The sequence below is a fragment of the Pseudomonas sp. PB105 genome, assembly GCF_009764655.1.
Classification (GTDB): Bacteria; Pseudomonadota; Gammaproteobacteria; order Pseudomonadales; family Pseudomonadaceae; genus Aquipseudomonas; species Aquipseudomonas cyclaminis.
In genome coordinates this window covers 1-113668 of record NZ_RWIO01000006.1, presented here as the reverse complement: position 1 = coordinate 113668, position 113668 = coordinate 1, and the positions used below count along the sequence as shown (strand labels likewise).

The window sequence follows — 113668 nt, the reverse complement described above, 5'->3', positions numbered from 1 at the left end:
CCATGATCGCCAAGGCCACCGCACTGCCGGTGGCGGCCGACCTGGAAAACGGCTTCAGCGACACCCCCGAAGGCTGTGCCCGGACCATTCTGCGCGCGGCTGCGAGCGGCATCGTCGGCGGCTCCATCGAAGATGCCACGGGCATCGCGGCTGACCCGATCTATGCCTTCGACCTCTCCGTCGAACGTGTGCGAGCCGCCGTCGCCGCCGCGCGCAGTCTGCCATTCCCTTTCACTTTGACGGCCCGTGCGGAAAACTTCCTGCATGGTCGCCTGGATTTACCAGACACCATTCGCCGCCTGCAAGCCTACGCCGAAGCAGGTGCCGACGTGCTGTATGCGCCGGCCCTGCGCAGCGCCGAGGAGGTGTTGGCGGTGGTCAAGGCCGTGGCGCCAAAACCGGTGAATGTGTTGATGTCCGGTGGGCTGAAACTCAGCGTGGCGCAACTGAGCGCGATGGGGGTCAAGCGCATCAGTGTGGGATCGGCCATGGCGCTGGCGGCCTATGGTCAGTTCTACCGGGCGGCCCAGGAAGTCTATGAACTCGGCACCTTTACCTTCACCGAACGCTCGATGCCCTTCAGCCAAGCCAATCAGTTCTTCAAGGACTAAGCGGTGCGTTTTTTCAAAGTACTGGCCGTGTTACTGCTGCTCGGCGGCGCGATTGGCGTGGGCGTATGGCGAGGCTGGGTACCGCTGCCCGCTGAATGGAACCCCTGGGCGCCGCTGGATGTGCGCGCCAGCCCTAACCTGTTGACCCGCTACAAGCTGGGGCGTTTGCAGGAGGATCCGGCGTTGTGCGACCAAGTGCTGAAAACCTCCGGCCTGCGCGTCAGCCATCAGGCCGACACGCCCGCCGACGCCGCTTGCCCTTTGCGCAATACCTTGCGCGTGCAGGGCGCCGACGTGGCCTTGAGCAGCAGCTTTCTCGCCAGTTGCCCGTTGGCGGTGGCGTTCGCGCTGTTTGAGCGTCACAGCCTGCAACCGGCGGCGCAGGCGGTGTTCGGCCAGGCGGTCACGCGGGTCGATCATCTGGGCAGCTTCGCCTGTCGCAATATCTATGGTCGTGCCGAGGGGCGCCTCAGTCAGCATGCGTCTGCCAATGCTTTGGATATCGCCGGGTTTCGGCTGGCGGATGGGCGCAGTATCAGCGTGCTCAAGGATTGGCCGGGGGAGGGCGACAGCGCACGGTTTTTGCGTCAGGTGCGCGATAGCGCCTGTGATGATTTCAACGTGGTGTTGAGCCCGGACTACAATGCCGCGCACCGCAACCACTTCCATCTGGACATGGGGCGCTGGTGGGTCTGTCGCTGAGGCTCAGGCGGCCAGGCGCAGGTTGTTGGCGATCAATGGGCGTGCCCAGTAGTAGTCGAAGTCCAGGGCCTTTTGCTGGGCCACCAGCTCTTCAGTCGGGTACGGCGTGGCGGGCGGCGGCAGCAGGTCCAGTTCGAACTCGGCAATCGGCAAATGCAGTGGGCGAGGTTGCGGCGCCGGGCTTGGCTCGGGCAGTGGTTGGCCTGCGGTGAGCACGATGGGGCGTACCCAGCCGCTTTCGAAGTTCTGCTGGCGTTGCTGGGCGACGATTTCGTCGTCCGGGAACGGCGTCGCAGCCGGTGGCAGCAACTCGGTTTCGAATTCCGCGATCGGCAGGAACAGTGGCTCAGGCGGAGCGATTTCGGTGTCTTTCACGTCGCACTCACGCTGCGTGAGGATCTGCGACAGCAGGTCGGCGCCTTCGTGAGGTTCTACCGCTGGGTCCACCGGTGCTGGCGCCTGCACGGCGAGCGCGCCCGGCGTATCGCCAAGCTGCTCGGCCAGCGCACGGGCGAAGAAGTCCTGCCACACATGACTCACCCCGGCCAGCGCTTGAGTATTGCGCAGGCCGTAGTGGTTGTGGGTCGGCAGTACACCGATGGTTAGGGGGAGAATGTCTGACATTTTTCTCGGTCGACGCTCAGCTCTGGCAAAATACCTGACTGTTATTTTTATCGGCCGTTGTTTGCCGATCCTTAATATTTTTGAGCGTAGTGATTGATGAGCGAACAACCAGCGGCCAGCCGCATTCAGGTCGAGGCCTTGGGCGAAGGTTTCAAGGCCCGCGCCGAGCAATGGGCAGCGCTGCTTGGCTTGCCTTTACAGCTCGCCGACGCGGACTTTTCCCTGCAAGTTGGCGAGCATGGCCTACAGCTGCAACAGCTCGGGCCTGACGCGCCAGGGCCGGTGCGGGTGGACTTTGTTGAAGGCGGTGCGGCCCATCGTCGGCTCTACGGTGGCGGCAGCGGGCAGATGATTGCCAAAGCCGTAGGCGTTGCCCAAGGCGTGCGCCCACGGGTGCTGGACGCCACGGCCGGTCTGGGCAAGGACGCGTTTGTGCTGGCCAGCCTGGGTTGCCAGATGAGCCTGATCGAGCGCCAACCGTTGATCGGTGCCTTGCTCGAAGATGGCCTGGCGCGCGGTGCAGAGGATTTTGAGGTGGCGCCGATCGTGGCGCGCATGAAGCTGCTCAAGGGCAACTCCATCGACGTGATGCTCAACTGGGAAGGCGAGCCGCCGCAGGTGATCTACCTCGACCCGATGTTTCCTCACCGTGAGAAAACCGCCTTGGTGAAGAAGGAAATGCGCCTGTTCCGCCCGCTGGTAGGCGATGACCCGGACGCACCGGCCTTGTTGGCCGCCGCTCTGGCCCTGGCCAGCCACCGTGTAGTGGTCAAGCGCCCGCGCAAGGCGCCGTGCATCGAAGGGCCAAAGCCGAGCCATGCGCTGGATGGCAAGTCCAGCCGGTATGACATCTATCCCAAAAAAGCGCTCAAGCCCTGATGTTCAAGGCCTGTAAGCCCGCATAAACAACCCCACCACCTCCTGCACATGGGCTTCGGCGGCGGTTTCACTCAGTTGCCCGCCGCAGCCATACAGCAGGCAAAAATTTGCGGTGCCCTTGAGCAGGCAGAAGAAGTGCTCGGCTGCGGTAAACGGTTTATCGATGCTCAGGGCGCCACTCTGGTCGATTTTGCTGAGCAAGCGTTCCATGCCCTGGAGCATGCGCATCGGTCCGGCGTCGAAGAAAATCCGGGAGAGTTTCACGTCCTGATTGCCGGTGGTCATCATCAGGCGGTGCAGGTTTACCGACTCCTCGCTGTTGATCAGCCGATGGAACCCCCGCGCGATATTCAGCAACACAGTCTCGACCGGCATGCCCTCAGGCAGCTCGAAGTACATCACCGGCAACTGCTCCTCGCACGTCGCCACCACGGCGGCGGTGAACAAGGTCTCTTTGTCGGTGAAGTGGCTGTAGACGGTCAGTTTAGACACGCCCGCCTCAAGGGCCACGGCATCCATGCTGGTACTGGCATAACCATTCCCCAAAAACAGGGTTTTCGCTGCCTGGAGAATTGCCTGGCGTTTTGCCATGTCCTTGGGACGCCCGGGGCTATTGGTGTTAACGCGATTGTCGGACATTTTCACCTTTAATACTGGACTGGTGAGTTTGGTATTAATAACATACTGGCCAGTATAATTATTCCTAGCTTCATTTGCGAAAGGTCCTTCAGCATGCGCAGCACTTTCCTGCCCTTTGCGTTGCCTGTCAGTCTGGTCTTCCTGTTGGCCGCCTGCGGCCATGAAGAACCGGCCCAGATCACCGTCCGCCCAGCGATGGTGGTGCAACCGCAACCGTCGGCCCAGTCGATGGACAGCTACCCCGGCGAAGTAAGGGCTCGCTACGAGCCGGACCTGGCCTTTCGCATCGGTGGCAAAGTCAGTAAACGCCTGGTGGAAGAGGGGGAGCGGGTCAAAGCCAACCAACCGTTGGCGGAACTCGACCCTCAGGATGTACGCCTGCAATTGGAGGCCACCCGCGCCCAGGTCGCCGCCGCCGAGGCCAATCTGAGCCTGGTCCGTGCTGAGCGCGACCGTTACAAGACCCTGATGGACCGTCAGATGGTCAGTCGTTCCCAGTACGATAATTCCGAAAACCTCTACCGATCCGGCGAAGCGCGCCTTAAGCAGATCAAGGCCGAATTCGATGTGGCCAGCAACCAGGCCGGTTACGCCGTGCTCCGTGCCCCCCAGGACGGGGTCGTTGCCAAGCGTGCGGTGGAAGTCGGCCAAGTGGTGTCGGCTGGCCAAACCGTGTTCACACTGGCCACCGATGGCGAGCGTGAAGTGCTCATCAGCCTGCCCGAACAGGGCTTTGGTCGCTTCAAGGTCGGCCAGCCGGTAGCTGTGGAGTTGTGGAGCCAGCCCGATCAGCGGTTTACCGGACGCATTCGTGAACTGTCCCCGGCGGCCGATCCAAAATCACGCACTTTTGCCGCCCGCGTGGCGTTTACCGCAGGCAAAGTCCCGGCGGAACTTGGCCAGAGTGCCCGCGTATTCATTCAGGCCGATGGCGTTGTTGCGCTGTCGGTGCCGCTGTCTGCCCTCAGTGCAGAGAATGGGGCGTCCTACGTCTGGCGTGTGGAGCCGGACAATACCCTCAAGCGCACGCCGGTGCGCATCGGTGCCTTCGGCGAAAAAACCGTACCGGTGCTGGAAGGCTTGACGCCCACCGATTGGGTGATCGCCGCGGGCGTGCATGTGCTCCACGAGGGCCAGCAAGTGCGCCCTGTGGATCGCTCCAACCGTGTCGTGAATCTGGCGGCCAAGGAGTAGTCCCCGATGGGTTTCAATCTTTCCGAATGGGCGTTGCGTAATCGCCAGATCGTACTGTTCCTGATGATCCTGCTGGCCGTTGTCGGCACGTTGTCCTACACCAAGCTGGGACAAAGTGAAGACCCGCCGTTCACTTTCAAAGCCATGGTGGTCAAGACCAACTGGCCGGGCGCTACCGCCCAGGAAGTCTCGCGCCAGGTCACCGAGCGCATCGAAAAGAAGCTGATGGAAACCGGCGAGTACGAGCGCATTGTCTCGTTCTCGCGCCCTGGTGAGTCCACGGTGACCTTCATCGCCCGCGACTCCATGCACTCGGCGCAGATTCCCGAGCTGTGGTACCAGGTGCGCAAGAAGATCAGCGACATCCGCCAGACCTTGCCGCCAGATATCCAGGGCCCGTTTTTCAATGATGAATTTGGCACCACCTTCGGCAATATCTACGCCCTGACCGGCGACGGTTTCGACTATGCCGTACTCAAGGATTACGCGGACCGCATCCAGATTCAGCTGCAACGGGTGGCGGATGTGGGCAAGGTCGAGTTGCTCGGCCTGCAGGACGAGAAGATCTGGATCGAGCTGTCCAATCTCAAACTCGCCACCCTGGGATTGCCCCTGGCCGCTGTGCAGCAGGCGTTGCAGGAGCAGAACGCGGTGTCCACCGCCGGCTTCTTTGAAACCCCGAGCGAGCGCGTGCAACTGCGCGTGTCGGGCAACTTCAAGACGGTGGAGCAGATCCGCGACTTTCCTATTCGAGTCGCCGACCGAACCTTTCGAATCGGCGACGTAGCCGACATCCACCGAGGCTTCAACGATCCACCGGCACCACGTATGCGTTACATGGGCGCTGATGCAATCGGCCTGGCCGTGGCGATGCGCGACGGCGGCGATATCCTGGTACTGGGCAAGGCGCTCGAAGGCGAATTCGCACGTTTGCAGAAGAACCTTCCGGCTGGCATGGAGCTGCGCAAGGTGTCGGACCAACCGGCAGCGGTGAAAACCAGTGTCGGAGAATTCGTGCAGGTGTTGGCCGAGGCGCTGGCGATCGTATTGCTGGTGAGCTTCTTTTCCCTCGGCGTACGCACCGGCATGGTGGTGGCCCTGGCGATTCCGTTGGTATTGGCGATGACCTTCGCCACCATGTATTACCTCGGCATTGGTCTGCACAAGATTTCCCTTGGCGCACTGGTACTGGCGCTAGGTTTGCTGGTGGATGACGCGATCATTGCCGTGGAAATGATGGCAATCAAAATGGAGCAGGGCTACGACCGGCTCAAGGCCGCAAGTTTCGCCTGGACCAGCACCGCTTTCCCGATGCTCACCGGCACGCTGATCACGGCGGCTGGCTTCCTGCCGATTGCGACTGCGCAGTCGAGCACCGGCGAATACACCCGTTCGATCTTCCAAGTGGTCACCATCGCGTTGCTGGCCTCCTGGGTCGCCGCCGTGGTGTTCGTGCCCTACCTGGGGGAAAAACTCCTGCCGGACTTGGCGAAGATTCATGCGGCCAAACACGGCGCTGATGGCCCGGATCCCTACGGAACGCCGTTTTACCAGCGTGTAAGACGTTTGGTGGAGTGGTGCGTCAGTCGACGCAAAACGGTGATTGTGCTGACGCTGCTGCTGTTTATCGGCTCGGTGGCGTTGTTCCGCTTTGTGCCGCAGCAGTTCTTCCCGGCTTCTGGCCGTCTGGAACTGATGGTCGACCTGAAACTGGCCGAAGGCGCCTCCCTGAGCAACACCGCCGATCAGGTCAAACGCCTGGAAGCCATGCTCAAGGACCATGCCGGCGTCGAGAACTACGTGGCCTACGTCGGCACCGGTTCGCCGCGTTTCTACCTGCCGCTGGACCAGCAACTGCCGGCCGCCAGCTTCGCGCAATTTGTGGTACTGGCCAACACCATCGAGGAGCGTGAAAGCCTGCGCACCTGGCTGATCGAAACCCTCAACGAACAATTCCCCGACCTGCGTTCGCGCGTCACGCGCCTGGAAAACGGACCGCCCGTGGGCTATCCGGTGCAGTTTCGCGTGACCGGCGAGCACATCGAAGAAGTCCGCGCCCTTGCACGTAAAGTCGCGGCCAAGGTTCGCGAAAATACACATGTGGTCAACGTGCACCTGGACTGGGAAGAGCCGAGCAAAATCGTCTACCTCAATATCGACCAGGATCGCGCACGCGCCCTTGGCGTGAGCACTGCCAACCTGTCGAAATTCCTGCAGAGTTCACTCACCGGCTCCAGCGTCAGCCAATACCGGGAGGACAACGAATTGATCGAGATCCTCCTGCGCGGCACCGTTCACGAGCGCACCGAACTGTCGCTGCTGCCTAGCCTGGCGGTGCCGACCGACAACGGTAAAAGCGTGGCCCTGTCCCAGATCGCCACCCTCGAATACGGATTCGAGGAAGGCATCATCTGGCACCGTAACCGCCTGCCGACAGTCACCGTGCGCGCCGACATCTACGGCAAGGACCAACCGGCGACCCTGGTTCAACAAATTCTGCCGACCCTCGCGGACGTACGCGCCGAGTTGCCGGACGGGTACCTGCTGGAGGTAGGCGGCACCGTCGAAGACTCTGCGCGCGGGCAGAACTCGGTGAAGGCCGGTGTACCGCTGTTTATTGTGGTGGTGCTGACCCTGCTGATGCTGCAACTGCGCAGCTTCTCACGCACGGCAATGGTGTTTCTCACGGCGCCGCTGGGCTTGATCGGCGTCACGCTGTTCCTGCTGGCGTTCCGCCAGCCCTTTGGTTTCGTGGCCATGCTCGGGACCATTGCCTTGTCGGGCATGATCATGCGCAACTCGGTGATCCTGGTGGACCAGATCGAACAAGACATCAAGGCCGGCCTGGCGCCGTGGCAGGCGATTATCGAAGCCACCGTCCGACGCTTCCGCCCGATTGTGCTGACGGCACTCGCGGCTGTACTGGCGATGATCCCGCTGTCGCGCAGTGTGTTCTTCGGGCCGATGGCGGTGGCGATCATGGGTGGGTTGATTGTGGCGACGGCGTTGACCCTATTGTTCTTGCCGGCCCTGTATGCTGCGTGGTTCCGAGTGAGGAAGGACGTCGCGTAATCATGTTGGCCACTGTTTCTGCCCTGATGTTGCTGTTGCTTGCCCCTGGTCCGACCAACACCCTGCTATTGCGCGCAGGGGTGTTGTTCGGGTTTCGGGCTTCGTGGAAGTTGGCCTTCATCGAGTGTCTGGCCTACTTGCTACAGGTAACACTGTGGGGCGCGGCCTTGCTCTACATCGCGGTGTATTCGCCGTGGGCGCTTAAACTGACTCAGTTGGCCGCCGGTTGTTACTTGCTTCTGGCGTCCTATCAGTTGTGGCGCCGCAAACAGGCTCCGGATGAGGCTGTCGGGGATCAGTTTTCAGGCATCTATTTTTTTTCGTTGACGGTAATGAACCCCAAAGGGTTGTTGATCGCATCTTTGATCGCCCCCGCCAATACGTTCAGCAACTGGACTGACTATATGGCGTTTATGACCCTCCTGGCCCTGGTGGTAGTGCCGATTGGAATGGCATGGATAGGCTTCGGTGCCGGGGTAGTCGGGCGCCACTCTCGCTGGTTGAGTTCACTTACGATCAATCGCGTCACTGCAATCGCCATTGGTTGTTTCGCTACTGTCCTGCTCGGCCGCGTGGCTGATTCGATCTTCCACTGATGCTATCAATCCGAAGGGGCGTCAGGCTTGCGCATTACGCTCAGGCCCCAGGCGATGGACGCGCTGGCTGGGTAGCGGCTCGTTCCAACGCATAGGCAGGAACTATTTCAACTAACGCACCACACAGAATCACCTGGCCGAAAAGTACTGGCGTTTGGAGTGCAGCGGTCTGGACTATTGTGTGAATTTAATTAGGAAGGAATGTAGATGATTCTGCCGATACTGACGTTACCGCTACAAATGATGGGGGCGATGATGGGCCTTGGTCGGTGTTGTGGAAAGAGCCAGCAGCAACCCGTGAATATCAACATCAATAACGAGAACAACAACGTCAATTCGAACTCGTCCAGCTCGAACGGCAATACCAGTGTTTCGTATGGCTCATCTCGGCCATTGCCGCACTACCGTTTCTAGGCTGTGCGTTAGAGCATGGGGTGTTAAAAAGTACGTGCAACAAAAAACGCCCGGACAAAGTCAGGGCGTTTTTTTAATCAGCTTTTATAGCGCCCCAAAGACTTTCTTCGCCAAGCTGGTCGCTGCTGCCGCCGGGTTCTTGCGAATCGTCTCTTCCTGCTGCGCAATCATCTTGAACAAACCATCCAGCGCCTGCTCGGTCACGTAGTTTTCAACGTTGGCGCTCTTGGCATCCACGGCACCGAAGGCTGCCGCCTTGCCGGCCAGCGCGTTGTACTGCTGGGCCACGCCGACCTTATCGGTGGCAGCCTTGACGATTGGCAGGAACTTGGCGCGGATCTGTTCGCGACTGCTCTTGTTCAGGTACTGGGTGGCCGAGTCCTGGCCGCCACTGAGGATGCCCTTGGCGTCGGTCACGCTCATGTTCTTCACGGCGTTGACCAGGATCGGCTGGGCCTGGGTCACGGCGGTTTCGGCCGCTTTGTTCATGCTGTCTTCCAGTTGCGTGACCTGGTCGCCCATGCCGAACATTTTCAGTTTGTCGGCGACTTTGCCGAGCTTGCCTGGCAGGCCGATTTTTACTTCGGGGTTGTTGCTGAAACCACCGGGCACACCCAGTTGTTTCACCGCGATCTGCGCGCCCTGGGTCAGGGCGTCCTTGAGACCGCCGCTGGCATCGCCCTGGGACAGGCTACTCAGGTCCAGGGCCATGGCATTGGCGCCGAACAGCAGGCCGGCGCACAGGGCAGTGAGGCGAAGGGAATTACGGAGCATGGGCGCTTCCTTATGATCTGGAGAATATCAGTGTGCGACCGCATCAACTCGCAGGCGCAGCGGCTGTGGATCCTGGCCGTTGAGCTGCACAGCGTGCCGTGCAGTGGTGATAAACAGTAGCTTGCCATCCTGTTCGATGCGAGCACTCACCGCATAACTGTGGCCCGGCTTGACCTGGGCCGGGTCGTAATTCAAGTGAAACGGCAGCGGCACCTGGCCTTTGATCGGACCTTTTTGTTCGGCAAGGATCACGGCCGGGGCGTCCATCAGGGATACGTCCTGCAGGCTGACGCTCAAGGTTGCTGTCGGCGGCAGGGCGATGCGTTGCAGGTAGAACACTTCGCCATCAAGGCTGGCCTTGGGAGCAGGGGTCATGGATTGGCAGGCTCCGAGCAGGGCGGTCAGGCCCAGGAGGATGATCTTTTTCATGGTGCGGCTCCTTGTCAGCGGCGCCAGCATCCCACTGGCGCCTTATTCAATCTAGCGGGTTTCTTCAGGCTCATCCGGTTGTTCGGCTGCGCCATCGACACGATGCAGGGCCACCTGGCGGATCGACAGGCGAATCTCGGCCGGCAACACACGTTTGGCCGCGCCTTCCGCCAGCTCACCGAGCAGATCGTGATAGCTCAATTTGCCGGCCTCGTCGCGGCGCAGCACATCTTGCTCCAGCAATGTCTGAATAAAATGTCGGAAAAGGCTCTTGTCGAAGAACTCCGGCGCATTGAGACCATGCAGGATCGACAGGCGCTGGGCCATGATCGTGCACAGGTCTTCCAGTTCTTCGGCGCTGATGCTGTTCTGGCCGCTGTTGAGCAGCAGCGAGATCGCCATGTAGAAGCGTTGCAGCGTCTGGGCGATGCTCTTGGACAGCAGCGTCAGCAGCACAAAGTGCCGCGAGCTTGGCGCCGGGCGCAGGTACACGTTGTTTTCGAAGCGCAGCAGGCCTTGTTCGACAAAGGCTTCCAGCCACTGGTCGACAACCGTGTCCAACTCTTCCAGCGACCAGCGGATAAACAGCTCCGATTGCAGGTACGGATACAGCGCGTGGGTGTAGCGCAAAATCTGTTCGCGGCTCATCCGCGAGCTGCTTTGGAAGAAGCTCGCCAGCAGCGCCGGCAGGGCAAAGATGTGCAGCACGTTGTTGCGGTAGTAGGTCATCAGGACGGCGTTTTGCTCGTCCAGATACACAATCTTGCCGAGGGCGTCACTCTGTTCCGACAGCAGGTCCATGTCCTTGACGTGCTTGATCAGCGCCAGGCCATCACCCTCGGGCAGGGTGGTGTGGGGCGAGTAAGGCACGCGGCGCAGCAGCGCCAGGTACAGGTCCAACTGGCGGGCCATGGCCTGTTCATCCAGGGCCAGGCGTGTGGTGGACAGCAGCGCCAGGGCCACCAGGTTCACCGGGTTCACCGCCGCCGCTTCGTTCAAGTGGCGGGCCACCCGTTCGCCGAGGCGGTTGGTGGTTTCGTTGAGCCATGCCGGCTTGTAGTTCGGCCCCAGCTCCTGGGTGCGCCAGTCGGGTTGTTCGCCGTCGAGAAATTCCGCCAGCTTGATCGGCTCGCCGAAGTTGACCGCGACCTGGCCAAACCGCTGCTTGAGCGCGCCGACCACTTTGAAAATATCGAAGATCGACTCTTTCTTCTTGCTCGCGCCGCGCAGTTCGCCCAGGTAGGTGCGGCCTTCGAGCACACGCTCATAGCCGATATACACCGGCACAAACACGATCGGCATGCGCGAAGAGCGCAGGAAGCTGCGCAGGGTAATCGCGAGCATCCCGGTCTTTGGCTGCAACATGCGCCCGGTGCGTGAGCGTCCGCCTTCGACGAAGTACTCCACCGGGAAACCCTTGGTGAACAGGGTATGCAGGTATTCGTTGAACACTGAGGTGTACAGCGGGTTGCCCTTGAAGGTGCGACGCATGAAAAACGCCCCGCCACGGCGCAGCAGACTGCCGATCACCGGCATGTTCAGGTTGATGCCCGCGGCGATATGCGGCGGGGTCAGGCCGTTCTTGAACAGCAGGTAGGACAGCAGCAGGTAGTCGATATGGCTGCGGTGGCAAGGCACGTAAATCACCTCGTAGCCTTGTGCAACCTTTTGCACACCTTCGACGTTATTGACCTTGATGCCGTCGTAGATCTTGTTCCAGAACCAACTCAGCACCACTTCCAGGAAGCGGATCGCGGTGTAGGTGTAATCCGATGCGATTTCGTTGCCGTAGCGCAGGGCCAGGGCCTTGGCTTTTTCCGGGCTGATTTTTTCCCGTTCGGCTTCATCCAGAATGGCCTGGCGCACCAACGGCATATTCACCAGGCCCTTGACCAGGTTGCGGCGGTGCGACAGGTCGGGGCCGATCACGGCGGTCTTCAGGTTACGAAAGTGCACACGCAGGATGCGCTGGGCCATGCGCACGGTGCGTTCGTGCCCTTTATTGTGCTCGATCAACTCACGCAGGTTGATGGGCGCGGAGAATTGCACACGGGTCTTGCGACCCAGGATCAGGATGCTCAACAACCGACGCAGGCGGCCGGTGACGGCCCAGCTGTCGGCAAACAGCAGTTTCCAAGGGCTCGACTCGCTCGCCGGGGTTTGCCCCCAGAACACGCTGACCGGAATGATTTGTGCATTCTCTTCGGCGTGCTCGCTCAGGGTGTTGACCAGGCGGGTCAGGGTCGGCGGTGCGCCGCGCTTGTCCTGGCGGCCGAGCCAGTCCGGCTCCGGCGTGAGGTAGAAGAACGCCGCCGGCTCCATCAACGGGCCTACGGAGACTGGCAGCACCGGGCGCGGCAGGCCGGCCTTGGTGCACTCGGCATCGACCACGGCCAATTCGGTGAGAGAGGGCGATTGCAGGACGTAAAACACCGGCCGGCTGCGGTCCAGGTTGAGGGTAAGGGACGACTGGTTGATCGTCTCCGAGCGAACCCAGAGGTACAACAGTCGGCGCAAGGTGCCAAACACCAGACGGCGGAACGGGGAGCGGGTCATAGGCGAGCTGCTTGAAGTGGAAAAAACCGAGCAGGCGCTCGGGCGGGTAGTGTGCCGTATTCGCCGAAAATCGGCAAAAAAGCAGCGATGTAAACTTGAGTTGATCGCTTTTGAGCCTGTCTTATACTCGGCAGTTCAACGCAAGCGACTCAACAATAAAAAACGTACGTGGGAGTAATACAGATGGCAACGCGCGAAACCGGCAATGTGAAGTGGTTCAACGATGCAAAGGGCTATGGCTTCATTCAGCGTGAAGATGGCAAGGATGTGTTTGTGCACTACCGCGCCATTCGCGGTGATGGCCACCGTTCCCTGGCCGAGGGCCAGCAGGTGGAATACGCCGTGGTGACCGGCGAGAAGGGGTTGCAGGCGGAGGATGTGGTTGGCCTGTAGGCCCATCGCAGATCAAATGTGGGAGGGGGCTTGCCCCCGATGGCGGTGTATCAGCAACAAATTAGCTGACTGACGCACTGCTATCGGGGGCAAGCCCCGTCCCACATTTTTGACGGCATTTGCAATTCAGGTTATGCAGTTTTCCAAGTGATCTGTTCTTCACCGTCTGCGCTGATGCGAATCCAGGTGTCGGCACTTTCCTCACCTTCTTCCTCGACCCACGTCCCCGGCGCGCAGCGCACCTCGACGTTCAGTGCAGCAAATGCCGCACGGGCGCAGGCGATGTCGTCGTCCCACGGCGTCTGGTCACTTTCCAAGAACAGGCTGTTCCATTTGCCTACCGCTTTGGGCAACCAGGTGACGGGCACATCGCCGGCCTTGCACTTGTAGGTCTGGCCCTTCTGGGCCCAGTCGGTGCACGGGCCCAACGCTGCGCCCAGCCACGCGGCAATGGCCTTGTAGTCGACGTCGGCGTCCTTCAGGTAAATCTCGATATCAGGTTGGCGCATGGATATTCCTCGTTGCGGGATTCGAAAATCCATTCGCGGATGCTTAAAAGTCGGTTATTGAAGCACGAAATAGTCGTAGCGCATCGACACGGTGACCAGCAGCGGCTCAGCGGCTTCGATCACCTCGGCACGGCGCTCGGCGCTGGCGCGCCAGCCGTGGGGTGTCATGGCCAGCAGGTTGGCGCGGTCCTGGGGCTCGGCCAGACTCAAGGTGAACTCCAGCGTCTCGCTGTGGGCCAGGCTCATGCCGTCCGGCACCAGGGCCAGATGTTTGTCGTCGGTGTATTCACGCACTTCGTCATACAGGCGCTCGCGCAGTTCCATCAGGTGGCCACGTGTAGGACCGACCTTCATCAAACCGCCGCCGGGGCTGAGCAGGCGCTTGGCTTCTTGCCAATCCAATGGACTGAAAACACTGGCGAGAAACTGGCAACTGCCTGACGCCAATGGAACGCGGGCCATGCTGGCGATCAACCAGGTCAGCGCCGGGTTGCGCTTGCACGCACGCTTGACCGCTTCTCTGGAAATATCCAGCGCATAGCCGTCGGCGTGGGGCAGGGCGTCGGCAATCTGCGCGGTGTAGTAACCCTCGCCACAGCCGATGTCGACCCAGCGCTGCGGCGCGCGTTCAGCGGCCAGCTCGGCCAGGCGCCTGGCCACCGGCGCGTAGTGCCCGGCGTTGAGGAAGTCGCGGCGCGCTTCGACCATCGCCAGGTTATCGCCCGGATCGCGGCTGTTCTTGTGCTGCACCGGCAACAGGTTCAGGTAACCCTGGCGAGCCCGGTCGAAACGGTGCCCGGCCGGGCACGCCACGCCGTTGTCTACCGCGTTGAGCGGGGCGCTGCAAATGGGGCAGGCAAGCATCAGGCGAGCAACTTGATCAGGGTCTGGTAGTAGATTTCGGTCAGTACATCGAGGTCGCTGGCGAGGATGCGCTCGTTGACCTGATGGATTGTCGCGTTGACCGGGCCCAGCTCGACCACTTGAGTACCGAGGGTGGCAATGAAACGGCCATCCGACGTCCCGCCGCTGGTGGACGCCTTTGTCTCGCGACCGGTAATCGCCTTGATGCTGGCGGACACCGCATCGAGCAAGGCGCCCGGTTCGGTGAGGAACGGCAGGCCCGACAGCGCCCACTCCACATGCCAGTCCAGGCCATGTTTGTCGAGGATCGCCGCCACGCGCTGCTGCAGGCCTTCGACGGTGGATTCGGTGGAGAAACGGAAGTTGAACACCGCCGTCAGGTCACCAGGAATCACGTTGGTGGCGCCGGTGCCGGAATTGAGGTTGGAAATCTGGAAGCTGGTCGGCGGGAAGAACGTGTTGCCGTCGTCCCAATGCTCGGCGGCCAATTCCGCCAGGGCCGGTGCGGCGAGGTGGATCGGGTTCTTCGCCAGGTGCGGGTAGGCCACATGACCTTGCACGCCGCGCACGGTCAGGGTCGCGCCGAGGGAACCGCGACGGCCGTTCTTGACCACATCACCGACCAGCGTCGTGCTCGACGGTTCGCCGACGATGCACCAGTCCAGGCGCTCTTTGCGCGCGGCCAGGCGCTCGATCACGGCCTTGGTGCCGTGGTGCGCCGGGCCTTCTTCGTCGCTGGTGATCAGGAAGGCCACCGAGCCCTTGTGGTCCGGGTAATCGGTGACGAAACGCTCCGCTGCCACCAGCATTGCGGCCAGGCTGCCTTTCATGTCCGCCGCGCCACGCCCGCAGAGCATGCCGTTTTCGTCGATCAGCGCGTCGAACGGATCGTTCTGCCAGGCTTGCACCGGGCCGGTCGGCACCACATCAGTGTGACCGGCGAAGCACAGCACCGGGCCATCGTGCTTGCCGTGGGTGGCCCAGAAGTTGTCCACGTCTTCAATGCGCATCGGCTCCAGCGCAAAACCGGCGTCGCCCAGACGCTGCATCATCAGCTTCTGGCAATCGGCGTCGATCGGCGTGACCGAGGGGCGACGGATCAGGTCGATGGCAAGTTGAAGGGTCGGCGAAAGGTCGGCATGGGCCGTCATGGGAAAACTCCGGAAGCGTGTATGGGCGCAGATTCAATGTGGGAGGGGGCTTGCCCCCGATGGCGGTGTATCAGCAACAAATTTAGCTGATTGACACGCTGCTATCGGGGGCAAGCCCCCTCCCACATAAGGCAATCGGTGCTTGCCTGATCCAACAAAACGGCCGTTATCTTATAGCAAAACGGCGACCAGAGGCCGCCGTTTAGTGCATTGCGCAAGTTTTTACGCCGCAGGCGCGGGCTCAGGCGCCGCTGCCGGTTTGGGCAGCGACGACAGAAACGCCATGATCAACGCGGCCACATACGGCAGCGACTGCACCAGCAGCATCACCACCCAGAAGCGCATGTCGTTGCTTGGCAGGCCCTGCACCAGGTAGATCCCCAGCGCCGCGCCCCACAACAGCAGCATGATGAACATTTCTTCGCGGGCTTCGGAAATCGCCACCCAGAAGCCGTGGTTATCCGCGTTTTTCGGTGTACGAAAGAACGGAATACTGGTGGTGAAGAAGCCATACAGCACCGCTTTGGCGATGGTGTGGGACAACGCCAGGCCTGCCAGGGCCGCGCAGAATGCGTCCTTGAGGTTCACGCCCACCGCACGGCGGTACAGGAAGATGATCTTGCCGACCTTGAACACGAACAACGCCAACGGCGGGATCGCGAAAATCAGCAGCGGCGGATCGACCCGCGTTGGCACGATGATCATCGCCGCCGACCACAACAGTGCGCCGACGGTGAAGAAGATGTTCATGCCGTCCGCCACCCACGGCAACCAGCCCGCGAGGAAGTGGTAGCGCTGGCCACGGGTCAGCTCGGTGTCCTTGCCGCGCAGCAGGCTGGCGGTGTGGCGCTTGATGATCTGGATCGCACCGTAGGCCCAGCGGAAACGCTGTTTCTTGAAGTCGATAAAGGTATCGGGCATCAGGCCCTTGCCGTAGCTGTCGTGGTAATACGCCGCCGACAAGCCTTTCTCGAACACCCGCAGGCCCAGTTCGGCGTCTTCGCAGATGCACCAGTCGGCCCAGCCGAGTTCTTCGAGCACCGAGCGACGGGTCATGGTCATGGTGCCGTGCTGGATGATCGCATCGCGGTCGTTACGGGTGACCATGCCGATATGGAAGAAGCCTTTGTATTCCGCGTAGCAGAGCTTCTTGAAGGTACTTTCGTTCTGGTCGCGGTAATCCTGGGGCGACTGCACCACGGCGATTTTCGGGTCGGCGAAGTGCGGCACCATGTGCTTGAGCCAGTTCGGCGACACGCAGTAGTCCGAGTCGATCACCGCGATCACTTCGGCATCCTTGGCGGTGTGCGGGATCAGGTAGTTCAGCGCGCCGCCCTTGAAGCCGGCCAGGGGCGCGACGTGGAAAAACTTGAAGCGCGGGCCGAGGGTTTCGCAGTAGTCGCGCACCGGTTCCCAAACCGCCGGGTCCTTGGTGTTGTTGTCGATGATCAGGACTTCGTAGTCCGGGTAATCGAGGGCGGCCAGGGCGTCGAGGGTCTGTTTGACCATCTCCGGCGGCTCGTTGTAGCACGGCACATGGATCGAGACTTTCGGGCGGTAGTCCGAATCCCCCTCGACCGGCAGGAATTCACGACGACGCTTGTGGGTCCAGACGGCTTCGGCCAGTTCATGGGCCTCGGTCAGCAACACGATAAACACGCCGAGGGCGCCGAGCGCCAGGAGGATACCCACGGTGACACTGAACCAAGTGCTGTATTGCTGGCTGTAGTCGTAGCCGATCCACACCAGTACCGAGCCGCACAGGAACGCGATAAAGGTCAGGAAGGTCCGGCCACGCTGGCGCAGGGCCGAGCCGTCGATCATCAGCAGGGTCAGGGACAGCAGTGCCAGCACCACCGAACCGATGGCCAGCACGCGCCATTGCGGGATCGCGACGACAGGCCCTTCAAAGTTGAATTTCTGCTGGCGTGCGGCGTTGAACACGCCCCAATAGGCGCCGGCAGATCCTTCGTCGCTGACTTTCCACGGCTGGTCGAACGCTTCGATCACAAAGTAGTTGTAGCCCTGGCGATTGAGCTTGTTCACCAGCGTGCGCAGGTAAATCGCCTGGTCTGCCGGGGATGTTTCGTTACCCCCGCGCATACGTCCGTTGCTCGGCCAGCCAATTTCCGACAGTAGCAGCGGCTTTTTAGGGAAGAGTTTTTTCAGGTCTTTGGCCCGGTCCAGTACGTACTGGCCAGCCTTGTCCATGGGGATGTATTCCCAGAACGGCAGGATGTGCGCGGCGATCAGATCGACGTGCTTGGCCAGTTTCGGGTTCTTTTCCCAGATGTGCCACTGCTCGGAGGTGGTCACCGGTACTTTCACCGCAGCGCGCACCCGGTCGAGCAGCACGATCAGCGCTTCAGGGGTGATTTCTTCGCGGAACAGCGCCTCGTTGCCGACCACCACGCGCACGACACTGCGCGAGCTGTTGGCGATCTCGATGGCACGCTGGATTTCGCGCTCGTTACGCTCCAGGTCCGGGCTGATCCAGATTCCCAGGGTGACGCGCAAGCCGAACTCTTCCGCCAGCTTGGGGATATCCCCCAAGGTGCCGTCGACCGAGTAGGTACGGATGTTGTCCGTCAGCTTGCTCATGATCTCCAGGTCACGACGCATCTGCTCGTCAGTGGGGTACTGGTCTTTTTGCGGGAACTGGCCTTGCTGGAACGGCGAGTAGGAAAAACCGGAGATTTGCTCAGGCCAGTTGGGAGCAGTGACCGGGCGGTTGACCAGCGCCCAGAAGCCGGTGAACAGCGCGGCAATTGCCAGCACGATCACCAGGTTGAGTCCAAATTTACGCGATGCCATGGTTATGTCGGGTTCCAAAGGGTGTGGAACGAAAAGAGGTGTCGGCCTGCACCGAACGGCGCGCATCCTACACCGGCCTTTCCCCGAGCGTACAGCAGACAGAGAAAAGCCGGACGTTAGTCAGCAAAAGGCCATCTAAGTTCTTTACTTGTAGCTTGAAGCTTCGAACTTGTCGCTGCGTAGCCCTATAATGCGCGCCGGTTTTTGGGGTAATGGTCATGAGTACAGAAGATCCGCGGTTTGCAGGCGTCGCCCGCTTGTATGGCATTGAAGGCCTGGAACGCTTGAAAGCGGCCCATGTGGCGATCGTCGGCGTCGGCGGCGTGGGCTCCTGGGCGGCGGAAGCCATGGCCCGTTGTGGGGTCGGCGAGATTTCGCTGTTTGACCTGGACGATGTCTGCGTCAGCAACAGCAACCGCCAGTTGCACGCCCTGGACAGCACCGTGGGCAAGCCCAAGGTCGAGGTAATGGCCGAGCGCCTGCGCGGCATCAACCCGGACTGCACCGTGCACGCGGTGGCGGACTTCGTGACCCGCGACACCATGGCCGAATACATCACGCCGAATATTGATTGCGTGATCGACTGCATCGACGCCGTCAACGCCAAGGCCGCGCTGATTGCCTGGTGCAAGCGTCGCAAGATCCAGATCATCACCACCGGTGGCGCTGGTGGGCAGATTGACCCGACGCTGATCCAGGTGTGCGACCTGAACCGCACCTTCAATGATCCATTGGCGTCGAAAGTGCGCTCCACCCTGCGTCGTGACTACAATTTTTCCCGCACCGTGACCCGCCATTACAGCGTGCCGTGTGTGTTTTCTTCCGAGCAGCTGCGCTATCCCAAGCCGGACGGCAGCATCTGTTTGCAGAAAAGTTTTGTGGGTGATGGTGTGAAGCTGGACTGCGCCGGTGGGTTTGGCGCGGTGATGATGGTCACGGCCACGTTCGGTATGGTGGCGGCGACCAAGGCGGTGGACAAGATTGTGGCTGGGGTGCGTCGGCCTTCGGAGCGGGTCAAGCCCGCCTGAATCTCAGGACGTTACACAGTTCAAAATGTGGGAGGGAGCAAGCCCCCTCCCACATTCAGCTTTGTGTTCGGCTGAGTTCGCGCATCCGCTGCAGAACTGCATTCAAACCGTTGCTGCGTGACGGGGAGAGTTGGCGCGAAAGCCCAAGTTGATTGAACCACTCCGGCAGATCAACTGCCTGCAACTCAGCAGCCGACAACCCATTGACCCGCGCCAGCAGCAACGCCACCAGCCCCCGGATCATTCGCGCATCACTGCTGGCGGAAAACTGCCAATGGCCGTCGTGCAAGCGCCCCACCAACCACACCTGGCTTTCGCATCCGTGCACAAGATTGGCGTCGACCTTCTCTTCATCGGCCAAGGCGGGAAGGCGCTCGCCCCACTGCATCAGCATCCGCGCGCGTTGTTCCCAACTTCCTACGGCCTGGAAGGCTTCCAAGGCGGCAATCGCATCCACGGGCAAACTCATCGCAACATGTCCAGTGCTTGATCCAGCGCTTCAAAAAAGCGCTCAAGATCGTCGGAATCGTTGTACAGCGCCAGGGAAACGCGGATCGCTCCTGACAGTTGCATCGCCTTGAGCAGCGGCATAGCGCAATGATGGCCGGCGCGTACCGCAATGCCTTGCTCGGTCAGCAGGTGCGCGAGGTCGGCGTTGTGCACGCCCTCGACCACAAAGCTGACCAGCGCCACCTGCGGCGAGCCCAGCACCCGCACGCCGTTGCGCGCCTTCAGGCCGTGCAACAGGTAGTCATGCAAGGCCGCTTCATGGGCGATGACCGCTTGCGGGTCCAGGGAACTCAGGTAATCCAGGCTGGCGCCCAGGCCGATCACGCTGGCAATCGGCGGAGTACCCGCCTCGAAGCCCAGCGGCGCGGGGCGAAAGCTCGCGCTGTGGTAGTCCGCCTGCTGCACCATCTCCCCGCCGAACTGCCAGTGGCGCAGGTGATGCAGGGCTTCGTTGCGGCCATAGAGCACGCCGACGCCGTCCGGGCCGTAAAGTTTGTGGCTGGAGAAAACATAAAAGTCGCATCCCAGCGCTTGCACGTCATGGCGACCGTGGACGATGCCTTGGGCACCGTCGACCACGGTCAGGGCGCCGTGGGGCTGCGCCAAAGCCAGCAAGGCTTCCAGCGGTTGCCAGGCGCCAAGCACGTTGGACAACTGGCTCACTGCCAGCAGGCGCGTGCGTGGGCCGATCAACTCGGCGGCGGCGTGCAGGTCGATCACGCCGTCATCACTGAGTGGCAATACCACCAGCGTGAGCGCTCGACGTTTGGCCAGTTGCTGCCAGGGCAGCAGGTTGGCGTGGTGTTCCAGGGCGCTGATGACAATCTCATCGCCCGCATTGAATAAGTGCTCAAGGCCGTAGGCCAGGAGGTTCAGCGCAGAGGTAGCGCCGTGGGTAAACACGATTTGCCCGGTGTCACCTGCATTCAACCATTGCGCAACTTTGCTGCGACTGTCCTCGAAGGCCTGGGTCGCGTGGGCGCCCGGTAAATGCTGGGCACGGTGCACATTGGCTGCGCCGTTGGCGTAGTAATGGCTGATGGCATCCAATAAGGCTTGGGGTTTTTGCGTCGTAGCGGCGTTGTCCAGATAGGTCTGGTCTTGCCGTTGCAGGGTGGCAATGGCCGGAAAATCGGCGCGCCAGGGGGAGGGCACAAGCATGGTGGTCAAGACTCGTATAAGCGAGCCCCAGGATCGGGGCCCGCTAGTGGCATCGAGTGGCTGCTTAGTTGTGAGCGTGCAGCGCTTCGTTCAGTTCGATGGCCGATTTGTGGGTTTTGCACTCCACGGCACCCGTCTCGGAATTGCGGCGGAACAGCAGGTCCGGTTGACCGGCCAATTCACGTGCCTTGACCACTTTGACCAATTGGTTCTGCTCATCCAGCAGCGCAACCTTGGTCCCGGCAGTCACATACAAGCCCGATTCCACGGTGTTGCGGTCGCCCAACGGGATACCGATACCGGCGTTGGCGCCGATCAGGCAGCCTTCGCCAACCTTGATCACGATATTGCCGCCGCCCGACAGGGTGCCCATGGTGGAGCAGCCGCCGCCCAGGTCCGAGCCCTTGCCGACGAACACGCCTGCCGACACGCGGCCTTCGATCATGCCCGGGCCTTCAGTGCCGGCGTTGAAGTTGACGAAACCTTCGTGCATCACCGTGGTGCCTTCGCCCACGTAGGCGCCCAGGCGGATACGTGCCGCGTCAGCGATACGCACGCCGGCCGGAACCACGTAGTCGGTCATTTTCGGGAACTTGTCCACCGAGAACACTTCCAGCAGCTCGCCACGCAGGCGTGCTTCCAGTTGGCGTTCGGCCAGTTCGCCGATGTCGATCGCGCCCTGGCTGGTCCAGGCCACGTTCGGCAGCTGCGGGAACACGCCAGCCAGGCTCAGGCCGTGGGGCTTGACCAGGCGGTGGGACAGCAAGTGCAGTTTGAGGTAGGCCTCAGGCGTGGAGGTCAGTGCGGCGTCTTCTGCCAGCAGGGTGGCGACCAGCGGCGTGTGGCTTTCCGCCAGGCGGCTCAGCAGAGCGGCTTGGGTGGCGTCGACGCCCTTGAGCGCGTCGGCCAGTTGCAGCGCCTGGGTCACAGTGAAGGTGATCGCCTGGTTACCTTCGGTGTAACCGAGGATCGGCGCGATGGCCGCGACGATTTCAGCCGATGGATTAAGCAGCGGTTGTGCGTAAAACACTTCCAGCCAAGCACCTTGGCGGTTCTGAGTGCCAACGCCGAAGCCCAGGCTGAACAGGGAATGGGACATGCTGTTACCTCTACAAAAATGGAAGGGCTGGCCTACTTGAGGGCCGCCGAATAACTATCTGGCTTGAAGCCAATCAGGGTTCTGTCACCGAGATCAAGCACCGGGCGCTTGATCATCGAAGGTTGCGCGAGCATCAATTCAATGGCTTTCGACTGATCGAGATCGGCTTTGCGTTCGTCTTCGAGTTTGCGAAAGGTGGTGCCCGCACGGTTCAAAACCACCTGCCAACCGTGCTCGTCGCACCATTGGGTCAAGTGTTCGCGGTCGATACCGGCCGTTTTGTAGTCGTGGAACTCATAGTTCACAGCGTGCTCATCGAGCCAGGTGCGCGCCTTTTTCATGGTGTCGCAGGCTTTGATGCCGAAAAGGTGCGACGTTTTGCTTGAAGCGGTCAAGGAATTGCCCCCTTTTAGGATGCTCAAAACGAAAGGTCCGGGATTATGCCACGACCAGCGGGTTTGGGTGCCGGTCGTCCTGCGCTGTGCGACTTTTGTGCAAAAGCCAGCGCGTAACATAGCCGGTTAATATGGCACTTCAATGGCCAGTTGTTGCCTGATGTGTGTCGTTGCAAGTCGATTGTCCGGGAAAACCGCGTTGGGCAAACCGCCTGCACCGTTCTTATTCATTTCCCGGCCTGCACCAGGATCACGGCATTCGGACAGCTATCACGCCTATCAAAGTATCGAGCTGGGGTTTATGAGTGTGCCTCATGAGCCCTTGCCGATTTACCCGTCTAGTCCATATTCGCCAGCGCGCTTACTGTTCTGCCAACGTTAAATGTCGGGAGATCGAAATGCGCAAGCGCACGCTCGGAACCAGTTCACTTGAAGTCTGCGCCTTGGGTTTAGGCTGCATGGGCTTGAGCCATGGCTACGGCCCCGCTACGGACACCCAACAAGCTATCTCATTGATGGCGGCAAATCCCCATGGAGCCGGCGGATCTGGCCGCGCACAACTGCATTAATCTGCGTCTCCCGACTCATGGGAGCCTCATGCAGTGGGATTTCGAGAAGAACGGTCACGAGCTCAAGGCACGCGTAGAAGGCCAATGGACATTCAACAGCAGCGTGCCAATTTTGCGTGCGGCTGTGGCGGGATGTGGTTTGGCGTTTCTTCCAGAAGACATGGTGGCCAACGAATTAGCGGAGGGCAGTCTCGTGCGGGTTCTGGAAGATTGGTGCCAGCCGTTCGCGGGCTACCATCTTTACTATCCGAATCGACGTGAGCATTCATCCGCATTTGGCGTTGTGGTTGACGCATTAGTTTATAAACAATGAGCGATGGGCAGAGCGGGCCTATTGTGGCAGCGCAAGCTTCGGCTCAAAGCCCTGCGTGCGCAACGCCTTGAGTTATGCAGTCTGAGTCGGCATCACGAAATCGCGGACGATGTATTGCGGGAGGCATTGGCGGAGCTTGATATGAGTGAGGCGAACCTGGGATTGAGAAAGTAGCGTCTTCGCCCTTATCGGGTCTGGGGTAGGTTTTTTTCGCCCAGGCAATGTCCCCCGCACTGAGTGTCGAGCCTCCTGAGTGGTACACGTTGCTAGTGGTCAAGCCGGGGTCGATGGCGTAATGCATGATCGAGTCTGGATCGTAGGGCAAAAAATCGTAGGACTCGCTGCGCGGTAGCGGTAGAAAGTTGGTTTGCTGATCGGGTTGTGGGTAGTTCAGGTCAAGAACAGCGTGATCCCATTGGACATTGGCATCGGGATGTTGATGCGCGTGGTGTGCGCCCAGCATGTGCCCGAACTCATGCAGCACGGTTTGGTTGAATGACGGTAACGTATGATCTCTCGGCAGGCTCATCGTTGGGGCGCCATACAAAGCACGTTGAGCGTCGTTACCTATCCGTGAGGAGCCGCCCGCGTCGCCTACCATGTTCTGCGTAATTTTAGCGTCGCCCTCGTCGCCCGATACGAACTCGAACGTGAGGTTGATATGGGTTGACCACTCGTTGGCGGCGTTTTTGACTGCCCGCACATAGGGGTCATCCATCGGGTAATCGTACATCACGATCTTGATAGTGCTGTTTTGCGGCCAGTATTTAGCGGGTTCACCCACGTTGCGTCGACTTCTGGAAAGGCGTTCGGGTTGATCGACGCGGTCGTTCGAGCGATCAGTGGGGGGAGGGGAGCAGGGGGTAAAAACGGTGGCTGAGATCATGGCTTTTTCCCGTTGGAGTCAGTGACGAATCTGTTGACTGATTTGTCCTGAACGCAGGGGAAGTTCCAGCATGGAGTGTATGCAATGTTTAACTTGGCCCGTGATATCTGTCAGATACCACGGGCATAGCGTTTATTTTCGGCGGTTAATGAACGCCCGGATCCGCTCAGCCGCTTCCACGCACTCCGCCAACGGCGCAACCAACGCCAGGCGCACCCGACCGGCGCCAGGGTTGAAGCCATCTACCTCCCGTGACAGGTACGAACCCGGCACGACGGTCACATGTTCTTCCACGAACAGGTCGCGGCAGAACGCAGCGTCGTCGCCATTCACATTCGGCCACAAATAGAAGCCGCCATCTGGGCTCTCCACGTCCAGTACTGGCTTGAGAATCGCCAGCACAGCGTTGAATTTCTCGCGATACAAGTCACGATTGGCCAGCACGTGGGCTTCGTCCTGCCAGGCCGCAATGCTGGCCAGTTGCGTTTGTACCGGCATCGCGCAGCCATGGTAGGTGCGGTACAGCAGGAAGGCCTTGAGGATGTCCGCGTCGCCGGCCACAAAACCGGAGCGCAGGCCCGGCAGGTTGGAGCGCTTGGACAGGCTGTGGAATACCACGCAGCGCTTGAAGTCCTGGCGGCCCAGTTCGACACAGGCGCTCAGCAGGCCCGGCGGCGGGGTTTGTTCGTCGAAGTACAGCTCGCTGTAGCACTCGTCGGCGGCGATGACGAAGTCGTATTCGTCGGCCAGGGCGATCAGCTTTTTCAGGGTCTCGACCGGGATAAGCGCGCCGGTCGGGTTACCGGGGGAGCACAGGAACAGGATCTGGCAGCGTTTCCAGATATCCGGCGTCACAGCGTCGAAGTCCGGGTTGAAGCCGTTCTCATCCAGGCATGGCAGGTAATGCGGCTTGGCCCCGGCCAGGAACGCGGCGCCTTCGTAGATTTGGTAGAACGGGTTCGGGCTGACGACCAGGGCATCGTCGCCACGGTTGACCACGGTCTGGGTGAAGGCGAACAGCGCCTCGCGGGTGCCGTTGACCGGCAGGATATTGCGCGCCGGGTCGAGCCAGCCCTTGGGCACGTTGAAGCGACGTTCACACCAGGCGCCGATGGCCTCGCGCAGCGCCGGGATGCCCAGGGTGGTGGGGTACACCGCCATCTGGTCGAGGTTGCTGCTCAGAGCCTCGGCCACGAAGGTCGGGGATTTGTGCTTGGGCTCGCCGATGGACAGCGCAATCGGGCGCTTGTCCGGGTTCGGCGTGACGCTGCCCAGCAGTGCGCGCAGTTTCTCGAACGGGTAGGGTTGCAGCTGGTTCAGGGCGTTGTTCATGGGAATCTCGTGCAAGGCGTTAAAAACTGGAATGAGGTTTAGATCGTCAGGCGCGTCAGCTCGACGCCGGGTTCCTGAGTCACGCTCAACTGCTGCACGATGGCTTCCTGCAATCGCAGGCACAGCTCAGGATCGGACAGTGGCTGGTTGTCGGCGTCGGTAATAAAGAACACGTCTTCCACGCGCTCGCCGAGGGTCGCAATCTTGGCGTTCTGCAATGACAGGTCGAACTCCAGGAAGATCCCGCCGATACGTGCCAGCAGGCCCGGGCGGTCCGGCGCGCTGAGTTCCAGCACGGTGACCGGGCGCTGCGCGTCGTTGGAGATGGTCACCTGGGGCGCAAATGCAAAGTGCTTGAGCTGGCGCGGCACCCGGCGCTGGATGATGGTCGGGTAGTCGTCCGGGTTGCGCAGGGCCTCGGTGAGGCCTTCGCGGATCTTTTTCACCCGCGCCGGGTTGTCGCCGATGGACTCGCCTTCGGTGTCGAGCACGATATAGGTGTCGAGGGTGAACTGGCTGCTGGAAGTGATCACCCGGGCATCGTGGATGTTCAGGTTGAGCTGGTCCATGGCCGCCACGGTCACGGCGAAGAAGTCGTGCTGGTCGGGCGCATAGATGAAAATCTGCGTGCCGCCTTCGAATTCGCGCTGGGTGGTTTCCTTGATCAGTACCAGCGGGCCGCCATCGGCGGGCTGCTGCAGGATCGCGTCAGTGTGCCAGGCTACATCGCCGGCAGTGTGGCGCAGGAAGTAATCATCACCCAATTGCGACCACAGCTGCTCGACGTCGTCCGGGTCGTTGCCGCCGCGCACCAAGATATCCAGCGCCGCGCTTTGGGTGCGGCGGATCTGCTCTTCGCGGTCCACCGGGTTTTCCAGGCCACGGCGCAGCGCACGCTTGGTCTCGGTGTACAGCTGGCGCAACAGGCTGGCGCGCCACGAGTTCCACAGCGTCGGGTTGGTGGCGTTGATGTCGGAGACGGTCAGCACGTACAGGTAGTCGAGGCGGGTTTCATCGCCGACCGCCTGTGCGAAGTCATGGATCACCTGCGGGTCGGACAAGTCCTTGCGCTGGGCCGTGGTCGACATGACCAGATGGTTCTGCACCAACCAGACGATCAGGCGGCTGTCCCATTGCGGCAGTTGGTGGCGCTGGCAGAAGGCCTCCGCGTCGACCGCGCCGACTTCGGAGTGGTCGCCATGCCGGCCCTTGCCTATGTCGTGGTACAGGCCGGCCAGGTAGATCAGTTCCGGCTTGGGCAGCTTGACCATGAGCTTACTGGCCAGCGGGAATTTCTCCGACACCTGGGTGTATTGCAGCTTACGCAGGTGCTTGATCAGGTTCAGGGTGTGCGCATCCACCGTATAGATGTGGAACAGGTCGTGCTGCATCTGCCCGACGATAAAACCGAACTCCGGCAGATAGCGCCCGAGAATGCCGTAGCGGTTCATGCGACGCAGATTGCGATGGATACCGATCTTGCACTTGAACAGCTCGATAAACAGGCTGGTGTTGCGGATGTCATTGCGGAAATCATCGTCGATCAGGTGACGGTTTTCCCGTAGCAGGCGGATGGTGTCGGCGCGCACACCTTTGATTTCCGGCTGCTGGGCCATCAGTACGAAGATTTCCAGCATGGCGAACGGGGTGCGGCGGAACACGTTGTCGTTGCGTGCCTCGATATAGCCGTCGTGCAGTTGGAAACGCGAATTGATTGGCTGCGGCGGTGCTTCGTCTTCGGGGGCGAGGATCACTTCTTCGAAGTGCTGGATGATCAGGTCGCTGAGCTGGGCAATGCTCATGACCACCCGGTAGTACTGCTGCATGAAGCTTTCAATGCTGGTCTTGGCGTCTTCGCCTTCAAAACCCAGCAGGGTGGCGATGGAGCGTTGATGGTCGAACAGCAGGCGGTCTTCGGAGCGGCCGGCGAGCATGTGCAGGGCGTAGCGCACTTTCCAGATGAATTCCTGGGATGAGGCCAACAGGGCGTTTTCGCTTTCTACCAGAAAGCCTTCGCCAGCCAGGGCGCGCAGGTTCAGGGTGCCGTACTGGCGACGGGCTACCCACAAAATCGTCTGGATGTCGCGCAGCCCGCCCGGCGAGCCTTTGACGTTGGGTTCCAGGTTGTATTCGGTGTCGTTGTACTTGTGGTGCCGGGTCTTCTGCTCGGCGCGCTTGGCCAGGAAGAACTCCTTGCTCGGCCACATATGCGCGGTGCTGGTGACTTCCAGCATGCGCTGGCGCAGGCGCTCGGGGCCCGCGATAGTGCGGCTTTCCATCAGGTTGGTGATTACGGTGAGGTCGGCGCGGGCCTCTTCGGCGCATTCGTCCACCGAGCGCACACTCTGGCCGACTTCAAGGCCGATGTCCCACAGCAGCGTCAGAAAACGCTCGATGGAATCGCGAAAGGTCTCATGGTCGGCGCTGTCCAGCAGGATCAGCAGGTCGATGTCGGAGTAGGGGTGCAGTTCGCCACGGCCATAGCCGCCGACGGCCACCAGGGCGATATCGGCGTCTTCACTCCAGTTGAACTGTTCCCAGGCCTTTTGCAGGATGTTGTCGACGAACCAGGCGCGGTCCTCGATCAGTCGGCGGATGTCCCGGCCGCTGCGAAAGCGCTCATCGAGCACCTCGCGGGCCTGGCGGATCGCTTTCTTGAAAGCGGCGATGGGGCTTGCCTTCAGGGCCAGTTCGGCCTGGAACTGGCCACGGTCGAAGAGTTCGGGATCCACCTGGGGCATCGATCGGCTTTCCTTTCTATCTATAGTCAGTCACAACACGCTGTGGGAAAACCTGGGCAACCTTCAAGCTGAAATGCGAGGGATCGTGTCGTCGGCGCGCAGGGTGAAGATCTCGTAGCCGGTTTCGGTGACCAGCAGGGTGTGTTCCCACTGGGCCGAGAGCTTGCGGTCCTTGGTGATGGCGGTCCAGCCGTCGCCCAGCACCTTGGTGTCCGCCTTGCCCTGGTTGATCATCGGCTCGATGGTAAAGGTCATGCCTGCCTTGAGCTCCATGCCGGTGCCGGCGCGGCCGTAGTGCAGGATCTGCGGTTCTTCATGGAATACGGTGCCGATGCCGTGGCCACAGAAATCACGTACCACCGAGAAACCGTTCTTTTCAGCGTGTTTCTGGATCACTTCACCGATATCGCCCAGGCGGCAGCCGGGCTTGACGATTTCGATGGCCTTGTACATGCATTCCTGGGTGACCTGGGACAGGCGCTCGGCCCAGACCGGCACGTTGCCGACGTGGAACATGCGGCTGGTGTCGCCGAAGTAGCGGTCCTTGATCACGGTGACGTCGATGTTAAGGGTGTCGCCGTCTTTCAGGGGTTTGTCGCACGGGATGCCGTGGCAGACCACGTGGTTGATCGAGGTGCAGATCGACTTGGGGAAGCCCTTGTAGTTGAGCGGGGCAGGGATAGCCTTCTGCACGTTGACGATGTAGTCGTGGCAGATCTGGTTCAGTTCTTCAGTGGTGACGCCGGGCTTGACGTGTTCAGCGATCATTTCCAGTACGTCGGCAGCCAATTTACCGGCAATGCGCATGCCGGCGATGTCTTCGGCGGTTTTCAAACTAACAGTCATACAGGCTCTCTCTAGCGCGGCGCGCTGAAATCAATACGGTTTACGGGCGCGCGACAAAAGGTTACAGAATTCGCACAAGCCCCAAAAAACGCGATTCTAACAGACGCGGGCGGCAAATCATGAGCCCCTGACGATCGCTTCTATCTATGAGGTGGGGCTATATCCGCTCTATTCAAAGGGTTGCGCATCACTCGCGCACGCCAAATGTGATTGCGGGTTCCGTTTTCGCCCTTCGTGTGGTATAAAATGCGCCGCTTTCCGGGGATGCCCCGAAGAGCTTAAATCCACACACGTGTCGACACGATGACCTGGGTGCCGGAGGCCTTGATGCCGCTGGTTGGTCATTGGGATACGTGGAGGCCAAACCCGACTTATTAAGGAACTATCATGTCCCAAGTCAACATGCGCGATATGCTGAAGGCCGGTGTGCACTTCGGTCACCAGACCCGTTACTGGAACCCGAAAATGGGTAAATACATTTTCGGCGCGCGTAACAAGATCCACATCATCAACCTTGAAAAAACCCTGCCAATGTTCAACGAAGCTCTGACTTTCGTAGAGCGCCTGGCCCAGGGCAAAAACAAGATTCTGTTCGTCGGCACCAAGCGTTCCGCTGGCAAGATCGTTGCTGAAGAAGCAGCACGTTGCGGTTCGCCGTACGTCGATCACCGCTGGTTGGGCGGCATGCTGACCAACTTCAAAACCATCCGTGCTTCCATCAAGCGTCTGCGTGACCTTGAAGTGCAAGCCGAAGACGGTACTTTCGCCAAGCTGACCAAGAAAGAAGCGCTGATGCGCTCCCGTGACCTGGAAAAGCTCGATCGTTCCCTGGGTGGTATCAAGGACATGGGCGGTCTGCCTGACGCACTGTTCGTTATCGACGTTGATCACGAGCGCATCGCGATCACCGAAGCCAACAAGCTGGGCATCCCTGTTATCGGCGTAGTCGATACCAACAGCAGCCCGGAAGGCGTTGACTACATCATCCCAGGCAACGATGACGCAATCCGCGCTATCCAGCTGTACATGGGTTCGATGGCTGACGCTGTAATCCGTGGTCGTAACCACGTTGCTGGTGGTGCCGAGCAGTTCGTTGAAGAAGCTCCGGTAGCCGCAGCTGAGTAATTGACGCCCTGGCGTTGACTCAGTAAGCAAAAAGGGGGCTTGGCCCCCTTTTTGCCACCTCGAAAACCATTTGTGAGCGGCGCAGCTACATCATCTGTAACGTGCAGCGGCCTACAAGGGTGGTTCGGGAAGAATTGATCCCCCGTTCGATCGGGTGGAATGGTTGAAAACCTATCCAAGAGGAATTTGAAAATGGCAGCAATTACTGCAGCGTTGGTTAAAGAACTGCGTGAGCGTACCGGCGAAGGCATGATGGATTGCAAGAAAGCCCTGGAAAAGGCTGACGGCGACATCGAAAAAGCCATTGATGACATGCGTGCTTCCGGCGCCATCAAGGCTGCCAAGAAAGCAGGCAACGTAGCTGCTGAAGGCGCTATCGCTCTGAAAGAAGACGGCAAATCTGCCGTTCTGCTGGAAGTGAACTCGCAGACCGACTTCCTGGCTCTGCAGGACGACTTCAAGGCATTTGTTGCTGCCAGCGTTGAAAAAGCGTTCGCCGACAAACTGACTGACGTCGCTCCGCTGATCGAGGCTCAAGAAGCTGCTCGCCTGGTACTGGTCGGCAAGGTTGGCGAAAACGTCAACATCCGTCGCCTGGTACGCGTTGAAGGTGATGTTGTTGGCGGTTACCTGCACGGCAACAAGATCGGTGTTGCAGTTGTCCTGAAAGGCGGCAACGTTGAACTGGCCAAAGACATCGCTATGCACGTAGCGGCCAGCAACCCTGAGTTCCTGCTGCCTTCGGAAGTTTCTGCCGAAGCCATCGAGCGCGAAAAAGCTGTGTTCCTGCAGCTGAACGAAGAAAAAATCAAAGGCAAGCCAGAAAACATTGTTGAGAACATGGTCAAAGGCCGTATCAGCAAGTTCCTGGCTGAAGCAAGCCTGGTTGAGCAGGCGTTCGTCAAGAACCCTGAAATCAAGGTTGGCGAACTGGCTAAGAAAGCCGGTGCTGAAATCGTTTCCTTCACTTACTTCAAAGTAGGCGAAGGCATCGAGAAGCCGGTCGACAACTTCGCTGAAGAAGTTGCTGCCCAGCTGGCTGCCGCCAAGCAATAAGACAGTTTTCAACTGTCGCCCGAAAGAGGCTGCCCGCTCACGCGCGCAGCCTCTTTTCAAATGGGCAGGCCGAATTTATTTGGCTTACCCTCGGAACTGGCTTACAAAGCCGTGTTCCGATGGCGCTGTGACAGCGTCCAGCTAGAGTGAACGCAAGCCGTAAACGGCTCGCCAAGAATTTTTAAAAATACGCCGCAGGAGAGATTCGCAATGGCTCAGCAGGGCAGTGGTTATCAGGCTCGCTATAAACGCATTCTACTCAAGCTCAGCGGCGAGGCCCTGATGGGCTCGGAAGAGTTCGGGATTGATCCCAAGGTGCTCGACCGCATGGCGCTGGAAGTCGGCCAATTGGTCGGCATCGGCGTACAAGTCGGCCTGGTGATCGGTGGCGGTAACCTGTTCCGTGGCGCGGCACTGAGTGCGGCCGGTATGGATCGGGTCACTGGCGACCACATGGGCATGCTGGCCACTGTGATGAACGCCCTGGCGATGCGTGATGCCCTGGAGCGTGCCAATATCTCGGCTATCGTGATGTCGGCTATTTCCATGGTAGGTGTGACCGATCACTATGATCGCCGCAAAGCCATGCGTCATTTGAACTCAAAAGAAGTGGTGATCTTCGCCGCCGGTACCGGTAACCCGTTCTTTACCACTGATTCCGCGGCGTGCTTGCGTGCCATTGAAATCGATGCTGATGTGGTACTGAAGGCGACCAAGGTAGATGGCGTGTACACCGCAGACCCATTCAAAGACCCGCATGCCGAGAAGTTCGATCATCTGACCTACGATGAAGTGCTGGATCGCAAGCTGGGTGTGATGGATCTGACGGCTATTTGCCTGTGCCGCGACCACAAGATGCCGCTGCGCGTATTTAATATGAACAAGCCCGGCGCCCTGCTGAATATCGTACACGGCGGCGCAGAAGGGACTCTGATCGAGGAAGGCCAACAATGATCAACGAAATCAAGAAAGACGCTCAAGAGCGTATGCAGAAATCCCTGGACTCCCTGAAACATGCATTTGGCCAGATCCGTACCGGCAAGGCCCACCCAAGCATCCTGGGTAGCGTGATGGTGCCTTACTACGGTGCTGACACCCCGCTGAGCGGTGTGGCCAACGTGACCGTGAAGGATTCGCGTACCCTGCAAGTTGTTGCCTTCGAGCGCAACATGCTCGGTGCTGTCGACAAGGCAATCCAGAGCGCGGGCCTGAACCTCAACCCGACCAACCTGGGTGAGTTGCTGTTGATCTCCATGCCAGCCCTGACTGAGGAAACCCGCAAGGGCTTCACCAAGCAGGCGCGTAGCGCAGCTGAAGATGCACGCGTTGCTGTGCGTAACATCCGTCGCGATGCCTTGGGTGACCTGAAGAAGTTGGTCAAGGACAAGGAAATCAGCGAAGACGAAGAGCGTCGCGCCGTTGCCGATATCGAAAAGCTGACCAAGGACGCCGAGGCCCAGATCACCAAGGATACCGACGATAAAGAAAAGGACCTGATGGCCGTATAAGGGGTCAGGACGCCTTCATGGAAAAGACCAAGCAGACTGTACCCTCTGTGGTGCCGCGCCATGTCGCGATCATCATGGATGGGAATAATCGCTGGGCGAAGAAACGCTTTATGCCCGGTGTCGCCGGGCATAAAGCGGGTGTTGATGCGGTGCGGGCTGTGATTGAGGTGTGTGCCGAGGCCAAGGTCGAGGTGTTGACCTTGTTCGCCTTTTCCAGTGAAAACTGGCAGCGGCCTGCCGAAGAGGTCAGCGCCTTGATGGATCTGTTCTTCAAGGCGTTGCGCCGTGAGGCCAAGCGTCTTAACGACAACAATATCAGCCTGCGCATCATCGGTGATCGCTCGCGCTTCCACCCGGAACTGCAGGCGGCCATGCGCGAAGCCGAGGCCATCACGGCTGGCGCCAACCGTTTTGTATTGCAGATCGCAGCCAATTACGGCGGCCAGTGGGATATCGCCCAAGCTGCGCAGCGGCTGGCTCGCGAAGTGCAGGCCGGTCATCTGCGGCCGGACGACATCACGCCTGAGCTGTTGCAAACCTGCCTGGTGACCGGCGACCTGCCGTTGCCAGACTTGTGCATCCGTACCGGCGGCGAGCATCGCATCAGCAACTTCCTCTTGTGGCAGTTGGCCTACACCGAGCTGTACTTCTCCGACCTGTTCTGGCCGGACTTCAAACACGATGCCATGCGCACCGCGCTGGCCGATTTCGCTTCCCGCCAACGTCGCTTCGGTAAAACGAGCGAGCAGGTCGAAGCTGGAGCCCGGGTTTAAATGCTTAAACAACGAATCATCACAGCACTGATCCTGTTGCCGATCGCCTTGTGTGGGTTTTTCCTGCTCGACGGTTCCGGTTTTGCCCTGTTTATTGGCCTGGTTGTAACCCTTGGTGCCTGGGAATGGGCGCGATTGGCAGGGTTCAACGCACAGTTGCCACGCGTGGCGTATGCCGCAGTGGTGGCGGTGTTGCTGTTTCTCATGCATACCCTGTCGAGCATCATCGTCCCTTGGGTGCTGGGCGCTGCGGTGCTGTGGTGGGCGCTTGCGACCTATCTGGTGCTGACGTTCCCGCGCAGCAGCGGGCATTGGTCCAGTGTGGCCAGCAAGTTGGTGATTGGCTTGTTGATTCTGTTGCCTGCCTGGCAAGGGTTGGTGGAGATCAAGAATGCGCCGATGGGCAATTGGCTGATCATGGCGGTGATGGTGCTGGTGTGGGGCGCGGATATCGGCGCCTACTTCTCGGGTCGGGCATTCGGCAAGCGCAAGCTGGCGCCGGCGGTCAGTCCGGGCAAGAGTTGGGAAGGGGTGTACGGCGGTCTGGCATTGACCCTGCTGATCACCTTGGTGGTCGGCGTTGTACGGGATTGGTCGGTCACGGACATCTTCCTCGCCCTGCTGGGCACGGCCATCGTCGTCTTTATTTCGGTTGTGGGCGATCTCACCGAAAGCATGTTCAAGCGCCAGGCCGGGATCAAGGACAGCAGTAACCTGCTGCCGGGCCACGGCGGGGTGCTGGACCGTATCGACAGCCTTACCGCTGCCATCCCGATCTTTGCCGTGCTGTTGTGGATGACTGCTTCGTGAGCCGTCTGCAACAAGTGACCGTGCTCGGTGCAACCGGCTCGGTAGGGTTGAGCACCCTTGACGTGATCGCACGTCACCCTGACCGCTATCAAGTGTTTGCCCTGACCGGATTCACCCGCCTGAGCGAATTGCTGGCGTTGTGTGTACGCCACGTGCCGCGTTTTGCGGTGGTGCCTGAAGCGGCAGCGGCGCGCAGTCTGCAGGATGACTTGCGGGCTGCCGGGCTGGCCACTCAGGTGCTGGTGGGCGAGGAGGGGTTGTGCCAGGTCTCGGCCGATGCGCAAGTCGATACAGTGGTTGCCGCTATCGTCGGTGCCGCGGGCTTGCGCCCAACCTTGGCTGCCGTTGATGCGGGCAAAAAAATCCTGCTGGCCAATAAAGAAGCGCTGGTGATGTCCGGTGCACTCTTTATGCAGGCGGTGCGTAAAAGCGGTGCCGTGCTGCTGCCTCTGGACAGTGAGCACAACGCAATCTTCCAGTGCATGCCCGGTGACTATGCCCGTGGCTTGAGCCAGGTTGGCGTGCGTCGGATTCTGCTCACGGCCTCCGGTGGTCCTTTTCGACAAACTCCGCTGGCAGACCTGGAGCAGGTGTCTCCGGATCAGGCGTGCGCTCATCCGAACTGGTCCATGGGGCGCAAGATCTCCGTGGATTCGGCCAGCATGATGAACAAGGGTCTGGAGTTGATCGAGGCCTGCTGGTTGTTCGACGCACGGCCGGACCAGGTTGAGGTGGTCATCCACCCGCAAAGCGTGATTCATTCGCTGGTCGACTATGTGGACGGTTCGGTATTGGCCCAGTTGGGCAATCCCGATATGCGCACGCCGATCGCCAACGCCCTGGCCTGGCCGGAGCGGATTGATTCCGGTGTGGCGCCTCTGGACCTGTTTGCAGTCGCTCGCCTGGACTTTGAAGCGCCGGACGAGCAGCGCTTTCCTTGTCTGCGCTTGGCGCGACACGCGGCAGAGGCGGGTAACAGTGCGCCGGCGATGCTCAATGCGGCTAACGAGGTGGCGGTGGCGGCGTTTCTCGAACGGCGCATCCGCTTTCCGCAGATCGCGAGTATTATCGAGGACGTCCTGAGTCTTGAGCCTGTGGTGGCTGTGAATGACCTTGGGGCAGTATTTGAGGCGGACTCCAAGGCGCGGACCTTGGCCGAGCAATGGTTGAGCCGCAACACGCGTTAGTCTGTGGGCGCGTTTGAGCCTTCAGGCACTGGATTGGAATGCGGAGAAATTAGATGAGTGCGCTTTACATGATTGTCGGCACCCTGGTTGCTCTGGGTGTGCTGGTCACCTTCCACGAATTCGGCCACTTCTGGGTGGCGCGTCGTTGCGGCGTCAAGGTACTGCGTTTTTCCGTCGGTTTCGGCATGCCGCTGGTTCGCTGGCACGACCGTCATGGTACGGAGTTCGTGATTGCGGCCATCCCGTTGGGTGGCTACGTCAAGATGCTCGATGAGCGCGAAGGCGAAGTGCCGGCTGACCAATTGGATCAATCCTTCAATCGCAAGACCGTTCGTCAGCGTATCGCTATCGTTGCTGCTGGCCCGATCGCCAACTTCCTGTTGGCAATGTTCTTCTTCTGGGTCTTGGCCATGCTCGGCAGCGAGCAGGTGCGTCCAGTCATCGGCGCGGTCGAGGCAGACAGTATCGCGGCCAAGGCAGGTCTGGTTGCCGGCCAGGAAATTGTTTCTATAGATGGCGAGCCGACCACCGGGTGGGGCGCGGTCAATCTGCAACTGGTGCGCCGCTTGGGTGAAAGCGGCACCGTCAATGTCGTGGTGCGTGAGCAGGATTCCAATGCTGAAACCCCGCGTTCGTTGGCCTTGGATCAGTGGCTCAAAGGCGCTGATGAGCCTGATCCGATCAAATCCCTGGGTATCCGTCCGTGGCGTCCTGCGCTGCCTCCGGTGCTTGCCGAGCTGGATCCGAAGGGCCCGGCCCAGGCCGCAGGCCTGAAAACCGGCGATCGCCTGCTGGCCCTCGATGGCCAGGCGCTGGGGGAATGGCAACAAGTGGTCGATCTGGTGCGTGTACGCCCTGATACCAAAATTGTGCTGAAAGTTGAGCGCGATGGTGCTCAAATCGACGTCCCCGTGACCCTGGCGGTACGTGGCGAAGCCAAGGCGGCCGGGGGTTACCTGGGTGCTGGCGTCAAGAGCCCCGAGTGGCCGCCATCGATGGTGCGTGAGGTCAGCTTCGGGCCGTTGGCGGCAATTGGCGAGGGTGCAAAACGCACCTGGACCATGAGTGTGCTGACCCTCGAATCCCTCAAGAAAATGTTGTTCGGCGAGCTCTCGGTAAAAAACTTGAGTGGACCGATAACCATTGCTAAAGTGGCGGGCGCTTCTGCCCAGTCGGGTGTCGCGGATTTCCTGAATTTCCTGGCTTATCTGAGTATTAGCCTGGGTGTTCTGAATTTGCTGCCCATTCCTGTATTGGATGGGGGGCATCTGTTGTTTTATCTGGTCGAGTGGGTGCGTGGTCGCCCCTTGTCGGATCGGGTGCAGGGTTGGGGGATACAGATCGGTATCAGTTTGGTGGTCGGGGTGATGTTGTTAGCCCTTGTCAACGATCTGGGTCGACTGTAACGCTTCGCTGAATTGCGAATCTGCCGCATTTTGCGGCAGTTTGTTTATTGCCAGTTGGAATAAGAAAGGACTTCATGAAACGTCTGCTGCTAACTGCGGTTCTCACCGTATTGATGATCGCCGAAGTTCACGCCGAGTCCTTCACCATCTCCGATATTCGCGTCAACGGCCTCCAGCGGGTTTCCGCGGGTAGCGTCTTTGGTGCGTTACCGTTGAACGTCGGTGAACAGGCTGATGACCGTCGCCTGGTGGAATCCACTCGTGCGCTGTTCAAAACCGGTTTCTTTCAAGACATCCAACTGGGGCGCGAAGGTAACGTCCTGGTCATCACTGTTGTCGAGCGACCTTCCGTCGCCAGTATCGAGATCGAGGGCAACAAGGCGATCTCTACTGAAGACCTCATGAAGGGCCTCAAGCAATCCGGCCTGGCCGAGGGCGAGATCTTCCAGCGTGCCACCCTTGAAGGTGTACGTAACGAACTGCAGCGTCAGTACGTTGCCCAGGGTCGCTACTCCGCGACCGTGGAAACGGAAGTGGTCCCGCAGCCTCGTAACCGTGTCGGCCTGAAGGTCAATATCAACGAAGGCACCGTGGCGGCCATTCAGCACATCAACGTGGTGGGCAACACCAAGTTTGCTGATGAAGACCTGATCGACCTGTTCGAGCTCAAGACCACCAACTGGCTGTCGTTCTTCAAGAACGATGACAAGTACGCCCGTGAGAAACTCTCCGGTGACCTGGAGCGTCTGCGTTCGTACTACCTGGATCGTGGCTATATCAATATGGATATCGCTTCGACCCAGGTGTCCATCACCCCGGACAAGAAGCACGTCTACATCACCGTCAACGTCAACGAAGGCGAGAAGTACAAGGTTCGTGACGTCAAGCTGAGCGGCGACTTGAAAGTGCCTGAAGACCAGGTCAAGGCCCTGCTGCTGGTTCAGAAAGACCAAGTGTTCTCGCGCAAGCTGATGACCACCACGTCCGAACTGATCACCCGTCGCCTGGGTAACGAAGGCTATACCTTCGCCAACGTCAACGGCGTACCGACCCCGCACGATGATGACCACACTGTGGACATCACCTTCGTGGTTGACCCAGGCAAGCGTGCCTACGTGAACCGCATCAACTTCCGTGGCAACACCAAGTCTGCGGACGAAGTGCTGCGCCGTGAAATGCGCCAGATGGAAGGTGGCTGGGCGTCGACGTACCTGATCGACCAGTCCAAGACCCGTCTTGAACGCCTGGGCTTCTTCAAGGAAGTCAACGTCGAAACCCCGGCTGTACCGGGCGTGGATGACCAGGTTGACGTGAATTACGCCGTAGAGGAACAAGCGTCGGGTTCCATCACCGCCAGCGTCGGTTTTGCGCAGAGCGCGGGCCTGATCCTGGGTGGGTCCATCACCCAGAACAACTTCCTCGGTACCGGTAACCGTGTCTCCATCGGCCTGACCCGCAGCGAATACCAGAGCCGCTATAACTTCGGTTATACCGACCCCTACTGGACTGCTGACGGTGTGAGCCTGGGCTACAACGCCTTCTACCGCACCACCGACTACAAAGACCTCGATGTTGACGTTGCAAGCTATGCGATCGACAGCCTCGGCGCGGGTGTCAACGTTGGCTACCCGATCAGCGAAACCTCGCGTCTGACCTTCGGCCTGACCGCGCAGCAGGATGAGATCAAGACCGGTGTCTACACCGTGGACGAAATCTTCGACTTCACCCGTCGTGAAGGTGACAAGTTCCTGAACTTCAAGGCGTCTGCCGGCTGGTCCGAGTCGACCCTGAACAAAGGTGTACTGGCGACCCGTGGTCACTCCCAGAGCCTCACCCTGGAAACCACCACGCCGGGCAGCGACCTGTCGTTCTTCAAACTCGACTACCGTGGCCAGTTGTTCCAGCCGCTGAGCGATAACTACACCATGCGCCTGCACACTGAGCTGGGTTATGGCGATGGTTATGGTTCGACCAACGGCTTGCCGTTCTATGAGAACTACTACGCCGGTGGTTTCAACTCGGTACGTGGCTTCAAGGACAGCACCTTGGGCCCGCGTGGTACGCCGAGCCGTGGTGCAGGTGTGACCGGTAACTCGGGCACTGTCGTCGACTCGGACGATGACCCGCTGCCATTCGGTGGTAACGTGTTGATCCAGGGTGGTGCGGAAATTCTGTTCCCGCTGCCGTTCGTCAAAGATCAGCGATCCCTGCGTACTTCGGTCTTCTGGGACGTGGGTAACGTGTTCGACTCCAAGTGTGAGCAGATCACCAACCCAAGCGGCGTGAAGTCCAAGACTCAATGCAACGACGTGAGCCTCAGCAACCTGGCGAGCTCCGTGGGTGTTGGCGTGACATGGGTGACTGCGCTTGGCCCGTTGAGCTTTGCTCTGGCCATGCCGATCAAGAAACCGGATAACGCTGAAACCCAGATTTTCCAATTCTCCCTCGGCCAGACGTTCTAAGCGTCTGACCCAAGATAACGACAACGGATTCTGTAGGAGTACATCGTGCGTAAGTTGACTCAATTGGTTCTGCTGGCCACCGTGCTGGTAACCACCCCGGCCTTCGCCGAAATGAAAATCGCCGTCCTGAACTATCAGATGGCATTGCTGGAGTCCGACGCGGCCAAGAAATACGCCGTGGATGCCGAGAAGAAATTCGGTCCGCAACTGACCAAGCTCAAGACACTGGAAAGCAGCGCCAAGGGCATCCAGGATCGTCTGGTAGCCGGTGGCGATAAAATGCAGCAAGGCGAGCGCGAGCGCCTGGAGCTTGAATTCAAGCAAAAGGCCCGCGACTACCAGTTCCAATCCAAGGAACTGAACGAAGCCAAGGCTGTTGCCGACCGTGAAATGCTCAAGCAGCTCAAGCCAAAACTCGACAGCGCTGTGGAAGAAGTCATCAAGAAAGGTGCCTTTGACCTGGTGTTCGAGCGTGGCGCAGTGATCGACGTCAAGCCTCAATACGACATCACCCGTCAGGTGATCGAGCGCATGAACCAGCTGAAGTAAGCCATGATCGCGACTATCAAGCTCGGCGAGTTGGCCGAGTTCCTGGGGGCCACCTTGCGTGGCTCCCAGGAGAAGGAAATCACTGGGCTAGCCACCTTGCAGGAGGCTGGCCCAGCTCAGTTGAGCTTCCTCGCAAACCCTCAATACCGTAAATACCTCGTCGACAGCCAAGCCGCAGCCGTATTGCTCAAGGCTGCTGACGCCGAAGGGTTTGCCGGGGATGCGCTGGTGGTAGCTGATCCGTACCTGGCCTATGCGCAGGTGTCGCACCTGTTCGATCCGAAACCCAAGGCAGCCAGCGGTATTCACCCGTCGGCGGTGATCGCCGATGATGCCCAGGTTGATCCTGGCGCGAGCGTTGGCGCCTTTGCGGTGATCGAGAGTGGTGCGCGCATTGCGGCCGGTGTAACCGTTGGTGCGCATTGCTTTATTGGTGCGCGCTGTGAAATCGGTGCCGATGGCTGGCTGGCACCCCGCGTGACCCTGTACCACGATGTGCGTATCGGTGAGCGTGTGGTCATTCAGTCAGGTGCTGTGATCGGCGGGGAGGGCTTCGGTTTTGCCAACTCCAAAGGTATCTGGAACAAGATTGCCCAGGTCGGCGGCGTTTTGATCGGCGACGACGTGGAAATCGGTGTCAACACAGCTGTCGATCGCGGGGCCTTGGCCGATACCGTGATCGGCAACGGTGTGAAGCTCGACAACCAGATCCAGATTGCCCACAACGTGCAGATTGGCGATCACACCGCCATGGCGGCGTGCGTGGGGATTTCCGGCAGCACCAGGATCGGTAAGCATTGCATGCTTGCCGGTGGCGTCGGGCTGGTGGGGCATATCGATATTTGCGACAACGTTTTCATCACCGGCATGACCATGGTGACCCACTCGATTACCGAGCCGGGGGCCTATTCATCCGGTACCGCCATGCAGCCTGCGGCTGAATGGCGCAAGAGTGCAGCACGGTTGAGGCAGCTCGACGACATGGCTCGACGTCTCAAACAGCTGGAAAAGCGTGTTGGGGACGTGACCCCTGGCGGTAATGCTTCATCAGAAGGCTGATACCATTTCCATATCAAGTGTGCACAGCCGCTAGACTTGCCTCCTTGATTTGCTAGCGGGGCGTGCGTTTAGTCGCCCGCCCCCAATCTTTATTACAGGCTTCCCCCCGAAATGATGGACATCAACGAGATTCGCGAATACCTGCCTCACCGTTACCCGTTCCTGCTGGTGGACCGCGTAGTGGACCTCAATGTTGAGGAAAAGCGCATTCGTGCCTACAAGAATGTCAGCATCAACGAACCGTTCTTCAATGGTCACTTTCCCGCGCATCCCATCATGCCGGGCGTGTTGATCATCGAAGCGATGGCCCAGGCTGCCGGTATCCTTGGTTTCAAAATGCTTGACCTCAAGCCTGCCGACGGCACGCTTTACTATTTCGTGGGCTCCGACAAGTTGCGTTTCCGCAATCCGGTCACCCCGGGTGACCAGTTGATCCTGGAAGCCAAGTTCATCAGTTGCAAGCGCCAGATCTGGAAGTTCGAATGCCAGGCCTCGGTGGACGGCAAGCCGGTGTGCTCTGCCGAGATCATCTGTGCGGAACGCAAACTATGAGTTTGATTGACCCTCGCGCAATCATCGATCCGTCGGCCGTTCTGGCCGCCGACGTTGAGGTCGGCCCTTGGTCGATCATCGGCGCAGGTGTGGAAATCGGCGAGGGGACTGTCATCGGGCCGCACGTGATCCTCAAAGGTCCGACCCGCATTGGCAAACACAATCGCATCTACCAGTTTTCCTCGGTAGGCGAAGACACCCCGGACATGAAGTACAAGGGTGAAGAGACACGCTTGGTAATCGGTGATCACAACATCATCCGTGAAGGCGTGACCATTCACCGTGGCACCGTGCAGGATCGTGCCGAGACCACTCTGGGTGATCACAACCTGGTCATGGCTTATGCCCATATCGGCCACGACAGCGTGATCGGCAACCACTGCATCCTGGTCAACAACACGGCGTTGGCTGGCCATGTGCACGTTGACGACTGGGCGATCCTGTCTGGTTTCACCCTGGTGCATCAGTACTGCCATATCGGCGCCCACAGTTTTTCTGGCATGGGCACCGCCATTGGCAAGGACGTCCCTGCGTTCGTCACGGTGTTCGGCAACCCCGCCGAAGCCCGCAGCATGAACTTCGAAGGCATGCGCCGTCGTGGCTTCAGCGAAGAGGCCATCCATGCCCTGCGCCGTGCCTACAAGGTGGTTTACCGCCAGGGGCTGACGGTTGACCAGGCGTTGGCCCAACTGACCGAGCCGGCAGCGTTGTTCCCGGAAGTCGCGGTGTTCCGTGATTCGATCCAGGCATCGACCCGCGGCATCACCCGCTGATCATGGCCAATCTGCGTATTGCGCTGGTGGCCGGAGAAGCTTCCGGCGATATTCTGGGCGCAGGTCTTATGCGAGCCCTCAAGGCCCAGCATCCTGCGGTGGAGTTTATCGGCGTCGGTGGTCCGCTGATGCAGGCTGAAGGCCTTGTGTCCTACTTTCCCATGGAGCGCCTGTCGGTCATGGGGTTGGTGGAAGTGCTGGGTCGCCTGCGTGAGCTGTTGGCGCGCCGCAAGCTGCTGATTCAGACCCTGATCGAAGAAAAGCCCGACGTCTTCATCGGAATCGACGCGCCGGACTTCACCCTCAATATCGAACTCAAGTTGCGTCAGGCCGGGATCAAGACCGTGCATTACGTCAGCCCCTCCGTGTGGGCATGGCGACAGAAACGTGTGCTGAAGATCCGTGAAGGCTGTGACCTGATGTTGACCCTGCTGCCGTTCGAGGCCAGGTTCTACGAAGAACAGGGCGTGCCGGTGCGGTTTGTCGGGCATACCCTGGCGGACGACATCCCGTTACAGGCGGATCGTGCAGCGGCCCGCGCGCAGTTGGGCTTGCCCGATGGCCCGCTTGTCGCGTTGATGCCGGGCAGTCGGGGTGGCGAAGTCGGCCGGCTGGCCAGCGTGTTCTTCGATGCCGCCGAACGCCTGCAAGCCTTGAAGCCGGGTGTGCGTTTCGTATTGCCCTGTGCCAGCCCGCAGCGCCGTGCGCAGATCGAAACGCTGCTGGAAGGTCGCAACCTGCCGTTGACCCTGCTCGATGGCCAATCGCACCTGGCCCTGGCGGCCTGCGATGCGGTGCTGATTGCCTCAGGCACGGCCACCCTGGAAGCCTTGCTCTACAAGCGTCCGATGGTCGTGGCGTATCGCCTGGCGGCGCTGACCTTCTGGATTCTCAAGCGCATGGTCAAAAGTCCCTATATCTCTTTGCCCAACTTGCTGGCCCAACGCCTGTTGGTGCCGGAGTTGTTGCAGGACGATGCAACACCCGAGGCCTTGGCACAGACACTGCTGCCATTGATCGATGGCGGCGAAGAACAGACCCGAGGGTTTGATGAGATTCATCGCACCCTGCGCCGTGACGCATCGAACCAGGCGGCGGATGCCGTATTGACCTTGATCGGCCACAAACAGGAAGCTTTATGAGTACGCAAATGGGCCTGGATTTCAGCCTCGTTGCCCAAGCCGACGAACTGGTGGCCGGTGTTGACGAAGTAGGGCGCGGCCCCCTGTGCGGCGCTGTGGTCACGGCAGCGGTGATTCTTGACCCGAACCGTCCGATCCTCGGCCTGAATGATTCGAAGAAGCTCACCGAAGCGCGCCGCGAAAAGCTCTACGACGAGATCTGTGAGAAAGCCCTGAGCTGGCATATTGCCCGGGCCGAAGTCGAGGAAATCGATGAGTTGAACATCCTTCACGCCACCATGCTCGCCATGCAGCGTGCCGTTGAAGGCCTGCACATCACGCCCAAGCTCGCGATGATCGACGGCAACCGCTGCCCTAAACTGGCGATGGCGGCCGAGGCGGTGGTCAAGGGTGACAGCAAGGTCCCGGCCATCGCCGCGGCTTCGATCCTGGCCAAGGTCAGCCGTGACCGGGAAATGGCGGCGTTCGAGTTGATCTACCCTGGCTACGGCATCGGTGGGCATAAGGGCTATCCGACGCCCGTTCATCTGGAAGCCCTGGCCCGGCTCGGCCCCACGCCGATCCACCGCCGCTCGTTTGCCCCGGTACGCCTGGCTTACGAGGCGCGGGAGAGTCTCAGCGAGGTGTAGTCGCGAGGCTGATGTTTTTGCCAAGGCCCGGTACAATCCGGGCCTTGTTGTTTCCACGTATAAGACAGGATCACTATGCCGGCTTCATTCGTTCACCTGCGCCTGCACACTGAGTACTCCCTGGTCGACGGCCTGGTACGGATCAAACCCCTGGTCAAAACCCTGGTGGGCATGAACATGCCTGCGGTGGCGGTGACCGATCAGAACAACATGTGTTCCCTGGTCAAGTTCTACAAGAACGCCATGGGCGCCGGCATCAAGCCCATCTGCGGCGCCGACCTGTGGTTGTCCAATAAAGATCCGGATAACGCGCTTAGCCGCATCAGCCTGCTGGCGATGAACGGCGTCGGTTATCGCAACCTCACGGAACTGATTTCCCGCGGCTTTATCGATGGTCAGCGCAACGGTTCGATCATTATCGAGCGTGAATGGGTCGCCGAGGCCAGCGAAGGCCTGATCATGCTGTCGGCCGCTAAAGAGGGTGAGATTGGCCTTGCGCTGCTGGGCGGCAACCCCCAGGAAGCCGAAGTGCTGACCAAGGAGTGGATGCAGGTCTTCCCCGACCGTTTCTACCTCGAAGTGCAGCGCACTAATCGCCCCAATGATGAAGAGCACCTGCACGCCGCGGTAGCCCTGGCCGATAAGCTGGGCGCGCCACTGGTTGCTACCAACGATGTGCGCTTTATCAAGAAGGAAGATTTCGAAGCCCACGAAACTCGGGTGTGTATCGGCGAAGGCCGGGCCCTGGATGACCCGCGTCGCTCGAAAAACTACAGCGAAGAGCAATACCTCAAAAGCGCCGACGAGATGGCCGAGCTGTTCAGCGACCTGCCCGAGGCCCTGGAAAACTCCGTCGAGATTGCCAAGCGCTGCAACATTGAAGTGAAGCTGGGCAAGCACTTCCTGCCCAACTTTCCGATCCCCGATGGCATGACCATCGATGAGTATTTCCGCAAGGTGTCGTTCGATGGCCTGGAAGAGCGGCTCACCGTGCTGCTGCCCAAGGACACCACCGAGGACTATGAAGCCAAGCGCCAGGTGTATGTCGACCGGCTCAATTTCGAGCTGGATATCATCATCCAGATGGGGTTCCCCGGTTACTTCCTGATCGTAATGGACTTTATCCAGTGGGCTAAAAGCAACGGCGTGCCCGTCGGCCCTGGCCGTGGGTCGGGCGCCGGCTCGCTGGTGGCCTATGTACAGAAGATCACCGACCTCGACCCCCTGGAATATGACCTGCTGTTCGAACGGTTCCTCAACCCGGAACGGGTTTCCATGCCCGACTTCGACGTCGACTTCTGCATGGACGGTCGCGACCGTGTGATCGAATACGTGGCCGAGAAATATGGCCGCAATGCCGTCAGCCAGATCATCACCTTCGGTTCCATGGCCGCCAAAGCGGTTATCCGCGACGTGGCGCGAGTGCAGGGCAAGTCCTACGGCCTGGCCGACCGCCTGTCGAAGATGATCCCGTTCGAAGTCGGCATGACCCTGGAAAAGGCCTACGAGCAGGAAGAAATCCTGCGTGACTTCATCAAGATCGATGAAGAAGCCGCTGAAATCTGGGACATGGCCCGCAAGCTCGAAGGCGTGGTGCGTAACGTCGGTAAACACGCGGGTGGCGTGGTAATTGCGCCGACCAAGCTCACTGACTTTTCGCCGATCTATTGCGACGAAGAGGGCGGCGGCCTGGTGACCCAGTTCGACAAGGACGACGTGGAGGCGGCTGGCCTGGTGAAGTTCGACTTCCTCGGCCTGCGGACGCTGACCATCATCGACTGGGCGCTCAAGACCATCAACCGCGAGCGCGCCAAGGTCGACGAAGAGCCGCTGGATATTGCGTTCATCCCACTGGACGACAAGCCGACGTACCAGTTGCTGCAAAAAGCTGAAACGACCGCAGTGTTCCAGCTTGAGTCGCGGGGCATGAAAGAGCTGATCAAAAAGCTCAAGCCCGACTGCCTGGAAGACTTGATCGCACTGGTGGCCCTGTTCCGTCCGGGCCCACTGCAATCGGGCATGGTTGACGACTTCATCAACCGTAAGCACGGCCGCGCCGAATTGGCGTACCCGCACTCCGACTATCAGTACGAAGGCCTCAAGCCCGTACTGGCGCCGACCTACGGCATCATCCTGTACCAGGAACAGGTGATGCAGATCGCCCAGGTCATGGCGGGCTACACCCTCGGCGGCGCGGACATGCTGCGTCGAGCCATGGGTAAAAAGAAACCCGAGGAAATGGCCAAGCAGCGCGGCGGTTTCATTGAAGGTTGCGCCACCAACAATATCGATGCCGACCTGGCCGGTAACATTTTCGACCTGGTGGAAAAATTCGCCGGTTATGGCTTCAACAAATCCCACTCCGCCGCCTACGGCCTGGTGTCGTACCAGACCGCGTGGCTGAAAGCCCACTACCCGGCGCCGTTCATGGCGGCGGTACTCTCGGCGGATATGCACAACACCGACAAGGTCGTGACCTTGATCGAGGAAGTGCGCACCATGAAGCTGCGCCTCGATGCACCGGACGTGAACGCCTCGGAGTTCAAGTTCACGGTGAACGACGAAGGCCGCATCATTTACGGCCTGGGCGCGATCAAGGGCGTGGGCGAAGGCCCGGTGGAGGCGATCACCGAAGCGCGTCAGGACGGGCCGTTCAAGGACCTGTTCGACTTCTGCGCACGGGTTGACCTCAAGCGTATCAACAAGCGAACCCTTGATGGCTTGATCCGCAGCGGCGCGCTGGACCGTCTTGGCCCGTACTTCCACGACGAGCCGAAAGCCTACCAGGCGAATATCGACCGCAACCGCGCGGTGCTGCTGACCGCCATGGAGGAAGCGATCAAGGCTGCCGAACAGACTGCCCGCACCCATGACAGCGGCCATGCCGACCTGTTTGGCGGGTTGTTCGTCGAAGAAGACGCGGACGTGTACGGCAACCACCGCAAGGCCAAGGAATTGACCCTCAAGGAACGTCTCAAGGGTGAAAAAGACACCTTGGGCCTTTACCTCACCGGTCACCCGATTGACGAATACGAAGGCGAGATCCGCCGTTTCGCCCGCCAGCGCATCATCGACCTGAAACCGGCGCGGGACACCCAAACCGTCGCGGGCATGATCATCGCCCTGCGGGTGATGAAAAATAAGAAGGGCGACAAGATGGGTTTCATCACCCTCGACGACCGTTCGGGTCGCATCGAGGCGTCGCTGTTTGCCGACGCCTTCCATTCGGCGCAATCGCTGCTGCAGACCGATGCCATGGTGGTGGTGGAGGGGGAGGTCAGCAACGATGACTTCTCCGGTGGCCTGCGCCTGCGTATCAAGCGGGTAATGAGCATGGAAGATGCACGTACCAACCTGGCTGAAAGCCTGCGTTTGAAGGTCAAGACCGAGGCGCTCAAGGGCGATCAGCTACGCTGGTTGGGCGACCTGCTCAAGCGCCACCGTGGCGCATGCCCGGTGACCATGGAGTACACCGGCAATGACGCCAAGGCCATGTTGCAGTTCGGCGAGACCTGGCGAATTGATCCTGCTGATGGCTTGATTCAAGCTTTGCGTGACCAGTTCGGCCGAGACAACGTCTTCCTCCAATACCGCTGACGGTCAGCACGTCTGACCTCGGCTGAACATTTAATCTCGACCTGAACGCGCCTCTCCCTTAAGGTAGGGCGCGAACAGACAACCGGCTGGCCAGGCACGCCCTGGCCGTCGACCCAAGACGGACGCTTATGAACCCGAATTTTCTTGATTTCGAACAGCCGATCGCTGACCTGCAAGCCAAGATCGAAGAGCTGCGCCTGGTCGGCAATGACAATTCGCTGAATATCGGCGATGAGATCGCCCGCCTGCAAGACAAGAGCAGCACCCTTACCGAAGACATCTTCGGCAAGCTGACCAGCTGGCAGATCGCGCGCCTGGCCCGCCACCCGCGCCGTCCATACACCCTGGACTACATTCAGCACATCTTCACCGAGTTCGACGAGCTGCATGGCGACCGCCATTTCTCCGACGACGCGGCCATCGTGGGCGGTATCGCTCGCCTGGACGACCAGCCAGTGATGGTGATCGGTCACCAGAAAGGCCGTGAAGTGCGCGAGAAAGTCCGCCGCAACTTTGGCATGCCGCGTCCGGAAGGCTACCGCAAGGCATGCCGCCTGATGGAAATGGCCGAACGTTTCAAAATGCCGATCCTGACCTTCATCGACACGCCGGGTGCCTACCCAGGTATCGACGCTGAAGAACGCAACCAGAGCGAAGCGATTGCCTGGAACCTGCGTGTCATGTCCCGCCTGAAGACCCCGATCATCGCCACCGTGATTGGTGAAGGTGGTTCCGGCGGTGCGCTGGCCATTGGCGTGTGCGACCAACTGAACATGTTGCAATATTCGACCTACGCGGTGATCTCCCCCGAAGGTTGTGCCTCGATCCTGTGGAAAACCGCAGAAAAGGCGCCGGACGCTGCTGAAGCCATGGGCATCACCGCCGATCGCCTCAAAGGCCTTGGCATCGTGGACAAAGTGATCGCCGAGCCACTGGGCGGCGCCCACCGCGACCCTGCTGCTGCCGCTGCGACCATCCGTGCCGAGTTGGGCTCGCAACTGGCGATGCTCAAGAAGCTGGATAACGAAGCACTGCTGGCCCGTCGTTACGAGCGCCTGATGAGCTACGGTCTCTAAAGTCGCAGCAAGACCAAGTGTGGGAGGGGGCTTGCCCCGATAGCTGGGTGTCAGTCAACCAATCGGGTGGCTGACCCACTGTTATCGGGGGCAAACCCCCTCCCACATTTGCTTTGTGTATGCTGGGTTATCGCATTACAGATCGATGGCGGTACTTTCCATGAAGCCCTGCTTAACCGCCAGACTACGGCACGCCTTGACCCCCTGGCGCAACGCCCCCGCCTTGCATGTCGCTTTCTCCGGCGGTCTTGATTCCACTGTCCTGCTCCACCTCCTCGCCAACACCGAACACCTCCCGCCGCTCAGCGCCGTTCATGTCCACCATGGCCTGCAGGCTGCTGCTGATGCCTGGCCAAGTCATTGCCAGTCAGTTTGTGACAGCCTGGGCGTGCCCTTGCGCGTCATGCACGTACAGGTCCAGCCAGGCGCGAGTCTTGAGCGTGCCGCCCGTGAGGCGCGTTACCAGGCGTTGGCCGAGGTGGTCGGGGCAGGGGAGGTCTTGCTCACGGGCCAGCATCGCGACGATCAGGCTGAGACTCTGCTGTTTCGCCTCTTGCGCGGGGCCGGGGTGCGCGGGTTGGCGGCGATACCGGTGCAGCGTCCATTGGCGGGGGGGCATCTGCTGCGCCCGTTACTGGATGTCTCCCGTGCGGAACTGGAGGCTTACGCCCACGAGCATCAATTGGAGTGGATCGAGGATCCATCCAATGCCGATCCACGGTTCTCCCGTAACTACCTGCGCCACCGAGTGTTCCCTGTCCTCACGGAACGCTGGCCCCAGGCTGTCTCAAGCCTGGCCCGTACCGCCGAGCACCTGAGCGACGCGCAGGGACTGCTTGATGAGCTGGCCCGCATGGACTTGCAGTTCGCGGATCGACCTTCGCCGTTGCCCTGGCTTCAGTTGCCATCCCTGGATTTGGCAGCACTGCGCAAGCTTTCCGATGCCCGCCAGCGCAACGCCCTGCGTCACTGGCTGGCTCCGCTCACCCGGTTGCCCGACAGTGATCACTGGGCCAGTTGGTATTCCTTACGTGATGCCAAGGCCGACGCACAGCCGCTATGGCGCTTGGCTGACGGCGAGTTGCACCGCTGTGGCGAGCGCATCTGGTGGTTGCCTGCGATCTGGTCGGAATTTTCCGACGCAACGGTGAGCTGGCCCGATCCGCAAAACCCACTAGAGTTACCCGGCAATGGCCTGCTGAGCATTATCGGCGAGGCGCCCGAAGGCCCGCTGGAGGTGCGTTATCGCCAGGGCGGTGAAATCGTCGAGGTGCCCGGCCGAGGTCGGCGTGACTTGAAGCGCCTGCTTAACGAAAGTGGCGTGCCGGGTTTCGTCCGTGGCAGATTGCCGCTGCTGTATCGGGGCGAGCAATTGCTGGGCGTGCCCAGCCTCATTGGACATTGGGCGGCACCCAGTCGAGGCTGGCAATTACATTGGATGCCACAGACCTGCGATCAAGGTTTGAGCTGATAGCGCCTTTCCGGTAGACTACGCTCCCTTCTTGATACAACTTCTGTGGATTCGCCTGAATCGCAGCAGTTGCCGATTACCAAGCAGTCTTTGCTGGGCGATTCCAAAAAATGTGTAGCGATCAACGTACTGGCAGTTTCACTGCTGGTCTGTCACAACGCGGCGGTTTTTTTGAAAGGTGCACTGTGATTAATGCAGGTGATCGGGGGCTTCGGCCTCTCTTCGCTTTCCCCGGCGGCTCGGACCGCTTTAACGCAGACTTCTAGGGTTTTTCATGACGCGCTACATATTCGTCACGGGCGGTGTTGTTTCTTCATTGGGGAAAGGCATTGCCTCCGCTTCATTGGCGGCCATCCTGGAGGCGCGGGGGCTTAAAGTCACCATGCTCAAGCTGGACCCGTACATCAACGTCGACCCGGGCACCATGAGCCCGTTCCAGCACGGTGAAGTGTTCGTCACACACGACGGCGCCGAGACTGACCTGGACCTGGGCCACTACGAGCGGTTCATCCGCACGACCATGACCCAGAACAACAACTTCACCACCGGCCGTGTCTACGAGCACGTGCTGCGCAAGGAGCGCCGTGGTGACTACCTGGGTGCAACCATCCAGGTGATCCCGCACATCACCGACGAAATCAAGCGCCGCATCATCAAGGGTGCAGGCGATGCCGACGTGGCGATGGTCGAGATCGGTGGCACCGTGGGTGACATCGAATCCCAACCGTTCCTCGAAGCCATCCGCCAGTTGCGTTTCGAAGTCGGCGCCAAGCGCGCGATGCTGATGCACCTGACCTTGGTGCCTTACATCGCCACCGCCGGCGAAACCAAGACCAAGCCAACCCAGCACTCGGTCAAGGAACTGCGTTCCATCGGCCTTCAGCCGGACGTGCTGGTGTGCCGCTCCGATCACCCGATCGATATTTCCTCGCGTCGCAAGATCGCGCAGTTCACCAACGTCGAAGAACGTGCGGTGATTGCCCTGGAAGACGCCGACACCATCTACAAGATCCCGGGCATCCTGCACTCGCAAGGCCTGGACGATTTTGTGGTCGAGCGTTTCGGCCTGCAGTGCAATGGCGCGGACCTGTCCGAATGGGAAGCCGTGGTCGACGCCAAGCTCAATCCTGAGCATGAAGTCACCATCGCCATGGTCGGCAAGTACATGGAGCTGCTGGACGCGTACAAATCGCTGATCGAAGCGATGAGCCACGCCGGTATCAGCAACCGTACCAAGGTCAACCTGCGCTACATCGACTCCGAAGACATCGAGAATCAGGGCACTGCGCTGCTCGAAGGTGTTGACGCGATTCTTGTTCCCGGCGGTTTCGGCCTGCGTGGCGTGGAAGGCAAGATCACCGCAGTGCAGTACGCTCGTGAGAACAAGGTGCCGTACCTGGGTATCTGCCTGGGTATGCAAGTGGCCGTTATCGAGTTCGCCCGTAACGTGCTGGGCTGGAAAGACGCCAACTCCACCGAGTTCGACAGCAAGAGCGGTCACCCGGTCGTGGGCCTGATCACCGAGTGGGAAGACGCCACTGGCGCTGTTGAAACCCGTACCGAAAGCTCCGACCTGGGCGGCACCATGCGCCTTGGCGCGCAGGATTGCCTGCTTGAGCCGGGCTCGCTGGTTCACGATTGCTACGGCAAGGACGTGATCGTCGAGCGTCACCGTCACCGCTACGAGGTGAACAACAACCTGCTGCCACAGATCAAGGAAGCCGGCCTGAAAATCTCCGGTCGCTCCGGTGATGGCGCGCTGGTTGAAGTGGTCGAGGCACCGGATCATCCATGGTTCGTCGCTTGCCAGTTCCACCCAGAGTTCACCTCGACTCCACGCGACGGTCACCCGTTGTTCAGCGGTTTCGTCAAAGCTGCACTGACGCAACATCAGAAGAAGGCGTAAACCTGATGGCCCAGAAGATCATTCGCGTAGGCGACATCGAGATTGCCAACGACAAGCCCATGGTGCTGTTCGGCGGCATGAACGTGCTGGAAAGCCGTGACATGGCGATGCAGGTCTGTGAAGAGTACGTAAAGGTTACCCAGAAACTGGGTATCCCTTACGTGTTCAAGGCCAGCTTCGACAAGGCCAACCGTTCGTCCGTGACCTCCTATCGCGGCCCAGGCCTTGAAGAAGGCATGCGGATCTTCCAGGACATCAAGCAAGCCTTCGGTGTGCCGATCATCACCGACGTCCACGAGCCTGAACAGGCCGCCGTGGTCGCCGAAGTATGCGACATCATCCAGTTGCCGGCCTTCCTGTCGCGCCAGACCGATCTGGTCGTCGCGATGGCCAAGACCGGCGCAGTGATCAATATCAAGAAAGCCCAGTTCCTCGCGCCGCAGGAGATGAAACATATCCTGAACAAGTGCGTGGAAGCGGGTAACGACCAGTTGATCCTCTGCGAGCGCGGTTCGAGCTTCGGCTACAACAACCTCGTGGTGGACATGCTCGGTTTCGGCATCATGAAACAGTTCGAACACCCGGTGTTCTTCGACGTGACCCACGCGCTGCAAATGCCCGGTGGTCGCGCCGACTCCGCCGGTGGGCGTCGTGCCCAGGTACTGGACCTGGCCAAGGCCGGCATCAGCCAGTCCCTGGCTGGCCTGTTCCTGGAAGCCCACCCGGATCCGGACAACGCCAAATGCGACGGTCCATGTGCCTTGCGCCTGGACAAGCTGGAGCCATTCCTGGCCCAGCTCAAGCAGTTGGACGAACTGGTCAAGAGTTTTCCGACGGTAGAGACCGCGTAAGCGTCGTTTCTCCGGTAGACTTTCCCACGTTTTCTGTTCAGGCCCTCGGGCCTGAGCCTTGTCGCCTGCAAGCCTGCCCCGTTGTTCCACCCTTGCGGTCGGTCAAAAGTTTCCCTTCAGCTGCGTCGTTTTCGTCAACTTTGGAGTGTTTACAACAATGGCAAAAATCGTCGACATCAAAGGTCGTGAAGTTCTCGACTCCCGTGGCAACCCCACCGTCGAAGCCGACGTGCTTCTCGATAACGGCATCATCGGCAGCGCCTGCGCGCCGTCCGGTGCTTCCACCGGTTCGCGCGAAGCGCTGGAACTGCGTGATGGCGACAAGAGCCGTTACCTGGGCAAGGGTGTACTCAAGGCTGTAGCCAACATCAACGGCCCGATCCGTGACCTGTTGCTGGGCAAGGATCCGCTGGACCAGAAAGCCCTGGACCACGCGATGATCAAGCTCGACGGCACCGAAAACAAAGGTAGCCTGGGCGCCAACGCCATCCTCGCCGTGTCCCTGGCCGCTGCCAAGGCTGCTGCTCAGGACCAGGACCTGCCGCTGTACGCTCACATCGCCAACCTGAACGGTACGCCGGGTGTCTATTCGATGCCGGTGCCGATGATGAACATCATCAACGGTGGCGAGCACGCTGATAACAACGTCGACATCCAGGAATTCATGGTGCAGCCGGTTGGCGCCAAGACCTTCTCCGAAGGCCTGCGCATGGGCACCGAGATCTTCCATCACCTGAAAGCTGTCCTGAAGGCCCGTGGCCTGAGCACTGCCGTAGGCGACGAAGGTGGTTTCGCACCCAACCTGGCGTCCAACGAAGATGCACTGAAAGTGATCTCCGAAGCCGTGGCCAACGCTGGCTACACGCTGGGCACCGACGTGACCCTGGCCCTGGACTGCGCCGCCAGCGAATTCTATGAAGACGGCAAATACAACCTGTCCGGCGAAGGCCAGGTGTTCAACTCCGAAGGTTTTGCTGAGTACCTGAAGGGCCTGACCCAGCGCTATCCGATCATCTCGATCGAAGACGGCCTGGACGAGTCCGATTGGGACGGCTGGAAAATCCTCACCGACAAGATCGGCGAGAAAGTCCAACTGGTGGGCGACGACCTGTTCGTGACCAACACCAAGATCCTGAAGGAAGGCATCGATAAAAAGATCGCCAACTCGATCCTGATCAAGTTCAACCAGATCGGCACCCTGACCGAAACCCTGGAAGCCATCCAGATGGCCAAGGCTGCGGGCTACACCGCCGTAATCTCCCATCGCTCCGGCGAAACCGAAGATTCGACCATTGCCGACCTGGCCGTGGGTACCTCGGCGGGCCAGATCAAGACCGGTTCCCTGTGCCGTTCCGATCGCGTTTCCAAGTACAACCAATTGCTGCGTATCGAAGAGCAACTGGCGGGCAAAGCCAAGTACAACGGTCGCGGCGAGTTTCGCGGCTGATCTGTAAATGCTAAAAAGTCGGCGGATTGCGTCGGAAAGTTCACGAAAGTGAACATTTCGACGCTAATCTGATGGCTATCAAGCACAAGCCTGGTTCTTCCAGGCTTCGTGCTATCAGTTGCTTCAAAAGTTAGGCATGGCTGTCTTTTTTCACTGGATACCCGATATTCGATGCGCAGTCCCAATTGGTTGTTCCTCGTCTTGCTCTTGTTGCTGGCTGGCCTGCAGTACCGCCTGTGGGTGGGTAATGGCAGCTTTGCGCAGGTAAAAGACCTGACTGAGCAAATTGCGGCACAGCACGCCGAAAACGAGATCTTGCTGGAGCGCAACCGCGTCCTGGATGCTGAAGTGCTTGAGCTGAAAAAAGGCACGGAGACCGTTGAAGAGCGGGCTCGTCATGAACTGGGCATGGTCAAGGAGGGCGAAACCCTCTACCAGTTGGCCCAATGAGTAACAGTTTGCCGGCCTTCTGGGCCGTGATTCCTGCCGCGGGCGTCGGTGCCCGTATGGCTGCGGACCGTCCCAAGCAATATTTGCAACTGGGCGGGCGCACTATTCTTGAACACAGCCTTGGCTGTTTTCTCGACCACCCAGCGCTCAAGGGCCTGGTGGTCAGTCTTGCTTGTGATGACCCCTATTGGCCAAACCTGGCATGTGCCACTGACCCGCGTATCCAGCGTGCGGACGGTGGCGCCGAGCGCTCGGGTTCTGTGCTTAACGCGTTGCTGCAGCTCAATGCCCTCGGCGCCAGCGATGAGGATTGGGTGCTGGTGCATGATGCTGCCCGGCCTAATCTGAGTCGTGAGGACCTCGACAATTTATTGAGCGAACTGGCTGACGATCCCGTCGGCGGCCTTTTGGCTGTGCCGGCGCGCGATACCCTGAAGCGTGCCGACAAGCAGGGTCGGGTGGTGGAAACCGTGGATCGCAGTCTCATCTGGCAAGCCTACACGCCGCAGATGTTTCGCCTCGGCGCCTTGCACCGCGCATTGGCTGACAGCCTGGTGGCCGATGCGCTTATCACCGACGAAGCCTCGGCCATGGAGTGGTCCGGCCAGGCGCCGCGCCTGGTAGAAGGGCGTACGGACAATATCAAGGTGACCCGGCCGGAGGATCTTGAGTGGTTGCGGTTGCGGTGGGCGAATCGGCGGTAATCAGCGGAACCGCTATCGGGGCAAGCCCCCGATGAGGCCCGCCCAAGCAACACCCAGTCAACGACTGTACTCCGGCCTCCCGGCCAACCCCTCCTTCAAGAAATCCACCAGCTTCCTGACCTTCGGTGACAAATGCCGCTGTTGCGGATATAGCGCCCACACCGCCGTATTCGGCGGCTGATGCGCCTCAAGCAGCGACACCAGCGCGCCGCTGTGCAAGTGCTCCAGCACGTAATAGTCCGGCAACTGACACAACCCAACCCCCTGCAACGCCGCGTCCAGCACCGCCTGCCCACTGTTGCAGCGCCAGTTTCCCTGCACCCGCTGGGAGAATTCGCGCCCGTCCTGGGCCAGTTGCCAAATATCCGAACTGCCGATCAGGCAGTTGTGCCGACTCAATTCCGACAAGCTATGTGGCCGACCATACCGTGCCAAGTAGGACGGCGAGGCGCACAAGTACATGCGGCGCGGCGCGAGGCGGCTGGCGACCATTCGCGAATCCTGCAGGCGCCCCAGGCGAATCGCCAGGTCCAGGCCCTCATGCACGAGATCCAACTGGCGGTTGCTCAATTCGATATCCACCCGCAACTGAGGGTAAAGCCCCATGAATCGCGTCACCAACGGCACAATAAAACGTTCGCCGTAAGCCACGGCGCAGGTCATGCGCAGCATGCCTTTGGGTTCGCTGGCGAGGTCGCCTACCGCACGCAGGGCTTCTTCGCGACCGTCCTGCAAGCGTTGGCAGTGTTGCAGGAAAGTCTGGCCGGCTTCGGTCAGCGTCACCTTGCGCGTACTGCGATACAACAATCGTGTTTGCAGTCGCTCTTCCAGGCGGGCCACCTGCCGGCTGATATGGGATGAGGACACGCCCAGGCGCTCGGCCGCCGCCGTGAATTGGCTGCACTCGGCCACGGCGACAAATTCATCGATGCCTTCCCAGCGGTTTTCCAACATGGTGATTGTCCCTGTACAGCAATAAAGTTTTGCTTTTGCCTGGATTATTAATCAGTGGGGCATGTTTTACACTCGCCGTCTCAGTTTTAAACTCCCTGGAGAAACACCGGATGATCAAGTCCCGCGCCGCCGTCGCCTTCGAAGCCAAGAAACCCCTTGAGATTGTTGAGGTGGATGTCGCCATGCCCAAGGCTGGCGAAGTCCTGTTGCGCGTGGTGGCTTCCGGCGTATGCCACACCGACGCCTACACCCTGTCGGGCGCCGACCCGGAAGGTATCTTCCCGTCGATCCTCGGCCACGAAGGCGGTGCGGTGGTTGAAGCCATCGGCGAGGGCGTTACCTCGGTCGCCGTTGGTGACCATGTGATCCCGCTGTACACCCCGGAATGCGGCAAGTGCAAATTCTGCCTGTCGGGCAAGACCAACCTGTGCCAGGCCATCCGTTCTACCCAGGGCAAAGGCTTGATGCCGGATGGCACCACGCGCTTTTCCTACAAGGGCCAGCCAATTTTCCACTACATGGGCACCTCGACCTTCTCCGAGTACACCGTGTTGCCGGAAATCTCCGTGGCCAAGATTGCTAAAGACGCGCCGCTGGAAAAAGTCTGCCTGCTTGGTTGCGGCGTCACCACAGGCATCGGTGCGGTGCTCAACACTGCCAAGGTCAAACCGGGCGATACCGTGGCTATCTTCGGGCTGGGCGGCATCGGCCTGTCAGCGGTGATCGGCGCGGTCAAGGCCAAGGCCGGTCGCATCATTGCCATCGACATCAACCCGGCCAAGTTCGAAATCGCCAAGCAATTGGGCGCAACCGACTGCATCAACCCGAAAGACTACGACCGCCCGATCCAGGACGTGATTGTTGATTTGACCGACGGCGGCGTGGACTTTTCCTTCGAATGCATCGGCAACGTGCAACTGATGCGTGCCGCACTTGAGTGCTGCCATAAAGGCTGGGGCGAGTCGGTGATCATCGGTGTAGCCGGTGCTGGTCAGGAAATCGCTACCCGTCCGTTCCAGTTGGTGACCGGTCGCGTCTGGCGTGGTTCGGCGTTCGGTGGTGTGCGCGGTCGTACTGAATTGCCAAGCTACGTGGAAATGGCCCAGACCGGCGAGATCCCGCTGGACACCTTCATCACCCACACCATGGGCCTGGAAGACATCAACAAAGCGTTTGACCTGATGCATGAAGGCAAAAGCATTCGTACCGTCATCCACTTCTGAGGTCGGCCATGAGTCTGGAAAACCTGTCCTGCCAGAAGAGCTTCGGCGGCTGGCATAAACGCTACAAGCATCATTCCGACGTGCTCGATTGCGACATGACCTTCGCCGTTTACCTGCCGCCGCAAGCGGAGCAGGGCGGCAAGCTGCCGGTGCTGTATTGGCTGTCCGGGTTGACCTGCACCGACGAGAACTTCATGCAGAAGGCCGGCGCACAGCGCATGGCCGCCGAGCTGGGGTTGATCATCGTTGCGCCGGACACCAGCCCTCGCGGTCCCGGTGTGCCGGGTGATCCGGATAACGCCTGGGACTTCGGTCTGGGGGCCGGTTTCTATCTGAATGCCACGCAGGAACCGTGGGCCAGGCATTATCGGATGCATGACTACGTGGTGCAGGAATTGCCGGCGTTGGTTGAAGCGCATTTCCCTGCTTCGGATAAACGCGGTATCAGCGGCCACTCCATGGGCGGACACGGTGCGCTGGTGTGCGCGCTGCGCAACCCGGGGCGTTACCAGTCGGTGTCGGCGTTCTCGCCGATCAACAACCCGATGGATTGCCCGTGGGGCCAGAAAGCCTTCTCCCGTTACCTGGGCGAAGAGCGCTCGAAGTGGCGTGAATGGGATGCCTGCGTATTGATCAGCGAAGCCTCGCAAAAGCTGCCCTTGCTGGTGGACCAGGGCGATCGCGACGATTTCCTCGCGGTGCAGCTCAAGCCTGAAGCCCTGCGGCAAGCAGCCAAGGCGGCCAAGCATCCGCTGGAACTGCGCCTGCAACCTGGCTATGACCATAGCTATTTCTTCATCGCCAGCTTCATCGAAGACCATTTGCGACACCATGGCCGTGCTTTGCTCGGTTAATGTGAGGCAAAAGTAGGTAGAATCACGCCCTGAATTAAATCGGGGCGTTTTTTTTATGCGTATTGGCCACGGCTACGATGTGCACCGTTTCGCTGAAGGCGATTTCATCACCCTGGGCGGCGTGCGCATTGCGCACCACCATGGGCTGCTGGCTCATTCCGACGGCGACGTGGTGTTGCATGCCTTGAGCGATGCCTTGCTCGGCGCTGCGGCGTTGGGTGATATCGGCAAGCACTTTCCGGACACCGACCCCACCTTCAAGGGCGCGGACAGCCGGCTATTGCTGCGCCATGTGGTCGGCCTGATCCACGCCAAGGGCTGGAAGGTCGGTAACGTCGACAACACCATCGTCGCCCAGGCACCGAAGATGGCGCCCCATATCGAATCGATGCGCGCACTGATTGCCGCAGACCTGCAAATTGAATTGGATCAAGTCAACGTGAAAGCCACCACCACCGAAAAGCTCGGGTTTACCGGTCGTGAAGAGGGCATTGCGGTGCACTCCGTCGCCTTGTTGCTGCGCGCATGAATGATCTGGAATTGCTGGGCCCGCGTGCCTACGGCGAGGCTTTGGGCAGCGCGGTCCTGAAGGCCACGGCTGAAGATTTCCAGGTCGACGAAGTGCTGGATATCCCGCTGACCGGCGAGGGCGAGCACTTGTGGCTGTGGGTGGAAAAACGTGGCCTCAATACTGAGGAAGCTGCGCGCCGTATCGCCAAAGCTGCCGGCGTGCCGTTGCGCACCGTCAGTTATGCCGGGCTCAAGGACCGCCAGGCGCTGACCCGCCAGTGGTTCAGCGTGCAACTGCCGGGCAAGGCCGACCCCGACATGAGCGCTGCAGAAAACGACACCCTCAAGATTCTCAAAACCGCCCGCCACAAGCGCAAGCTGCAACGCGGCGCGCACGCGGCCAACGGGTTCACCTTGCGCCTGACCCAGCTGGCCGGCGATACCGCCGCCATCGATGCGCGTTTGCAGCTGATTGCGCAGCACGGCATTCCCAATTATTTCGGCACCCAGCGTTTTGGCCACAACGGTGGCAATGTGGTCGACGCCCGTGAGTGGGCCGCGCGCAAGGCCCTGCCAGAGCAGCGCAATGTGCGTTCGCGGTTGTTGTCTACGGCGCGCAGTTTCCTGTTCAACAAGGTCCTGGCAGCACGGGTCGCCGACGGTTCCTGGCAGCGTGCGCAAGTGGGTGATCTGCTGGCGTTTACTGACAGTCGCAGTTTTTTCCCGGCGGGAGAGGCTGAGTGCAGTGACCCGCGCCTGGCGATCCTGGACCTGCACCCCACCGGCCCGCAGTGGGGCGAAGGCGATTCGCCCGCGACCGGTGCCACCCATGAACTGGAGCAGGCGATCGCCGCCAGTGAAGCCGACCTGCGCGATTGGCTGGTGAATGCCGGCATGAGCCAGGAACGTCGCATTCTGCGACTGCCCATTGGCGGGTTGACGTGGCATTATCCCGGGCCTGACATTCTGCAATTGGAATTCGTCCTGCCGGCCGGATGCTTCGCCACTGTCTTGGTGCGCGAGCTTGTTGATCTGGTGCCGGTGGGGCAGACGGACAGCCCATGCGTATTCTGATATCAAACGATGACGGTGCCACCGCACCCGGCCTTGCCGCGCTCTATGCTGCGCTGCAGGATTACGCCGAGTGCGTGGTGGTTGCCCCCGACCAGGACAAGAGTGGTGCCAGCAGTTCGCTGACGCTCGACCGTCCCCTGCACCCGCAGGTTCTGGCCAATGGCTTTATCAGCGTCAACGGTACGCCCACCGACTGCGTGCACCTGGCCATCAACAGCCTGTTGGATCAAGAGCCGGACCTTGTGGTGTCGGGCATCAACCTCGGCGCCAACCTGGGCGACGACGTGCTGTATTCCGGCACCGTGGCGGCAGCGCTCGAAGGGCGCTTCCTGGGCCGTACCTCGTTCGCTTTTTCGTTTGCCTCGCGGCAACTGGACAACCTGCCCACCGCCGCCTATTTCGCACGCAAGCTGGTGGAGGCGCATGCCTCCCTGGACCTGCCGCCGCGTACAGTGCTCAACGTCAATATTCCCAATTTGCCCCTCGACCATATCCGTGGCATCCAACTGACGCGCCTGGGCCATCGCGCCCGTGCAGCAGCGCCGTTGAAAGTGGTCGACCCGCGCGGCAAGGAAGGCTATTGGATTGCAGCCGCCGGTGATGCCGAAGACGGGGGCGAGGGCACGGACTTTCATGCGGTGATGCAAGGTTATGTGTCGATTACCCCGTTGCAATTCGACCGAACCTTCAGCGATGCCTTCAGTGGTCTCGAAGGCTGGCTGGAGGGATTGCGCTGATGGCTCGTGAACAAGACGACCTGCTGCGTCGGGGCATCGGGATGACCTCCCAGCGCACCCGTGAGCGTTTGATCCAGCGCCTGTACGAAGAAGGGTTGTCCAACGCCCAGGTGTTGGAAGTGATCCGCCGTACGCCTCGCCATCTGTTTGTCGATGAGGCCCTGGCCCATCGCGCCTATGAAGATACGGCCTTGCCCATCGGGCATAACCAGACCATCTCCCAGCCCTACATGGTGGCGCGCATGAGCGAGCTGCTGCTGGCCGCAGGGCCGCTGGACAAGGTGCTGGAGATCGGCACCGGTTCCGGCTACCAGACCGCCGTGCTGTCGCAGCTGGTGGAGCGTGTGTTCTCGGTGGAGCGCATCAAGGTGCTTCAGGATCGTGCCAAGGAACGCCTGGTGGAACTGAACCTGCGCAACGTGGTGTTTCGCTGGGGGGATGGCTGGGAAGGCTGGCCGGCGCTGGCGCCTTACAACGGCATCATCGTCACCGCCGTGGCCACCGATGTTCCGCAAGCGCTGCTCGACCAGTTGGCCCCGGGCGGGCGCCTGGTCATACCGGTGGGCTCCGGCGAAGTGCAACAATTGATGCTTATTGTCCGTGAAGACGACGGTTTTTCCCGGCATGTATTGGGCGCCGTGCGCTTTGTTCCGTTACTCAACGGCCCGCTGGCTTGATGAATTTTCGCCGTCAGTGAATTCTGCGGATGGGGATGTGTCTTACGGCGGGGTCCATCAAGTCAACATGATGGCTTCATCGATTCAACACGTTGAATGATTCGTTTCAGTCGCGTGCCGGTAAAACTTCAATGCCCAGTTATACTTGCGACATATTTCAAGCCTGATACAGGCGTTCATGTTCAGCCACCATAAAGGGAGCGGCGGGTGAGTCTCACAGGTCTTGCGCAGCGTATGGGTAAAACAAGTTTTCAGCGACTGGTGCTTGGCCTTGTCTTCGGTTCCTTGTTGGTGGGCTGTTCCAGCTCGCCAAGCAGCGGTGCACGGGTCGTTGACCGTAATAATGCCGCACCGCAAAAGCCGACGGTAACTACCGGGCAATATGTGGTGCGCAAGGGCGACACGATGTTCTCGATCGCCTTCCGTTATGGGTGGGACTACAAAGCGCTTGCAGCCCGTAACAATATTCCTGTGCCCTACACGATACATCCGGGTCAGACGATTCGCTTCGATGGTCGCACCGGTTCCGCGCCTACGGCGGTTGTGACAAACACCGGATCTTCACCGTCGTCTTCGAGCAAAACCACCATCATTACTCGGCCTGCCGGCACTGCTGCGCCGACGGCTGCGAACAAGCCGACAGCCGCGCCGTTGCCGCCTGCCGGACCTGCGCCGACCGGTTGGGGATGGCCCTCAAACGGAGTGTTGATTGGAAAATTCTCTTCAAACGGTAGTTTGAATAAAGGCATTGATATCGCCGGGGATTTGGGACAGCCTGTTTTAGCTGCGTCTGATGGGACAGTGGTGTACGCCGGGAGTGGTTTACGGGGCTACGGCGAGCTGGTCATCATCAAACACAGTGATACCTACGTCAGTGCTTACGGTCATAACCGCAGGCTGTTGGTTCGGGAGGGGCAGCAAGTCAAAGTCGGACAGACAATTGCCGAAATGGGTTCAACGGGTACAGACCGGGTGAAACTGCACTTTGAGATTCGCCGTCAAGGGAAGCCTGTAGATCCGCTGCAATTCTTACCCCGTCGTTGATGTGTTGCCAGCCTGTTCCCTCACGTAGAAGGAACAGGCTCCAGCGTTGCCAAGGATAAAGGCGTCGCTTGAGCTTGAGGTCGAACTCACCAAAGGACTATAACAATGGCTCTCAGTAAAGAAGCGCCGGAGTTTGACATCGACGATGAGGTTCTCCTTATGGAGACCGGTATCGCTATGGAATCGATGTCGAATGAGGGACCTGCAACACCTTCAGTTCGCACCAAATCCAAAAACTCCTCCGCGTTAAAGCAACATAAATACATTGATTACACACGGGCGCTCGACGCGACCCAGCTGTACCTCAATGAAATCGGCTTTTCCCCCCTGCTGACCCCCGAAGAGGAAGTCCATTTTGCGCGGTTGTCGCAAAAGGGTGATCCGGCTGGGCGCAAGCGCATGATTGAAAGCAACCTGCGCCTGGTGGTGAAAATCGCCCGGCGCTACGTCAATCGTGGGCTGTCCCTGTTGGACCTGATCGAGGAGGGCAACCTGGGCCTGATCCGGGCAGTGGAGAAGTTCGACCCTGAGCGGGGCTTCCGCTTTTCAACCTATGCCACCTGGTGGATTCGCCAGACCATCGAACGGGCGATCATGAATCAGACCCGCACGATCCGGTTGCCGATCCATGTGGTCAAGGAGCTCAACGTCTACCTGCGGGCAGCGCGTGAGCTCACTCAAAAACTCGATCATGAACCCTCGCCCGAAGAAATCGCCAACCTGCTGGAAAAACCGGTAGGGGAGGTCAAGCGCATGCTGGGCCTTAACGAGCGCGTGTCTTCGGTCGATGTCTCGCTGGGTCCGGATTCGGATAAAACCCTGCTGGACACCCTGACGGATGATCGCCCTACAGATCCTTGCGAGCTGTTGCAGGACGTTGATCTGTCCCAAAGCATTGACCAGTGGTTGTCGGAGCTTACAGACAAGCAGCGTGAAGTGGTGATTCGCCGCTTCGGCCTGCGTGGTCATGAGAGCAGCACCCTGGAGGACGTAGGCCTGGAGATCGGCCTGACCCGTGAGCGGGTGCGGCAGATCCAGGTGGAAGGGCTCAAGCGCTTGCGTGAGATCCTGGAGAAGAATGGCTTGTCGAGTGAATCGCTGTTCCAATAAGCGGCGCAGCTTGATTGCTTGATTGCTTGAATGTGGGAGGGGGCTTGCCCCCGATAGCAGTGTCACAGTCGCCAGCTATATCGACTGATACATCGCAATCGGGGGCAAGTCCCCTCCCAAATTTTTTGTTCCAGGCATAAAAAAACCCCGCTTTTAAGGGCGGGGTTTTTTCGACTAAGTCAGTACAAGTTAGATAACTTGAACTTCTTCAGCTTGCATGCCTTTCTGACCGCGGGTAGCGATGAAAGAAACCTGTTGGCCTTCTTTCAGGCTTTTGAAGCCGTCGGATTGGATAGCTTTGAAGTGAACGAACAGGTCGTCACCGGATTGTGGAGTGATGAAGCCGAAGCCTTTTTCATCGTTGAACCACTTAACGGTACCAGTTTGGCGATTAGACATGGTGTATCTCCTTGGACAAAGTTAACTGCGACTCAGGAAAAGCCCTGGCCGAGACTGAGTGCAAAGAGCAGGAAAAATTCTTGGAGATGGTTGGATCGAAATTCAACATATCGTGTAGAGATTCTCAGTGACACAAGCAGCACAGTGGCGCCACCTTAACCCTTTTTCCGGAACGTGCCAATGGTATTTCCGAAGGTTTCTCTATTTTCGTGACTGGCGGTGGTATTTACCGGTACCGCTGGCGGCAATACGGCCCCCGGCCCTGCTGGCTGCGCCTTACAGCCAGCGGGGCATTCATCAAGAAAAGCCCGACGCCCTTTGAACCCCAACGCCGGCACCGGTAAGATGCCACACAGAATTTTTCCACCTCGCTATTCAGGACACCCGCCATGAGCATCAAATCGGACAAGTGGATTCGCCGCATGGCGCAAGAGCACGGCATGATCGAACCGTTCGTCGAGCGCCAGATTCGTGGTGAAGGCGACGACCGAGTGATCTCCTATGGCGTTTCCAGCTACGGCTACGATGTGCGCTGCGCCGATGAGTTCAAGGTGTTCACCAACATCAACTCGGCGATCGTCGACCCGAAGAACTTCGACGAAAAGAGCTTCGTCGACGTCAAGAGCGACGTGTGCATCATTCCGCCAAACTCTTTCGCCCTGGCGCGCACCGTGGAATTCTTCCGTATTCCCCGCGACGTGCTGACCATCTGCCTGGGTAAAAGCACCTACGCGCGCTGCGGCATTATCGTTAACGTGACGCCGCTTGAGCCTGAGTGGGAAGGTCACGTCACCCTGGAGTTCTCCAACACCACCACCCTGCCAGCCAAGATCTACGCCAATGAAGGCGTGGCGCAGATGCTGTTCTTGCAGTCTGACGAGGCCTGTGAAGTGTCCTACAAAGACCGCGCAGGCAAGTACCAAGGCCAGCGCGGCGTCACCTTGCCACGCGCTTGATCGAAAGGTCCTACGCGTAAAGGGAATTAGTCCGCAGAAAGTGACTCTATTGGGTGTACTGCCTCGGCGCGTGCAAAACGCGCCGGGCCACGCTTGAGGAGTACCTTATGAAGATCGACCCGCGAATCAGCGCAGAACTTGCCCGGCTTGAACCCAACCAGATTGGCGTTCTGGCCTGGTCCCTGATGGCCGATCCCGCTTATGCGGGCGGCATCCCCGGCCAACCCGAGCCGGATTACCCACAGCCTACCGAACCCGGTGAGCCGACCCTTCCCGATGAGCCGCCACCCGCACCGGTTGCCTGATACCTGCAAGCCCAGTCGGTGTTTCAGCCAACTGGCCAGACCTGGTGATCGCCAATCACAAAGAGTTGGTGATCATCGCCCTGATCTACTGCGTATCCGCCCGTAAATGCGCCAAACGCTGGCAACAGGCTGACGTGCCTGCCCAGCAGGAAGCACGGCAGGCGCAGGCTCTGCCGGCCCTTGCCGCGCAAGCGATACACCGGGTGCACATGCCCCGCCAGCACCAGGTGGCTGGCATGGGGATCCGGTTCGTGTTGCAGGGCGAAAGGTCCCATCAGCAGCGGCTCAGGCACCACCTCGATCCTCAAGTCAGCAGGTGGATCGCCCGCGCGTTTGTCGTGATTGCCGCGAATCAACGTCATCGCCAGGTCGCAATGCCGTGCTCGCCAGTCCCGCAGTGCGCTCAGTGTGCCGCTGGCGTGTGAGCCGGGACCGTGCAGGAAGTCGCCCAGAAAGATCACCTGCGCGCACGGCAGGGCGCTTAACAAGTGATCCAGACGCTGCAGGTTGTCGGTAGTAGTGCCCTGCGGCACTGGCTGCCCCAGGCTGCGATAGGCAGATGCCTTGCCAAAGTGCGCATCGGCAATCAACAAACACTGGCGCGCAGGCCAGTACACGGCTTTTTCCGCCAGCAACCACAGTTCTTCGCCGCCAAGCGTCACCGAGCAGTGCGTCATCGTTTCTCCGCTACTTTTTCCAAATCCTTGACCATCCGTGCAATGCGCTCCGAGAGCTTTTCCGAACTCATGCTTTCGCGCATCCGCTCCACCAGCAGCGGGAAGGCGAGGGGCGTAGGACGTTCGATCATATGCATGTCCAGTTTCAGCGCCGACAAGCGAAGCAAGGTCTCTTCCAGGCGGCGAATATCCAACTCGTCACGCAGGACTTCTTCCCCGGCCTGGGCCAGCAACAGGTTCTGCGGGTCATACTGCTTGAACACTTCAAAGAACAATCCGCTGGACGCCTGCACCTGGCGCGTACTTTTCGGCGCGCCGGGGTAGCCGGCAAACACCAGCCCGGCGATACGGGCGATTTCACGAAAGCGCCGCAAGGCCAGTTCCCCGGCATTCAGGCTGGCGGCGACGTCGCTCAGCAAATTGGCCGGGCTCAGCAGCGCCTCGCTCAGCCATACAGGCCAATCCACCGGCGTGGCGCTCAGTAACTCCAAGCCATAGTCATTGACGGCAATGGAGAAGGTCACTGCCTGTCCTTGGCTGACCCGCCAGGCGAGCAGGCTCGCCAGCCCCAGATGCACCTGGCGCCCGGCAAACGGGTACAGAAACAGGTGCCAACCTTCCCGCGACTTCAGCACTTCGGCCAACAGATGTTCCCGCGTCGGCAGGCCGGACCAGCGCAACTGCGTCTGTAGCAATGGTTGCACCGCCTGCATTTCCGGGCCTTCGAAGCGACCCTGCGCCGCCGCGTCAAAGCGCTCCACCACGGCCTGGGCCAGCTCATTGGAAAGGGGCATGCGCCCGCCATTCCAGCGCGGTACGGCGGCCTTTTTGGCGGTGCTGCGCCGCACGTAGGCGGTCATGTTTTCTACCCGCACCAGTTCCAGCAGGCGCCCGGCAAACAGAAACCCATCCCCAGGCTTGAGCCGTGCGATAAAACCTTCCTCGACGCTGCCCAGATTCTTGCCGCCGCCGCCCTTGCTCCAGAATTTCAACTGGATACTCGCGTCGCTGACAATGGTGCCCACACTCATGCGATGGCGTCGCGCCAAGCGGGCGTCGGGCACGCGCCAGATGCCCTGCTCGTCGGGCTCCACCCGGCGGTAATCCGGATAAGCGGTGAGCGACAGCCCGCCATGGCGCACAAACCCCAGCGCCCAGGCCCAATCCGCGTCCGTAAGATCGCGATACGCCCAGGCGCCGCGCACTTCCGCCAGCAATGCATCCGGCGTGAAGCCACCGCCCAGGGCCATGCTCACCACGTGTTGTACGAGTACATCCAGCGGTTTGCAGGGTGATTCGCGGGCCTCGATGCGCCGCCCTGCAATTGCATCCTGGGCCGCCGCCGCCTCGACCAGTTCAAGGCTATGGGTCGGCACCAGCGTCACCCTCGATGGCCGCCCCGGCGCATGGCCGGAGCGCCCGGCACGTTGCATCAGACGGGCGATGCCCTTGGCTGAGCCGATCTGCAACACCCGCTCCACCGGCAAAAAATCCACCCCCAGGTCCAGGCTGGAGGTGCAGACCACCGCCTTGAGCTGCCCGTCTTTCAGGGCGCGTTCTACCCAATCGCGGGTTTCCCGAGACAACGAACCATGGTGCAGGGCAATGACCCCGGCCCACTCCGGCCGCGCTTCCAGTAAGGCCTGGTACCAGATTTCCGACTGCGCCCGCGTATTGGTAAACACCAGGCAGCTGCTGCTGGCCTCCACCTCGGCGACCACCTGCGGCAACATCTTCAAGCCGATATGCCCGGCCCACGGGAAACGCTCGGTAACCAGTGGCAACAAGGTGTCGACTTTCAGCTGTTTGGCCGTTTGCCCTTGCACATTGATTCCGCCGCCTTGTGGGACCAATACCTCCAGCGCGTGGGGCTGATTACCCAAGGTCGCCGAAATGCCCCACACCATCAGGTCAGGGTGCCAGCGCCGCAGCCGCGCCAACGCCAATTGCAACTGTACGCCGCGCTTGTTGCCGATCAGCTCATGCCATTCATCCACCACCACCATGCGCAGGTGCGCGAGGCTCGCCTCACTGTCGGCGCGGGCGAGCATCAGGGTCAGGCTTTCCGGGGTGGTGATCAGTACGGTGGGTTGGCGCCGGGTTTGCCGGGCGCGCTCGCTGCTGCTGGTATCGCCCGTGCGCAGGCCGACGCTCCACGGAATCTGCAAGGTCGCCAGCGGCGCTTCGAGGGCGCGAGCCGTGTCGGCGGCCAGCGCACGCATCGGCGTGATCCACAGCACCGTCAGCGGTTCAGCAGGCGGTTTGCGTTTGCCCGTAGCAGGCGGTCGGGTGGTGGCGAAGCGATTGAGGGCGGCAAACCACAGTGCGTAGGTTTTACCCGCGCCAGTGCTGGCGTGCAGCAGCCCTGACCGGCCTTGCTTGACCGCTTGCCAAACCGCTTTCTGGAAGTCGAACGGCTTCCAGCCCTTGGCGGCGAACCATGTCTTGGCGAAGTCGTGGGGTTTTGCCATGCGGCGGCTGACGCTCTGGAAGGTCTATTCCCACAGACCCTCCAGGCACCGCAAAGGTTTACTTCAAATTGCCACTCAGGAATTGCTGCAAACGCTCGCTCTTCGGAGTGTCCAACACATCCTCAGGCGCGCCTTGCTCTTCGACCAGGCCCTTGTGCAGGAACAGCACCTGGCTCGATACCTTGCGCGCAAAGCTCATCTCATGGGTGACCATGATCATGGTGCGGCCTTCCTCGGCCAGGCCCTGGATCACCTTCAACACTTCGCCCACCAGCTCCGGGTCGAGCGCCGAGGTGGGTTCGTCAAACAGCATCACCTCCGGTTCCATGGCCAGCGCGCGGGCGATGGCCACCCGTTGCTGCTGGCCACCGGAGAGAAACGCCGGGTACTGGTCGGCCACCCGCGCTGGCAGGCCGACCTTGTCCAGATAGCGACGGGCGCGGTCCTCGGCGTCCTTTTTACTGCAACCCAGCACCCGGCGTGGCGCCATGGTGATGTTTTCCAGCACGCTCATGTGGCTCCACAGGTTGAAGTGCTGGAACACCATCGCCAGCCGCGTGCGCAGGCGCTGCAATTCGGCGTCGTCGGCCACGCGCATGCCGTGGCGGTCGCTGACCATGCGGATCGGCTTACCGTCGAGGGTCATGGCGCCGTCGTTCGGGGTTTCCAGGAAGTTGATGCAGCGCAAAAAGGTGCTTTTGCCCGAGCCGCTGGCGCCGATCAGGCTGATCACGTCACCGGTCCTGGCCTTCAGCGAGACACCTTTGAGCACCTCATTGTCGCCATAGCTTTTATGCAGGCCTTCAACGGTCAATTTGTACATGGGGCGTGCATCCTCAAGGCGAAAGTAGGTAGCCGCTGCGGTAGGCCTCTGAGCCGGCGACATGGGCGATGACCATCCCGGCAGTGGCCATGCGGCGCAGCGAACGGGCGTAAAGCAGGCCTGCGTGATGGCAGTGCACAGGCGTTACGCGGTCGGTAATGGGGTCGATGATTTCAGCAATCAGTTGCCCGGCTTCCAAGTACTCACCGGGCAGGGCGCTGAACACCAGCAGGCCGCCCACAGGTGTCGCAACGGGCTCGACGCCGGCCAGTGGGGTGGCCGGGTAGGGCAGGTCGGGCAAGGGCGCCGCTTCGCCGCTGATGGCGCCGAAGTGAATCAGGTAGTCGATGATCGCTTGGCAATCGAGGCCCGCCAGGCCGTGGTTGACGTCGCCCTGGCCGCGCAGTTCGACCGTCACCGAAAAACTGCCCATGGGGATCGGGAAGCGTTCGGCAAACCGTTGCTGCAACTGCCACCAGACCAGGGTGAAACATTCATCGAACGACTGCCCGCCAGAGTCGGTTGCCAGTAAATTGGCTTCCGAGCCTAGATAACGCGCCAACGGCTCCACCTGCGGCCAGGCCTCAGGCGTGGTGTACAGGTGCGCCACGGCTTCGAAGTCGCAATGCAGGTCCAGCACCATGTCGGCGTCGCACGCCAGGCGTTGCAGCACCAGCCGTTGAGACTGCAATTGGGTGGCGGCGGTTTGCCCGGCGAGGGCGCTGCTCAATGCGGCGCGAATCAGTTCGACATTGCGTTGCGGATCATCCCCCAGCAGCGTCTCGACCTGGTTGCCCACCTCGTCACTGAGGTCGACAAACAGGCGATTGAAGTTCTGCCCGCTTTCCAGCTCGTAGCGGCCCAGGGGGATATCCATCAACACCTGTTCCAGGCCCACCGGGTTGGCGATGGGCACCACTACGATCTCGCTCGACAGCCGTCCGGCCGCCGCCAATTCGGCGAGGCGCACCTTCAGGTGCCAGGCGACCAACATGCCGGGCAGCTCATCGGCATGCAGCGACGCCTGGATGTAGACCTTGCCTGCGGCCTGCTGCGGGCCGAAGTGGAAACTGTGGATCTGCCGCGCCGTGCCTGGCACCGGCGCAATCAGTTCATGTCGCTGATGACGCATGAAGGCTCCTTAATGGCTTGGCCCGAGAAAGGCCAGCCAGCGACGTTCCGCCAGCCGAAACAGGCCGACCAGGGCAAAGGTCACGGCGAGGTAGATCAGCGCGGCAATGCCGAACGATTGAAAGGTCATGAAGGTCGCCGAGTTGGCATCCCGCGCGACTTTGAGAATGTCCGGGATCGTCGCGGTAAACGCCACGGTGGTCGAGTGCAGCATCAGGATCACTTCGTTGCTGTAGTACGGCAACGAGCGGCGCAGTGCGGACGGCATGATCACATAGGCGTAGAGCTTCCAGCCGCTGAGGCCGTAGGCCTTGGCCGCCTCGACTTCACCGTGGGCCATGCTGCGGATCGAGCCGGCGAAAATCTCCGTGGTGTAGGCGCAGGTGTTGAGGGCGAAGGCGAGGATGGTGCAGTTCATTGCATCGCGGAAAAACGCATCCAGCACCGGTTGGGCGCGTACGGCGGCGATGCTGTAGATGCCGGTGTAACAGATCAGCAACTGAATATAGAGCGGTGTACCGCGAAACAGGTAGGTGTAGAACTGCACCGGCCAGCGCACCCAGCGCTTGCGCGATACGCGAGCGATGGAGAGTGGGATCGACACCAGAAACCCGATCACCAAGGCGGCGCTGAGCAACCACATCGTCATGGCCAGGCCGGTGATGTGCTGGCCGTCGCTGTAGAGGAACGGGCGCCAGTATTCCTGCAAGAGTTCGATCATCGCACTGCCTCCCGGGAGCCTGCGGAGTAGCGACGTTCAAGACGGCGCAGGACAAAGTTGGAGACGCTGGTGATCACCAGGTAGATCAGCGCGGCCAGCACCAGGAAATAGAACAGCTGGTAAGTGCTTTTGCCCGCGTCCTGGGCCGCTTTGACCAAGTCCGCCAAGCCGATGATCGACACCAGCGCGGTGGCCTTGAGCATGACCATCCAGTTATTGCCGATGCCGGGCAGGGCAAAACGCATCATTTGCGGGAAGGTCACGTAGCGAAACCGCTGGCCGCGCTTGAGCCCATAGGCGGTGGCAGCTTCCAACTGGCCACGGGGCACGGCGAGTATCGCGCCGCGAAAGGTCTCGGTGAAGTAGGCACCGTAGATAAAGCCCAGGGTGATCACCCCGGCGCTGAATGGGTCGATCTCGATGTACTCCCATTCCATAAAGTCGGTCAGGCCGGTAAGCCAGGTTTGCAGGCTGTAGAAAATCAGCAGCATCAGCACCAGGTCAGGCACGCCACGGATCAGGGTGGTGTAGAGCTGGGCGGGAATGCGCAGGAAGGGCAGGCTGGAGAGTTTGGCGCTGGCGCCGAGCAGGCCGAGCAACACGCTGACGGCCAGGGACAGCACCGACAACTTGAGGGTCATCCAGGTGCCCTGCAGCAACAGCGGGCCGAAACCCTTCAAGCTGAACGCGCTCAGCCCGAGGGTTTGCAACAGATCTTCGAACATAAATCAGGACCTATGGCGATAAAAAAGCGCCCCTCCAGTGGAGGGGCGCCCCGGGCATTACTTGCCGCTGTACAGGTTCAGATCGCCAAAGTGTTTCTTCTGGATAGTGGCGTAGGTGCCATCATCGTGTAACGCTTTGATACCTTTATCCAAAAGTGCCTTGAGCTCAGTGTTACCTTTTTTGATACCGATCGCGGTTTTCGACGGCAGCAATGGGTCGTCAATGGCCGCGCTGACTTCGTAGCCGGCACCGGCTGGCGACTTCAGGAAGCCCAGTTCGGCTTGCAGCATGTCCTGCACGGACGCATCGAGACGGCCGGACGTCAGGTCCGCATAAACCTGGTCCTGGTTGGCGTAGGCCTTGGTGGTCACACCGGCCTTGTCCAGCACAGCCTTGGCGTAGGCCTCCTGGATGGTGCCTTGCTCGTAGCCCACGGATTTACCCTTGAGCGACTCAGGGGTAGAGAACCCAGCGCCTTTCTTGAACACCAGCGAGGTAGGACCGGAGAACAGTTCGTTGGAGAAGTCGATGGCCTTTTCACGCACCGGGGTCACGGTCATGGACGAGATCACGCCGTCGAACTTGTTGGCTTTCAGGCCTGGGATCATGCCGTCGAAGTCACTTTCGACCCATTTGCACTTGACCTTCAGCTCCGCACAGATGGCATTGCCCAGGTCGATATCGAAGCCCACCAGGCTGCCGTCGGCAGCTTTGGATTCGAATGGCGCGTAGGACGGATCGACACCAAAACGCAATTCCTTGTATTCCTTGGCCAGCGCGGTACCGGCGGCCATGCACAGAGCCAGTGCAGAAAGGGTCAGCAATGCTTTTTTCATTATGTAATCCCTGGAAACCAAGATAAGCGCTTGTGGCGCGTTTAGGACTGTTACTGAACGGTGTCAGACGGATCACAAGTAGCAATTTCTGCACCATAGTTCCGAATGAGCGTTTTAAAAGGTGGGATAAGGGAAATCTGAGTGTAGGAGATGCCCGAAAGTGGGCGCGGGAAAATGAGCGCACCATTTCGGGTCGCAAGGAAATTCAACGCGGGGATTTATGTCAGGCCAGGAGGTCCTGCAGGGTGGCAAGGTTGTCGGCCTCATCGACTGTCTTGTCCTGCCGCCAACGCAACATCCTGGGAAAGCGCACGGCAATCCCGCTCTTGTGGCGCTTGGACAGGGCAATCCCTTCAAACCCCAATTCGAACACCATGCTCGGCGTCACGCTGCTGACCGGGCCGAATTTTTCCACCGTGGTCTTGCGCACAATCGCGTCGACCTTGCGCATTTCCTCGTCGGTCAGCCCGGAATAGGCCTTGGCAAACGGCACGAGCGTGCGCTCGCTGCCGGGCGGGCCGTCCCACACGGCAAAGGTGTAGTCGCTGTATAAGCTGGCGCGTCGGCCATGCCCGCGCTGGGCGTAGATCAACACGGCGTCGACGCTGAACGGGTCGACTTTCCACTTCCACCACAGGCCCATATCCTTGGTGCGGCCCACGCCATACAGACCCTGGCGATTTTTGAGCATCATGCCTTCGACGCCGAGGCTGCGGGAGGCTTCGCGTTGTTGGGCAAGGTCTTGCCAGGTTGCACCCGTCAGCAGCGGTGAGGGCTGCAACACCGGTTGGTTGCACTGGGCAATCACCTGCTCCAGTTGTGCGCGGCGTTTGGCCTGGGTGTGGTTGCGCCAGTCGTCGCCCTGATGTTCCAGCAGGTCGTAGGCCAGGACTGCCACCGGCGCATCCTCCAGCACTTTTTTGCTCAGGGTCTTGCGGCCGATACGTTGTTGGAGCAGGGCGAAGGGTTGCACCGAGTCTTTCCACACGACGATTTCGCCGTCGATCACCGTGCCATCGGGCAGGCCACTCGCCAGGCTGTGGAGTTCGGGAAACCGTTCAGTCACCAACTCTTCGCCTCGGGACCAGATCCACAGGCGCCCGTCACGCTTGACCAACTGCGCACGAATGCCGTCCCACTTCCACTCCACCTGCCAGTCCGCTGGAGAGCCGAGCAGGGCATCGAATTGCTCCACTGGCTGCGACAACCCGTGAGCGAGAAAAAACGGATACGGCTGTCCGCCTCGTTGTGCATGTTCGTCGGACGATTCGGCGGCGATCAGCTTGAGGTAGCCCTCAGGTGTAGGGCGATTGGACAGATCGGTGTAGCCCACCAGCCGCTGGGCCACGCGTTTACTGTCCAGCCCGGCCATGGCCGCGAGGGCGCGGGTGACCAGCAGCTTGGACACGCCAACGCGGAAGCTGCCGGTGATCAATTTGATGCACACCATCAGGCTTGGTTGATCCAGTTGTGTCCATAACGCTGGCAGGCGTTCAGCCAAGTCCAGGGGCGAGAGCCCGCGCAGGGGCAGGAGTTTGTCTTCCAGCCACACGGCCAGGCCGTCTTCTGAGGTGTAGGTCGATTCCGGTAACAGCAGGGAAATCGTCTCGGCCAAGTCACCCACCGACTGGTAGCTCTCTTCGAACAGCCACGGCTCGATGCCGGACGCTTCGGTGGCCATGTCTCGCAGCAGGCGCGTCGGCACCAGTTGCCGAGGGCGTCCGCCGGACAGGAAATACACCGCCCATGCCGCATCCTCGGGCGGTGCTTGCAGGAAGTAGGCTTGCAGGGCCGCGAGCTTGGCGTTGCTGGAGGTGGTGGCGTCGAGGTTGGCGTACAGCTCGGCGAAGGCCCTCATGCGCTGGCCTCTTCTTCGTCATCACCGTATTCGGTGGTGAAGCCCTGGGCGTCCAGGCCTTTTTCCCGCAGGTGGCGCACCAATACGCCGACAGAACCGTGGGTCACCATCACCCGTTCTGCGCCGGTCTGTTCGATGGCCCACAACAGGCCCGGCCAATCGGCGTGGTCCGACAGTACAAAACCTCGGTCCACTCCGCGCCGCCGCCGTGTGCCGCGCAGGCGCATCCAGCCGCTGGCGAACGCGTCGCTGTAGTCGCCGAAGCGCTTGATCCAACTGCTGCCGCCGGCGGAGGGCGGGGCGATGATCAAGGCTTGGCGCAGCAGTGGGTCGGTCTTGGTGAAGTCCCCGGCGTAGAGCGTGTCGGGGATATAGATGCCGGCTTCGCGATACACGCGGTTCAGCGGTTCGACCGCGCCGTGGCTGAGGATCGGGCCGATGCTGGCGTCGATGCCATGTAGGATGCGCTGGGCTTTGCCGAAGGAATAGCAGTACAGCACGCTGGCTTTGCCAGCGGCGATATTGGCCTGCCACCAATCGTTGATCCCGGCAAAAATCTGCGCCTGGGGCTGCCAGCGGTAGATCGGCAGGCCAAAGGTGGATTCGGTGATAAAGGTGTGGCAACGCACCGGCTCGAAGGGCGCACAGGTGCCATCGGGCTCGACTTTGTAATCGCCGGACGCCACCCAGACTTCACCCCGGTATTCGAGGCGCACCTGAGCTGAACCGAGTACATGCCCGGCGGGATGGAAACTCAAGGTCACACCGTGGTGCAGCAGTTGCTCGCCATAGGCCAGGGTTTGCAGGTTGATGTCCTGGCCCAGACGCGAGCGCAGGATACCTTCGCCGGGTGCGGCGGCCAGATAATGCTGATTGCCGGTGCGGGCATGGTCGCCGTGGGCGTGGGTGATGACGGCGCGTTCCACCGGGCGCCAGGGGTCGATGTAGAAATCGCCAAAGGGGCAGTAGAGACCTTCGGGGCGGGCGATGACAAGATCCATGGACGCGTGCCGGGGGCGATGGGCTTATCAGGTAGGAGGAGAATGAGCCTGGAGAAGTTCTATCTAAATGTAGAGAGCCAAAATGTGGGAGGGGGCTTGCCCCCGATGGCAGTGGTTCAGTCAACTTATCAGTGACTGACAGACTGCTATCGGGGGCAAGCCCCCTCCCACATTTGGACCACATACATTCAGTTACTTGCCTGGTGTCAGGGTCAGCCGAGCTTTCCCATAGACCTTCTCGAAGTTCTGCGGCTGCATCGGGAAGCTCAGGTATTGCGCCTTGAGCGACGGGTCGATGCCATTGGCGTAGTTCGGGCTGGCCGGGTTGCCGGATTGGCCGATACCGCCCTGGCCCATCATCGGCTCCGCCTGGCCGAAGTCGACGATCATGCGCAGCGCAGGGACTTGGGTGGTATTGAAATCCTGGCCCCAGCTGTAGGGCGCGGGATTCAGGGTGTTGTGGTCGCCGCCGGACGCCAGCGGGCCACGGATGACTTGGCCTGCGGTGTTCTTCCAGGTGGTGCTGTGCAGCTTGCCCCACTGCCAGGCCTTGTGATCGGCGCCCAATTGGCTGTCGCCAGCGCTGATCGCGGCCGCGAGGCTGCGGGCGAGGATCGCCGGTTTGTCTTCTTTTTGCGGTGTGCGCACGTCGTCCCAGAACGGGCTGTCTTCGCGGCTCAGCAAGTGATCCGCCTGGGCGGCGTAGGACAGGTTGGCGTTGCTGACGAAGGCCTTCCAGCTGGCGCTGTCTTGCGGGCCGAGTTCGTCGAGGAAGATCTGCTTGGTGCTTTCCTGCAGGAACAGCTCATAGAGCGCCGCGTCGGCAGACGTCGCAACGAGGCGACCGTCAAAGGCCATCAGGCGTTTCAACGCTTCGCGCGCCTTGACCTGTTCGGCTGCGGGCAATCCATCAATCGCCTGCTTCAGCGGCTGGGCCATGCCTGGTGCCTGGAACATGCTCTTGAGCTTGGCGGCGAAGGTGGTGGTCTGGTCGTACTGCATGGCGATCATGCTGCGGCTGTCATGTTTGCCGGCATTGGCCAGTTGCGCCAGGCGCTCGCTGCGCTCCGGGGCATCCCAGGAGTTGGACAACTGCATGCCATAGCCACGCGGCGCGGTGCGCTGGTTGGCGGTACCGATCCAGCCTTGGGCCGGGTCCTGGTCATAGGGGTGCAGCATTGCGTCGGCGTAACCGTCCCAATCAAAGCGCGCATCCCAGCCCGGCGACGGTAGCAAACCTTCACCTTCGCGGCGGTTAGGGAAGCGGCCAGTAACCTGCCAGCCGATATTGGTGGCGTCGGCAAACACCATGTTCAACGCGATGGCGCGAATCTCGCGGGTTGCGTCCGAGGCCTTGCCGACGTTTTGCGCACGGGACAGGTCGAAAAACGCATCCAGGCTCTTGTCGTCTTTAAAGTCGGCTGTTTGCAACGCCAGGCCCAGACCGCTGGTGAGTGCCTGGCTGCTGTTGAGCAGGGCGCCGTGACGGGTTTCGTAGACAACTTCGCGAATTGAGCGCTGGCCCTTGACGAAGAAGGTCTCGTTGCGCACGCCGGCCGGCAGCCATTTGCCATTGTTCTCGTAGTACAACGCGTTGCCCTGGCGTCTGACTTTTTCCAGGAACAGGTCCTGTGTGTCGCCCTTGACCGTGCTCAGGCTCCACGCGACTTTGCCGTTGAACCCGGACAGCAGCGTCGGCAAGCCGGCAATCGAGGCGCCGACGGCCTGGTATTTCGGGGCGCGGATCTGCACGTAGCTCCAGGGCGACGGCGCTTGCGGTTGGGCGGCCAGGTCGTTGGCCAGCAGGCTTTTGCCACTGCGGCTGCGCTGCGGGCCGATGGCCCAGTTGCTCGACGTGGTCACGCCCAGGGCATTGAGGCTGCTCAGTTGCTGGGTCACGGTATCAAGCCCGGCCAGACCGGTGATCTGGCTGAAGTTCACGCCCTTGAGTTTCTCGGCCTCGGCCACTGGGATCGGCTCATCCGGCGCGCTTGGGGTGAGCCAGGCGAGTTTGTCGACGCCGACTTTTTGCGCCAGCACCAGGGAGGCGATTTCTTCCTGCAGGTTGGCCGACTCGCTGAAATTCAGCAGGCGGAACAACAGTGCCGAATCTTCCGGCTTCCAGTACTCGGGCTTGTAGCCGGTCTCGGCCAGGTCCGGCGGCAGCTTGTCGCGGTAGCGGTACAGGTAGGCGTTGACGCCACGGGCATACACTTCGAAGAACCGCTTGAGGCGCGGCGACGAGGCGCTGTACAGCTCGCCGGCGCTTTTTTTCAGGTTGACCGCACGCATGAAACGGTCGACATCCAACACCTCAGGGCCGGACATTTCCGCCAGGCGGCCCTGGGCCAGCAGGCGCAAGGTGACCATCTGGGTGATGCGGTCACTGGCGTGCACATAGCCGAGACTGAACAGCGCGTCGTGGAAGGTGTTGCTTTCGATCAGCGGCATGCCTTGGGCATTGCGACGCACCGACACGTTTTGTGCCAGGCCTTTGATCGGTTGCACGCCCGCAACGGGCGGCAGGGTGTCCTGGGTGCTCTGGAGCTGGCAACCGGCCAGGCTTAAAGCACTGGCCACTGCCGCGGCAACGCCGAACCGGGGAAGAAAATGTGAGAGGGCTGGCGAGGCCATGGCAAAGCTCCTGCGGGGGGTAGCGTCAGTAAAGGCGCTACGTTAGTGAGCGCGGCGAAGCGACGCAAGCAGGAGTTTTGGTTAAGCGTTAGATCTTGAGACTGGCTCGGGCCATGTGGGGCGTGGTTGCTCCCACATGGAGATTTTCAGTGTGGCTCAGGCCCCGTGGCACTTCTTAAATTTCTTCTCGCTGCCGCATGGGCAAGGATCGTTGCGGCCAACATCCTTCAACGCGTTGCGCACGGGTTCCTGGTGAGCGTGGCCGCAGTTCGGGCCGTGGACATGGCCGTGATCGTGGTCATGGTGACTGTGATCGTGGTCGTGATCGTGGTTGCAGTCAGGACCATGGACATGGGGTTGCTGAGTCATCGATGTCGCTCCGGAATAAAATCGCCGGGGATTATCACGCCATTGTGGGCGACCTGCACGTCATAACCGATGAATAATCCGGTTTTGAGCTCGCCTTCCAGGCGATAGGGCACGGGTTGGTCGGGTTTTTTCAACAATTGCACCACATCGCGTATCTGCGGCCAGAGGTTGGTGCGCACCGAGACTTTGAAAAAAGCGTGGCCTCGGGGCGGCACGGTGAGCCACTCGTTGGACTCGCCTTCGGTCAGCACAAAATCATCCAGGGTGACCTTGTAGACCAGGCCGCGCACGGTCAGGTCGGCGTCGTCGCGGTTGTCCACGCGAAAGTACAGTTTGAATTTCTGTTCCAGCAACTTGGCTCGCACCACTTCGACCTTGACCAGGGAAATGTGGGGCGGCGGTGAGTCGTCCTCGAACCACGACGCGCAGCCGCTCAGGCCGAAGGTTAACGCCAGCATCAAGCTGTAGATCCGGAGCATGGCGTGGGTCCTCGTGGGGTTAGAAGTAGCTGGAACAGCACTTCTTGAATTTTTGCCCGCTGCCGCACAGGCACGTGTCATTGCGTCCGGCCTTCACCTCAACCGTTGGGTCGATGAAGTACCAGCGCCCGTCATTCTGTACGAAAGAGGACTGTTCACGGTGGCTATGTTCGCCGGTGCTGTCGTGCCAGCGCGCGGTAAAGGTCACGAAGGCATGTTCGGGCTGGCCGCCGAACACTTCCGAGCTTTCCACCTCAAGGCCGAGCCAGGTGCTCTGGGCGCTCCAGGTGCTGATGGCGGCGCGGTCCAGACCTGCTTGTTGCGCTGGCAACGTGGTCGCTACCAGATAGTCGACCAGGCCCAGAACATAGGCGCTGTAGCGTGAGCGCATCAACGCGCTGGCGCACGGCGCCTGCTGGCCGGCGTGATAATGGCCGCAGCAGGCATCCAGCAGGTTGCCACTGCCGCAGGGGCAAATGGATGTATTCATTGGGTTACCACCAATACTTTCCAAAGTTTTCCGGGTTGGCCCAGAAGCGGGCGTTGAGCCAGTCCGGCACCTGTTTATAGTCAAGCAGATCGTAGGTAAACAGCGTCAACACCTGTTCATCGCGCTGGAAACGCTCGCCGGCCTGCAGGGCCAGGGAGAAAAAGTCAGTGTCTTTCCAGTCGCAGGCACCCAGGTCCACCAGTACCGCAATGCGGCTGGCGTTGAGGTTGCGAATACCGCCGAGCAGGGTCAGGCCCTGCGGTTTTGACAGGTGCTCCAGGCAATCGACCACCAATGCCAGGTCAAAGCGCTGCGCCGCCAGTTCTGCGGGCAACGGCCCAGGCGCCGCCACGGACACTTGGGTGTCGGGGTGCGCCTCCTTAAAGGCATCCAGCGCCGGGAACTGGCTGGCGCCCAACAGCAACAGGCGTTTGGGCTGGTGCAGATCGAGCAAAGCGGCCAGGGCTTGCTGGGGGGTACGGGCAGAAATACCAGCGGTCATCAGAGATCCTCACATCAGGACCGTAGAGACTAGCGCGGCTGAGCGTGCTGGCCTAGAGCGAGAGGCTGCGAAAAATCCTCCAGGGGCGGTGATCCTCGCTTAAACCATGGCCTTCTCAAGTTTTTTGAACCTTCACTGGCAAATCGCCGGTAGAAGTCGTTACTGTGCGTCCAAAGAAAAATTTGAAAACACTCAGGAGCCCCATGATGCGTAAGGTTTTTCTGTTGGCCCTGCTGGTCAGCCCCGTTGCCCTGGCCCAGAGCGTCAGTGTCGAAACCAACTCGTTGATGCGCCTGCCCAGCAGCACCAGCGTGTTGCAACTGGAGCGCCTGGAGGTCGCCGATTACGGCACGTTGCTGATCCCGGCGACCATCAGCCAGGTCAACGTCGATGAGCTGCATCTGGGTCGTGACGCACGCATCGCTATTGTCCCCGGTGCTGTCGGGCTGCAATTGCAGGTGGGTCGTGCGCAACTGGAGCATGGCAGCCAGATCACCTCGCGCGGCGCGCCTGGCACTCATGAAAAACCGGCCAAGGCCGGACGAGACCTGACCTTGCGCATCAACTCGCTGACGGCTGAAGAGCTGTCGGTAGATGCCCGTGGCGGCGCCGGCGCCCAAGGGTATGCCGGGCTTGATGGCGCCAACGGCGTGGACCCTGGCTGCACCTGGGGCTCGGCAGGACGCGGTTTTAATGGGGATAACGGCGGTGATGGCCTGCCAGGTGGCGCGGGCGCACAGGTACGCGTGGAGTTGCCGAAGGACTTCCCGGCTGAACACATCAAGGTCTGGGTGGACGGCGGCGCCGGTGGGTTGGCCGGTGTAGCAGGCAAACCCGGCAAGGGCGGCGAATCCAAAGGCTGCCTGGTGTACCGCGCCGATGGTGGCGAAAAAGGCCGGCCAGGGTTGGAAGGGCAGCCGGGGCCGGTTGGGCCGGCGGGGACTGTGACCATCCAGCGGCTTTGAGTCGAAAGGTCTGACGCTATCGGGGCAAGCCCCCTCCCACATTTGGAATGCATCTAACTGTGGGAGGGGGCTTGCCCCCGATGGCGATATAAGACTCGCCTCAGAACATCGGCCGAGCCGAAGCAATCGCCACCACCACTAGCCCCACAATCAGGTTGATCCCTACCAACTTGCGAATCTGCCCCAGCGCAGCCGCGCCCGCCGGCCAATCCTGCGCCGCCACTGCTGCCTTCAACTGCGGAAACTTCAACGCCTGGATGCGGATAAACAGCGCCGTCATCACCAGATACAAGCCCATCATCACCTGCACGTAACGGGGTGCAGTCTCAAACCCGCTGAAACGCAGGTGCAGCAGGCCGACACCGCTGATCGGCAAAATCAGCACCGCGACCCACACCCATACAAAAAAACGTTGAAACACATTCGCCCACAGCGTCAGCCGGGCAGGGCCCTCAAGTGCCGCCACAGCGGCGGGGCGCAGGATCATCCAGGCGAAAAACATACCGCCCACCCATACCAGGGCGGCCAATACATGCAGGGTGTAAGCGAGGCTAAACGCGGTCATTGTGGTACTCCGTTCTGCGCGGGATTAATTAGCGGGGTATGATAGCGGCCGATCCGAACCACTGAAAATTTATCCAGCGTTTTTTGCGCCCGACTATCCATGATCAGCACTGAACTCAAAACCACGATCCAGGGCGCCTACTCGCGTTTTCTCGAAGCCAAGAGCCTGAAACCGCGCTATGGCCAACGCCTGATGATCGCCGAAGTTGCCAAGGTCCTCGGGGATATCGACACCGACGACGAAGGTCGCCGCGAGGGTGACCCGGCGGTCGTGGCCGTCGAAGCCGGCACCGGTACCGGCAAGACCGTGGCCTACAGCCTGGCCGCGATCCCTACCGCCAAGGCCGCGGGCAAACGCCTGGTGATCGCCACCGCCACCGTCGCCCTGCAAGAGCAGATCGTCTACAAAGACCTGCCTGACCTGATGCGCAACAGCGGCCTGAACTTCACGTTCGCCCTGGCCAAGGGCCGCGGTCGCTACATGTGCCTGTCCAAGCTCGACGTGTTGTTGCAGGAAGGCCACGCGCAGACGGCCACGGCGTCGCTGTTCGAAGAAGAAGGCTTCAAGATTGAGGTTGATGAAGTCAGCCAGAAGCTGTTTACCAGCATGATCGAGAAACTCGCCGGCAATAAATGGGACGGCGACCGCGACAGCTGGCCCACCGCCCTGGAAGACGCCGACTGGGCGCGCCTGACCACCGACCATAGCCAGTGCACCAACCGCCATTGCCCGAACTTCGGCCAATGCGCCTTCTACAAGGCACGCGAGGGCATGGGCAAGGTCGACGTAATCGTCACCAACCACGACATGGTCCTGGCCGACCTGGCCCTGGGCGGCGGCGCTGTGTTGCCGGACCCCCGCGACACGCTCTATGTGTTCGACGAAGGGCATCACCTGCCCGACAAGGCCATCGGCCACTTCGCCCACTACACGCGCCTGCGCTCCACCGCCGACTGGTTGGAGTCCACCGCGAAGAACCTCACCAAATTGCTGGCCCAGCACCCGTTGCCCGGTGACCTGGGCAAGCTGATCGAGCAGGTGCCAGAGCTGGCGCGGGAGATCAAGACCCAGCAGCAGTTCATGTTCAGCGCCTGCGAGCAGGTTGCCGACTTCAAGCCCGGCGAAGATGTGGAAGGCCGTGAACGTCCTCGACACCGCTTTGTCGGCGGGATGATCCCCGAGCATATGCGCGAAATGGGCATTGAGCTGAAGAAGGGCTTTTCACGCCTGACCGATCTGTTCACCCGTCTCACGGATTTGCTCAAGGAAGGCATGGATGGCGAGGTCAATATCGGCATCGCCAGTAACCAGGCCGAGGAGTGGTACCCGCTGTTCGGCAGCCTGTTGTCCCGTTCCCAGGGCAACTGGGAGCTGTGGACCGCGTTTACCGTCGAAGACCCGGAAGACAACCCGCCCATGGCGCGTTGGCTGACCTTGTCGGAAAGCGGCGCGCTGTTTGATATCGAGGTCAACGCCAGCCCGATCCTTGCCGCCGAAATGCTGCGGCGCAACCTGTGGAACGTGGCCTACGGCTGCCTGGTGACCTCGGCCACGCTGACCGCCCTGGGCACTTTCGACCGCTTCCGCATGCGTGCCGGGCTGCCGAAAAAAGCCGTCACCGCCGTGGTGCCGAGCCCGTTCCACCACGCCGACGCCGGTGTGTTGCGGGTACCGGACCTCAAGGCCGATCCGCGTGACGCGCCGGCCCACACTGCGGCGATCATTCGTGACTTGCCGGGCCTGGTCGAAGGCTCCCGGGGCACGCTGGTGCTGTTCTCCTCGCGCAAGCAGATGCAGGACGTGTTCGACGGCCTCGACCGCGACTGGCGCAAGCAAGTGTTTATCCAGGGCAACCTGTCCAAGCAGGAAACCCTGAACAAGCACAAGGCGCGCGTCGATGGCGGCGACTCCAGCGTACTGTTCGGCCTGGCGAGCTTTGCCGAGGGTGTCGACTTGCCGGGCGCGTACTGCGAGCACGTGGTGATCGCCAAGATCCCGTTCTCGGTACCGGATGATCCGGTGGAGGCCGCGTTGGCCGAGTGGATCGAAGCCCGGGGCGGTAACCCGTTCATGGAAATCTCCGTGCCGGATGCTTCCCTGAAGCTGGTGCAGGCCTGCGGGCGCTTGCTGCGTACCGAAGAAGACCGGGGCACCATCACCTTGCTCGACCGTCGTTTGGTCACCCAGCGCTACGGTAAAGCTATCCTCAATGCTTTACCGCCGTTCCGGCGCGAAATTTCTTAAGCCACCGTGGGCGGATTCGCCCACTTCGTGGTCTATCTCATCAATGTCATCAGGCCATTCACCGGCCGTTTGGGAGAACCTTGCTCGTATGATTCGCACGCTGCCCGCCCTTTTTGCCCTGCTGTTCACTGCGCCCTTGATGGCCGCGCCTGCCGGGCAACAAACCCTGTTCAACTTCGTCCGGCCTGCCGATGTGGTCAAGGTGGCGACCCAGGACGCCAGCCTGCCGCAATACAACGCCGAGCAAACCCCTGAAGGTGAGGTGTTGCGCCGCATCACGTTCAACCCGGCTGCCGAACCCAGCCTGGTGCTCAGCCCGCAGACCGGCGTGTGGGATTGGTCGCCGTCCGGCGCCATGAGCCTGCGTATCCAGAGCGCCATGGACTGGGCGCTGACCCTCTACGTCAAGGTGCAGAGCAGTGACGGCAAGACCTTGGTCAGCCGCATCGACCTGCCGGCCGGCCCGGCCCAGACCCTGCTGATCCCGCTGCAAGCCAACACGCCACTGAGCCAGGGCATGAAGGCCGGCCCGCCGATGCCGATCACCGTGGACGGCCAACGCGTATTGCTGGCCGGCAGCGCGGGGGAAATCGACCGCAGCCAAGTGGTTTCGGTGACGCTGTCGATGATCAAGCCCAATGCGGCCCAAAGCATTCTGCTGGAGCGCTTTGGCGTGCAGGACAGTGAGCCGGTGTTGAAGGCTGCCTACAGCGAGCTGGTGGACACGTACGGGCAATCCACCCGTGCGCGCTGGCCGGAGAAAGTCAGCAGCGACGAGCAACTCAAGGCCGCCGCCGCCAAGGAGCAAGCCCAGCTCCAGGGTTGGCTGGCTGCGCGGGATAAATCCGCATTGGACCGGTTTGGCGGCTGGAACAAAGGCCCTGTATTCAAGGCCAGCGGTTTTTTCCACACCGAAAAGCGTGACGGCCGCTGGTATCTGGTGACGCCGGAGGGGCATCCGTTCTATTCCTTGGGCGTCAATACCGTGGCTGCCGACAACAGCCAGACCTATGTGGCGGGCCGCGAATGGATGTTCGCGGCGTTGCCCAAGGCCGGTGAACCTTTGGACAAGTATTACGGCAGCGGCGATAACCGCACTGGCAATGGCGCCGGTGAAGGTCGCAGCTTCGGTGCCGGGCGTTGGTACGATTTCTACGGTGCCAACCTGCAGCGCGCTTACGGCGGCGAAGGCTTCGACCAGAAGCGTTGGGTGACCCACACCCTTGATCGTCTGCAAGCCTGGGGTTTCAACACCGTTGGCAACTGGAGCGATGCAGAATTGGCCCGCGCCGACCGTGTGCCGTACACCTTGCCGCTGTCGATCGTCGGCGATTACGCCAGCATCAGCACCGGCACGGACTGGTGGGGCGGCATGCCCGATCCGTTCGACCCGCGCTTCGCCATGGCCACCGAGCGTGCCGTGGCCATCGCCGCCCGCGATCACCGTGACGACCCGTGGTTGATCGGCTTCTTTGCCGATAACGAACTGGCCTGGGCCGGGCCGGGTGATGATCCGAAATCCCGTTACGCCTTGGCCTACGGCACGCTGCGCATGACCACTGACGTTCCGGCCAAACGTGCGTTCCTCAAGCAACTTCGGGACAAGTACCGCAACGAAGATGGCCTGTCGAAAGCGTGGGGCATCGAATTGGCGGGTTGGGAGCTGATGGAAGACCCAGGTTTCGAGCCACCCATGCCAAACCCGGAGCACCCGGAAATCGAGGCGGACTTCAAATACTTCCAGAAAACCTTCGCCGATGCCTACTTCAAGACCATCTCCGATTCCCTCAAATGGCACGCGCCGAACCAGTTGCTGCTGGGCGGTCGTTATGCGGTGAGCACTCCGGAAGCTGTGGCGTCGTGCGCGCAGTATTGCGATGTGCTGAGTTTCAACATGTACACCCTCAAGCCCCAGGACGGTTACGACTTCGCCGCGTTGCGCGCGCTGGATAAACCGGTGCTGATCACTGAATTCAACTTTGGCTCTGCCGACCGTGGCCCGTTCTGGGGCGGTGTGACCCAGTTGGCCAGGGAAGAAGATCGCGCTGCGGCGTACGCCAACTTCCTCAAGCAGGCCATGGCCGAACCGTCGATTGTCGGCGTGCACTGGTTCCAGTACCTGGACCAGCCGGTGACCGGCCGCTTGCTGGACGGTGAAAACGGCCACTTCGGCCTGGTGGGCATCACCGACGTGCCTTACCAGGGGTTTGTCGACAGTGTGCGTAAAAGCAACCTGGCGACGGTAGAACAGCTCGGTAAGGAAGCAGAAAAGGCCAAGGCGGCCGGCGCGGTTCGTGAAGGCGAAGGCGGTAAATCTGGGCATGACGGCAAAAGCGCGGGGCAGGGCGCCGGGCATGCTGGTGGGCACGCCGGAAACGGTCACTGATTGAGGGCTGACGGGTTCACAAAAGCCACAAGGGCTGGAACAATGTCGGCCACTTTCCATGGTGTTTTTCGAGGCGGCTTACGTGCAGATTCAGGGTCATTACGAACTCCAGTTCGAAGCGGTACGTGAAGCGTTTGCCGCGCTGTTCGATGACCCGCAGGAGCGTGGTGCCGGGCTCTGCATCCAGATCGGCGGCGAAACCGTCGTCGACCTGTGGGCGGGCACGGCGGACAAGGACGGCGCCGAGGCCTGGCACAGCGACACCATCGTCAACCTGTTCTCCTGCACCAAGACCTTCACCGCCGTCACGGCCCTGCAACTGGTGGCCGAGGGCAAGTTGCAGTTGGACGCTCCCGTGGCCAGGTATTGGCCGGAATTTGCCGCTGCCGGCAAGGAAACCATCACGCTGCGCCAGTTGCTCTGCCATCAGGCCGGTTTGCCGGCGATCCGCGAAATGCTGCCCACCGAAGCGCTGTACGACTGGCAATTGATGGTAGACACCCTGGCTGCCGAAGCACCTTGGTGGACGCCAGGCCAGGGCCATGGCTACGAAGCGATTACCTACGGTTGGTTGGTCGGCGAATTGCTGCGTCGCGCCGATGGGCGTGGGCCGGGTGAGTCGATTGTGGCGCGGGTTGCAAGGCCGTTGGGCCTGGACTTTCATGTGGGCCTGGCAGACGCAGAGTTTTATCGTGTTGCCCATATTGCACGCAGCAAAGGCAATATGGGCGATGAGTCCGCGCAACGGTTACTGCAAGTAATGATGCGTGAGCCCACCGCCATGACTACACGGGCATTTGCCAACCCACCGTCTATTCTGACCAGTACTAATAAACCTGAATGGCGACGCATGCAGCAGCCCGCGGCTAATGGTCACGGTAATGCACGCAGTCTGGCGGGTTTTTACAGTGGGTTGTTGGACGGTAGTTTGTTGGAAGCCGACATGCTCGAAGAGTTGACCCGTGAACACAGTATCGGTTTGGATAAAACATTATTGACACAAACTCGTTTTGGCCTGGGCTGCATGTTGGATCAACCGCAGTTGCCCAACGCCACGTTTGGCCTGGGCCCGCGGGCTTTCGGGCACCCGGGCGCTGGCGGCTCGGTCGGTTTTGCCGATCCTGAGCATAATGTAGCGTTTGGTTTCGTGACTAATACATTGGGGCCTTATGTACTTATGGACCCCCGTGCACAGAAGTTGGTCGGAATATTGGCCGGTTGTCTGTAAACCCCTTGCTGTTTCACGTTTTTTTGTTACAAAGGCAACTATAAGAAGGCGCTGAACGAAATTTTGTAACTTTAAAGTTCTGTAAGCGTCTGTTTAACGGGTCATCCAGACCCCCGTTTCTTTTCTCATTTTGTGGATATCTCATGTTATCGAACAAGTCCTTGGCACTGGCGCTTTGCCTCACCATTACCGGCTGCGCACAAACTCCACAGAATGATGCCGAGGGTGGGCATTGGTGGTCATTTGGATCTGATAAGGCCGCTACCAAGGACGCAGTGACCCAAACCGACGCCAAGCCAGATGCCAAGCCTGCTGCTGGCGCCAAGCCTGCCGCACCTGTAGCGGCTGCTGCACCTGCACCCGTACCCGCATCTGCTCCGGCAGCCAAGGCTGACACTGGCTCCAGCTGGTGGCCGTTCTCCTCCAAAAGCGCCGACGAAAAAGCTGCCGATGCCAAGGCTGCAGACCTGAAAGCCGACCTCAAGGCCGCCACTCCGGCACCTGCCGCTGCGCCAGCCGTGGCCAAGACTGACAGCGAAACCCATTGGTGGTGGCCGTTCGAAAGCAAACCCAAGCCATTGTCCAAGGTCGACGTGACCAACGTGCCGATGCCTGATCCGAAAATCACCCAGGCCTGGTTGGACGACTATGAGCCGCGCCTGCGCGCCGCCATCAAGGACAGCAACCTGCAACTGGAACGTCGCGACAACGTGCTCGTCGTGATTGCCCCGGTTGATGGCTCCTACAACCCGAAACGTCCAGCCATGCTGCTGCCGGTTACCCTTGGCCCGTTCACACGTGTTGCCAAGGCTGTTGAAGCCGATCCCAAGACCGCCGTGCTGGTTCTTGGTCACGTAGACGCCACCGGCACCGCCCCGGCGAGCCAGGCGTTGAGCAAGGAACGCGCACAGTCGATCGCTTCGATTTTCAGCCTCAGCGGCTTGAAGCAGGATCGACTGATGCTGCGTGGCATGGGTGACCTGATGCCACGTGCCGCCAACGACAGCACCCAGGGCCGTGCGCTGAACCGTCGCATGGAAATTATGTTCACTCAGCGTACAACTATGTTGGCGCTGCTGAGCAAGTACAACTCGGGCAAGACGCCGCCTGTGGCTGAAATGGTTGCGGTACAGAACGTACCTGCACCGGCTCCTGCTGCCAAAGCACCGGCGAAAAAAGCCCCGGCCGCCAAGAAAGCTGCCGCCAAGCCAGCCGCTAAAAAGGCGCCGGCCAAGCCAGCGGCCAAGAAAGCGGCTCCGGCCAAAGCCAAGGCTGCTGCACCGGCGAACGACCAGGCCAAAAACTGATCCGCTGAACCAGAAGGATAAAGCCGCATGACCCAGGCACTGGCCGATATGCGCCGTGACTACACACGGGACGGTTTGAGCGAGGCCCAGGCCCCGGACGAGCCGTTTGCGTTGTTCCACCAGTGGTTTGCCGACGCGGTGAAAACCGAGCAGCCACCGGTGGAAGCCAATGCCATGACCCTGGCAACGGTCGACCAGGACGGTCGCCCGCACTGCCGCATCCTATTGCTCAAGGGCCTGGATGCGCAGGGCTTTACCTTCTTCACCAACTATCAGAGCGCCAAGGGTCAACAGCTCGCGGCGCGACCGTTCGCAGCCATGACGTTTTTCTGGCCGACCCTTGAGCGCCAGGTGCGCATCGAAGGGCGGGTGGTCAAGGTCACGCCTGAGGAGTCGGACGCGTATTATCAGGTCCGGCCTTTGGGCAGCCGCCTGGGTGCCTGGGCCTCTCCGCAGAGCCAGGTCATTCGTGACCGTGCAGAACTGCAAGAGCTGCTCAAGGCCACCGAACAGCGTTTCAGCGATACCCAGCCCGACTGCCCCGAGCATTGGGGTGGCTACCGTCTGCTGCCGGAGCGTATCGAGTTCTGGCAAGGTCGCGCCAGCCGCCTGCATGACCGCCTGAATTACCGCCTGCAAGGGACCGAATGGGCCCGCGAGCGCCTGGCACCCTGAGCGGCACCTTTCGTCACCTCACCTGAATGTTGTTCGCAGCACCGACGTCTCTATGGGAGAGACTTCGGTCGCATGCGGCTGCCCGGCTACAATGATGAAACCGTCATGACATCTGTTGGCGCAAAAACTGAGCTACCGTTCGTCGAGTTTTCTGGTGTGTGCAGTCTGTACTCAGGCTGAATGAAAGCAGTTTTCTGTGGTGCTTGCCGTGACAGGCGCCAAGCCGCAGCGTCTAATGAACACCTGTCCTTTGGAGTTGATGCTATGCGTAAGTCCGTTTTACTGGTTGCCTGCTTTACCACCCTGTCGCTGCTGCTGGGTGGCTGCGCCTCAAGTTTGACCGGCGATTCGTATTCCCGTGATGAAGCGCGTCGTGTACAGACCGTGCGCATGGGCACCATCGAATCTCTGCGTCCGGTGAAAATCGAAGGCACCAAGACCCCAATCGGCGGCGCTGCCGGCGCAGTCATCGGCGGTGTTGGCGGCAGCGCCATCGGCGGCGGCCGTGGCAGCATTGTCACTGCGGTGATCGGTGCAGTCGCCGGCGGCCTGTTGGGTTCGGCCACCGAAGAAGGCCTGACCCGCACCCAAGGCGTGGAAATCACCGTTCGCGAAGACGACGGCAGCATGCGCGCCTACGTGCAGGCCGTGCAGGAGAATGAAATCTTCCGCATTGGCGACCGCGTGCGGATCATGACGGTGGATGGCACCAGCCGCGTTACCCGTTAAGCGGTAAGCAGCAGGCAAAGAAAAACCCCAGCCGGGTGACCGGTTGGGGTTTTTTGTGGGCGTTGTTCAAGGGGATCAGGCTTTCTTGCGACTCGCCATCGCCGTCACCATATACCCGATACATGCCGCCAATATCGACCCGGTCAGAATCCCCATGCGATCCTCGCCGGCAAACTCGCTGACGCCTGGTACAAACGCCAGGGAGCCGACAAACAGGCTCATGGTGAAGCCGATGCCGCACAGAATTGCCACACCAAAGACCTGGCCCCAGCTCGCACCACTTGGCAGTGCTGCGAGGCCGGTCTTGATGGCCAGCCAGGTGAGGCCGAACACACCGACGGTCTTGCCGATCAACAGGCCCGCGGCAATACCCATGGGCACGTGATGGGTGAAGCTTTCCAGGCTGACACCGGTGAGGGATACGCCGGCGTTGGCAAAGGCGAACAGCGGCAGGATGCCGTAAGCCACCCACGGGTGCAGGGCGTGTTCGAGGGTCAGCAGCGGTGAGGGTTCGGCGTTCTTGGTACGCATCGGGATGCAGAACGCCAGGGTCACGCCGGCCAGCGTGGCGTGCACGCCACTCTTGAGTACACAGACCCACAGGATCAGGCCGACGATCAGGTAGGCCCAGAGCTTGATCACGCCGAGGCGGTTCATCGCGATCAAGGCCACCAGGCACGCGCCTGCGCCTGCCAGCGCTGCGCCGGACAAATCGGCGGAATAGAACACAGCGATCACGATGATTGCACCGAGGTCATCGATGATGGCCAGTGTCATCAGGAACAGCTTCAGCGACACCGGCACGCGTTTGCCCAGCAGCGCCAACACGCCCAGGGCGAAGGCAATGTCGGTGGCCATCGGGATCGCCCAGCCCGAGAGGGCGCTCGGGAAGTCCTTGTTGATCGCCCAGTAGATCAGCGCCGGCACCACCATACCGCCGATGGCAGCAGCGCCGGGCAGTACCACTTGCGATGGCTTGGACAGATGGCCGTCAAGCAGCTCGCGCTTGACCTCCAGGCCGATCAACAAGAAGAACAGCGCCATCAGGCCATCGTTGATCCACAACAAGGCCGGCTTGTCGATTTTCAACGCGCCGATCTGCGCCACCACGGGCACGTCGAGAAATGCGCCGTACAGGTGCGACAACGGTGAGTTGTTGATGATCAGTGCCATGGCCGCAGCGGCGATCAACAACAGACCGCTGGCGGCTTCCAGCTGGAAGAAACGGGTGAAAGTGCTACGCAGAGCCAAGGGATGCTCTCCAATCCGGATTCAATAGGTGGGTACCCTAACCCGTACCGTTAGTTGTTAAAACAAAAGTTATATTCTTATTTGTTATAAGCAATGGACGGGTTCAGCGTTGCGTCAGGGGCCGGGAATTGTGTGTCCAATTGAGTCGTTACTGTATCTGTGTCGAGTGTAGGAAAGATCCTAATATTGGCCTGGAAATCCTTAGAGAAACCCACCATGAGTGACCATCGTCCCTGGGCTCGCGAAGCCATTCGTATCATCGAAGCAGACTTCCAGCGCAGCGCTGACACCCACCTGATCCCCTTGCCGCTGCCGGGGTTGCCCGGTATCGAGTTGTACTTCAAGGACGAGTCGAGCCATCCCACCGGCAGCCTGAAACACCGGCTGGCCCGCTCGCTGTTTCTGTATGCGCTGTGCAACGGCTGGCTCAAGCCCGGAGCACCGGTGATCGAGGCCTCCAGCGGTTCCACGGCGATCTCCGAAGCTTACTTCGCACGGCTGCTGGGCCTGCCGTTTATCGCGGTGATGCCCGCCACTACCTCCCAGGAAAAAATCGCGCAGATTGCTTTCTATGGCGGCAAGAGCCATTTGGTGCAGGATCCGACGCAGATTTACGCCGAATCCGAACGCCTTGCGCAGGAAAGTGGCGGCCACTTCATGGACCAGTTCACCTACGCCGAACGCGCTACTGACTGGCGCGCGAACAACAACATCGCCGAGTCGATCTTCCAGCAGATGCGCTTTGAGCAGCATCCCGAGCCGAGCTGGCTGATTTCCAGCCCCGGCACCGGCGGCACCACGGCGACACTGGGTCGCTATGTGCGCTATCGCCAGCACTGCACCCGTGTGCTGTGCGCCGATGCCGAGCGTTCGGTGTTTTTTGACTATTACCAGACGGGTGATGCCAGCCTGCGCCTCGATTGCGGTTCGCGCATCGAAGGCATTGGCCGGCCACGGGTCGAGGCGTCGTTTTTGCCGAAGGTGATCGATGCGATGGTCAAGGTCCCGGACGCGCTGTCACTGGCAGCCATGCATTACCTGGCCGAGCGGCTGGGTCGGCGAGTCGGTGGTTCCAGCGGGACCAACCTGGTGGGTGCACTGATGGCGGCGCAGCAGATGAAGGCTGCGGGGGAGTCGGGTTCTATCGTGGCGATCTTGTGCGACGGCGGGGAGCGATACGCCACGACCTATTACGACCAGGCATGGCTGGCAGGGCAGGGGTATGAGTTGGACGGGTTGATGGCGGCCGTTGCGGCCAGTGTGGAGCGGGGCGAACCGTTGCCGGCCAGCGTCTTGCGCGCAAATATCTGACCCGACGTTGACCCGAATGTGGAAGAGGGGCTTACCCCTCCCACATTCAATTTGCGCTGTTCTCAGGCCTGGATGCCGAGCATATCCCGCGCCAACGCTTCGGCGATCCGAATCCCATCAACGCCTGCCGACAGAATCCCACCGGCATAACCGGCGCCTTCGCCGGCCGGGAACAGACCCTTCACATTCAAGCTCTGCATCGATTCGTCACGGGTAATCCGCAGCGGCGATGAGGTGCGGGTTTCGATGCCGGTCAAGACGGCGTCGTGCAACGAGTAGCCCTTGATCTGCTTTTCAAAGGCTGGCAACGCTTCGCGGATAGCTTCAATAGCAAATTCCGGCAGCGCCAGTGCGAGATCGCCCAAGGACACGCCCGGTTTGTAGGACGGTTCCACACTGCCGATGGCGGTGGACGGCTTGCCGGCGATGAAATCACCCACCAGCTGCGCCGGCGCCTCGTAGGTGCTGCCGCCGAGGATGTAGGCGTGGGATTCCAGACGTTCCTGCAACTCGATACCTGCGAGTGGGCCACCTGGGTAATCCACTTCCGGCGTGATCCCCACCACGATGCCGGAGTTGGCATTGCGCTCGTTACGCGAGTACTGGCTCATGCCGTTGGTCACGACGCGGTTCGGCTCGGAGGTGGCTGCCACCACGGTGCCGCCGGGGCACATGCAGAAGCTGTAGACCGAGCGGCCATTCTTCGCGTGGTGCACCAGTTTGTAATCGGCGGCGCCCAGTTTCGGGTGCCCGGCGTATTTGCCCAGCCGCGCAGCGTCGATCAGCGACTGCGGGTGCTCAATGCGAAAGCCCACCGAGAACGGCTTGGCCTCCATGTACACGCCGCGGCCGTGGAGCATGCGGAAGGTGTCGCGGGCGCTGTGGCCCAGGGCCAGGATCACGTGCCTGGACAGGATCTGCTCGCCGCCATCCACCACCACGCCGTTCAGTTGGCCGTCTTCGATCAACACGTCCGTCACGCGTTGTTCAAAGCGCACTTCACCGCCAAGGGCGATGATCTGCTCGCGCATGTTTTCCACCACGCCGGTCAGGCGGAACGTACCGATATGCGGTTTGCTGACGTAGAGGATTTCTTCCGGCGCGCCGGCCTTGACGAATTCGTGCAGCACTTTGCGGCCGTGGAATTTCGGATCCTTGATCTGGCTATAGAGTTTGCCGTCGGAAAAGGTGCCGGCGCCGCCTTCACCAAACTGCACGTTGGACTCGGGGTTGAGCACGCTTTTGCGCCACAGGCCCCAGGTGTCCTTGGTGCGCTGGCGCACTTCCTTGCCGCGTTCGAGGATGATCGGCTTGAAGCCCATTTGCGCCAGCAGCAGCCCGGCGAAGATGCCGCACGGGCCAAAACCGACCACGATCGGCCGCTCAACCAAACCTTCGGGGGCATGGCCGACAACCTTGTAGCTGATGTCCGGCGCCGGGTTGACGTTGCGGTCATCGGCAAACTTGAGCAGGAGGGCGGCTTCACCCTTCACGTCCAGGTCGATGGTGTAAATGAAGCACAGCTCCGACGTCTTCTTACGGGCGTCGTAGCTGCGTTTGAACAGGGTGAAATCGAGCAGGTCATCACTGGCGATGCCCAGGCGCTGCAAGATGGCAGGCCGCAGGTCTTCTTCGGGATGGTCGATGGGCAGCTTGAGTTCGGTGATTCGTAACATGACAGGATCCGGTGTGCGGCGTTCGGTGAGGCCGGCGGTTTTGCAAACCGGCGATTATAAGCCCCAACCGTGGTTTCCCGTCATGCTAAAAAGTGCAGGATGCGATCAATCGTCCCGCGAACCACCGAAAGCCGCGCAGCCACGCTGGACTTGACCGTTGATCCGCAATTCGGCGGTCATGTGTTGCAGGCTGCCACTGACGCTGTCCACGCAGCGTTGCGGGGCCACCCACAGCTCGACGTGCTGGTTGTTGGCTTCGGTCATCAGGTTGAAGCGACCGTCACCGATCTGCTCCTCTACATACGGCACCGCCAGTGGCGGCTGGCCTTCGCGCTCAAGCACCATGCCCTTGGCGGTGACGTTCATCGCCCAGGCGGGCTTGTGGCCGTTGGCGCGCAGGGTCATGCGCTTGAAGTCCGGGTCGTCGCAGGCGGCGGTCGAGCGTTCTACGCGATAGAGTTGTTGCAGGTCCACACTGCCCTGAGTGCCGCTGGCAACGCCGGAGAACTTGCCGCGCAGGTCGGCAAACAATGCACCCTGCTGACCGGCCAGGGAGGCTGCTTCCTGCAGGATGCTGGTGCCACCGGTGTCGTTGATCACATAGTTGCGTTTGTCGTTGCACGGCTGGAACAAGAGTTTGCCACCGACGGCTGTGAGTTCACCCTGCATGCGGGTCAGCCCCGCGAGAGAGGGCTTCGCCGGCTCGCTTTCGAACATCTGGCAAGCGGCGAACAGGGGAAGCAAGGCAAACAGGGCGAGGTTACGGACGGCACGCATAAGGGGTCTCCAGACAAGTGCCGCCACGTTACGCAGGCTGGCGATGCATCACAAGCCCGGCCGCCAGCTTCAGCCATTTCTGACAGGCGTAGAATTCAGCCTACGATAAAGGTCTGGCCGGTCTGCAAGCCTTCCACGCTTTTTGCGTAGGCCAATGCCACATCAGCGCCCGGAACCGGTTTATAGCCACGGAAATACGGCGCGTAGCTGCCCATGGCTTCCACCAGTACCGTGGGGCTGACGGAGTTGATCCGCAGGCCCCGGGGCAATTCAATGGCAGCGGCCTTCACAAAGGCGTCGATTGCACCGTTGACCAATGCGGCCGAGGCGCCAGTACGAATCGGATCGCGGTTGAGAATGCCGCTGGTGAAGGTGAACGAGCCTGCGTCGTTGGCGTATTCACGGCCAATCAGCAGCAGGTTGACCTGGCCCATCAGCTTGTCACGCAGGCCCAGTTCAAAGTCGCTATCGCTCATGTCCCCCAGCGCCACAAAATTCACACTGCCAGCGGCACAGACCAGGGCGTCGAACTTGCCGGTCTGCTCGAACAGCGTGCGGATCGAGGCACTGTCGCTGATATCCACCTGGAAGTCGCCGCTGCTGCGGCCGATGCTGATCACGTCATGACGCTGCGCCAGTTCGGCCTTAATGGCTGAACCGACGGTGCCGCTGGCGCCAATCAATAGGATTTTCATGGTGCAGTTCCTCCAGGGGTAAGTGAAGGTTCAGTCTAGAGTGGCTTTTCAAGCGGATAAACGTGCTAATAGGCAACCTTTGGTTTTCAAATGGAAACAATCCATGAGCGAGATGGATGACCTGGCGGCCTTTGCCGTACTGATCGAAGCGGGCAGCTTTACCGTGGCGGCCGAACAGCTGGGCTGCAGCAAAGGCCAGTTGTCCAAGCGCATCTCCCAGTTGGAGGCGCAGTTTTCCGTTGTGTTGTTGCACCGCACCACACGCAAGCTCAGCCTGACGGCCGCTGGCGCGGCGTTGCTGCCGCAGGCCCAGGCATTGGTGGTGCAAGTAGAACGTGCGCGTCAGGCATTGGCGCGGCTCAAGGACGATCTGGCCGGGCCGGTGCGTATGACCGTTCCCGTTTCATTAGGCGAAACCTTCTTCGATGGCTTGTTGCTGGAGTTTTCCAGGCAGTACCCCCAGGTGCAGATCGAGCTTGAGCTCAACAACAGCTACCGAGACCTGGCGCGGGACGGTTTTGACTTGGGGGTGCGTTCGGGGTCGATCGAAAACGAGCGTCTGGTGGCCAAACCTTTGCTGGCCTGGCATGAGATGACCTGCGCCAGCCCCGCCTATCTGGAACAGCACGGCGAACCACTGACCCCGGCGGATCTTGCGGCGCACACCTGCTTGCTCAATAGCCACTACAGCGGTCGTGAGGAATGGCTGTATCACCAGCAGCACGAGTTGTTGCGGGTCAGGGTGAGTGGCACGTTCGCGTCCAACCACTACAACCTGTTGAAGAAGGCCGCGCTGGTCGGTGCCGGAATCGCCCGGCTGCCGTCCTACGTACTGCACTCGGAATTGGCTGACGGCCGATTGCGCTGGCTCCTGCGCGATTACCAGACGCGAAGCCTGCCGATGTACCTGGTTCACCCTTATCAAGGTGGCCTGCCCAGGCGTACCCAGGTACTGGCTGACTACTTGGTGGACTGGTTCAAGCGCAGCGGCGAGGCGCTGGATCGGCTTTAACGGGAGCGGCGGGCAATCAAGTGGTCGATGGAAAAACAGCCTGGACCCTTGGCAACCAACAGCAACAACAAGGCAAGCCAGGTGCCGTGGGTAGGGTAGGCGTCCGGGTACACGAACAGCTGAATAACCAACGTCATGCCGATCAAGGCCAGGGCCGAGAACCGCGTGGCGAACCCCACCAATATCAGCACCGGGAAAAAGTGCTCGGCAAACGCCGCCATGTGCGCGGCCACTTCCGGCGACAACAACGGCACGTGGTACTCACTGCGAAACAACGGCAATGTCGACGCGGCGAGTTTCGGTTCGCCCAGCTGGAACGTGCCGCTGATCAGGTCTATCGCGAAACCTTCGACCTTGGTTTGCCCGGATTTCCAGAACACGGCTGCAATGGAAAACCGCGCAATAAACGCGATCAGGCTGTAGGGGATTTTCTCGAAAAGCGCGATGGCCCGTCTGATGAGGCACGAAGGGGTGGTGTTCATGGCGATACCTTTTGTTCTGGGAGCAGGTGAGTGATGGCGTCGTGGTTGATCAGCAGTGACAGACATTGGTGCAGGTCAAATTCGGCGCAGGCTTCAAGGGCGTCTGCCACGGCCGTTTCCAATGCAGCGCCGTGGTTCAGGCTATTGATAAACGCGACCGAGCCGCCGTCGATGGCGAAGACCTTGACGCTCAGTCCGTGGCGCAGCACCAGTGCACTTTGTGCCTGCCAGGGATCAAGGCTGGCCAGGGCGCCCTCGGTCTGGTGCGCCGCCCAAACTGCGACCACGGCGTAGGCGCAGTTCAACGTGGCGAGGGATGGGTGCAGTTTCAGGCGTAATGCGCCCAGCGCCGTTTGGGCCTGCAGGTGTTGTAGTACGACCTGCTGATTCACCGACGGCGTATCCGCTGCGTGATAGGCACGAACCCGCAGGCGTTCCAAACGGGCCACATCGGCCAGGTAGGGCACGCTGGCGGCGGGTTCGAAACCCTGGATGAAGTCGGCAAATGTGCTGCCGTAGTCGCTCATCAACGGGCTGTCGGGTGGTGAAGCCTGGACGTAAACGCTGGCCATTGCGCGGAAAAAATCATCACCTACCAGGCGCACCGTTACGGGGTACGCCGTGGCCAGTGCATTGATCAGTGCACTGTGGACATTGTTGCGATACACCGTAAAACGACTGGCCGGGTCGGCGCCGTTACTGCTGAAAAGGCCGTCCGGGCAGGGCTGATCGGGCGCCAGCAAGGCGCTGGTGAATGCGTCGTGAAGGCTCATGGGCGGACCTTGGATAAATAACGTTCGGCCTGATGGGCTTCAGCGTGCAACACGTTGAAGGCAGGCACTTGGTTGTCACGCTCAATCAGGGTGGCGACCGGGCCCGTGCGTGTGAGCACCTGCTCGTAAAGCTGCCATACCCTGTTGTCGATGGGGGCACCGTGGTCATCTATCAGCAGGCGATCACCCAGGCTGTCGGTGTCTTCGGCAAAACCTGCCAGATGAATCTCGCCCACGGCGTGCAACGGCAGGGCGTCGATGTAGGCCAGCGGGTTGCGTTGGTGATTGATACATGACACGTAGACGTTGTTCACGTCCAACAGCAAGCCGCAGCCGGTACGGCGGATGATCTCGCTGATGAAGTCGGTCTCGTCCAGGGTGGAGCGCTCGAACTGCAGGTAGGTCGATGGATTCTCCAGCAACATCGGCCGCTTGAGGGCGCTCTGCACCTGATCGACGTGTTCGCAGACCCGGTTCAGGGTGCTGGCGTCGTAGGCCAGGGGCAGCAAGTCATTGAGAAACACCGGGCCGTGGCTGGACCAGGCCAGGTGTTCGGAAAAAGAGTGGGGTTGGTAGCGTTCGATCAGCGCCGCAAGCCGTGCCAGGTGCTCACGGTTGAGCGGGCCTTCGCCGCCGATGGACAGGCCCACGCCATGCAGCGACAGCGGGTACTGTTGGCGAATCAACCCTAGGTAATGATGGAAAGGGCCGCCGGCGACCATGTAGTTCTCGGCGTGCACTTCAAAAAAACCGATATCGGGAAGGGTCTGGAGCACCTCGTTGAAGTGCTCGCTCTTAAGCCCCAGCCCGGCCCTGGAAGGAAGGCCGGGTGCCTGAGCCGTTGAGACCTTGTGCAGAGTGGAAAGCGTCATCATCCGTACTCAGGCTATGCAGGGTTTCAGGACTTGGCGGTGAAGGCCGCTTCCTGGCCGAAGCCGGTCGGCGAGGTAGAGCTTGGGGTTTGGGTGCAGGTGCCGGCGGGGACCAGTTTCCAGGCGTTGGCCTGATCCTTGGTTTTCGACGTGCCCGCACAGGAAGTGCCCGCGCCTGCGGCGCAATCGTTTTTGCCGGCTTCTGCGACGCCGAAGCATTTCTGCATGTCGTCGGCGGCATGGGCGGTGGTGGTCAGGGCGGACAGGCTCAGGGCGGAACCCAGGGCCAGGATGAGGGCGGAGGCGGACAGTTTGGTGGTCATGGTGTATCTCCAGTAGTGGTCGTGTGGGCAGGCTTGAGTGCCTGCATGCACCACTAGAGAGGGGAGGGCTGAGTTCGTTACATGCGGATCGAAAATAATTATTCAGGGATCACGCGAAACAAATGTGGGAGGGGGCAAGCTCCCTCCCACATTTAGCTCCGGTTTATTCAGCAACCGTCTCTTAGCCGCCCAGGTACGCTTCCCGTACCTTCGGATCGGTCAGCAACTGCTCACCCGTGCCCTGCATCACCACCCGACCGTTTTCCAATACATAGGCGCGGTCGGCGATTTTCAGCGCCTGGTTGGCGTTCTGTTCCACCAAAAACACGGTCACACCGTCTTTGCGCAGCTGTTCGATGATGTCGAAAATCTGCTGGATGATGATCGGTGCCAGGCCCAGGGACGGTTCGTCCAGCAGCAGCAGCTTGGGCTTGCTCATCAGCGCCCGGCCGATGGCGAGCATTTGCTGCTCGCCGCCGGACATGGTGCCGCCGCGCTGGCTGAAGCGTTCCTTGAGCCTTGGAAACAGGTGCAGCACCTTGTCCATCTGCTCCTGGTAGTCGCCCTTGTCGGTGAAGAACCCGCCCATGGCGAGGTTCTCTTCGACGGTCAGGCGCGAGAACACGCGGCGGCCTTCTGGCACTACGGCGATGCTCTTGCGCATGATGTGCGACGACTCCTGGCCCACCAGCTCTTCACCCATGTAGCGGATGCTGCCGCTGTGGGCCTGGGGTGAACCGCACAAGGTCATCAGCAAGGTGGACTTGCCGGCGCCGTTGGCGCCGATCAGGGTCACGATTTCACCCTGGCGCACTTCCACATTGACGCTGTGCAGGGCCTGGATCTTGCCGTAGAAAGTGGAAACGTTTTCGAATTGCAGCATTTTACGCTTCCCCCAAATAGGCTTTGATCACTTCAGGATTGTCGCGGATCTGCTCCGGCGTCCCGTCGGCCAGCGGCGTGCCCTGGTTGATCACCACGATGTGGTCGGAAATGCTCATGACCAGTTTCATGTCGTGTTCGATCAACAGCACCGTGGCGTTGTTTTCCTCACGCAGCACGCCGATCAGCGCCTTGAGGTCTTCGGTTTCCCTGGGGTTCAGGCCGGCCGCTGGTTCGTCGAGCATGAGGATCCGCGGGCGGGTCATCATGCAGCGGGCGATTTCCAGGCGACGTTGCTGACCATAGGCCAGGGTGCCGGCAGGGCGGTTGGCGAACTCGGTCAAGTTGACCTTGTCCAGCCAGTACTCCGCATACTCCATGGCCTCGCGCTCGCTTTTGCGGAACGCCGGGGTCTTGAACAGGCCTGCAAAGAAGTTGGTGTTCAGGTGACGGTGTTGGGCGATCAACAGGTTCTCGACCGCCGTCATGTCCTTGAACAACCGCACGTTCTGGAAGGTACGCACCACGCCCTTGCGGGCGATCTCGTGGCCGGCCAAACCCTGGATCGGCTGACCGTCCAGCAGGATGCTGCCACCGCTCGGCTTGTAGAAGCCGGTGAGGCAGTTGAACACTGTGGTCTTGCCGGCGCCGTTGGGGCCGATCAATGCCACTACCTGTTTCTCCTTGACGGTCAGGGCCACGCCGTTGACCGCCAGCAAACCGCCAAAGCGCATGCTCAGATTTTCGACTTTCAGGATCTCGCGGCTCATTTGCGCAGCTCCATGTGTGGACGTTGCATGGGCAGCAGGCCTTGAGGGCGCCAGATCATCATCAGCACCATCATGGCGCCGAACATCAACATGCGGTATTCGCTGAACTCACGCATCATTTCCGGCAGCAGGATCATCACGATTGCCGCCAGGATCACGCCCAGTTGCGAGCCCATGCCACCCAGAACCACGATGGCGAGGATGATCGCCGATTCGATAAAGGTGAACGACTCCGGGGTGACCAGGCCTTGGCGCGCAGCAAAGAAGCTGCCGGCGAAACCGGCGAACGCGGCACCGAGGGTGAAGGCGGAGAGCTTGATGATGGTCGGGTTCAGGCCCAGGGCGCGGCAGGCGATCTCATCTTCGCGCAGCGCTTCCCATGCACGGCCAATCGGCATGCGCAGCAAGCGGTTGATCACGAACAGTGCTGCCAGCGCCAGCAACAGCGCAACCAGGTACAGGAACACCACTTTGCTCACCGGGTTGTAGGCAATCCCGAAGTACTCGTGGAAAGTCTGCATGCCCTCGGCGGCGGTGCGGTCGAACGACAGCCCGAAGAACGTTGGCTTGGGGATGCTGCTGATGCCGTTGGGGCCGCCGGTGATGTCCGTGAGGTTACGCAGGAACAGGCGGATGATTTCCCCGAAGCCCAACGTCACGATGGCCAGGTAGTCACCGCGCAGGCGCAGCACCGGGAAGCCCAGCAGGAAGCCGAACGTGGCCGCCGCCATGCCGGCCAGCGGCAGGCAGATCCAGAAACTCCAGCCCAGGTAGTGCGATAGCAGCGCGTAGGTGTAGGCACCCACGGCGTAGAAGCCCACATAGCCCAGATCGAGCAGGCCGGCGAGGCCCACCACGATGTTCAGGCCCAGGCCCAGCAGCACGTAGATCAGGATCAGGGTAGCGATATCCACCGCCCCGCGCGAGCCGAAGAACGGCCAGATCAACGCGGCCACGATCAGGCCGATGATGATGTAGCGCTGGGTGCGCGGCAGGGTCAGGAATTGGCTGACCTTGGGCGATACCAACGGGCCGCGGTTGCGCTTGAGCAAGGCACCGACCTGATCGCTGAACAGCACGCGCAGGAACATCAGCACCGAGCACAGGGCAATGATGGTCAGGGTCACGGGACCGGTGCCATGCACTTCCAGGTTGATGCCGACAATGCTCAGCTTGAGGCCGAGTACCGGAAAGGCCACGGCCCATACCAGCAAGGCGCTGAAAAACGCCGATTTAAGATATCTGCTCATACTTTCTCAACCTCCGGACGGCCCAGGATGCCGGTCGGACGGAACAACAGCACCAGAACCAACAGGCCGAACGCGACGACGTCCTTGTATTGGTCGCCGAAGATATCGGCACCAAACGCCTCGGCCACACCCAGCACCAGCCCGCCGAGCATCGCGCCCGGGATACTGCCGATGCCGCCCAATACCGCCGCGGTAAAGGCCTTGAGCCCTACCAGGAAACCGGCGTTGGGGTTGATCACGCCGTACTGCATGCTCAGCAGCACCGCCGCAACAGCGGCCAGCGCGGCACCGATCACGAAGGTCAGGGCGATGATGTTGTTGGTGTTGATGCCCAGCAGGTTGGCCATCTTGATGTCTTCGGCGCAGGCCCGGCAGGCGCGCCCCAGACGGGAGCGGGAGATGAACAGGGTCAAGCCCAGCATCGCCACCAGGGTGACGACGAAAACCAGGACCTGCATGTACGAAATCAGCACTTCTTGTGCGCCACCCGGGCCGAAGGAGAAGCTCCCCGGGATCAGGTTGGGAATGGACTTGTCCTTGGAGTCCTGGGACAGCAGTACGGTGTTCTGCAGGAAAATCGACATGCCGATGGCGGAAATCAGCGGGATCAGGCGGTTGCTGCCACGCAAGGGACGGTAGGCAACGCGCTCGATACTGTAGCCATAGGCACTGGTCACGATGATCGACGCGAGGAACGCAGCGGTCATCAACAGCGGCAGGGAGTGGATACCCATCATGGCCAGCCCGGCAAGGGCGATGAAGGCCACGTAGGAACCAATCATGTACACCTCGCCATGGGCGAAGTTGATCATTCCAATGATGCCGTAAACCATTGTGTAGCCAATGGCTATCAAGGCATAGGTGCTGCCAACGGTCATACCGTTAACCAGCGTTTGGAAAAAATGATAGATCTCAGGCATTACAGCGCTCCTAAAAACCCGATACGCATTTCACTGGTGGAGTCATGTTCCGGCCCTGTGCTGTGTTCTGCGAGCACATTTGCACAAAGCGTTTGCCAGCGAACCGCTGGTGACGGTTTTAAGATTTTCAGGTGAGCCAGCGCCCGGATCGCGGGTGACAGGCCCATAAACCTCGTAAAACAAAGCCCACTGCTCTCACAGTGGGCTTGTTGGACCAGTAACGCCTGGCTTACTGAGGGGAAACTTCGGTTTTTGGTTTGCCGAAGTGCCATTCGTAGACCACGAATTTGAAGTCCTTCAGGTCGCCCTTGGCGTCGAAGCTCAGCTCGCCGGTAGGGGTCTTGAAGGTGCCTGCGTGGATGGCAGCAGCCACTTTGGCGGTGTCATCGCTCTTCGCGGCGGCGATACCACCGGCGATCACTTCAACAGCCGAGTAGGCCGGGAACACGAACGGACCGGTTGGGTCCTGCTTGTTCTTGGTGAACTCTTCAACAATGGCCTTGTTGGCTGGATCGGTGTCGAAAGACTTCGGCAGGGTCACCAGCAGACCTTCGGAAGCGTTCTGGGCGATTTGCGAGATGGAGTCGTTGCCGACGCCTTCAGGGCCCATGAACTTGGCGTTCACGCCTTTTTCCTTGGCTTGGCGCAGGATCAGGCCCAGCTCAGGGTGGTAGCCACCGTAGTAGACGAAGTCGACGTTGGCTTGCTTGAGCTTCTGGATCAGCGAGCCGAAGTCCTTGTCGCCAGCGTTGATACCTTCGAAGAGGGCAACTTTCACGCCTTTCTTCTCGAGAGTCTGTTTAACGGCGGTGGCGATGCCTTCACCGTATTGCTGCTTGTCGTGGATGACTGCAACGACTTTTGGCTTCACGTGGTCGGCAATGTAGTTGCCGGCCGCCGGGCCTTGGGCGCTGTCCAGGCCGATGGTGCGGAACACCAGCTTATAGCCACGGGAAGTGATTTCCGGGCTGGTGGCCGCCGGGGTGATCATGATCACGCCTTCGTCTTCATAGATGTCGGACGCTGGCTGAGTGGAGCTGGAGCAGAGGTGACCGACCACGAACTTGACGCCGTCGTTGACCACTTTGTTGGCCACGGCCACGGCTTGTTTAGGATCGCAAGCGTCGTCGTATTCCTTGGCTTCAAGCATTTTGCCGTCGACGCCGCCTTTGGCGTTGATGTCGGCGATTGCCTGCTTGGCACCCATGAATTGCATGTCGCCGTATTGCGTTACAGGACCCGTCTTCGGACCGGCGATGCCGATCTTGATGGTGTCAGCTGCGAACGAATGGCCGGCAACCCCAGCCAGGACCATAGCGGCAAACAGTTTGGAAATCTGCTTAGTAGCCTTATTCATAGTGCTCCACTCTTACTGTTGTATTTTTTATAGTTCTAGCGGCCTTGTGAGCTGCAGAACCGGATCAGATATCTCGGATATCCCCCCGGCAGTGCCCTGGCAACTGTACCGGTACAGTGTAGAGCGCCGATTCATCGCTTGAAAAGCTGGCTGCTGGGGGCAAAAGCCGGGTGTGTCGCTTTAATGAAAGAAAAAGACAGAATTGCGGCGGGGTGATGCCAGAGTTTCGGGCAATCCTTGGCTTTCCTGACACTTTCTATCGATGACTCATTTGCAACTGGGTTTTTCTAGCTTGGCCGCGACGTTATGATTGCGCCGATTTTTTCCCAAGGTGAATTCCCATGACGCAAGAACCTAGCACCCTCTATGCCAAGCTGCTCGGTGAAACGGCCGAAATTTCCTGGAAGGAGCTTGAGCCGTTCTTTGCCAAGGGTGCCCTATTGTGGGTCGACGCCGGTCTGGATTTGATCGAAGCCGCCGAGGGAATGGCCGAGGACAACCGTGACAAAGTGGCTGCCTGGCTGGCCTCGGGCAGCCTGGGCGAAGTGTCTGCAACGCGGGCATTGGACCTTGTGGCGCGTGACCCTGGCTTGTGGGCGGTGGTGGTTTCGCCGTGGATACTGATCCAGGAAAGGGCGCGGCAATAGCTGTTGGCACCAAAACGGTGCGCGTAATCCCGCTGCAAAAGTGTGTAGCCGAGTAACCGCAATCGACGTGATGGCATGTTGCCGTGAAGAAAGGTCACAGCTCAGGGTGACGTGCGCGTCATGGGAACAGTTTTCCCGTGGGCGAACGGCTGGGAGAATTGTTTCTCGGTGTTAATAGATGGAAGTCGGAGGTCAGAACATTCCGTAGGAAGCGGTGAATTCCGGTAAAGTTCGTCGCTTGTTACCCGGAGCTAGTTATGCCGTCAGCGCTGCCCCCTTTAGCCAAGCCCTCGCACCAACTGCTTTACCTTATCTACGGTAATCAGGACGTTTATCGGCGCGAAGCCAAATTCAGCATCCTCACCGCCTTGTCCCAGCTGAAAGCGGGCGAGTCGTTGTGCATTCGGGTCATGACCGATCGCCCCCAGGACTACCTCGGCTGGCCGGTTGAAACCATCAGCCTGGATGAACAGACCCTGACCCAATGGCAGGGTGAGAACGGCTATACCCACCGCCGCAAGGCCTGCGCGATTGCCCACGGGCTGACGCTGGCGGACAAAACCCTGTTTGTCGACACCGACACCCTGTTCCTCAAATCCCCCCATCGTGTGTTTGAGCTGATCGAGCCGGGCCAGTACGTGATGGATGGCTTCGAGTACGACTGGAGTTACGTCTGTCAGCGTGCGGACTACCTCAAGCTGGGCGAACACCTACAGGCCCACGGCATCTGTGCCGATAACAGCTTCAAGCTCTACAACAGTGGCCTGTGCGGTGTGCGCGCCAGTGATGCGCCGCTGCTCGAAGCGTCTATCCGCCTGATCGACGAGTGGACCCAGCACACGTTCGATATCCACACCATCGAGCAAATCGCGATTTCCTTTGCGATGCGCGATCAGAAGGTGCGCGAGGCGCGCAAGTTCGTGCATCACTACTTTGCCGACAAGCGCTTCTTCCATGCCATGCAGGCGCACTTCTTCACGCTGCACGGTGAGGTATTCGGCCCCGAGTTGGTAGCGCGTTGCCTGGATGTGCCGCAGGTCAAACCCGTGCCGTCGCCCTGGCAGCGGCTGCGTATCAAATGGAAGCTGCGCAATCAGCGCAAACACGTCAAAAAGGTCGGCCGCGATTTGCTCTATGGCAGTTCGGCACCTGAGCATCCGTACTACGACGTGTGCCGACATGGCTGGTGGGAATCGGCATCGCGGGAGATTCGCAGCTGGAATGAGGCCGAGCAGAAGCGCTTTTTCGGCGCGAAAGACGCCGGCTGGCCGAAGCATTTCCCCCGGCCTGCCAAGCGCGCTGACGAAAAGACCATCATCGCGTTCCTGCGCCAACGCATGACACACTGAGCTGGCGACGGCGCCACGCGGCGCCGTCGCACAGTGCTAGGCGGTTTTGCCGGTGTGGTTGTTCAACGAAATTACCTTGGTCTTGCCGATGCGGTGACGGTAGATCTCGCGCAGGTACTTGATCGCTTTCTTCACGCAGTCCCGTGACAGACGAATGTCATTGATCGACACGAACTTGTCTTTGTCGTTGATCAACTCGCGGTACTTCTTTTCATACATCGGCTTGATCGCGTACCAGTTGGTGTCGAGGATCTTCGCCGGGTTTTCAAACTCGTTGAGCAACTCGTCGATCCGGTCTTCGTCGAAGTCCTCGTGGATGATGAAGTCCAGGATCGAGTTGTCCAGAGTGTCGTCGAAGCGGTACGGGTTGCGTGCGAAGCAGCGTTTGATAAAGGCCACGATCAGCGTCAGGAAGTCATCCGACAGGCACGGGCTCTTGGCGATCAAGGTGGTCAGCGACAGGTTGGCCGAGGCGCCGATCACCAGGGCATAACGCTTGAGGGTAGTGTTGGGGAACAGGCTGTTGAGGTGGGTCTTGAGCCGGTTCAGGTCCATATAGGACAGCTTGTAGTCCTTGGGCAGCGAGACGATGGACACCACCGACGAGCAGTTCTTGAAGAAGTGCAGGTCGTGCAGCGCCGCCGCGTCATAGCCGGAGTTCTTGTACTGCTCCAGGGACGCTTTGTAGCGCTTGGACTCGATCGGCAACAGGCTGATGCCTTCGATGGCCTGGGTGACTTTGTTGAAGTGCGGCAGGTCGATGGAGCGGAAGAACAGGTCGTCGATGTTCAGGCGTTGCGGCTCTTTTTCGAAGACTTTGAACTTGTCATTCGACGGCGCCGGGGTTTCCGGGACCACGGACTCGGCGTAGGCAATCGCCACCGGGCCGGCCAGGCTCATGAACAGGTCGTTGGCGTCCAGGCGGATGGTTTCGCCGATGTCGATGCCGGCGCGACGGAAGTAGTTCTGGTCGTAGTCGGTGGTCACGGCCTGGGCGGTGAGGATGTTGAAGATCTGTTGGGAGATGTACTGGTTGGCGTGTTTTTCCATGGCATTGACGTCAATGTTCTGGATGTTGCCGTCATCGCTTTCTTCGGCGTAACGCATGATGTCGTTGGAGATCAGCATCATCGCGTTCCACGGACGGATACGCCCCTTCACACTGGCTTCGCTGCTGTCCTCGTTGTCGAAGTTGTACGAGAAGTCCCACTCTTCCGACAGGTATTTGCACAGCAGCCGTCCGGCATTGATGTGCAACGCTTCGGACATTTCGCTGCGGTGATCGGAAATATTCGGCAGTACGCAAATGCCGCTGGTGAAGATCGGTTCGAAGACGAAAGCGTGGCCGCTCTTGCTGTCGTGCTCGTCGGCGGGCTTGGTGTCGAACGTCTTGTTCATGTACGAGTGCTGCTGGGCCAGGCCGAATTCCGAGGCCATGCCCGAGCCGGTGCCGCCACCGGCGCTGAAGATCGAAAAATACAGGCGCGACTGGTTGGCCTTGATACCGCAGGAGTCGATCAGGTACGAGTGGATCATCTTCCAGTCAGGGCTGGAAAAACGCTGGGTGTCTTTATTGAGGATGATCTTGGCCAGGTACTGGCCGAGGATCGGCGCATTACCGGCGCCGCCGGCATGGACTTCCGACAGGTCCATGATTTTCATCTTGCTGTAGTCGCGCAGGAAGCCGCTTTTTTCGCTCTTGCGCGAGAAGCGGATACGCCCGGCAATGTCCTTGTCCAGGTCGCCGAGCATCACCAACGGTTCCACCAGGAACACCGGCTTGCTGGCTTTGCCGCCGCCCAGGCGCAGGTTGTTGCGGATCCACTGGGTGGGGCTGTAACCCTTGTCCTGATGGCTCTTTTTAAATTGAAGCTTATCTTCGTTGCTGAACTCGTTCAGGTAGAACTTGCGCGCGTTGTACACCAACTCCGCCACGTCCAGCGCAATGTTCGAACCGCAGCGCCCCAGGCCGATCAGGCACACCGACGGGAATTCCTGCTCGCTGCGCTGCTCGCCGTCCATTTCCAACTGAGGCGGGCGCGGGAACACCATGTCGCGCAGGCCGTCGAGGTTATCGAGGATGCGGTCGGTATTGGTCTCGGTGAAGTACAGGTATTGCTGGGTGGACAGCGGGCGGGCGCTGCTCGATGACTTTGAACCTGAGGATTTTTCCGCAGGAGCTGTGGGCAACACGTCGGATACCACGGTGGCAGAGTTATTTTTAGAAGTCATGGTGCGCCATGTGCCTGGGCGGATGGCTGAAAAGAATAAAACGGCCATCACGGAGTGGGAGTTCGCGACTTTGCAGTGCGTCCTTGTCCGGGATAATCGGGTTTGACCCTGTGTTCTCAGGGCAAACCTGGCCGGACTCTGATGAATCGGCCGTTTGTCGGGAATCTTGAGATAAATGATGGCGAAATGCCAAAGATTCGGCGTCAGCGAATTGGCCTGACGATGGAAGGGGGGCCTGAGCGCGCCGGGGGCGGTTCTTTCGGCGGGCTGGTGTCCTTTGCAGCCTTGCCGCTCAACGGATTGAGCGGGTTGCGCATATCGATACCCTGCATCACGCCGATGATGTCGCTGGCGGGCACCGCCGGGCTCAGCAGGTAGCCCTGGACGTAATCACAGCCGTGCTTGAGCAGCAAGTCGAACTGGGCCTGGGTTTCCACGCCTTCGGTCACCACGTGCAGGTGCAGGGTATGGGCCATGCCGATGATCGCCTGGACGATTTCGATATCGGTCGCCGACTTGGGAATGTCCTGGATAAACGAACGATCGATCTTCAAGGTGTTGAGCGGCAGGCGCTTGAGGTAGGCGAGGGAGGAGTAGCCGGTGCCGAAGTCGTCGATGGACAGCGACACACCCAGCGCCCGGATTTGCCGCAACAGCGCCAGGGTGCTGCTGATGTTGCCCATCAGCGCATTTTCAGTCACTTCCAGTTCCAGGCGGTCGGCGCCGATTCCGCTGAAGCGCAGGGCGTCCTCGATTTCGTCCGCCAGCTCATCGCGGGCCAGGTTCAGGGCCGAGCAATTCACCGTCATGGTCAGGTCGGTATAGCCTCGGTCGCAGAGCAGGCTCAAGTCGTGGCAGGCCTGGCGCAGTACCCAGTGGTCGAGGTCGGCGATCAGCCCGTTGCTTTCGGCAATGCCGATAAAACGGTCCGGGGCCAGCAGCCCATGTTGCGGATGTTGCCAGCGCACCAAGGCTTCCAGGCGCGTGACCTTGCCCAGTTTCATGTCAAAGATCGGTTGGTAGAACAGTACCAGTTGGTTCTGGGCGCGCAGGGCGCTGCGCAGTTCTTCTTCCAATTGCAGTTCGAGGAAGGCCCTGGTTTTCAGGTTGGAGCTGAAGAAGTTGAGACTGTTACGTCCCGTTTCTTTGGACTGGTACAGCGCCAGATCGGCGGTCTTCAGCAGCTCTTCGCAGGTCGCGCCGTCATCGGGAAACAGGCTGATGCCGATGCTGGTGGTCATTACCATGCGCCGGCCGGCCAGTTCGATGGGCTCTTTCATTTTCTGCATGATGCGCTGGGCCAGGTGCCGCGCTTCGTCGCGGTGGTGGACGCTGATCAGGATGCAGAACTCATCGCCGCCAAACCGGGCGACCACGTCTGCATGGCTGCGCACCGAGCCTTTGATATGGCTGGCGAGTACGGTGAGCAATTGATCGCCGGCGTCATGGCCGAGGCTGTCGTTGATGCGCTTGAAGTGGTCGATGTCCAGGAAAATAACCGCCATCATGCCGTTTGACGCGGTCTTTTCGGCGATTTTTTCCGCAAAGATCTGATTGAAACCCCGGCGATTGAGCAGGCTGGTCAGGGCGTCGTAATGGGCCACCTGTTGCAGGGAGGCACGTGCCTGGTCCAGTTCGCTGAGCAGCGCGTTGACCCGTCGCAGGTCGCGCTCCTTGTGTTGCAGCTTCTTGTCCGCCAGGGCCGCGCTGATGCTGCTGCCGATCACCAGCAAGGTGATCACGGCGACCGACAGACCCAGTTGGATGGGGTTGTTGTCCTGCGTCAACGAAAGGTCGGCGCCCGTGGGCACAATCAGTCGCATCGCCGCCATGCCGGTAAAATGCATGCTCAGAATGCCCGCGCCCAGCACCAGGCTGGCGGCGTATTTGAGCAGTTGATGAAAGACCCCGGCGCCGGTGCGCAGGTAGCTGGACAGCAACAACGCCGCCAGGCTGGCGCCCATGGCGATGCCCAGGGACGCAAAGAACAGCCCCGACTCGAAGTACATCTGAGCCTGGGAGTGCATGGCCGACATGCCGACGTAGTGCATCAAGGTGATGCCAAACCCCATCCACACCGACGCCAGCAGGTACTGGTGCAAGCGCACATTGGTATGACTGAGGGTTTTCATGGCGAACAATGAGGCGATCAGGGCGATCAGCAGCGACGCGAACGTGGTGATCAGTTCGTAGTGAATGGCAATGGGCGCCTGGAAGGCCAGCATGCTGATGAAGTGGGTGGACCAGATGCCACCCGCCAGGCATCCGGCACCCAGCCAGCGCCAGTGGCGGCGCGCGGTGGGGTCTTCGACATGGCCAACGCGTTCGGCCATGTCCAGCGTGCCGAACCCCGCCGCACAGGCGACCAGGTAGGCCAGTAGCACCAGGAAAGGGTTATGACTGCAATTGAGTAATAAGTGCCCGTTCTCTGGAAGGTCGGTAAAGAAGTGCAGACCCAGCCATTCCATAGCATGTCCTGTCATAGCGTCACGTCACAGCCTACGGCAGTGACCTATGAGGTCGAGTATAGAAGCCTCGAAGGATTTGCCAGGGATAATGGCACTTTGCTCTCAATGATTTTGGCATGCCGCTCATAGCGATTAATGCTAAGCGCTGATGGGCAGCTCCAACTCGAATGGCGCTTGCAACGGCGGCAGGCCAAATGCGGCGCGGGCTGCATCGCAATCGAGGCTCTGCTCGCCCTGGCTCCACGACGCATCGAATTCTCGGCAGGTGCTTGAGCGTTGCTCATAAATTGAGCAGCTGGTGCCTTTGCCGACTTCGCCTTCAAGGCTGCAGCAGCGCGCGGGCTTCTGGTCGGTGCCGATCATCGCGACGCGCGTCGGGTTGATCTGGACCACCAGGTCATCGGGCACTGTGCCGCCCGACGAGGCGCACTCACCCCAGAAGAAAGACACTCGGAAGTATGAACAGCAGGCACCGCAACTCAGACACGGACTGGCTTCGGACATGGGCGTCGTCAATAAGAAAAGTAAGAAGGGGGGCTACGGGAAGGCTCGCCATTCTATCCGTGCCATGGCCGTTGGGAAGAGGGGCGCGCACTTATATTTTCGTAGGCGAAGTCCCGTAGCGCCGGGTGAAATCATGCCCTATCAGCTTTACGAATCATTACAGACAACCTGGGCTCGCCTGACTATGTTGCAGGTACCGGGCAGGATGCATCGGGCATCGCAGCTCTCATAACAATAAAAGAGACGGACCCATGCAGAACTCGACCCAAGCGGCGAATGCCTGGCGCATTCTGTTCCTGCTGTTTCTGGCCAACCTGTTCAACTTCTTCGATCGCACCATTCCGGCGATCATCATCGAGCCGATCCGCATGGAATGGCACCTGAGCGACTTCCAGCTCGGCATCATCGGCACGGCCTTTACCATCGTCTACGCCATTGCCGGCCTGCCGCTCGGTCGCCTGGCCGATACCGGCTCGCGTAGCAAACTGATGGGGTGGGGCCTGTTTGCATGGAGCGGGCTGACGGCGGTCAACGGTCTGGTCGGCAGTTTCTGGACGTTTTTGCTGGTGCGCATGGGCATCGGTATTGGTGAAGCCAGCTATGCGCCGGCCGCCAACTCGCTGATTGGCGACCTGTTCCCGGCGCATCGTCGCGCCCGGGCGATGGGGATTTTCATGCTGGGCCTGCCGCTGGGCCTGTTGCTGGCGTTTTTTACCATTGGTTGGATGGTCAAGGCCTTCGACAGCTGGCGCGCCCCGTTTTTTATCGCCGCCGTGCCGGGGATGATCCTCGCGGTGTTCATGTTCTATATCAAGGAACCCAAGCGCGGCGCTGCCGAAACCGTACAAGTCTCCCAGGAGCGCGTCGACCGCCCGATCCGCCGCGTGCTGGCCGTACCGACTTTTCTGTGGCTGGTGCTGGCCGGGCTGTGCTTTAACTTTGCCACCTACGCGTGCAACTCGTTTCTGGTGCCGATGCTGCAACGGTACTTCCTTATGCCGTTACAGGATGCGGCCGTTGCCACCGGGGTGATTGTCGGTTTGACCGGCTTGGTGGGGCTGACCCTGGGCGGCTGGATCGCCGACAAGATTCACCAACGGGTTGCCAATGGGCGGCTGCTGTTTGCCGCGTGCAGCCTGATCATCTCCACCGTCACGACCGCCTGGGCCTTGCATGCCGGGCGCATCGAGATTGGTGTGTTTGTGGCGCTGTTCAGTGTGGGTTGGTTGTTTGCCTATAACTTCTACACCTGCGTGTACACGGCGATCCAGGACGTGGTCGAGCCGCGCCTGCGAGCCACGGCGATGGCGTTGTTCTTTGCCGGGTTGTACTTGCTGGGCGGGGGCATGGGGCCGATTGTGGTGGGCGGATTGTCCGATCACTTTGCTCATTCGGCGATGTATGCCGATGGGGCTGCGCAGATGACCGAGGCTTATAAAGCCGTGGGTCTGCATGACGCCATGTACCTGATTCCGGTGGCGCTGTTCTTGACGATGCTGTTCTTGTTCCAGGCCTCGCGCAGTTTTGTGCGCGATGCCAAGCGCATGAAGGCCGGATTGGTGGCTGACGAGGTGCCGGCGGCTGCGGTGACGGCTTGAGATGGAGGTGATGCCATCGGGGGCAAGCCCCCTCCCACAGTTGACCGTGTTGCTCTGTCGATCATCGATCAATGTGGGAGGGGGCTTGCCCCCGATGAGCATAGGTATCGACACAACTTCCAGTGGATGCTGAATCTATGGCAAATGGGCTGTTGTGGTGAGCGGGCTTGTCCCGCGCTGGGCTGCGAAGCAGCCCCAATAACAAACACCGCGTAGCATCAGCAA

The 113668-nt window shown here is 60.3% G+C and carries 102 protein-coding genes and 3 pseudogenes (1 of these 105 cut by a window edge); 55 read left to right on the top strand and 50 right to left on the bottom strand.

Features of this window, described 5'->3' with window-relative positions; translation table 11 throughout:
• Positions 1–611, top strand: partial view of an oxaloacetate decarboxylase gene (locus tag EJD88_RS01215; protein WP_158876324.1) — the 3' portion only. The gene continues 217 nt to the left of window position 1, outside the view; only the last 611 of its 828 coding nucleotides appear in the window; the start codon falls outside the window, past its left edge; its stop codon occupies positions 609–611.
• A gap of 3 nt (positions 612–614) precedes the next feature.
• Complete coding sequence (locus EJD88_RS01210; protein ID WP_099583382.1) at positions 615–1313, top strand: extensin family protein; 699 nt, start codon at positions 615–617, stop codon at positions 1311–1313.
• A 3-nt stretch (positions 1314–1316) separates the two neighbouring features.
• On the opposite strand, the gene EJD88_RS01205 is transcribed toward EJD88_RS01210, so the two are convergent.
• Positions 1317–1937 carry an energy transducer TonB gene (locus tag EJD88_RS01205; RefSeq protein ID WP_112193837.1) on the bottom strand — a complete coding sequence of 207 codons (621 nt, stop codon included), beginning with the start codon at positions 1935–1937 and terminating at the stop codon, positions 1317–1319.
• A 96-nt stretch (positions 1938–2033) separates the two neighbouring features.
• Here EJD88_RS01205 and EJD88_RS01200 point away from each other — a divergent pair, with 96 nt between their 5' ends.
• On the top strand, positions 2034–2816 hold the full coding sequence (locus EJD88_RS01200; protein WP_158876322.1) for a class I SAM-dependent methyltransferase: 783 nt from the start codon (positions 2034–2036) through the stop codon (positions 2814–2816).
• Between the two features lie 3 nt (positions 2817–2819).
• Here EJD88_RS01200 and EJD88_RS01195 read toward each other — a convergent pair whose 3' ends face one another.
• On the bottom strand, positions 2820–3455 hold the full coding sequence (locus EJD88_RS01195; protein WP_099583379.1) for a TetR/AcrR family transcriptional regulator: 636 nt from the start codon (positions 3453–3455) through the stop codon (positions 2820–2822).
• A gap of 93 nt (positions 3456–3548) precedes the next feature.
• Between EJD88_RS01195 and EJD88_RS01190 the strand changes: the two genes are divergently transcribed.
• The 3 genes from EJD88_RS01190 to EJD88_RS01180 are packed head-to-tail and all read left to right on the top strand — an operon-like array spanning position 3549 to position 8317.
• On the top strand, positions 3549–4649 hold the full coding sequence (locus EJD88_RS01190; RefSeq protein ID WP_158876320.1) for an efflux RND transporter periplasmic adaptor subunit: 1101 nt from the start codon (positions 3549–3551) through the stop codon (positions 4647–4649).
• 6 nt (positions 4650–4655) lie between these two features.
• Positions 4656–7721 (top strand): efflux RND transporter permease subunit, encoded by a 3066-nt coding sequence (locus EJD88_RS01185; RefSeq protein ID WP_099583377.1) that lies wholly within the window; start codon positions 4656–4658, stop codon positions 7719–7721.
• Positions 7722–7723: 2 nt separating this feature from the next.
• Positions 7724–8317: a LysE family translocator gene (locus tag EJD88_RS01180; RefSeq protein WP_158876318.1), complete on the top strand. Its 594-nt coding sequence runs from the start codon at positions 7724–7726 to the stop codon at positions 8315–8317.
• A 498-nt stretch (positions 8318–8815) separates the two neighbouring features.
• Here the strand turns inward: EJD88_RS01180 and EJD88_RS01175 are convergent, their stop codons facing one another.
• The 3 genes from EJD88_RS01175 to plsB are packed head-to-tail and all read right to left on the bottom strand — an operon-like array spanning position 8816 to position 12490.
• Positions 8816–9505 carry a DUF4197 domain-containing protein gene (locus EJD88_RS01175; protein ID WP_099583374.1) on the bottom strand — a complete coding sequence of 230 codons (690 nt, stop codon included), beginning with the start codon at positions 9503–9505 and terminating at the stop codon, positions 8816–8818.
• Between the two features lie 27 nt (positions 9506–9532).
• On the bottom strand, positions 9533–9934 hold the full coding sequence (locus tag EJD88_RS01170) for a YbaY family lipoprotein (RefSeq protein ID WP_158876316.1): 402 nt from the start codon (positions 9932–9934) through the stop codon (positions 9533–9535).
• 51 nt (positions 9935–9985) lie between these two features.
• The gene (plsB, locus tag EJD88_RS01165) at positions 9986–12490 is read right to left on the bottom strand and encodes a glycerol-3-phosphate 1-O-acyltransferase PlsB (RefSeq protein WP_099583372.1); all 2505 of its coding nucleotides are present in this window, start codon (positions 12488–12490) and stop codon (positions 9986–9988) included.
• A gap of 183 nt (positions 12491–12673) precedes the next feature.
• Between plsB and EJD88_RS01160 the strand changes: the two genes are divergently transcribed.
• A complete protein-coding gene (locus tag EJD88_RS01160) occupies positions 12674–12883 on the top strand; it encodes a cold-shock protein (protein ID WP_032891681.1) in 210 nt (69 codons plus the stop codon).
• 131 nt (positions 12884–13014) lie between these two features.
• Here the strand turns inward: EJD88_RS01160 and EJD88_RS01155 are convergent, their stop codons facing one another.
• The 4 genes from EJD88_RS01155 to EJD88_RS01140 form a co-directional block, all read right to left on the bottom strand.
• A complete protein-coding gene (locus tag EJD88_RS01155; RefSeq protein WP_158876314.1) occupies positions 13015–13392 on the bottom strand; it encodes a hypothetical protein in 378 nt (125 codons plus the stop codon).
• 54 nt (positions 13393–13446) lie between these two features.
• The gene (locus tag EJD88_RS01150) at positions 13447–14256 is read right to left on the bottom strand and encodes a putative RNA methyltransferase (RefSeq protein WP_099583370.1); all 810 of its coding nucleotides are present in this window, start codon (positions 14254–14256) and stop codon (positions 13447–13449) included.
• Positions 14256–15407 carry a succinyl-diaminopimelate desuccinylase gene (gene dapE, locus EJD88_RS01145; protein WP_049709680.1) on the bottom strand — a complete coding sequence of 384 codons (1152 nt, stop codon included), beginning with the start codon at positions 15405–15407 and terminating at the stop codon, positions 14256–14258. The genes EJD88_RS01150 and dapE overlap by 1 nt, the downstream gene beginning before the upstream one ends.
• 222 nt (positions 15408–15629) lie before the next feature.
• Entirely contained in the window at positions 15630–18221 is a 2592-nt protein-coding gene (locus EJD88_RS01140; protein WP_158876312.1) for a glycosyltransferase, read from the bottom strand.
• Positions 18222–18433: 212 nt separating this feature from the next.
• Here EJD88_RS01140 and tcdA point away from each other — a divergent pair, with 212 nt between their 5' ends.
• Positions 18434–19249, top strand: a complete 816-nt coding sequence (tcdA, locus tag EJD88_RS01135; RefSeq protein WP_099583368.1) for a tRNA cyclic N6-threonylcarbamoyladenosine(37) synthase TcdA — start codon at positions 18434–18436, stop codon at positions 19247–19249.
• A gap of 55 nt (positions 19250–19304) precedes the next feature.
• Here tcdA and EJD88_RS01130 read toward each other — a convergent pair whose 3' ends face one another.
• From EJD88_RS01130 to EJD88_RS01115, 4 genes are all read right to left on the bottom strand, one after another.
• The gene (locus EJD88_RS01130; RefSeq protein WP_158876310.1) at positions 19305–19718 is read right to left on the bottom strand and encodes a SufE family protein; all 414 of its coding nucleotides are present in this window, start codon (positions 19716–19718) and stop codon (positions 19305–19307) included.
• Positions 19715–20920, bottom strand: a complete 1206-nt coding sequence (locus tag EJD88_RS01125; RefSeq protein WP_158876308.1) for an aminotransferase class V-fold PLP-dependent enzyme — start codon at positions 20918–20920, stop codon at positions 19715–19717. The genes EJD88_RS01130 and EJD88_RS01125 overlap by 4 nt, the downstream gene beginning before the upstream one ends.
• A 64-nt stretch (positions 20921–20984) precedes the next feature.
• Positions 20985–22019, bottom strand: a complete 1035-nt coding sequence (gene dapD / locus EJD88_RS01120) for a 2,3,4,5-tetrahydropyridine-2,6-dicarboxylate N-succinyltransferase (protein WP_099583365.1) — start codon at positions 22017–22019, stop codon at positions 20985–20987.
• A gap of 32 nt (positions 22020–22051) precedes the next feature.
• Positions 22052–22414 carry an ArsC family reductase gene (locus EJD88_RS01115; RefSeq protein WP_158876306.1) on the bottom strand — a complete coding sequence of 121 codons (363 nt, stop codon included), beginning with the start codon at positions 22412–22414 and terminating at the stop codon, positions 22052–22054.
• A 398-nt stretch (positions 22415–22812) separates the two neighbouring features.
• Between EJD88_RS01115 and EJD88_RS01110 the strand changes: the two are divergent.
• Both EJD88_RS01110 and EJD88_RS01105 read left to right on the top strand, forming a co-directional pair.
• A pseudogene (locus EJD88_RS01110) lies at positions 22813–22932 on the top strand (aldo/keto reductase); the annotation flags it as partial.
• Between the two features lies 1 nt (position 22933).
• Positions 22934–23296 (top strand): annotated as a pseudogene (locus EJD88_RS01105) (LysR substrate-binding domain-containing protein); the annotation flags it as partial.
• A gap of 301 nt (positions 23297–23597) precedes the next feature.
• On the opposite strand, the pseudogene EJD88_RS01100 reads toward EJD88_RS01105, so the two are convergent.
• The 4 genes and pseudogenes from EJD88_RS01100 to map form a co-directional block, all read right to left on the bottom strand.
• Positions 23598–24029 (bottom strand): annotated as a pseudogene (locus EJD88_RS01100) (M12 family metallopeptidase); the annotation flags it as partial.
• A gap of 285 nt (positions 24030–24314) precedes the next feature.
• Positions 24315–25514: a succinyldiaminopimelate transaminase gene (dapC, locus tag EJD88_RS01095; RefSeq protein WP_158876302.1), complete on the bottom strand. Its 1200-nt coding sequence runs from the start codon at positions 25512–25514 to the stop codon at positions 24315–24317.
• Positions 25515–25552: 38 nt separating this feature from the next.
• Entirely contained in the window at positions 25553–28255 is a 2703-nt protein-coding gene (locus EJD88_RS01090; RefSeq protein WP_158876300.1) for a [protein-PII] uridylyltransferase, read from the bottom strand.
• A 63-nt stretch (positions 28256–28318) separates the two neighbouring features.
• Positions 28319–29101, bottom strand: coding sequence for a type I methionyl aminopeptidase (map, locus tag EJD88_RS01085; RefSeq protein WP_158876298.1), 783 nt, complete (start codon positions 29099–29101; stop codon positions 28319–28321).
• A 387-nt stretch (positions 29102–29488) separates the two neighbouring features.
• Between map and rpsB the strand changes: the two genes are divergently transcribed.
• From rpsB to ispD, 23 genes are all read left to right on the top strand, one after another.
• A complete protein-coding gene (gene rpsB / locus EJD88_RS01080) occupies positions 29489–30226 on the top strand; it encodes a 30S ribosomal protein S2 (RefSeq protein WP_102061743.1) in 738 nt (245 codons plus the stop codon).
• Between the two features lie 192 nt (positions 30227–30418).
• Positions 30419–31282, top strand: coding sequence for a translation elongation factor Ts (gene tsf, locus EJD88_RS01075; protein ID WP_099583358.1), 864 nt, complete (start codon positions 30419–30421; stop codon positions 31280–31282).
• Positions 31283–31492: 210 nt separating this feature from the next.
• Positions 31493–32236, top strand: a complete 744-nt coding sequence (pyrH, locus tag EJD88_RS01070) for a UMP kinase (protein WP_003189161.1) — start codon at positions 31493–31495, stop codon at positions 32234–32236.
• Positions 32233–32790, top strand: coding sequence for a ribosome recycling factor (gene frr / locus EJD88_RS01065; protein WP_158876296.1), 558 nt, complete (start codon positions 32233–32235; stop codon positions 32788–32790). Before pyrH ends, frr begins: the two co-directional genes overlap by 4 nt.
• 17 nt (positions 32791–32807) lie before the next feature.
• Positions 32808–33563, top strand: a complete 756-nt coding sequence (gene uppS, locus EJD88_RS01060) for a polyprenyl diphosphate synthase (protein WP_099583356.1) — start codon at positions 32808–32810, stop codon at positions 33561–33563.
• Entirely contained in the window at positions 33564–34373 is an 810-nt protein-coding gene (locus tag EJD88_RS01055; RefSeq protein ID WP_099583355.1) for a phosphatidate cytidylyltransferase, read from the top strand.
• The gene (ispC, locus tag EJD88_RS01050) at positions 34370–35560 is read left to right on the top strand and encodes a 1-deoxy-D-xylulose-5-phosphate reductoisomerase (RefSeq protein ID WP_099583354.1); all 1191 of its coding nucleotides are present in this window, start codon (positions 34370–34372) and stop codon (positions 35558–35560) included. The genes EJD88_RS01055 and ispC overlap by 4 nt, the downstream gene beginning before the upstream one ends.
• Positions 35561–35613: 53 nt before the next feature.
• On the top strand, positions 35614–36966 hold the full coding sequence (rseP, locus tag EJD88_RS01045) for a sigma E protease regulator RseP (protein ID WP_099583353.1): 1353 nt from the start codon (positions 35614–35616) through the stop codon (positions 36964–36966).
• 74 nt (positions 36967–37040) lie between these two features.
• Entirely contained in the window at positions 37041–39428 is a 2388-nt protein-coding gene (gene bamA / locus EJD88_RS01040) for an outer membrane protein assembly factor BamA (protein WP_099583352.1), read from the top strand.
• Positions 39429–39473: 45 nt separating this feature from the next.
• Positions 39474–39977, top strand: a complete 504-nt coding sequence (locus EJD88_RS01035) for an OmpH family outer membrane protein (protein WP_003172279.1) — start codon at positions 39474–39476, stop codon at positions 39975–39977.
• Positions 39978–39980: 3 nt separating this feature from the next.
• A complete protein-coding gene (gene lpxD / locus EJD88_RS01030) occupies positions 39981–41036 on the top strand; it encodes a UDP-3-O-(3-hydroxymyristoyl)glucosamine N-acyltransferase (RefSeq protein WP_158876294.1) in 1056 nt (351 codons plus the stop codon).
• Positions 41037–41147: 111 nt separating this feature from the next.
• Positions 41148–41588: a 3-hydroxyacyl-ACP dehydratase FabZ gene (gene fabZ / locus EJD88_RS01025; protein ID WP_003172281.1), complete on the top strand. Its 441-nt coding sequence runs from the start codon at positions 41148–41150 to the stop codon at positions 41586–41588.
• Positions 41585–42361 (top strand): acyl-ACP--UDP-N-acetylglucosamine O-acyltransferase, encoded by a 777-nt coding sequence (gene lpxA, locus EJD88_RS01020; protein ID WP_099583350.1) that lies wholly within the window; start codon positions 41585–41587, stop codon positions 42359–42361. Before fabZ ends, lpxA begins: the two co-directional genes overlap by 4 nt.
• A 2-nt stretch (positions 42362–42363) precedes the next feature.
• Positions 42364–43503, top strand: coding sequence for a lipid-A-disaccharide synthase (gene lpxB, locus EJD88_RS01015; RefSeq protein ID WP_158876292.1), 1140 nt, complete (start codon positions 42364–42366; stop codon positions 43501–43503).
• A complete protein-coding gene (gene rnhB, locus EJD88_RS01010) occupies positions 43500–44132 on the top strand; it encodes a ribonuclease HII (protein ID WP_099583348.1) in 633 nt (210 codons plus the stop codon). The genes lpxB and rnhB overlap by 4 nt, the downstream gene beginning before the upstream one ends.
• Before the next feature lie 75 nt (positions 44133–44207).
• A complete protein-coding gene (gene dnaE, locus EJD88_RS01005; RefSeq protein WP_158876290.1) occupies positions 44208–47729 on the top strand; it encodes a DNA polymerase III subunit alpha in 3522 nt (1173 codons plus the stop codon).
• 128 nt (positions 47730–47857) lie between these two features.
• Positions 47858–48805, top strand: a complete 948-nt coding sequence (locus tag EJD88_RS01000) for an acetyl-CoA carboxylase carboxyltransferase subunit alpha (protein ID WP_003172288.1) — start codon at positions 47858–47860, stop codon at positions 48803–48805.
• Positions 48806–48965: 160 nt separating this feature from the next.
• Positions 48966–50276 carry a tRNA lysidine(34) synthetase TilS gene (gene tilS / locus EJD88_RS00995; RefSeq protein ID WP_158876288.1) on the top strand — a complete coding sequence of 437 codons (1311 nt, stop codon included), beginning with the start codon at positions 48966–48968 and terminating at the stop codon, positions 50274–50276.
• A 274-nt stretch (positions 50277–50550) separates the two neighbouring features.
• A complete protein-coding gene (locus EJD88_RS00990) occupies positions 50551–52182 on the top strand; it encodes a CTP synthase (RefSeq protein WP_032891641.1) in 1632 nt (543 codons plus the stop codon).
• A 5-nt stretch (positions 52183–52187) separates the two neighbouring features.
• A complete protein-coding gene (gene kdsA, locus EJD88_RS00985) occupies positions 52188–53033 on the top strand; it encodes a 3-deoxy-8-phosphooctulonate synthase (protein WP_158876286.1) in 846 nt (281 codons plus the stop codon).
• Positions 53034–53190: 157 nt separating this feature from the next.
• Positions 53191–54480: a phosphopyruvate hydratase gene (eno, locus tag EJD88_RS00980; protein WP_053137218.1), complete on the top strand. Its 1290-nt coding sequence runs from the start codon at positions 53191–53193 to the stop codon at positions 54478–54480.
• 171 nt (positions 54481–54651) lie between these two features.
• Positions 54652–54930 (top strand): cell division protein FtsB, encoded by a 279-nt coding sequence (gene ftsB, locus EJD88_RS00975; RefSeq protein WP_003231201.1) that lies wholly within the window; start codon positions 54652–54654, stop codon positions 54928–54930.
• Positions 54927–55634, top strand: coding sequence for a 2-C-methyl-D-erythritol 4-phosphate cytidylyltransferase (gene ispD, locus EJD88_RS00970; RefSeq protein WP_158876284.1), 708 nt, complete (start codon positions 54927–54929; stop codon positions 55632–55634). The genes ftsB and ispD overlap by 4 nt, the downstream gene beginning before the upstream one ends.
• A gap of 57 nt (positions 55635–55691) precedes the next feature.
• On the opposite strand, the gene EJD88_RS00965 is transcribed toward ispD, so the two are convergent.
• Complete coding sequence (locus EJD88_RS00965; protein ID WP_099583344.1) at positions 55692–56588, bottom strand: LysR substrate-binding domain-containing protein; 897 nt, start codon at positions 56586–56588, stop codon at positions 55692–55694.
• 110 nt (positions 56589–56698) lie between these two features.
• Here EJD88_RS00965 and EJD88_RS00960 point away from each other — a divergent pair, with 110 nt between their 5' ends.
• The 8 genes from EJD88_RS00960 (at position 56699) to rpoS (ending at position 63817) form a co-directional block, all read left to right on the top strand.
• A complete protein-coding gene (locus EJD88_RS00960; protein WP_057701300.1) occupies positions 56699–57811 on the top strand; it encodes an S-(hydroxymethyl)glutathione dehydrogenase/class III alcohol dehydrogenase in 1113 nt (370 codons plus the stop codon).
• Between the two features lie 8 nt (positions 57812–57819).
• A complete protein-coding gene (gene fghA, locus EJD88_RS00955; RefSeq protein WP_099583343.1) occupies positions 57820–58665 on the top strand; it encodes an S-formylglutathione hydrolase in 846 nt (281 codons plus the stop codon).
• A gap of 55 nt (positions 58666–58720) precedes the next feature.
• The gene (gene ispF, locus EJD88_RS00950; RefSeq protein ID WP_122749447.1) at positions 58721–59194 is read left to right on the top strand and encodes a 2-C-methyl-D-erythritol 2,4-cyclodiphosphate synthase; all 474 of its coding nucleotides are present in this window, start codon (positions 58721–58723) and stop codon (positions 59192–59194) included.
• Positions 59191–60249: a tRNA pseudouridine(13) synthase TruD gene (gene truD / locus EJD88_RS00945; RefSeq protein WP_099583342.1), complete on the top strand. Its 1059-nt coding sequence runs from the start codon at positions 59191–59193 to the stop codon at positions 60247–60249. The genes ispF and truD overlap by 4 nt, the downstream gene beginning before the upstream one ends.
• Positions 60237–60986: a 5'/3'-nucleotidase SurE gene (gene surE / locus EJD88_RS00940; protein ID WP_099583341.1), complete on the top strand. Its 750-nt coding sequence runs from the start codon at positions 60237–60239 to the stop codon at positions 60984–60986. Before truD ends, surE begins: the two co-directional genes overlap by 13 nt.
• Before the next feature lie 41 nt (positions 60987–61027).
• Positions 61028–61663: a protein-L-isoaspartate(D-aspartate) O-methyltransferase gene (locus EJD88_RS00935; protein ID WP_169899534.1), complete on the top strand. Its 636-nt coding sequence runs from the start codon at positions 61028–61030 to the stop codon at positions 61661–61663.
• Between the two features lie 207 nt (positions 61664–61870).
• A complete protein-coding gene (locus EJD88_RS00930) occupies positions 61871–62707 on the top strand; it encodes a peptidoglycan DD-metalloendopeptidase family protein (protein WP_099583340.1) in 837 nt (278 codons plus the stop codon).
• Between the two features lie 105 nt (positions 62708–62812).
• Positions 62813–63817, top strand: coding sequence for an RNA polymerase sigma factor RpoS (rpoS, locus tag EJD88_RS00925; RefSeq protein ID WP_099583339.1), 1005 nt, complete (start codon positions 62813–62815; stop codon positions 63815–63817).
• A gap of 189 nt (positions 63818–64006) precedes the next feature.
• Here the strand turns inward: rpoS and EJD88_RS00920 are convergent, their stop codons facing one another.
• Positions 64007–64216, bottom strand: coding sequence for a cold-shock protein (locus EJD88_RS00920; protein ID WP_002554837.1), 210 nt, complete (start codon positions 64214–64216; stop codon positions 64007–64009).
• A 389-nt stretch (positions 64217–64605) separates the two neighbouring features.
• Between EJD88_RS00920 and dcd the strand changes: the two genes are divergently transcribed.
• Positions 64606–65172: a dCTP deaminase gene (gene dcd, locus EJD88_RS00915; protein WP_003172320.1), complete on the top strand. Its 567-nt coding sequence runs from the start codon at positions 64606–64608 to the stop codon at positions 65170–65172.
• 107 nt (positions 65173–65279) lie between these two features.
• On the top strand, positions 65280–65477 hold the full coding sequence (locus EJD88_RS00910) for a hypothetical protein (RefSeq protein WP_010212420.1): 198 nt from the start codon (positions 65280–65282) through the stop codon (positions 65475–65477).
• 23 nt (positions 65478–65500) lie between these two features.
• Here the strand turns inward: EJD88_RS00910 and pdeM are convergent, their stop codons facing one another.
• From pdeM to EJD88_RS00840, 14 genes are all read right to left on the bottom strand, one after another.
• A complete protein-coding gene (gene pdeM, locus EJD88_RS00905; protein ID WP_158876282.1) occupies positions 65501–66154 on the bottom strand; it encodes a ligase-associated DNA damage response endonuclease PdeM in 654 nt (217 codons plus the stop codon).
• Positions 66151–68625 carry a ligase-associated DNA damage response DEXH box helicase gene (locus EJD88_RS00900; protein ID WP_158876280.1) on the bottom strand — a complete coding sequence of 825 codons (2475 nt, stop codon included), beginning with the start codon at positions 68623–68625 and terminating at the stop codon, positions 66151–66153. Before EJD88_RS00900 ends, pdeM begins: the two co-directional genes overlap by 4 nt.
• A gap of 58 nt (positions 68626–68683) precedes the next feature.
• Positions 68684–69448, bottom strand: a complete 765-nt coding sequence (locus tag EJD88_RS00895) for an ABC transporter ATP-binding protein (protein WP_158876278.1) — start codon at positions 69446–69448, stop codon at positions 68684–68686.
• A 13-nt stretch (positions 69449–69461) separates the two neighbouring features.
• Positions 69462–70580 carry a succinylglutamate desuccinylase/aspartoacylase family protein gene (locus EJD88_RS00890; RefSeq protein WP_158876276.1) on the bottom strand — a complete coding sequence of 373 codons (1119 nt, stop codon included), beginning with the start codon at positions 70578–70580 and terminating at the stop codon, positions 69462–69464.
• Between the two features lie 9 nt (positions 70581–70589).
• Positions 70590–71300: an ABC transporter permease gene (locus tag EJD88_RS00885; RefSeq protein ID WP_099583334.1), complete on the bottom strand. Its 711-nt coding sequence runs from the start codon at positions 71298–71300 to the stop codon at positions 70590–70592.
• Entirely contained in the window at positions 71297–72025 is a 729-nt protein-coding gene (locus EJD88_RS00880; protein ID WP_032891617.1) for an ABC transporter permease, read from the bottom strand. The genes EJD88_RS00885 and EJD88_RS00880 overlap by 4 nt, the downstream gene beginning before the upstream one ends.
• A gap of 57 nt (positions 72026–72082) precedes the next feature.
• Positions 72083–72862 carry a transporter substrate-binding domain-containing protein gene (locus EJD88_RS00875; RefSeq protein ID WP_032891615.1) on the bottom strand — a complete coding sequence of 260 codons (780 nt, stop codon included), beginning with the start codon at positions 72860–72862 and terminating at the stop codon, positions 72083–72085.
• Between the two features lie 223 nt (positions 72863–73085).
• Positions 73086–74720 carry an ATP-dependent DNA ligase gene (locus tag EJD88_RS00870; RefSeq protein WP_112193879.1) on the bottom strand — a complete coding sequence of 545 codons (1635 nt, stop codon included), beginning with the start codon at positions 74718–74720 and terminating at the stop codon, positions 73086–73088.
• Positions 74717–75721 carry a ligase-associated DNA damage response exonuclease gene (locus EJD88_RS00865; protein WP_158876274.1) on the bottom strand — a complete coding sequence of 335 codons (1005 nt, stop codon included), beginning with the start codon at positions 75719–75721 and terminating at the stop codon, positions 74717–74719. The genes EJD88_RS00870 and EJD88_RS00865 overlap by 4 nt, the downstream gene beginning before the upstream one ends.
• Positions 75722–75913: 192 nt before the next feature.
• Positions 75914–78355 carry a penicillin acylase family protein gene (locus tag EJD88_RS00860; protein WP_158876272.1) on the bottom strand — a complete coding sequence of 814 codons (2442 nt, stop codon included), beginning with the start codon at positions 78353–78355 and terminating at the stop codon, positions 75914–75916.
• Positions 78356–78511: 156 nt separating this feature from the next.
• Positions 78512–78724, bottom strand: a complete 213-nt coding sequence (locus EJD88_RS00855; RefSeq protein ID WP_099583330.1) for an SEC-C metal-binding domain-containing protein — start codon at positions 78722–78724, stop codon at positions 78512–78514.
• On the bottom strand, positions 78721–79203 hold the full coding sequence (locus EJD88_RS00850) for an LEA type 2 family protein (RefSeq protein WP_099583329.1): 483 nt from the start codon (positions 79201–79203) through the stop codon (positions 78721–78723). The genes EJD88_RS00855 and EJD88_RS00850 overlap by 4 nt, the downstream gene beginning before the upstream one ends.
• A gap of 19 nt (positions 79204–79222) precedes the next feature.
• Positions 79223–79693, bottom strand: a complete 471-nt coding sequence (locus tag EJD88_RS00845) for a YchJ family protein (protein ID WP_158876270.1) — start codon at positions 79691–79693, stop codon at positions 79223–79225.
• Between the two features lie 4 nt (positions 79694–79697).
• A complete protein-coding gene (locus EJD88_RS00840; protein ID WP_112193882.1) occupies positions 79698–80195 on the bottom strand; it encodes a DUF6231 family protein in 498 nt (165 codons plus the stop codon).
• Between the two features lie 206 nt (positions 80196–80401).
• On the opposite strand from EJD88_RS00840, the gene EJD88_RS00835 reads away from it, so the two are divergent.
• Positions 80402–81160, top strand: coding sequence for a hypothetical protein (locus tag EJD88_RS00835; RefSeq protein WP_099583326.1), 759 nt, complete (start codon positions 80402–80404; stop codon positions 81158–81160).
• Positions 81161–81260: 100 nt separating this feature from the next.
• Here EJD88_RS00835 and EJD88_RS00830 read toward each other — a convergent pair whose 3' ends face one another.
• Entirely contained in the window at positions 81261–81725 is a 465-nt protein-coding gene (locus EJD88_RS00830; protein ID WP_112193884.1) for a CopD family protein, read from the bottom strand.
• 99 nt (positions 81726–81824) lie between these two features.
• Between EJD88_RS00830 and dinG the strand changes: the two genes are divergently transcribed.
• The 6 genes from dinG to EJD88_RS00800 all read left to right on the top strand — a co-directional run bounded on the left by dinG (position 81825) and on the right by EJD88_RS00800 (position 90294).
• Positions 81825–83969 (top strand): ATP-dependent DNA helicase DinG, encoded by a 2145-nt coding sequence (gene dinG, locus EJD88_RS00825; RefSeq protein ID WP_099583324.1) that lies wholly within the window; start codon positions 81825–81827, stop codon positions 83967–83969.
• Between the two features lie 88 nt (positions 83970–84057).
• Entirely contained in the window at positions 84058–86355 is a 2298-nt protein-coding gene (locus EJD88_RS00820; protein WP_158876268.1) for a beta-galactosidase, read from the top strand.
• A gap of 82 nt (positions 86356–86437) precedes the next feature.
• Positions 86438–87583: a serine hydrolase domain-containing protein gene (locus EJD88_RS00815; protein ID WP_158876328.1), complete on the top strand. Its 1146-nt coding sequence runs from the start codon at positions 86438–86440 to the stop codon at positions 87581–87583.
• A 143-nt stretch (positions 87584–87726) separates the two neighbouring features.
• A complete protein-coding gene (locus tag EJD88_RS00810; protein ID WP_158876266.1) occupies positions 87727–88890 on the top strand; it encodes an OmpA family protein in 1164 nt (387 codons plus the stop codon).
• A 27-nt stretch (positions 88891–88917) separates the two neighbouring features.
• Positions 88918–89565 (top strand): pyridoxamine 5'-phosphate oxidase, encoded by a 648-nt coding sequence (gene pdxH, locus EJD88_RS00805; protein ID WP_158876264.1) that lies wholly within the window; start codon positions 88918–88920, stop codon positions 89563–89565.
• Between the two features lie 264 nt (positions 89566–89829).
• Entirely contained in the window at positions 89830–90294 is a 465-nt protein-coding gene (locus EJD88_RS00800; RefSeq protein WP_003189251.1) for a glycine zipper 2TM domain-containing protein, read from the top strand.
• 75 nt (positions 90295–90369) lie between these two features.
• Here the strand turns inward: EJD88_RS00800 and nhaA are convergent, their stop codons facing one another.
• On the bottom strand, positions 90370–91545 hold the full coding sequence (gene nhaA, locus EJD88_RS00795) for a Na+/H+ antiporter NhaA (RefSeq protein ID WP_158876262.1): 1176 nt from the start codon (positions 91543–91545) through the stop codon (positions 90370–90372).
• 216 nt (positions 91546–91761) lie between these two features.
• Between nhaA and EJD88_RS00790 the strand changes: the two genes are divergently transcribed.
• On the top strand, positions 91762–92856 hold the full coding sequence (locus EJD88_RS00790) for a PLP-dependent cysteine synthase family protein (RefSeq protein WP_112193892.1): 1095 nt from the start codon (positions 91762–91764) through the stop codon (positions 92854–92856).
• 62 nt (positions 92857–92918) lie between these two features.
• Here EJD88_RS00790 and EJD88_RS00785 read toward each other — a convergent pair whose 3' ends face one another.
• The 3 genes from EJD88_RS00785 to EJD88_RS00775 all read right to left on the bottom strand — a co-directional run bounded on the left by EJD88_RS00785 (position 92919) and on the right by EJD88_RS00775 (position 96004).
• On the bottom strand, positions 92919–94532 hold the full coding sequence (locus tag EJD88_RS00785) for an NAD(P)/FAD-dependent oxidoreductase (RefSeq protein WP_158876260.1): 1614 nt from the start codon (positions 94530–94532) through the stop codon (positions 92919–92921).
• 105 nt (positions 94533–94637) lie between these two features.
• The gene (locus EJD88_RS00780; RefSeq protein ID WP_112193893.1) at positions 94638–95309 is read right to left on the bottom strand and encodes a COG3650 family protein; all 672 of its coding nucleotides are present in this window, start codon (positions 95307–95309) and stop codon (positions 94638–94640) included.
• Between the two features lie 95 nt (positions 95310–95404).
• Positions 95405–96004: a short chain dehydrogenase gene (locus EJD88_RS00775; RefSeq protein ID WP_158876258.1), complete on the bottom strand. Its 600-nt coding sequence runs from the start codon at positions 96002–96004 to the stop codon at positions 95405–95407.
• Between the two features lie 103 nt (positions 96005–96107).
• Here EJD88_RS00775 and EJD88_RS00770 point away from each other — a divergent pair, with 103 nt between their 5' ends.
• Entirely contained in the window at positions 96108–97016 is a 909-nt protein-coding gene (locus EJD88_RS00770) for a LysR family transcriptional regulator (protein WP_158876256.1), read from the top strand.
• Here the strand turns inward: EJD88_RS00770 and EJD88_RS00765 are convergent.
• The 9 genes from EJD88_RS00765 to EJD88_RS00725 form a co-directional block, all read right to left on the bottom strand.
• Positions 97013–97498, bottom strand: a complete 486-nt coding sequence (locus EJD88_RS00765; protein ID WP_099583314.1) for a DoxX family protein — start codon at positions 97496–97498, stop codon at positions 97013–97015. The genes EJD88_RS00770 and EJD88_RS00765 overlap by 4 nt on opposite strands.
• Positions 97495–98271: a DNA-binding domain-containing protein gene (locus tag EJD88_RS00760; protein WP_099583313.1), complete on the bottom strand. Its 777-nt coding sequence runs from the start codon at positions 98269–98271 to the stop codon at positions 97495–97497. The genes EJD88_RS00765 and EJD88_RS00760 overlap by 4 nt, the downstream gene beginning before the upstream one ends.
• On the bottom strand, positions 98268–99146 hold the full coding sequence (locus EJD88_RS00755; RefSeq protein WP_158876254.1) for a DUF692 domain-containing protein: 879 nt from the start codon (positions 99144–99146) through the stop codon (positions 98268–98270). The genes EJD88_RS00760 and EJD88_RS00755 overlap by 4 nt, the downstream gene beginning before the upstream one ends.
• A 23-nt stretch (positions 99147–99169) precedes the next feature.
• Positions 99170–99466, bottom strand: a complete 297-nt coding sequence (locus EJD88_RS00750; RefSeq protein ID WP_112193901.1) for a DUF2282 domain-containing protein — start codon at positions 99464–99466, stop codon at positions 99170–99172.
• A 181-nt stretch (positions 99467–99647) separates the two neighbouring features.
• The gene (locus EJD88_RS00745) at positions 99648–100349 is read right to left on the bottom strand and encodes an ABC transporter ATP-binding protein (protein ID WP_078731918.1); all 702 of its coding nucleotides are present in this window, start codon (positions 100347–100349) and stop codon (positions 99648–99650) included.
• A gap of 1 nt (position 100350) precedes the next feature.
• Positions 100351–101118: a high-affinity branched-chain amino acid ABC transporter ATP-binding protein LivG gene (livG, locus tag EJD88_RS00740; RefSeq protein WP_099583310.1), complete on the bottom strand. Its 768-nt coding sequence runs from the start codon at positions 101116–101118 to the stop codon at positions 100351–100353.
• The gene (locus EJD88_RS00735; protein ID WP_099583309.1) at positions 101115–102368 is read right to left on the bottom strand and encodes a high-affinity branched-chain amino acid ABC transporter permease LivM; all 1254 of its coding nucleotides are present in this window, start codon (positions 102366–102368) and stop codon (positions 101115–101117) included. The genes livG and EJD88_RS00735 overlap by 4 nt, the downstream gene beginning before the upstream one ends.
• Positions 102365–103288, bottom strand: coding sequence for a high-affinity branched-chain amino acid ABC transporter permease LivH (gene livH, locus EJD88_RS00730; RefSeq protein ID WP_025855194.1), 924 nt, complete (start codon positions 103286–103288; stop codon positions 102365–102367). Before livH ends, EJD88_RS00735 begins: the two co-directional genes overlap by 4 nt.
• Before the next feature lie 229 nt (positions 103289–103517).
• The gene (locus EJD88_RS00725; protein WP_099583308.1) at positions 103518–104645 is read right to left on the bottom strand and encodes a branched-chain amino acid ABC transporter substrate-binding protein; all 1128 of its coding nucleotides are present in this window, start codon (positions 104643–104645) and stop codon (positions 103518–103520) included.
• 341 nt (positions 104646–104986) lie between these two features.
• Between EJD88_RS00725 and EJD88_RS00720 the strand changes: the two genes are divergently transcribed.
• On the top strand, positions 104987–105292 hold the full coding sequence (locus EJD88_RS00720; protein ID WP_158876252.1) for a DUF2288 domain-containing protein: 306 nt from the start codon (positions 104987–104989) through the stop codon (positions 105290–105292).
• A gap of 257 nt (positions 105293–105549) precedes the next feature.
• The gene (locus EJD88_RS00715) at positions 105550–106641 is read left to right on the top strand and encodes a hypothetical protein (RefSeq protein ID WP_158876250.1); all 1092 of its coding nucleotides are present in this window, start codon (positions 105550–105552) and stop codon (positions 106639–106641) included.
• Positions 106642–106677: 36 nt separating this feature from the next.
• Here EJD88_RS00715 and EJD88_RS00710 read toward each other — a convergent pair whose 3' ends face one another.
• From EJD88_RS00710 to EJD88_RS00700, 3 genes are all read right to left on the bottom strand, one after another.
• Entirely contained in the window at positions 106678–108873 is a 2196-nt protein-coding gene (locus EJD88_RS00710) for a hypothetical protein (protein ID WP_158876249.1), read from the bottom strand.
• Positions 108874–109076: 203 nt separating this feature from the next.
• Positions 109077–111341, bottom strand: coding sequence for a bifunctional diguanylate cyclase/phosphodiesterase (locus EJD88_RS00705; protein WP_158876247.1), 2265 nt, complete (start codon positions 111339–111341; stop codon positions 109077–109079).
• Between the two features lie 138 nt (positions 111342–111479).
• A complete protein-coding gene (locus tag EJD88_RS00700; protein WP_099583304.1) occupies positions 111480–111845 on the bottom strand; it encodes a YkgJ family cysteine cluster protein in 366 nt (121 codons plus the stop codon).
• 251 nt (positions 111846–112096) lie between these two features.
• Here EJD88_RS00700 and EJD88_RS00695 point away from each other — a divergent pair, with 251 nt between their 5' ends.
• On the top strand, positions 112097–113443 hold the full coding sequence (locus EJD88_RS00695; protein ID WP_150761140.1) for an MFS transporter: 1347 nt from the start codon (positions 112097–112099) through the stop codon (positions 113441–113443).
• Positions 113444–113668: the final 225 nt, after the last annotated feature.

Excerpts from the sequence above, each read along its gene's own strand:
- kdsA (WP_158876286.1), top strand. The coding sequence starts at position 52,188 with ATGGCCCAGAAGATCATTCGCGTAGGCGACATCGAGATTGCCAACGAC.
- EJD88_RS01160 (WP_032891681.1), top strand. The coding sequence starts at position 12,674 with ATGGCAACGCGCGAAACCGGCAATGTGAAGTGGTTCAACGATGCAAAG.
- uppS (WP_099583356.1), top strand. The coding sequence starts at position 32,808 with ATGGAAAAGACCAAGCAGACTGTACCCTCTGTGGTGCCGCGCCATGTC.
- EJD88_RS01155 (WP_158876314.1), bottom strand. The coding sequence starts at position 13,392 with ATGCGCCAACCTGATATCGAGATTTACCTGAAGGACGCCGACGTCGAC.
- frr (WP_158876296.1), top strand. The coding sequence starts at position 32,233 with ATGATCAACGAAATCAAGAAAGACGCTCAAGAGCGTATGCAGAAATCC.
- EJD88_RS01175 (WP_099583374.1), bottom strand. The coding sequence starts at position 9,505 with ATGCTCCGTAATTCCCTTCGCCTCACTGCCCTGTGCGCCGGCCTGCTG.
- dapD (WP_099583365.1), bottom strand. The coding sequence starts at position 22,019 with ATGTCCCATTCCCTGTTCAGCCTGGGCTTCGGCGTTGGCACTCAGAAC.
- dinG (WP_099583324.1), top strand. The coding sequence starts at position 81,825 with ATGATCAGCACTGAACTCAAAACCACGATCCAGGGCGCCTACTCGCGT.
- ispF (WP_122749447.1), top strand. The coding sequence starts at position 58,721 with ATGCGTATTGGCCACGGCTACGATGTGCACCGTTTCGCTGAAGGCGAT.
- fghA (WP_099583343.1), top strand. The coding sequence starts at position 57,820 with ATGAGTCTGGAAAACCTGTCCTGCCAGAAGAGCTTCGGCGGCTGGCAT.
- pdeM (WP_158876282.1), bottom strand. The coding sequence starts at position 66,154 with ATGACGCACTGCTCGGTGACGCTTGGCGGCGAAGAACTGTGGTTGCTG.
- EJD88_RS00895 (WP_158876278.1), bottom strand. The coding sequence starts at position 69,448 with ATGTACAAATTGACCGTTGAAGGCCTGCATAAAAGCTATGGCGACAAT.
- EJD88_RS01195 (WP_099583379.1), bottom strand. The coding sequence starts at position 3,455 with ATGTCCGACAATCGCGTTAACACCAATAGCCCCGGGCGTCCCAAGGAC.
- livH (WP_025855194.1), bottom strand. The coding sequence starts at position 103,288 with ATGCCTGAGATCTATCATTTTTTCCAAACGCTGGTTAACGGTATGACC.
- tcdA (WP_099583368.1), top strand. The coding sequence starts at position 18,434 with ATGGTCATGAGTACAGAAGATCCGCGGTTTGCAGGCGTCGCCCGCTTG.
- dapC (WP_158876302.1), bottom strand. The coding sequence starts at position 25,514 with ATGAACAACGCCCTGAACCAGCTGCAACCCTACCCGTTCGAGAAACTG.
- EJD88_RS01130 (WP_158876310.1), bottom strand. The coding sequence starts at position 19,718 with ATGAGTTTGCCCGTGGATGCGATTGCCGCCTTGGAAGCCTTCCAGGCC.
- EJD88_RS00855 (WP_099583330.1), bottom strand. The coding sequence starts at position 78,724 with ATGACTCAGCAACCCCATGTCCATGGTCCTGACTGCAACCACGATCAC.
- dcd (WP_003172320.1), top strand. The coding sequence starts at position 64,606 with ATGAGCATCAAATCGGACAAGTGGATTCGCCGCATGGCGCAAGAGCAC.
- rpoS (WP_099583339.1), top strand. The coding sequence starts at position 62,813 with ATGGCTCTCAGTAAAGAAGCGCCGGAGTTTGACATCGACGATGAGGTT.
- EJD88_RS00765 (WP_099583314.1), bottom strand. The coding sequence starts at position 97,498 with ATGAACACCACCCCTTCGTGCCTCATCAGACGGGCCATCGCGCTTTTC.
- EJD88_RS00760 (WP_099583313.1), bottom strand. The coding sequence starts at position 98,271 with ATGAGCCTTCACGACGCATTCACCAGCGCCTTGCTGGCGCCCGATCAG.
- livG (WP_099583310.1), bottom strand. The coding sequence starts at position 101,118 with ATGAGCCGCGAGATCCTGAAAGTCGAAAATCTGAGCATGCGCTTTGGC.
- bamA (WP_099583352.1), top strand. The coding sequence starts at position 37,041 with ATGAAACGTCTGCTGCTAACTGCGGTTCTCACCGTATTGATGATCGCC.
- tilS (WP_158876288.1), top strand. The coding sequence starts at position 48,966 with ATGAAGCCCTGCTTAACCGCCAGACTACGGCACGCCTTGACCCCCTGG.
- EJD88_RS00775 (WP_158876258.1), bottom strand. The coding sequence starts at position 96,004 with ATGAAAATCCTATTGATTGGCGCCAGCGGCACCGTCGGTTCAGCCATT.
- EJD88_RS00700 (WP_099583304.1), bottom strand. The coding sequence starts at position 111,845 with ATGTCCGAAGCCAGTCCGTGTCTGAGTTGCGGTGCCTGCTGTTCATAC.
- EJD88_RS00835 (WP_099583326.1), top strand. The coding sequence starts at position 80,402 with ATGCGTAAGGTTTTTCTGTTGGCCCTGCTGGTCAGCCCCGTTGCCCTG.
- EJD88_RS01200 (WP_158876322.1), top strand. The coding sequence starts at position 2,034 with ATGAGCGAACAACCAGCGGCCAGCCGCATTCAGGTCGAGGCCTTGGGC.
- EJD88_RS00710 (WP_158876249.1), bottom strand. The coding sequence starts at position 108,873 with ATGACTTCTAAAAATAACTCTGCCACCGTGGTATCCGACGTGTTGCCC.
- EJD88_RS01190 (WP_158876320.1), top strand. The coding sequence starts at position 3,549 with ATGCGCAGCACTTTCCTGCCCTTTGCGTTGCCTGTCAGTCTGGTCTTC.
- EJD88_RS00725 (WP_099583308.1), bottom strand. The coding sequence starts at position 104,645 with ATGAATAAGGCTACTAAGCAGATTTCCAAACTGTTTGCCGCTATGGTC.
- EJD88_RS00890 (WP_158876276.1), bottom strand. The coding sequence starts at position 70,580 with ATGCGTCATCAGCGACATGAACTGATTGCGCCGGTGCCAGGCACGGCG.
- EJD88_RS01140 (WP_158876312.1), bottom strand. The coding sequence starts at position 18,221 with ATGGCATCGCGTAAATTTGGACTCAACCTGGTGATCGTGCTGGCAATT.
- EJD88_RS00810 (WP_158876266.1), top strand. The coding sequence starts at position 87,727 with ATGTTATCGAACAAGTCCTTGGCACTGGCGCTTTGCCTCACCATTACC.
- ftsB (WP_003231201.1), top strand. The coding sequence starts at position 54,652 with ATGCGCAGTCCCAATTGGTTGTTCCTCGTCTTGCTCTTGTTGCTGGCT.
- pdxH (WP_158876264.1), top strand. The coding sequence starts at position 88,918 with ATGACCCAGGCACTGGCCGATATGCGCCGTGACTACACACGGGACGGT.
- EJD88_RS00990 (WP_032891641.1), top strand. The coding sequence starts at position 50,551 with ATGACGCGCTACATATTCGTCACGGGCGGTGTTGTTTCTTCATTGGGG.
- EJD88_RS00875 (WP_032891615.1), bottom strand. The coding sequence starts at position 72,862 with ATGAAAAAAGCATTGCTGACCCTTTCTGCACTGGCTCTGTGCATGGCC.
- EJD88_RS00785 (WP_158876260.1), bottom strand. The coding sequence starts at position 94,532 with ATGTTACGAATCACCGAACTCAAGCTGCCCATCGACCATCCCGAAGAA.
- EJD88_RS00745 (WP_078731918.1), bottom strand. The coding sequence starts at position 100,349 with ATGCTGCAATTCGAAAACGTTTCCACTTTCTACGGCAAGATCCAGGCC.
- EJD88_RS00720 (WP_158876252.1), top strand. The coding sequence starts at position 104,987 with ATGACGCAAGAACCTAGCACCCTCTATGCCAAGCTGCTCGGTGAAACG.
- EJD88_RS00845 (WP_158876270.1), bottom strand. The coding sequence starts at position 79,693 with ATGAATACATCCATTTGCCCCTGCGGCAGTGGCAACCTGCTGGATGCC.
- EJD88_RS00910 (WP_010212420.1), top strand. The coding sequence starts at position 65,280 with ATGAAGATCGACCCGCGAATCAGCGCAGAACTTGCCCGGCTTGAACCC.
- EJD88_RS00755 (WP_158876254.1), bottom strand. The coding sequence starts at position 99,146 with ATGATGACGCTTTCCACTCTGCACAAGGTCTCAACGGCTCAGGCACCC.
- map (WP_158876298.1), bottom strand. The coding sequence starts at position 29,101 with ATGACTGTTAGTTTGAAAACCGCCGAAGACATCGCCGGCATGCGCATT.
- EJD88_RS00860 (WP_158876272.1), bottom strand. The coding sequence starts at position 78,355 with ATGGCCTCGCCAGCCCTCTCACATTTTCTTCCCCGGTTCGGCGTTGCC.
- lpxD (WP_158876294.1), top strand. The coding sequence starts at position 39,981 with ATGATCGCGACTATCAAGCTCGGCGAGTTGGCCGAGTTCCTGGGGGCC.
- EJD88_RS00695 (WP_150761140.1), top strand. The coding sequence starts at position 112,097 with ATGCAGAACTCGACCCAAGCGGCGAATGCCTGGCGCATTCTGTTCCTG.
- EJD88_RS00735 (WP_099583309.1), bottom strand. The coding sequence starts at position 102,368 with ATGAGCAGATATCTTAAATCGGCGTTTTTCAGCGCCTTGCTGGTATGG.
- EJD88_RS01000 (WP_003172288.1), top strand. The coding sequence starts at position 47,858 with ATGAACCCGAATTTTCTTGATTTCGAACAGCCGATCGCTGACCTGCAA.
- EJD88_RS00820 (WP_158876268.1), top strand. The coding sequence starts at position 84,058 with ATGATTCGCACGCTGCCCGCCCTTTTTGCCCTGCTGTTCACTGCGCCC.
- rpsB (WP_102061743.1), top strand. The coding sequence starts at position 29,489 with ATGTCCCAAGTCAACATGCGCGATATGCTGAAGGCCGGTGTGCACTTC.
- lpxA (WP_099583350.1), top strand. The coding sequence starts at position 41,585 with ATGAGTTTGATTGACCCTCGCGCAATCATCGATCCGTCGGCCGTTCTG.
- EJD88_RS01150 (WP_099583370.1), bottom strand. The coding sequence starts at position 14,256 with ATGCTTGCCTGCCCCATTTGCAGCGCCCCGCTCAACGCGGTAGACAAC.
- rnhB (WP_099583348.1), top strand. The coding sequence starts at position 43,500 with ATGAGTACGCAAATGGGCCTGGATTTCAGCCTCGTTGCCCAAGCCGAC.
- EJD88_RS01180 (WP_158876318.1), top strand. The coding sequence starts at position 7,724 with ATGTTGGCCACTGTTTCTGCCCTGATGTTGCTGTTGCTTGCCCCTGGT.
- EJD88_RS00900 (WP_158876280.1), bottom strand. The coding sequence starts at position 68,625 with ATGGCAAAACCCCACGACTTCGCCAAGACATGGTTCGCCGCCAAGGGC.
- fabZ (WP_003172281.1), top strand. The coding sequence starts at position 41,148 with ATGATGGACATCAACGAGATTCGCGAATACCTGCCTCACCGTTACCCG.
- EJD88_RS00800 (WP_003189251.1), top strand. The coding sequence starts at position 89,830 with ATGCGTAAGTCCGTTTTACTGGTTGCCTGCTTTACCACCCTGTCGCTG.
- EJD88_RS00770 (WP_158876256.1), top strand. The coding sequence starts at position 96,108 with ATGAGCGAGATGGATGACCTGGCGGCCTTTGCCGTACTGATCGAAGCG.
- EJD88_RS00935 (WP_169899534.1), top strand. The coding sequence starts at position 61,028 with ATGACCTCCCAGCGCACCCGTGAGCGTTTGATCCAGCGCCTGTACGAA.
- dapE (WP_049709680.1), bottom strand. The coding sequence starts at position 15,407 with ATGACGGCCCATGCCGACCTTTCGCCGACCCTTCAACTTGCCATCGAC.
- EJD88_RS00750 (WP_112193901.1), bottom strand. The coding sequence starts at position 99,466 with ATGACCACCAAACTGTCCGCCTCCGCCCTCATCCTGGCCCTGGGTTCC.
- dnaE (WP_158876290.1), top strand. The coding sequence starts at position 44,208 with ATGCCGGCTTCATTCGTTCACCTGCGCCTGCACACTGAGTACTCCCTG.
- lpxB (WP_158876292.1), top strand. The coding sequence starts at position 42,364 with ATGGCCAATCTGCGTATTGCGCTGGTGGCCGGAGAAGCTTCCGGCGAT.
- EJD88_RS00850 (WP_099583329.1), bottom strand. The coding sequence starts at position 79,203 with ATGCTCCGGATCTACAGCTTGATGCTGGCGTTAACCTTCGGCCTGAGC.
- ispD (WP_158876284.1), top strand. The coding sequence starts at position 54,927 with ATGAGTAACAGTTTGCCGGCCTTCTGGGCCGTGATTCCTGCCGCGGGC.
- truD (WP_099583342.1), top strand. The coding sequence starts at position 59,191 with ATGAATGATCTGGAATTGCTGGGCCCGCGTGCCTACGGCGAGGCTTTG.
- EJD88_RS00865 (WP_158876274.1), bottom strand. The coding sequence starts at position 75,721 with ATGGATCTTGTCATCGCCCGCCCCGAAGGTCTCTACTGCCCCTTTGGC.
- plsB (WP_099583372.1), bottom strand. The coding sequence starts at position 12,490 with ATGACCCGCTCCCCGTTCCGCCGTCTGGTGTTTGGCACCTTGCGCCGA.
- EJD88_RS01125 (WP_158876308.1), bottom strand. The coding sequence starts at position 20,920 with ATGCTTGTGCCCTCCCCCTGGCGCGCCGATTTTCCGGCCATTGCCACC.
- EJD88_RS00705 (WP_158876247.1), bottom strand. The coding sequence starts at position 111,341 with ATGGAATGGCTGGGTCTGCACTTCTTTACCGACCTTCCAGAGAACGGG.
- EJD88_RS01205 (WP_112193837.1), bottom strand. The coding sequence starts at position 1,937 with ATGTCAGACATTCTCCCCCTAACCATCGGTGTACTGCCGACCCACAAC.
- EJD88_RS00965 (WP_099583344.1), bottom strand. The coding sequence starts at position 56,588 with ATGTTGGAAAACCGCTGGGAAGGCATCGATGAATTTGTCGCCGTGGCC.
- rseP (WP_099583353.1), top strand. The coding sequence starts at position 35,614 with ATGAGTGCGCTTTACATGATTGTCGGCACCCTGGTTGCTCTGGGTGTG.
- tsf (WP_099583358.1), top strand. The coding sequence starts at position 30,419 with ATGGCAGCAATTACTGCAGCGTTGGTTAAAGAACTGCGTGAGCGTACC.
- EJD88_RS00960 (WP_057701300.1), top strand. The coding sequence starts at position 56,699 with ATGATCAAGTCCCGCGCCGCCGTCGCCTTCGAAGCCAAGAAACCCCTT.
- surE (WP_099583341.1), top strand. The coding sequence starts at position 60,237 with ATGCGTATTCTGATATCAAACGATGACGGTGCCACCGCACCCGGCCTT.
- EJD88_RS01055 (WP_099583355.1), top strand. The coding sequence starts at position 33,564 with ATGCTTAAACAACGAATCATCACAGCACTGATCCTGTTGCCGATCGCC.
- EJD88_RS00830 (WP_112193884.1), bottom strand. The coding sequence starts at position 81,725 with ATGACCGCGTTTAGCCTCGCTTACACCCTGCATGTATTGGCCGCCCTG.
- EJD88_RS00780 (WP_112193893.1), bottom strand. The coding sequence starts at position 95,309 with ATGCGTGCCGTCCGTAACCTCGCCCTGTTTGCCTTGCTTCCCCTGTTC.
- EJD88_RS00790 (WP_112193892.1), top strand. The coding sequence starts at position 91,762 with ATGAGTGACCATCGTCCCTGGGCTCGCGAAGCCATTCGTATCATCGAA.
- EJD88_RS00885 (WP_099583334.1), bottom strand. The coding sequence starts at position 71,300 with ATGATCGAACTCTTGCAGGAATACTGGCGCCCGTTCCTCTACAGCGAC.
- EJD88_RS00870 (WP_112193879.1), bottom strand. The coding sequence starts at position 74,720 with ATGAGGGCCTTCGCCGAGCTGTACGCCAACCTCGACGCCACCACCTCC.
- EJD88_RS00840 (WP_112193882.1), bottom strand. The coding sequence starts at position 80,195 with ATGACCGCTGGTATTTCTGCCCGTACCCCCCAGCAAGCCCTGGCCGCT.
- EJD88_RS01170 (WP_158876316.1), bottom strand. The coding sequence starts at position 9,934 with ATGAAAAAGATCATCCTCCTGGGCCTGACCGCCCTGCTCGGAGCCTGC.
- EJD88_RS00880 (WP_032891617.1), bottom strand. The coding sequence starts at position 72,025 with ATGTTCGAAGATCTGTTGCAAACCCTCGGGCTGAGCGCGTTCAGCTTG.
- eno (WP_053137218.1), top strand. The coding sequence starts at position 53,191 with ATGGCAAAAATCGTCGACATCAAAGGTCGTGAAGTTCTCGACTCCCGT.
- EJD88_RS01090 (WP_158876300.1), bottom strand. The coding sequence starts at position 28,255 with ATGCCCCAGGTGGATCCCGAACTCTTCGACCGTGGCCAGTTCCAGGCC.
- EJD88_RS00920 (WP_002554837.1), bottom strand. The coding sequence starts at position 64,216 with ATGTCTAATCGCCAAACTGGTACCGTTAAGTGGTTCAACGATGAAAAA.
- pyrH (WP_003189161.1), top strand. The coding sequence starts at position 31,493 with ATGGCTCAGCAGGGCAGTGGTTATCAGGCTCGCTATAAACGCATTCTA.
- EJD88_RS00715 (WP_158876250.1), top strand. The coding sequence starts at position 105,550 with ATGCCGTCAGCGCTGCCCCCTTTAGCCAAGCCCTCGCACCAACTGCTT.
- EJD88_RS01185 (WP_099583377.1), top strand. The coding sequence starts at position 4,656 with ATGGGTTTCAATCTTTCCGAATGGGCGTTGCGTAATCGCCAGATCGTA.